The organism is Rhabdothermincola salaria (genome assembly GCF_021246445.1).
GTDB lineage: Bacteria > Actinomycetota > Acidimicrobiia > Acidimicrobiales > Acidimicrobilacustridaceae > Rhabdothermincola_A > Rhabdothermincola_A salaria.
This window is the reverse complement of record NZ_JAJQXW010000003.1, coordinates 1-115,343: the sequence shown is the minus strand read 5'-3', so window position 1 is coordinate 115,343 and position 115,343 is coordinate 1. Positions and strand designations below refer to the sequence as shown.

Below are 115,343 nucleotides of genomic sequence, written 5' to 3'. Positions count from 1 at the left end.
TGCATTCGATCGTTTCTCCGACCGAAGGCGTGGGCGCTGCCCACGCCTTCTCTCGTTCGGGGCCCCGGTCGCATCCCGTCGTCGAGCAGTCGAGAGGAGGTCGAGCCATGAGCGTGTCCGAGAGGGTGCGTGCCGTCGTGGAGCCCGTCGTGGCCGCGGAGGACGTGGAGCTGTTCGACCTCGAGCAGGCCGGGCCCGTCCTCCGGGTCACCGTCGACCGTCCCGGTGGCCTCGACATGCAGGCCATCGCCTCGGTCACCCGGGCGCTGTCGCGGGCCCTCGACGAGCACGACCCCATCAACGGGCAGTACACCCTCGAGGTGTCGAGCCCCGGCCTCGAGCGCACGCTACGCACCCCCGGGCACTACGCCTGGGCCGTGGGCCGCCAGGTCTCGGTGAAGACGGTCCCCGGCTTCGCCCGCGGCCGGCGCTTCGCCGGCACCCTGGCCTCGGCCGACGCCACGGGCGTCGTCGTCGCCCTCGACGAGCCGGCGGGCGAGCAGATCCGCCTCGACTACCCCGACATCGAGAAGGCCCGCACGGTCTTCGACTGGGGCCCCGCCCCCAAGCCCGGTGGTCCCAAGGGCCCCAAGAACACCAAAGCCGCCCCCCAGGCCACGTCGGGCAAGGGCAAGAAGGCCGCCAAGGCGGCCAAGGCGAAGTCCCGTGGATCGTCGTCGCCGACGTCCACCTCATCCACCACGCAGGAGACGGTCCCGGAGTGATGAACAACCCCGACCTCATGGAGGCCCTCCAGGCCCTCGCCACCGACCGGGGCATCTCGGTCGACACCCTCTTCGGCGCGCTCGCCGACGCCTTCGAGTCCGCCTACAAGCGCCTTCCCGACGCCCAGGAGTACGCCTGGGTGGTCATCGACCCCGACTCCGGCGAGATCCGGGTCATGGCCCAGGAGCTCGACGAGGACGGCGTGCCCGTGGGCACCGAGTTCGACGTCACCCCGCCGCCCGAGGTGTGGGGCCGGGTCGCGGCCCAGACCATGAAGCAGGTCATGAGCCAGCGCATCCGCGAGGCCGAGCGGGAGATGAAGTACGAGGAGTACGCCGGCCGCGAGGGCGACATCGTCACCGGCATCATCCAACAGACCGATGCCCGCTACACCCTGCTCGACCTCGGACGCGTCGAGGCGCTCATGCCCCAGGCCGAGCAGGTGCCCTACGAGCGCCCCGAGCCCGGCAGCCGGGTCAAGGCCTACATCGTCGAGGTGCGCAAGACGGCCAAGGGCCCCCAGATCGTCACCAGCCGCACCCACCCGGGGCTCATCAAGCGGCTCTTCGAGCTCGAGGTCCCCGAGATCGCCGACGGCGTGGTGGAGATCAAGGCCTGCGCCCGTGAGCCAGGGGCACGCACCAAGATCGCCGTGTGGTCCAACGACGCCAACGTCGATCCCGTCGGGGCCTGCGTCGGCGCTCGCGGCGCCCGCGTGCGCATGGTCGTCAACGAGCTGCGGGGCGAGAAGATCGACATCGTCCCCTTCTCCGACGACCCGGCCGACTTCGTCATGAAGGCCCTCTCGCCGGCCAAGGTCAAGGAGGTGCGGATCCACGAGGACACCGGCACCGCCGAGGTCATCGTGCCCGACTACCAGCTGTCGCTGGCCATCGGCAAGGAGGGCCAGAACGCCCGCCTGGCTGCCCGCCTCACCGGCTGGCGCGTCGACATCAAGAGCGAGACGCAGCTGGCCGAGGAAGAGGCCTACGCCGACCAGGACTGGGCCGAGGGCGAGTGGGTCGTCGACCCCGAGACCGGCGAGCAGGTGTGGCAGCCGGCCGAAGGCGGCGAGGTGCTCTCGGCCGAGGCCTACGCCCAGCGCTCGGCCGAGGACGCGGCCGCCGAGGCCGCGGCCGAGGCCGGCGACGAGGCCGAGGCGCCGGAGGCCACCGACACGACCGCGGAGGCCGTCGGCGAGCCCGAGACCCCCGACGAGCCCGAAGCCGCCGACGCCGTCGCGCCCGCCGGCGAGGCCGGTGACGGGGCCGACGAGGCCGGTGTCGAGGCTCCGGCGGAGGAAGCCACCAGCGAGGCCGATAGCGTCGGTTAGGCCCCGCTCGGGGGGCTGAGACTGCCATCGCGAAGCGGTCCGTTCGTACGGACCCGCCGGCCTGCGCGAGGATAGATGGCCGCTCGGCCCAGCCGAGCGCCGTGACGCTCCATGCGGTGCGTCTCATTTGCTGCGAGGACTGAGGTCGAGGTTGCCAGGAAACATCCGCGTCTACGAGCTGGCCCGTGAGCTCGGGCTGACCAACAAGGAGACGCTCGACCTCTGCGTCGCGCTCGGCATCGGGGTCAAGAGCCATTCGAGCAGCGTGGTCGAGCCCCAGGCCGATCGCGTCCGGCGCAAGGCCGAACGAGAAGGCCTCATCCGCGAGACCCAGCCCGAGGAGCCGTCGGCCAAGAAGCCGGCCGCCAAGAAGAAGGCGGCCAAGGCGCCGGCCGAGGACGCCTCCGAGGCGGCGCCGAAGGCCGACAAGGACGCCAAGGTCGAGGAGGCCGCGGCCGAGACGCGGGCGCCCGCCGAGACGACCGAGAAGGTCTCCGAGAGCGACGCGCCCTCGGCTGCGCCCCCCGAGGCCCCGGCTGCCGAGGCCCCCGCCCCCGAGGCACCCGCCCCCGAGGCCCCGGCTGCCGAGGCCCCCGCCCCCGAGGCACCCGCCCCCGAGACGCCGGCTGCGCCCGCGCCGGCCGCCGAGGCCCCCACGCCGCCTGCCCCTCCTGCGCCGCCCCGGCGGGTCATCTCCTCGGGTGGCGCCCACCAGCCCCCGCCACGCCGCGACGAGACCCCGCCGCCCCCTCCGCGCCCGGCGCCCGAGCGTCCCCCCGCCGACCGGGGCCCGTCGGTGCCGCCCATCGACCGGCCCACCACACCTCGTCCGCCTCAGGCCCCGGCCGCCGGCGCGCAGCCGGCGTCCGACGCGCCGGCCAAGCCTCCGACGTCGGCATCGGGCAAGCCCATCCCGCCGCCTCCCGGTCGCCCTCCGGTGTCCTCAACCGGCAAGCCCATCCCGCCGCCGCCCGGCATGCGCCGTGCTCCGGCGGGCGGTCCCGGTGGTCCCGGCGGCCGCCCCGGTGGCGGTCCTCGCCCCGGCGGTGGTCCCGGCGGTCCCAGCGGTCGTCCCATGGGCGGTGGCGGTCCCGGTGGTCGTCCCGGCGGCATGGGCGGCCCCGGTGGCGGTCCTGGTGGTCGTCCCGGCGGTGGCCCTGGTGGCCGTCCCGGTGGCGGTCGCCCCGGTGGTCCCGGTCAGGGTCGTCGCCCACCGCGCCGCAAGGGTCGTCGTCGTCGCAACCGTGACGAGCTGCAGCCCATCGATGCGCCGAGCTACACCCCGGCCACCGCACCGGTCCCCACCGGCGAGGTCGTGGTCGAGCGGGCCTCCACGCCCCAGGAGCTCGGTCCCAAGCTGAACCGCACCGCCGCCGACGTCGTCCGCTTCCTCATGCAGCAAGGCGAGATGGTCACGGCCACCCACTCGCTCAGCGACGACATGATCGAGCTGTTCGCCGCCGACGTGGGCGCCGAGATCCGCCTCGTCAACCCCGGCGAGGAGCAAGAGGTCGAACTGCAGAAGCTGCTCGACGTCGACGACGACGTCGATGACGAGACCTACGAGTCGTGGCCGGTGCGTCCTCCGGTCATCACCGTGATGGGCCACGTCGACCACGGCAAGACCAAGCTGCTCGACCAGATCCGCAACGCCAACGTGGTCGCCGGCGAGGCGGGTGGCATCACCCAGCACATCGGCGCCTACCAGGTCGTCCACGAGGGCCGGCCCATCACCTTCCTCGACACCCCTGGCCACGAGGCGTTCACCGCCATGCGCGCCCGGGGCGCCGAGGCCACCGACATCGTCATCTTGGTGGTGGCCGCCGACGACGGCGTGATGCCTCAGACCATCGAGGCGCTCAACCACGCCAAGGCCGCCGAGGTGCCCATCGTGGTGGCGATCAACAAGGTCGACCGCGAGAACGCCGACCCCAACCGCGTCATGCAGCAGCTCTCCGAGCACGATCTCGTGCCCGAGACCTGGGGTGGCGACACGGTCATGGTCGAGGTCTCCGCCCTGCAGAACCTGGGCATCGACGACCTGCTCGAGAACCTCGTCGTGCTGGCCGAGCTCGAGGATCTGCGCGCCACCGAGGAGGGCCGGGCCCGTGGCGTGGTCCTCGAGTCCAACCTCGACATCGGGCGTGGCCCGGTGGCCACCGTGCTCGTGCAGTACGGCACCCTCCGGGTCGGCGATCCCATGGTGGCCGGTGCCGCCTGGGGCCGGGTGCGGGCCCTCATCGACGACAAGGGCAACCAGGTCAAGGAAGCGGGCCCGTCGGCCCCGGTCCAGGTCCTGGGCCTGTCCGACGTCTGCGTCTCCGGCGATCGCTTCGTGATCGCCCCGGACGAGAAGACCGCCAGCAAGGTGGCCGCCACCCGCGAGCACTGGATGCGGGTGGCCTCCATCGGGCGCGAGGCGCACGCCATGAGCGGCGGCGCCAAGCTCGAGGACATCTTCGCCCAGATCCAGACGGGCGAGGCGGCCACGCTGAACCTCGTGCTCAAGGCCGACGTGAACGGCTCGCTCGAGGCGCTCACCGAGAGCCTCAAGAAGCTCGAACGCCCGGACGTGAAGCTCTCGTTCGTGCACCGCGAGGTGGGTGGCATCACCCAGTCCGACATCCAGTTGGCGGCGGCGTCCAACGCCACCATCATCGGCTTCAACGTGCGCCCGGACCGCAAGGCCCGCGAGCTCGCCGATGCCGAGGGCGTCGAGATCCGCAACTACGAGATCATCTACAAGGTCCTCGAGGACATCGAGAGCGCCATGCTCGGCATGCTCGCTCCCGAGTACGAAGAGGTCGTCACCGGCGACGCCGAGGTCCGCGAGATCTTCCGGGTGCCCAAGGTCGGTGCCATCGCCGGCTGCTACGTCACCAACGGGGTCATCACCCGTGGCTCCAAGGTCCGGTTCCTCCGCGAGGGCACCATCATCTGGAAGGGCGCCATCGCATCGCTGCGGCGCTTCAAGGACGACGTGCGCGAGGTCGCCAGCGGCTTCGAGTGCGGCATCGGCCTCACCGACTTCCAGGACCTCAAGCCCGGCGACGTCATCGAGACCTTCGAGGAGCGGGAGATCCCCCGCTCGTAGCCGACACCGCAGCGGTACCCTCACCCGGGTGGCGCTGCACGTCCTGGCCCTCGCTGTCGATCTGCGGATCCCGAACGCCGAGTCCCTCAAGGACAAGCGCTCGGTGGTCCGCACGATCGTCGAGGGCGCCCGCCGCCGCCACGGGGTGAGTGCCGCCGAGACGGGCCGCAACGACGACCACCAACGAGCCGAGCTGGGCTTCGCGGTGGCCGCATCCAGTCCGGGACAGTGCACCGAGGTGCTCGACGCCGTCGAGCGGTTCGTGTGGTCGTTCCCGGAGATCGACGTGGTGGCGACCGATCGCCACTGGACGGAGGTGGACCGATGAGCCCGCGCCCGAACCGGGGAGGACCCCGCCAGTACCCGCGCACGGCGCGGCTCAACGAGCTGTTGCGCGAGATCCTCGCCGACGAGCTCGAGAAGATCGACGACGAACGCCTCGACCTGTTGAGCATCACCGCGGTCGACATCGACGGCGACCTGCGCCAGGCCATGGTCTTCTTCGACTCCCTGCAGGGCGAGGAAGGCGACGAGGAGATCCTCGAGGCCCTCGGCGAGGTGAAGTGGCGCCTCAAGGGGGCCATCGCCCGCCAGGCCCGCATCAAGCGCACCCCCGAGCTGACCTTCGCCCCCGATGCCGCCGTGCGCAGCGGAGCCCGCATCGAGGAGCTGCTGGCCGAGGTGGGCCCGATCGCCGCGGACGACGCCTCGGCGGACGACGGCGCCCCGGCCGGCGACACGTCCGGACCGGGCACCCCGGCCGGCGACACGTCCGGACCGGGCACCCCGGCCGACGAGGCCGGGCCCGGCACCCCCTCGTGAGCCGTCGCCGGTCGGGCGACGGACCCGACGGGCTGGTCGTGGTCGACAAGGAGGCGGGCTGGACCTCCCACGACGTGGTGGCCAAGAGCCGCGGTCTGCTCGGCACCCGCAAGGTGGGCCACTCCGGCACCCTCGATCCCGACGCCACCGGCGTGCTGCTGCTGGGCGTGGGGCGGGTGACGCGCCTGCTGCGCTACCTGACGGCCCTGCCCAAGGCCTACACCTGCGAAATCGTGCTGGGGGTCGAGACCAGCACGCTCGACGACTCCGGCGAGGTCACCGCCACCCACGCCATGGAGGTCACCCCCGACCAGGTGGCGGCCGCCGCCGCCGGGCTGACCGGCGACATCATGCAGGTGCCGCCGATGGTCTCGGCGGTGAAGGTCGACGGGCGTCGTCTGCACGAGCTGGCCCGCGAGGGCAAGGAGGTCGAGCGGGCCGCCCGTCCGGTCACCGTGTACCGCTTCGAGGTGTCCCCGGTGCCGGGCGAACCCCTCCGCTATCGCGCCGAGGTCGAGTGCTCCTCGGGCACCTACGTGCGCGCCCTCGCCGCCGACCTCGGTGCTGCGCTCGGCGGCGGCGCCCACCTCCGAGACCTGCGCCGCACCCGCAGCGGCTCGTTCACCGAGGCCGAGGCCCGACCCCTCGGCGAGATCGGCCCCGACGTGCTGGTGTCGCCCGCCGAGGCGCTCCGCGACCTCCCGGCGGTCGTGGTCGACGACGAGGCCCGGGTCGATGTGGGCCACGGCAAGGTGCTCCCGGCCGACGGCTTCGAGGGCGAGGGGCCCTGGCGGGTGCTCGACGCCGATGGTCGTCTGCTGGCCGTCTACGTGGCGCATCGGGCCGGCACCGTGAAGCCCGAGGTGGTGGTCGCCCCCGTCGAGGGTCCCGGCCCGGCTTCGGCTCCCCGGGCCGAGCCCGGGTAGGTTCGCGTCGCCATGGAGGTCCTGAGCGACATCGCTGTCTGCCCCCGTCCGCCCGAGGGCACCGCCCTCACCATCGGCGCCTACGACGGCGTGCACCTGGGGCACCGGGCCGTCATCGCGACGCTCAAGGACCGGGCCCGGGAGCGGGGCCTCAAGACGGCGGTCGTCACCTTCGACCGCCACCCGGCCAGCGTGGTGCGACCCGACTCGGCCCCTCTGCTGCTCACCGACCTCGATCAGAAGCTCGAGCTGCTGGCCGACTGCGGGGTCGACTACACCCTCGTCGTGCACTTCGACGAGGTGCGCTCCAAGGAACCGGCCGACGAGTTCGTGAACGAGGTCCTGGCCGGTTGCCTCAACGCCCGGTTGGTGGCCGTGGGGGAGGACTTCCACTTCGGGCACCGTCGCTCCGGCGACGTGAACCTGCTGCGGGCCATGGGCTCCGACCTGGGCTTCGAGGTGGTGGGCCACGACCTGATCGGGCTCGACGGCCAGGCCAGCGCCACGCCGGTGTCCTCCACCCGCATCCGGGCCGCGCTGCGCGACGGCGACCTCGACGGCGCCGCCGCCATGCTCGGCCGGCACCACGAGGTGCGCGGCGTCGTCGGTCGCGGCGACGGCCGCGCCCGCGAGCTGGGCTACCGCACCGCCAACGTGGGCGTGCCCGAGGCCATCTGCCTGCCCCGTGACGGCATCTATGCCGGCTGGTACCTGGGCGCCGACGGCATGCGCCGTCCGGCGGCCATCTCCCTCGGGCGGCGGCCCACCTTCTACGAGGACGCCGAGGCCTCGGTGCTCGAGGCCCACCTCATCGACTTCGACGGCGACCTCTACGGCCAGTCGGCCCGGGTGCAGTTCGTGCAGTGGCTGCGCGACGAGGTGAAGTTCGACTCCGTCGACGCCCTCGTCGAGCAGATGGGGCGCGACGTCGACCAGGCCCGCACCCTCCTCGCCGCCCTCTGAGCGGCACGACCGCTGGACGACGCTGGCAGGCGCGCCCAGCTGAGCGCCCTTGCGGGGGCTACCAGGGCTCGTCGGGGATGGCGAAGCGTTCGCTGTAGGCACGCATGGCCGTGCGCCGGGCGGCGACGTCGATGCCCAGGACCTCGGGTTCGTAGATCACCTTGCCGTAGCGGTCGCGCTGGTGGGTGGCCACGTAGTCGGCCAGCGCGGCCTCGGACTCGGGCGGCATGGGCTGGTCGGCCAGGTCGTAGATGCGGCGCACCATGCCGAGGTCGTCGGCCATGAACTCGTCGAAGCGCACGTCCATCGACTGCTCGGCGGGGAGCAGGTCGCGGTCGCGCAGGGCGGCGTTGAGCATCGTCTCGAGGCGGTCGGCCCAGTAGCCGGCGATGGCCTTCGGGTCGACGGGCTCCTGGGAGGTGCGCGCCGAGTAGGCCAGCATCGTGCCCATCGAGATCATCACCGAGACCGGGTCGCGGTGGGTGACCAGCACGGTGGCGTCGCCGAAGGTGTCGATGAGGGGCCCGAACTGCTCGAGGTGCTGGGGGGACTTGAGGATCCACCGGTCGCCACCGCGCAGGAACTGGCAGGCCTTGAGCACCGTCTTCATGTACTCGTAGTGGGGTCGCTGATCGTGGGCCAGGTAGTAGTCGCGCCACGTGGGCATCGGCGCCATGGTCTCGAAGAGCATCGTCGAGAAGTCCATGGCCAGGATCTGGATCTCCTCGTGCACGTGCCAGGTGGTCATGTCGTGCATGCGCCGGAAGTGGGGCATGATCACGTCGAGCATCGACAGCGCCCCCTCGGTGCGAGCCAGGCGGGGGTCGTCGGGGGTGCCGGCCAGCTCGGCCTCGGCCGGGAAGGGCACCGGCTGCAGCGACTCCCAGTAGGGGAGGCTGCGCAGCGCAGGATCGGCCGAGATGAGGTTGTGCAGGTGGGTGGTGCCGGTGCGGGGCAGCCCGGCGATGATCATCGGCGCCGCGATCTCGACGTCGTGGATCTCGGGGTGCCGGGTCAGCAGATGTTGGAGCAGGAGTCGGTTCTGGAGCAGCTGGCCCAGCTGGGAGGCGGCGGACACCTTGCCCATCGGCGAACGCTGCCCCTCGTGCTCGAGGCACCACACCAACAGCTCGAGGCGCTCCACGAAGTCCATGGGCCCGAAGTCGTCGAGGCCGGTGGCCTCGCACGCCTGGTCCATCAGCGCGGCGGCGTCGAGCTGCACGGCATCGGCGAAGGCGGCGGCGCCGTCCACGATGGCCCGGGCCTCCGGCGAGAACCGCGGTGCGGCGAGGTCGTCGAGGCGGACGGGTTCGGGACGCGTGGTGGTGTCGGACATCGGTGGAACTCCCCCTGTGGTGGCCGCAGACCCCCCGGTCGGCGCCCTCTCATGCTACCGACCCGACGACGGCGACGATCCGGTCGGCCGACCCGGGCCCCGTCACCCGCCCTTGGGGTTCGGGCAGGATCGCTGGTAGCGTTGATGGGTCGCCGACCGACCCGGTCGACGCCATCCGCCCCGGGCTGCGCCAGACGCCTCCCGCCGGTGTCTCACCTCGAGACCGCCGGCGCCACGCGCTCAGCGAGCCATGGAGCCGGGTCCCACACCCACAGCCGAGGAAACCACACTTTGTCCCAGGATCCCGCCAACCTGGCCCCCAAGGCCGACACCATCGCCGAGCACCGGCTGCACGAGACCGACACCGGTTCTCCCGAAGTGCAGATCGCGCTGCTCACCGATCGGATCATCCATCTCACCGAACACCTCAAGTCCCACAAGAAGGACCATCACAGCCGTCGAGGCCTGTTGATGCTCGTGGGTCAACGGCGTCGCCTGCTCGACTACGTCAAGAAGAACGACGTCGAGCGCTACCGCGCCATCATCGCCAAGCTCGGCCTGCGCCGCTAGCTCAGAGTTCTCGGAGGGCGACCCCAGCGGTCGCCCTCCGCCGTTTCCGCCCCGGTGCCTGGCATCGTGGTGGGACACCCCGGCGGTCGGACGACCTCAGTTGCCGGTGGTGAGCGGCGGGTCGCACCCGCTCCGCCGTTCACCACTGGGAACTGGTGCCGCCACCGCCTCCGAGACATGCGGGCCCGATGCCCGCAAGAAGAGTTCCAGGAGGAACACATGGCAGACGCCATCTCCGTCGACGCTCCCGTCGACGACAAGACCATCAACTTCAGCACCGGCAAGCTCGCCGGTCAGGCCGACGGTGCCGTCACCGTCCAGCTTGGCGACACCGTCGTGCTCGTCACCGCCACCGCCTCGAAGTCCGCCCGCGAGGGCGCCGACTTCTTCCCGCTCACCGTCGATATCGAAGAGCGCATGTACGCCGCCGGCAAGATCCCCGGCTCGTTCTTCCGTCGCGAGGGCAAGGCCCCCGACCAGGCCATCCTCACCTGCCGCCTGATCGACCGTCCGCTGCGCCCGTGCTTCCCCGACGGCTTCCGCAACGAGGTCCACGTGGTGGGCACCACCCTCGCCGCCGACCTCGTGAACCCCCACGACGTGGTGGCCATCAACGGCGCCTCGGCCGCCCTCATGCTGTCGGGCATCCCCTTCGACGGCCCCATCGGCGCCGTGCGCCTGGCCTACACCGCCGACGGCACCTGGATCCCCTTCCCCACCTACGAAGAGGGCGAGGAGTCCACCTTCGAGATGGTCGTGGCCGGACGGGCCCTCGACGACGGCGGCGTGGCCATCTCCATGGTCGAGGCCGGTGGCACCGAGGCCTCGTGGCCCGCCTTCGAAGACGGCGCCCCCAAGGTCGACGAGGCCGTGGTGGCCGACGGCCTGCAGACGGCCGAGCGCTACATCAAGGCCTCCATCGACGCCCAACGCCAGCTCATGGCCGAGGCCGGGGTCAAGGACCCGATGCCCTACAACGTCGCCTCCGACTACACCGACGAGGTGTACGCCGCGGTCGACGAGCAGCGCGACCGCATCGTCGCCACCCAGGAGATCTCCGACAAGGCCGAGCGCCAGGCCGCCGAGGGCGCCCTGCGCGACGAGATCGTCGCCGAGCTGGGCCCGCGCTTCGCCGAGGTCGACGGGGCCGAGAAGCAGATCAAGGCTGCCTTCCGCTCGGTCACCAAGGCCGTGGTCCGCAGCCGCATCGTCAACGAGGGCGTGCGCATCGACGGCCGAGGCCCCAAGGACATCCGCCCGCTGTCGGCCGAGGTCGGCGTGCTGCCGTCCGTGCACGGCTCGGGCCTGTTCCAGCGCGGCGAGACCCAGGTGCTCAACGTGGCCACCCTGGGCATGCCCCGCATGGAGCAGTTCATCGACGCCCTGGGCACCGTGGACCGCAAGCGGTACATGCACCACTACAACTTCCCGCCGTACTCCACCGGTGAGACCGGCTTCATGCGGGGCCCCAAGCGCCGCGAGATCGGCCATGGCATCCTCGCCGAGCGGGCCCTCGTCCCGGTGCTGCCCACCCCCGAGGAGTTCGCCTACACCATCCGCACCGTCTCCGACGTGCTGAGCTCCAACGGCTCCACCTCGATGGCGTCGGTCTGCGGTTCGTCGCTGTCGATGATGGACGCCGGCGTGCCCCTGCGGGCCGCCGTGGCCGGCATCGCCATGGGCCTGGTGTACGCCGACGGCAAGTACACCACCCTCACCGACATCCTCGGCGCCGAGGACGCCTTCGGCGACATGGACTTCAAGGTCGCCGGCACCTCGGAGTTCGTCACCGCCCTGCAGCTCGACACCAAGATCGACGGCATCCCCGCCGACGTGCTGGCCCAGGCCCTCCAGCAGGCCAAGGAAGCCCGCCTCGAGATCCTGGCCGTCATGAACGCCACCCTCGCCGAGGGTCGCGACGAGGTCGGCGCGACCGCCCCGAAGATCATCAGCTTCGAGATCCCCATGGACAAGATCGGTGAGGTCATCGGTCCCAAGGGCAAGGTCATCAACGCCATCCAGCAGGAGACCGGCGCCGACATCAGCGTCGACGACGACGGTTCGGTCGGCCGGGTGAGCATCGGCTCCACCGACAACGGTGCCGTGGCCGAGGCCGAGCGCCAGATCCGCCTCATCCTCAACCCGCCCACCGCCGACGTCGGCCAGACCTACACCGGTCGGGTCGTCAACGTCACCAAGTTCGGCGCGTTCGTCAACATCCTCCCCGGCCGCGACGGCCTGCTGCACATCTCCAAGATCGGCGGCGGCAAGCGCATCGACAAGGTCGAGGACGTCCTCGACCTCGGCGACACCGTCGAGGTCAAGGTCGACGACGTCGACCCCAACGGCAAGGTGTCGCTGTCGCTGGCCACCCCGATCGAGGGTGGCGAGTCCGGCGGCGGTGCTGCCGAGGCGTCCGACGCCGGTGGGGCACCGGCCCCGGCCGAGTCGGCCCCGGCCGACAGCGGTGCCGAGCGCGAGTACGTCTCGTTCGAGGACTCCTTCGACGACGAGGTCCGCAGCGAGCTCGGCGACCTCGGTCCCGACACCGCCGAGGAGCGCCGCAACAGCGGCGGTGGCGGCGGTGGCCGTGGCCGTCGTGGCGGCGGAGGTGGCGGTCGTCGCCGCTGATCCCCGCGTCCCCGGTGCGCCCGACGGTGCCCCGGAGATCGAACGGACCGACCTGCCGTCGGGCGTGCGCGTCGTCACCGAGCGCATGCCCGACGCACGGTCGGTCTCGGCCGGCCTGTGGTTCGGCGTCGGCAGCCGTGACGAAGCCCCGGCCATCGCCGGGGTGTCGCACTTCCTCGAGCACCTCCTGTTCAAGGGCACCGACGAGCGTTCGGCGCGCGACATCGCCCGCACCGTCGACGCCGCAGGCGGCGAGCTGAACGCCTACACGACCCGCGAGCACACCGCCTACTACACGCGGCTGCCCGCTCGGCACCTCCGCACCGGCCTCGACCTGCTGGCCGACGTGGTCAGCGAACCGGCCTTCCGGCCCGACGAGATCGACGCCGAGCGCGACGTGATCGTCGAGGAGATCCTCATGAGCGAGGACACCCCCGACGACCAGGTCTTCACCGCGCTCTACGAGAGCCTCTTCCCGGCCCATCCGCTGGGGCGCGAGACGCTCGGCACGCGCGACACCGTCGAGTCCATGTCGCGCGACGCCATCGTCGACTTCCACGGCGGGTGGTACCGGCCGGCCAACCTGGTGGTGGCCGCCGCCGGCGACCTGCACCACGCCGAGGTCCTCGATGCCGTCGTCGGCCTGTTCGGCGACGGGCCCGCCGGGCGGACTCCAGCGCGGTCCGCGCCCGGCTCGGATCTGGTGCCCCTCAGCGTGCTGCACCGCCCGACCGAGCAGGCCCACGTGGCCATCGGCTGGCGAGGGCTGCCCTACGGCGACGACGACCGCTACGCCCTCGCCGTGGCCAACCACGTCCTCGGGGGCGGGCTCTCCAGTCGCCTCTTCCAGGAGGTCCGCGAGGAGCGGGGCCTGGCCTACACCGTGTTCTCGGCACCGTCGTCCTACGGCGACGCCGGCAGCCTCTCGGTCTATGCCGGCACCAGCCCCGAACGGCTCGACGAGCTCCTGAGCGTCGTCGAGGGCGTGTTGGGCGACCTCGTCGATCACGGCATCACCGAGGTGGAGCACGAGGTGGCCCTGGGCTGCATCGAGGGCTCGATGGTGCTCGGACTCGAGGACTCGGGCAGCCGCATGGCCCGCCTCGGCAACGCCGTCATGGCCCGCGACGAGATCGTCGCCGTCGACGAGCACCTGCGTCGCTACCGCGAGGTCACCGTCGACGACGTCCAGCGGGTCCTCGCCCGGGTGCTCACGGCCCCCCGCTCGGTGGCCGTGGTCGGGCCCTTCGGTGGCGACGAGGCGGTCCTCACCGACTTCGTCGCCGGTCCCTGAACCGCGCCGCGGGCTGTCGGTCGATGGGTCCGACGACCGGGTCCATCGACCCTCTGTCGCGTCGGCGCCCACCCCATCAGGTGGCGCCGGGCGACCGGACGCCCGTAGATTGCGCGCTGTGACGCTGCGTGTCGGGGTGTTCGGGGCAGGAGGGCGGATGGGTCGCACCGTCTGCCAGGCCGTGGCCGCCGACCCCGCGCTCGAGCTGGTGGCGGCCGTCGACCCGCACCATGCGGGCCTCGACCTGCGCCAGGTGGCGGGCGTGGACCTGCCGTGGCAGGTGGCGATGGGCGCCGACGTGTTCGTCGATGCCAAGGTCGACGTCGCCGTCGACTTCACCCACGTCAGCGCCGGACGCCAGAACCTGCGATGGCTCGCCGACCACGGCATCCACGCCGTCACCGGCACCACCGGCTTCACCGACGCCGACTACGAGAGCTTCGCCCACGCGTTCAGCCGCTCGAACTGCGTCATCGCCCCCAACTTCGCCATCGGCGCGGTGCTGATGATGCGCTTCGCCGAGCTGGCCGCCCCCTACTTCGAGACCGCCGAGATCATCGAGCTGCACCACGACGAGAAGCTCGACGCTCCGTCGGGCACGGCCATGCTCACCGCCGAGCGCATGGCGGCGGCGTCGGCCGAGTGGGCCCCCGACCCCACCACCACCGAGGTGCTCGAGGGCGCTCGCGGCGGCGCCGGCCCCGGCGACATCCGGGTGCACTCGCTGCGCCTGCGGGGGATGGTCGCCCACCAGGAGGTGGTGCTGGGCACCACCGGCCAGACCCTCAGCATCCGCCACGACTCCTACGACCGGGCCTCGTTCATGCCCGGTGTGCTGATCGCGGTCAAGGCGGTGGCGGGCTGTCCCGGGGTCACCGTCGGCCTCGACGCCCTCCTGGATCTGTAGAGCACCGCTCGCGTGCGGCCCAGCCGCCCGCGGCGAGGGCGTTCGAGCGGCTCGGCGATCGGCGGTAGGTTCGTCGCTACCGGCGCCCATGGGGGAGCGCCACCACAGGGGGACACACGCACTCATGGCCATGCCGACCGACATCGGGATCATCGACCTCGGGATGGGGTTCCCGTACACCAGCGTCGAGGAGAAGAAGGCGGCCTACGACTTCTTCAAGGCCAACCTCAAGGACCGCCAGTCCCTCGAGGAGTTCGAGTTCCCGGCGCAGTACATGTTCAAGGACGTGCCCGACGTCGTGGATCCGGGCACCGACCCGGTGCAGTGGATCGTCGAGAAGATGGACGCGTTCGGCATCGAGCAGTGCATGACCGGGATCAACGATCACTCGATCCGGGCCAAGGCCGAGCACCCGGGCCGGTTCCACCTCATGGCCCAGGCCGACCCCAACAAGGGCATGGACACCGTGCGGCGCCTCAAGCAGCTCAAGGCCGAGCACAACGTGGTCGCCGCCATGACCTTCCCGTCGGGGATGGTCCCCCAGGTCGGTGTGGGCGACAAGTTGATGTACCCGATCTACGCCACCTGCTGCGAGCTCGACATCCCGATCTGCATCAACGGCGGCATCGTCGGGCCGCGCATGCCCAGCTGGCCCCAGCACGTCGAGCAGTTCGACGAGGTGCTCTACGACTTCCCCGAGCTCACCATGGTGATGATGCACGGCGGGGAGCCCTGGACCGAGCTGGCGGTGAAGCTGATGCTCAAGTGGCCCGGGCTGCACTACATGACCAGCGCCTTCGCGCCCAAGCACTACCCCAAGGACATCATCCGCTACGCCAACACCCGTGGCGCCGACAAGATCATGTACTGCGGGTACTTCCCCGCGGGGCTGTCCCTCGAGCGCCAGTTCCGCGAGATGCCGAACGTGCCGTTCAACGACGACGTGTGGCCCAAGTTCCTGCGCGAGAACGCGCTGCGGGTGTTCAAGCTCGACCAGGATCGCTGAGTCAGCCCTCGCGGGCCGTCATCCACGAAACTTTCGCGAAACTCTGCCCGCCCGCCGGTCGCCGCGGGCCGCGCGTGTGGTCTCCTGGGGTCCATGACCGACCAGCGTTCCGCGAACCGCTCGAACCGTCGCACCGACCGAGGCGCGCTGGTCGCCGCGGTGGCCGTGGTGGTCGTCCTGGTGGGGGCGGCGTGCGGCGGGTCGACCGACGACGCCGGGTCCGACACCCCGGCGTCCGACACCACCGCGGCGCCGAGCACGACCACCGCGGCGGGGGCGACCGGGGCCGACCCCACGTCGCCGACCACGGCGGGCACCCCGATGGCCGAGCTGGAGCCGTGGCAGACCATCGAGATCACCGACGTCGACGGTGCGACGTTCACCCTGGGCGACTTCGCCGGCACCCCGGTGTTCGTCGAGAACTTCGCCACCTGGTGCTCGACCTGCCGGTCGCAGCTGGGCACCACGCAGGCGGCGGCTGCCTCCCTGGGTGACGAAGCGGTGTTCGTGGTGCTCAGCGTGGAGACGTCGCTGTCGCCCGCGGAGGTGGCCGACTACGCCGAGGACAACGGGTTCACCGACATGCGTTTCGCCGTCATGACCCCTGAGCTGCTGGCGGCGTTCGTCGAGGCCTTCGGCAACAGCGCCGTCAACCCGCCGAGCACCCCGCACGTGGTGATCGGCCCGTCGGGCGCCGCCGGCGAGATGAGCACCGGGAGCATCGGCGAGGCCGACATCGTCGACGCCCTGCGCTCGGCCGTCTGAGCGACCGCCCTCGACGACCCGATGGACCAGTTCCTCGAGGCGTTCTCCCTCGGCAACGCCGCCATCCTCGGCAACGTCTGCATGCTCCCGCTGTACCCGGGGCTCTTCGTGCTGTTGGCCAACCAGCGCCGGGACCCGAGGGCCGCCCGCACGGTGAAGTGGATGGGCCTGCTGGTGCTGGCCGGGATCGTCACGGTGATGGTGGCGTTGGGCTTCCTCTTCCACCAGATCCAACGCAGCGTGGCCGACGTCCTCGGCTGGTTGCTCCCGGTCATGTACGGCCTGGTGCTCGTCCTCGGCATCGCCATGCTGGTGGGCCGCAACCCGTTCGCCCGCCTGTCCGGGACCCAGGTGCCGATCCTGCGGAGCCCGGCGGCCACCGCCTACGTGTACGGGATGCTGCTCGCTCCGCTCACCCTTCCGTGCACGGGGCCTCTCATCGTGTCGGCCTTCGTCGTCGGCAGCGTCAGCGGGAGCGGCGCGCTGGTCGACTCCCTCCTCTACTTCCTGTGGTTCGCCCTCGGGTTCGGTTGGCCTCTCGTGCTGTTGCCGTTGCTGGCCGCGCCCGCGCAGCACCAGATCACCCGCTTCCTGACCCGCCGTCATCGCGCCATCACCGTGGCGTCGGGCCTGCTGCTCGTCGGCATCGCCGCGTTCGGGTTCTGGACCGACGTCAGGCCCGAGTACGTCTGACCCTCAAGGGCGTTCGGGGCCGGCATCGACGTCGCCCGGGGTCCCCGGCCCGTCGTCGCCCGGGGTCCCGGAGCCGGTGGCACCCAGCGAGTCGTGGCCGGCGTCGAGGTCGCCCATCGCCTCGGGGTCGACCGTCGAGCCCGGCGGAGGGGGCTCGGCGTCGGCGGCGGACGGCTCGTCCTCGGGCTCGGCGCCGGGTCCTTGGGCCTCGAGCAGGTGCAGGGCGGCGAGCTCCCTGCGGCCCCGGCGGGCCTCGGCGGCCGCGCCGATCGCCACGATGGTGATCGAGATGACGAGCAGCGGGATGCGGTAGTCGCCGATCCAGCCCAGCACCGTGTCGATGGGTCCCGAGAAGACGTCGCCGACGATGCGGATGACCACCAGCCGGCCCACCGTGCCGGTGAGGTTCAAGAACCCGAACAGCCACGGCGACATGCCTGCGGCTCCGGCGATGATGCACACGTAGTTGTTGGGGATGATCACCACGAGGGGATGACCGAAGCGCACGAACAGCTTCTCCACCGTGCGCATGATGGAACCGACGGTGGGGGTGCGCGTCTCCATCCAGCGCAGCGCGGCCGGGCCGTAGAACCACCCCAGGGCGAAGAGGAACGGATCCGGGGCCATGAGCCGGATCGTGCCTATGAGGAAGTAGGCCCACTCGTCGATGCGCCCGGCCACCAGCACCAGGTAGCGGTTGCGGGCGCTGAGGGCGATCAACAGCTCCGGCGCCCGATCGACGAGGCTGGGCCAGAAGGCATCCGCCAGCTGGGTCATCACGACCATGACCGCGACGGGGCCGAGCAGCAACGCCAGGCGCCCCCGTCGCAGGGGGGCCTCGGAGGGAGGAGCGGACTTCTCGGCCAGGCCGAGATCCTTTCACGTACGCTCGACTCATCGAACCGCGGTCCGAGACGCGCGGTTCCGGAACGGAGGGTCGCCATGTTGGGCTTGATGCAGGACCGACCGCTCGTGCTCACCCACTTCTTCGATCGCGCCGAGAAGCTCTTTCGCGACAAGGAGGTGGTCACCGCCACCGCCACCGGCATCGACCGGGTGTCGTACGGGCAGTGGGCCGAGCGCACCCGCCGTCTCGGTGGGGTCCTCGACGACCTCGGGATCAGCGCCGACGGCCGAGTGGGCACGTTCGCCTGGAACACGGCGCGCCACCTCGAGCTCTACTTCGGGGTGCCCTGCAGCGGACGGGTGGTGCACACCCTCAACATCCGCCTCTTCCCCGAGCAGGTCACCTACATCGTGAACCACGCCGAGGACGAGGTCATCTTCGTCGACCGGTCCCTCCTGGGGCTCTTGTGGCCGCTCGTCGACACCTTCACCACCGTGCGCCACCTCGTGGTCATGGACGACGGCGTGGGCGAGCTCCCGGCCGACACCAAGGGCGTGAGCCTCCACGACTACGAGGACCTGCTCGGCGCCGCCAGCCCGGCGGAGTTCCACGTCGACGACGAGAACCAGGCCGCGTCGATGTGCTACACGAGCGGCACGACGGGCAACCCCAAGGGCGTCGTCTACAGCCACCGCTCGACGTGGCTGCACACCGCGGGTGTGATGATGGCCGACAGCCTGGGGGCCTGCGAGCGCGACACGATCATGCCCGTGGTGCCCATGTTCCACGCCAACGCATGGGGGCTGGCCCATGCCGGCGTGGCCAGCGGCGCCGACCTGGTGATGCCGGGCCCGGACCTCTCGCCGGCTGCGCTGGTCCGCCTCATCGAGACCCAGCGCGTCACGGTGGCCGCCGGGGTGCCCACCATCTGGATGGGGGTGCTCGATGCCGTCGACGGCCACGACGTCTCCAGCCTGCGGGCCATCCCGTGCGGCGGCTCGGCCGTGCCCAAGGTCCTCTCCGAGGCCTACCGGGCCAAGCTGGGGATGCCCATCCTCCAGGCGTGGGGCATGACCGAGACGAGTCCGGTGGCCTCGATCTGTCGCATCAAGTCGACCCTCGACCACCTCACCGAGGACGCCAAGGCCGACCTGCGAGCCAGCATCGGGCTGATCGCCCCGGGTGTCGACTTCCGGGTGGTCGACCAGGCCACCGGCGAGGCCGTGCCGTGGGACGGCGTCAGCCGGGGCGAGCTGCAGGTGGCCGGGCCCTGGATCGCCCGCGAGTACTACGACGACGATCGCTCCGGGGACTCCTTCACCGACGACGGGTGGCTCCGGACCGGCGACGTGGTCACCTGCGACACCGAGGGGTACCTGCGCATCGTCGACCGCACCAAGGACGTGGTGAAGTCGGGCGGCGAGTGGATCTCGTCGGTCGAGCTCGAGAACGAGATCATGGGTCACCCGTCGGTGGCCGAAGCAGCCGTCATCGGGGTCCGTCATCCCAAGTGGGGCGAGCGTCCGCTGGCCTGCGTGGTGGTGAAGCCGGACGAGAGCGTCACCAAGGACGAGCTGCTCGGCTTCCTCGACGGCAAGGTGGCCAAGTGGTGGCTGCCCGACGACGTGGTCTTCATCGACGAGGTCCCCAAGACCTCGGTGGGCAAGTTCTCCAAGCGCGACCTGCGTGACCGCTTCGCCGACCACGAGCTGCCCACCAGCTGATTCGGGTCGGGCCCCGGGGTCCGGGTTCGTGGAGCCCGTACCGTGAGCCATAGCCTGGCGGTGTGTACCGGTTCCTGGTGTCCCCCCGCTGGATCCTGTCGCACCTCTTCGTCGCCGCCTGCGTGGTCGCCATGGTGGCCGCCGGCATCTGGCAGCTCGACCGCCTCGACGAACGGCGCGCTGCCAACCGCCTGGTCGTGGCCGCTCAGGAGGAGCGCCCGGCGCCGGTCACCGAGCTGGTCCCCGAGGGGACGTCGGCGTCGGCCGACGACGTGGATGCCGTGCAGTACCGCACGGCGACCGTCACCGGCACCTACCTCGTCGACGGTCAGGTGCTGGTGCGGAACCGCACCTACGAGGGAGCACCCGGGTACTGGGTGTTGACGCCCCTGGTGCAGGCCGACGGCACGGCCGTGGTGGTCAACCGGGGCTGGGTCCCCTTCGACGTCCAGCCCGACGGCCCCTGGGACCGCTTCGCCCCACCGGCCGGGCCCGTCACCGTCACCGGCCTCGTGCGCCCACCCCAGGTGCGCGACACCGGGGGCATCGTGTCGAGCCCCGAGGACCCCGCCGAGGGGGTGCTGCGCACCCTGTCGAGGGTCGACGTGGCCCGTCTCGACCAGCAGGTCGACGTGGCCCTGCTGCCCCTCTACCTGGACCTGCGGGCCCAGGAGCCGCCCCAGCCCGAGTCGGTGCCGGTGCCGGTGCCCGCTCCGCAGCTCGACGAAGGACCGCACCTCGGGTACGCCGGGCAGTGGTTCATCTTCGCCGCGCTCACGGTCGTGGTGTACCCGTTGCTGCTGCGACGGGTGGCGCGCAACCGGGCCGCGGCTCGCCGCTCGGAGGACGACACCGATCCCGGAGACGACGGGGGACCGGGTGGCCATGGTCCAGGGGGCGACCCGACCCCGGGCGCCAGCCCGGTGGCCGCTGCAGTCGACCACGCCAGGCCCGTCGCCGGCGCGGCTCCGACGGCTGCCGGTGCCCGTCGGGCAGGCCCGGCCGGCTGATGGCCCCGACGACCCCGGCGGACGGGTCCGGGAGGGACCGGCCCGACGAACGGCGGATCCGCTTCTACCGGGCCGCCGTCGACTGTGTCGATGTGGCCGGCCTCGACGCCACGTCCGTCGAGGACGTGGCCCGCGCCGCCGGGTCGTCACGCGCCACGCTGTATCGGGTCTTCCCGGGGGGCCGCCAGCAGCTGATCACCGAGACGGTGACCTGGGAGGTCGCCCGGTTCTTCGCCCGGATCGAGTCGGCGGTGGCCGACGAGCCCGACCTGGCATCGAAGCTCTCCACCGGTCTGGTCGTGGGGCACCGGGCGCTCGACCAGCACGCGCTCCTGCAGCGGCTGCTGCGCACCGAACCCGAAGCGGTGCTCTCCGAGCTGTCCGTGGCCACCTCGTTGGTGCTGGGTGCCATCGTCGACTACCTCGGTGCGCTCCTCGACCGAGCCCGCCGCGACGGGGTCGTGCGTGCCGACTGCGACGTCCCCGAGGCGGCCGAGCACCTGGCCCGCCTCTACCTCTCCTACCTCGGCAGCCCCGGACGCTGGGACCTCGACGACCCGGCCGCGGTGGGTCGCCTGGTCGAGTCGCAGTTCCTCGCCGGCGTGCGAGCCGTCCCGGCGTAGTCGTCCTCTCCTGTCCACCGGGCTCCGGGGGTCCGGGCTCGCGGGGTCCCGCGCCCCGGGCGCAGGTCGGCTCCGGCCGACCCCTGAGACAGATCGGGCAGCGATGTCTTGCTCTGAGACATCGATGGGCATAGTGTCTCACGTGCGATGGATGTCACAGCGCCTGCTCCGAACCCGGTCGCCCCCACCGTCGACGTCTTCGGCACGACCCTCGAGGAGCGGGTCCTGCTCGCCGCCCGCGACTGCATCGGGGCCAAGGGCCTGCGCGACACCACTGTCGACGACATCGCGGTGGCGGCGGGCTGCGGGCGGGCCAGCATCTACCGGCTGTTCCCCGGCGGACGACGCGGGCTGCTGCTGGCCATGGTCCACGCCGAGGTGGAAGCGCTGCTCGAGGGCCTCGCCGACACCGTCGACGCCGCGGCCGACCTGCCCACCGCGGTGGCCGAGGCCGTGCACGCCGCCGCCTCCGCCTTGGCGGTGCACCCGGTGCTGCAGCGTTCCCTCGTCGAGGACCCCGGATCCGTCCTGCCCTACATCTCCTTCGACGGCGCCGCCCCTCTCTACGCCCGGGTGGCGGCATGGGGCCGTGACCACCTCGCCCGCTTCGTGGGCCCCGACGACGCCGAGGCCGTGGGGGAGTGGGCGGCGCGCATCGTGCTCGGCCACCTCCACCAACCCAGCACCCGGTTCGACCTCACCGACCCGGCGTGCGTGCGCCACCTCGTCGACGCGTACCTCGTGCCCGGCGTCCGCGCCGGAGCCCTCGCATGAGCCCTCCCTACGCCGTCCGCTTCGCTCTCACCGCCGTGACCCGCTCGAGTCCGCTCGCCAGGAGATCCCCATGACCAGCACCGAACGCCTCATCGGCCGGACCGAGGTCGACGACCTCGACGCCATCCTCGGCATCACCAACGATGACGTCGACGCGGTGGCGCACACCGTGGCCAACAACGCCGAGTCCATCTTCACCTGGGACTACGAGAAGGGCGCCCGGCCGGCGCTGGAGAAGCTCTACGAGAAGGCCAAGAGCTCGCAGTGGAACGGTGAGACCGACCTGCCCTGGGAGCTCGACGTCGACCAGGAGGCCGTCGTCGTGGCCAACGCCGCGGCCAACAACCGGGGCGCCAACCTCGACGTCTCCGGGACCTTCTTCGAGTCGTGGGGCGACAAGGAGTGGACCGAGCTCGGCATCCAGTCCCAGAACTGGATCCTGAGCCAGTTCATGCACGGCGAGCAGGGCGCGCTGATCTGCACCGCCAAGATCGTCGAGACGGTGCCCTGGATCGACGCCAAGTACTACGCCGCCACCCAGGTCATGGACGAGGCCCGCCACGTCGAGGTGTTCGCCAAGTACCTGAACGAGAAGCTCTCGGGCAGCTACCCGGTCAACGCCCACCTGCGGCTCCTGCTCGACGACATCGTCGCCGACCCCCGATGGGACATGACGTACCTGGGGATGCAGATCATGGTGGAGGGCCTGGCCCTCGCCGCGTTCGGCTTCATGCACCAGATGACCACCGAACCGCTGCTCAAGCAGCTGCTGCGCTACGTCATGAGCGACGAGGCCCGGCACGTGGCCTTCGGGGTGCTGTCGCTCAAGGAGTACTACGCCGAGCTCGACGCCGCCGAGATCCGTGAGCGCCAGGAGTTCGCGTACGAGGCCGCCGTGCGCATGCGCGACCGCTTCTTGCAACAAGAGGTCTGGGAGCGCATGGGCGTCGACGTCAAGGAGGCCGTCTCGGTGGCCATGCGCGGGCCCGACCAGCTGCTGTTCCAGCAGATGCTGTTCTCCAAGATCGTGCCCAACTGTCGCAAGCTCGGCCTGCTCGACGCCGGCGACGGTTGGCTGCGCACCAAGTTTACCGAGCTCGGCGTGATCGAGTTCGAGAACCTCGTCGACACCGGCGAGGAGTACGAGGACTTCGCCCTCGCCACCAGCGAGGTCCGCCCGGCCTAGCGGCGTCGTTCTCCCAGGTCACGATCGTGTGAACCCGCTCCGGGGCCGTCGGTGGCACTGGTACATTCGGCGCCATGCCACGCTTCGGTCCGGTGATCACCGCCATGATCACACCGTTCGACGAGACCGGTGCGGTCGACCACGACGGCGCCGCCGTGCTGGCCCGCCACCTGGTCGAGCAGGGCAACGACGCGCTCGTGGTGAGCGGCACCACCGGTGAGGTGTCGTGCCTCGACGATGCCGAGCAGGTCGCCCTGTGGCACACGGTGCGCGAGGCCGTCGACGTCCCCATCATGGTGGGCAGCGGCACCAACGACACCCGCCACGCAGGTGAGCTCACCGCCCGGGCAGCCGGTGCGGGCATGGACGGCGTCCTCGTGGTCACCCCGTACTACAACCGCCCGTCGCAGGCCGGTATCGAGGCCCACTTCCGCCACGTGGCCTCCTGCACCGAGCTCCCGATGGTGATCTACGACATCCCGGTGCGCACCGGCCGCAAGGTCAGCACCGAGGTGCTGTTGCGGTTGGCCCGTGAGGTGCCCAACATCCTCGGGGTGAAGGACGCCGCCGGGAACCCCGGCGAGACCGCCCGTCTGATCGCCCAGGCGCCCGACGGCTTCGAGGTCTACAGCGGCGACGACCCGCTCACCCTGCCGCTGCTGGCGGTCGGTGCGGTCGGGGTCATCGGGGTGGCCACCCACTGGTGCGCCCCGGTCATGGCCGACATGTTCGCCGCCTACGCCAAGGGCGATGTCGCCCGGGCCACCGAGCTGAACGCCCGTATGGTCGAGAGCTACGCCTACGAGACCGGCGACGACGCGCCCAACCCGGTGCCGACCAAGGCCATGTTGCGGGCGCTCGGCCTGCCGGCCGGGGAGTGCCGACCCCCGTTGGGCCCCACGCCCGAGGGCCTCGAAGCCCGGGCCCTCGAGGTCCACCGGCGGCTCTACAAGGCGTGACCACCGGCTCCTGCGCCGGCTGCGAACCGCTCGTGCCGGGGGACGTTTTCCGGTGCACCCGGGACGGCCGATAGCCTCACGGCCCTATGCCCGACGTGCCCGTCGCCCTCTCGTCCAACCCCCGCAGCACCGAGCCCGAGCGGCCCCGGCTCAGCCCCGAGGAGGCCCGCCGGGCCATCCGAGGCGCCGAGGCGGCCCTGCTCGACGAACGCCGCCAGCTCACCCACGACGAGCTCTCGGCGTTGGCCGACGTCCCCGACGCGTCGGTGCCCGCCCTGGCCGCCCTCGCCCACGAGGTGCGCCTGGCGTGGTGCGGCGACACCGTCGAGGTGGAAGGCATCCTGTCGGCCAAGACGGGCGGCTGCCCCGAGGACTGCCACTTCTGCAGCCAGTCCTCCAAGTTCGAGTCCGCCGTCCAGGCCACCCCGTTCCTCGACACGACCGACGTGCTGGCCGCCGCCCGCGAGACCGCGGCCCTCGGCGCCAGCGAGTTCTGCATCGTGCTGGCCATCCGTGGTCCTGACGAACGCACCATGCAGCGAGTGCTCGAGCTGGTGCCGCTGGTGCAGGAGGAGACGGGCCTCAACGTGGCGGTCAGCGCCGGGGTGCTCACCCCCGAGCAGGCCAAGCGCTTCGCCGACGGTGGCGTGCACCGCTACAACCACAACCTCGAGACCGCCGAGTCGTTCTTCCCCGAGGTCGTCACCACCCACTCGTGGGCCGAGCGGTTCGACACCTGCCAGCTCGTGCGCAACGAGGGCATGGAGCTGTGCTGTGGCGTGCTGCTGGGCATGGGCGAGTCCGTCGAGCAGCGCCTCGAGCTCATCGGCCAGCTCCGCGCCGTCGAGCCGGCCGAGGTCCCGCTCAACTTCTTGAACCCCCGTCCCGGCACCCCGTTCGCCGGGCGGCCGCTCGTCGAGCCCCTCGAGGCGCTGCGCTGGATCGCCCTGTTCCGCCTGGGTCTGCCGTCGGTCATCCTGCGCTACGCCGGCGGCCGCGAGGTCACCCTCCGCGAGCTGCAGGCCCTCGGCCTCACCGCCGGCATCAACGCCTTGATCGTGGGCAACTACCTCACCACCCTGGGCCGCTCGCCCGACGAGGACCTCCAGATGCTCGAGGACCTCGCCATGCCCATCGGGGCGCTCTCCAAGGCCATCTGAGCCTGGTCCGCCCGTGGACGTCGCCGGGTTCTGCATCTGGTGTGGCGCGAGCCTGGCCACCCATCCCGCCCGTCCGTGCCGGCGCGCCCTCGACCCGCCCCGCTTCTGCCCCACCTGTGGGCGTCGTCTGCGGGTGAAGGTCCACCCGGCCGGATGGGACGCCGACTGCCGCGACCACGGCCCCCTTCCGGCCTGACGGGCACAGGCGTACAGGGGCACAGGAACGCTCCCGCACCGAAGCACGAGAGGCGCCGCAGCACGACGACGCCCAGGTCTAGGCAGACCGGCTACGACCGGGACCAACCGGACCGTGACCGTGGCTCTCGGGTGGTCAGACCGGAGGGCAGCTCTGGGTCTCCGGCACGGGCGGACCGACCGGCTGGTAGGGGTCCGGGGCCGGCTCGCCGGCGAAGCGGTCGTCGATCCAGCGCAACATGTCCCCCGACGACGGCAGGACGACACCGGCGTGGCTCTGGCCCGGGTACACCCACCGCTGCACGACCTGGCCGATCTCGCACAGCTGGTCGAACAACAAGGCGCTGGAGGCCACCGGGATCTGCTCGTCCTCGCCACCTTGGATGATGAGCAGCGGGGCGTCTCGGGCGGTGTCGAAGGACCCGGGGTCGTTGGCGACGAGGAGCTCGTTCCAGGCGGGGACGTCGGCGGGATCGGCCAGCTGGAGGGCGGCGAAGTCCTCGATGCCGGCTGCGGCCTCGCGGAGCTCGGCGGTGCAGCCCTCGTCGACGTTGTCGAGGAACTCGAGGCCTTCGGGGGTGAGGACCTCGTCGAGCGGTGCCGCCTCGTCGCCATAGGCGGCGTTGAGGCCGGCCGCGGCCATGGCGATGTAGTAGCGGAAGGGGCTGGTCTGCAGGGCGGCGTTGATGAGCAGCAGCTGCGACGGCGGGGCACCGGCCACCACCCCGACCTGCTCGAGCTCGGGCGCCCACTGCTCACCGATCTCGAGGGTGAACATGGCGGCGTGGCCGCCCTGGGAGTGGCCCCACACCAGGTAGCGGTCGCTGAGGTCGAGGTCGGCATCGAGGTCCTCGGCGGCCCGGACGATGTCGATGGTGCCCCGGGCTTCGCTCTCGCCGGCGATGTAGGGGTGCCGGCCCGGCGTGCCCATCCCCTCGTAGTCGGTGGCGGTGACGACGTAGCCCCGCTCGAGTAGGGGGTTGGCCAGCACGGCCAGGTCCGCCGGCTCCAGCGAGGGGGCGCACTGGTCGGCGATGCCGGTGGTGCCGTGGGCCCAGCTGATGATCGGCCACCCGCCGTCGGGTGCCGGGCCTTCGGGAGCCATCACCATCCCGGTGACGGCGATGTCGTCGCCGCGGGTGGACTCGGAGTGGTACATCACCCGCCAGGTGGTGCCGTCGATCTCCGGGACCTCGAGGCGCTCGGCGGCGATCAGGTCACCCGGTTCCCCGGCCGGAAGGGGATCGGGCACCCCGTAGAACGCCGGCAGCCCGTCGGGCGGTGCGAGGGTGGACGGCGTCGTGGCTGCGGCGGTGGTGCCCGGGTCGTCGGTGGTGGTGGTGGCGTCGTCGTCGTCGGACGAGCATGCGCCCATCACCAGGGTCAGCGCCACGGCTGCCCCCAGCAGGCGCGCCACTCGCGTCGGTCCCCGTCTCGGCATGGTCGATCCCCCCTGGTGGTCACCGGCACGCTACCGGGGCGTCACCGGGCCCGAGGTACCCGAGCGGACACCTCCTCGGGAATCGTTCACGGTCCGCGCCCGCGGCCGACGAGGCCGGTAACCTCACCTCTGGCGCGCGGAGTGGGGCCCCGAACGGAACGCGCACGCCTGTGGCCACGAAACAAGGATCCAAGACGAGCCGGTCGAGTTCGGGCCGCACCTCCTCCACTGCGTCCAGCCGCGGTTCGGGGTCGTCTCGTCGCACGACCAAGACCACCAAGACCACCAAGGGTGCCGCCGCGCCCAAGGGCCGTCCGTCCACTGCGGCGCGCCGCCCGGGCCCGAACCCCCTGCGGCGGGCGTTCGACGGCCACGGCCACGACGTGTGGGGCGTGGCCCTCATCGCCCTCGGCCTGCTCACCGCCCTCGGCGTGTACGCCGACCTCGCCGGTCCGGTGGGCCGGGGCCTGTCCGACGCCTTCGGCGCGCTGGTGGGCGACCTGCGCCTGCTGGCGCCGGTCGCCCTGCTCGTGGGCGGCGCCTTGTTGGTGCGCGGGCCGCGCGACGACGACGATCCGGTGCGGTGGCGACGGGCCCGCATGGCCGTCGGGTCCGCGGTCATCGTGGTCGCCGCCGCCGGCTTGTTGCACCTGACCCAGGGGAGCCCCGAGCTCGGCGACCCCCTCGACGACGTCATCGATGCGGGCGGCCACCTCGGCATGCTGGTCGGCGGTCCCCTCGAGGCCCTCCTGTCGCTGTGGGGGGCCGCGCTCGTCCTCGTCGCCGTGGGCATCATCGGGTTGGTGGTGCTCACGGGCATGCCCATCCGCACCGCCGCCAACAAGACCGCCGAGTCGGTGAAGCCGGTGCGCCACGTGGTGCGGCGCGGCGTCGACTCGCTCTTCGAGCTGGGCTCCGACGACGCGGTCGTGGACCTCACCGACGATCGTCCCGCCCTCTTCGACGGTGCCCTCGACGACGACGAGCCGCCCCGGCGGCGCCGCCGCAGGAACGCAGACCCCACGGGCGACGAGACCGACCCCGACGCGCCGGCCGACGACCCCGGCGGCCTGCAGGTCTTCATCGCCGGGGAGGACGACGAGCTGCTCGGGGACCTGGTCGATCCCGAGGAGCTCGACGCCATCCTCGATCCCGACGCGCACAGCGACGACGCCGACGGCCCGGTCCTGCACGTCCCCACCGCCGAAGAGGTGCCGACCGAGGTGGAGCAGCTGGCCATGCCCGTGGGGCCGGCCGTGCGCCCGAACCCCTGGAAGCTCCCCCCGATGAAGCTCCTCGATCGCTCCGAACGCCAGGAGGTCGACCGGGCCCTGGTCGAGGAGCGCGGTCGCACGCTCGAGAGCGCCCTCGCCGAGCACGGGGTGGAGACCCGCCTGGTCGGCATGGTGGTCGGCCCCACCGTCACCCGCTACGAGCTCGAGCTCGCCCCCGGGGTGAAGGTCGCCCGGGTCACCAGCCTGCACAAGGACATCGCCTACGCCATGGCGGCCGCCGACGTGCGCATCCTGGCCCCGATCCCCGGCAAGCAGGCCATCGGCGTGGAGGTGCCCAACGACAACCGCCAGCTGGTGGCGGTCGGCGACATCCTGGCCTCCCCCGAGGCCAAGGCGGCCACCAACCCCCTCGAGGTCGCCATCGGGCGCGACATCAACGGCCGCTCGGTGATGGCCGACCTGGCCAAGATGCCCCACATCCTCATCGCCGGGGCCACCGGCGCGGGCAAGTCCTCGAGCCTCAACTCGCTGCTCACGTCCATCCTCATGCGCTCGACCCCCGACCAGGTGCGCCTCATCCTGGTGGACCCCAAGCGGGTGGAGATGGGGCAGTACAACCGACTTCCCCACCTGCTCACCCAGGTCGTCACCAACCCCAAGAAGGCCGCCAACGCCCTCTCCTGGGCGGTCAAGGAGATGGAACGCCGCTACGACCTGCTCAGCGAGGTCGGCTTCCGCGACATCAACGGCTACAACGCGGCCTACGACCGCGGCGACGTCGTCGACGACCCCCTCGAGGGGCGCGAATACCACCGCCTGCCCTACATCCTCGTGGTGGTCGACGAGCTGGCCGACCTCATGATGGTGGCGGCCCGCGACGTGGAGGAGTCGATCCAGCGCATCGCGGCGATGGCCCGCGCCGTGGGCATCCACCTCGTGATCGCCACCCAGCGGCCGTCGGTGAACGTCATCACCGGCGTCATCAAGGCCAACGTGCCCGCCCGTCTGGCCTTCGCCGTGGCCAGCCTGGCCGACAGTCGGGTGATCCTCGACCAGGCCGGCGCCGAGAAGCTCCTGGGCAAGGGCGACATGCTCCTGCTCGGCCCCACCTCGAGCGTGGCCCAGCGCATCCAGGGGGCGTGGGTCACCGAGGCCGAGGTCCGCAACGTGGTGGCCTACTGGCGTCGCCAGTCGCCCGAGGTCAGCTACGACGACGATGCCGTGCAGGGCAACGACGAGAGCTCGTCGGGGTCGCCGGGAGCCACCACCGGCAGCGGCGGGGGCAGCGGCGACGACGACGACGAGGAGCTGGTGCGCCAGGCCATGGAGCTCATCGTGCGCTCGCAGCTCGGCTCCACCTCCATGCTGCAGCGCAAGCTGCGGGTGGGCTTCGCCCGCGCCGGTCGCCTCATGGACCTCCTCGAGCAGCGGGGTGTGGTCGGACCGTCGGAGGGCTCCAAGGCCCGGGCGGTGCTCATGACGCCGGAGGAGCTCGATGAGCTCCTCGGCGGTGACGCCTGACCCCCGGCGTCGCCTCCGTCCGACACGGCCTGCGCCCTCGGTGGTAGACCGCGGCATGGCCGAGAACCTCCCCGTCGCCGCTGACGCCGTCATCCTCGCCACCGGGCTGCGGTTCCCCGAAGGCCCCGTGGCGCTCGACGACGGATCGCTCTTCGTCGTGGAGGTCGCGGGGGAGTGCGTGACCCGCGTCGGCGCCGACGGCACCACCACCCGGGTGGCCGACGTGCCCGGGGGTCCCAACGGAGCCGCTTCGTGCGGCGAGGGGCTCCTGTTGTGCAACAACGGCGGCTTCTTCGCGTGGCACGACATCGACGGGATGGTCGTGCCCGGCCCGACCCCGGCGACCTGGACCGGCGGCAGCATCGACCGGGTGGACCTCGCCACCGGGTCGGTCACCACCGTGTGGGATCGCCTCGACGAGCGCCTCCAGGCCCCCAACGACCTCGTGCTCGACGGCCACGGCGGGGTGTGGTTCACCGACCACGGGGTCCGCCAGGAGGAGGGCTCGGGCAACGCCCACCTCCCGTCGGTGCTGTACGGGACGACCGACGGCGGCGACCTGCGCGGCGCGGTCGTGGGCCTCGATGCGGCCAACGGCATCGGCCTGTCCCCGGCGGGCGACGAGCTCTACGCGGCCGAGACCCACACGGGCCGCCTCTGGGCCTGGCCGGTGGTGGCACCCGGCTCCCTCGGGCGCCACGACGACGGGGTGGGGCCCCACGGCGGCCGGCTGCTGTTCGACGCCCCCGAAGGGCACCTGTTCGACTCCCTCGCCGTCGACGCTGCCGGAGCGGTGGTGGTGGGCACGCTGGCCGCCGGCGGGCTCACCGTGGTCGACCCGTCGTCGCGGGAGGCCGCCTTCATCGCCCTGCCCGATCCCCTGATCACCAACGTGTGCTTCACCCTCGACGGCCTCGGGGCCTTCTGCACCGGGTCGGGCACCGGGGTCGTGATGGTGCTGCCGTGGCCCCGGCCGGGCACGCCCCTGGCGAGCTGAGCACCCTCGGTCACCACGGCTGGCCGGGCCGGTACCGTGCGGCGGATGCGGTGGGACGTGCACGGCGAGCGCTCGCTCTACGAGAGCGACTGGATGAGCCTCCGACTGGTCGACGTCGAGGTGCCGGGCGGTCCCCGCTTCGACCACCACGTCCTGCGCCTGCCCAACCACGCGGCGGGGACGGTGATCCACGACGTCGACACCGACCGTGTGCTGTTGCTGTGGCGACATCGCTTCATCACCGACTCGTGGGGCTGGGAGATCCCCGCCGGCAACCTCGACCCGGGCGAGACGCCCCGAGCGGGCGCCGAGCGCGAGGCGCTCGAGGAGACCGGGTGGGCCCCCCGGGCGCTGCGACCGCTCACCAGCTACCACCCCATGGCCGGCGCAGTGGACCAGACCTTCCACCTCTTCGTGGCCGCCGGAGCGGACCGTCGGGGAGAGCCCACCGACCCGGGGGAGTCCGAACGGGTCGAGTGGGTCCCGACGGCGGAGGTGCGCACCGCCCTCACCGACGGGCGGGTCACCGAGGGCATGTCGCTCACCGCGCTCGCCCTCGCCCTGCTCACCGGGTCCCTCGACCGCCGCTGACGTCGGGCCGGCGGCCGTGAGGGGTGCCACCGGGCGCGGCCTAGCATGGGCTCCCATGGCCGGGCGCTTCTGGATCGAGACTCTCGGGTGCCCGAAGAACCACGTCGACTCCGACAAGTTGGCGGGCACGTTCCTCGCCGACGGCTACCAGCCGGCCTCCGGGCCGGACGACGCCGACGTCGTCGTGGTCAACACCTGTGCCTTCGTCGAGGATGCCCGCCAGGAATCCGTCGACACCATCCTCGGCCTCGACGACGTGCGGCGCGACGGCGCCCGCCTCGTCGTCACCGGGTGCATGGCCGAGCGCTACGGCACCGAGCTGGCCGAGGCCCTCCCCGAGGCCGACGCCGTCGTGGGCTTCGGCGTGCCGGTCACCCTGGGTCGCAAGCCCTCCGACACCGACCCCGGAGCCGCCCCGCTGCCCACCTTCGATCTGCTCAACCTGCCCCGCCCCCCTTCGTCGGCCCCGTGGGCGTACGTCAAGGTGGCCGAGGGGTGCGATCGGGCCTGCGGGTTCTGCGCCATCCCGTCGTTCCGGGGCAAGCAGCGGTCCCGGGCCATGGACGACGTCCTCGCCGAGGTCGACGCCCTCGGCGCCCGGGAGATCGTGCTGGTGGCCCAGGACCTGGCCGCCTACGGCCGCGACCAGGGTGTCGGCGAGCGCTCCATCGTGGCGCTCGTCGACGCGGTGGCGGCCCGGGTCGACCGCACCCGGCTGCTCTACCTGTACCCCTCCGACCTCACCGACGAGCTCATCGACGCAGTGGGTCGCACCGGGGTGCCGTACTTCGACCTCTCCCTGCAGCACGTCTCACCTCCGCTCATGCGGCGGATGCGCCGATGGGGCGACGGGGAGCGCTTCCTGCGCCGCATCGCCGACATCCGCGCACGCGAGCCGGAGGCCACCTTCCGGTCGAACTTCATCGTCGGCTACCCGGGGGAGACCGAGGACGACCACGACGCCCTGCTGGCCTTCGTCGAAGAGGCCCAGCTCGACTGGTGCGGCTTCTTCGCCTACTCCCGCGAAGAGGGAACGCACGCCGCCGGCCTCGACGGCGTGGTGGCCGAGAGCCTCGTGGCCGAGCGCCTGGCCGAGCTCCGTGAGCGTCAGGACGACATCACCGCAGCTCGACGTGACCAATTGATCGGGTCGGTGGTCGAAGTCCTCGTGGACGCTCCCGGCCAGGCCCGCTCGCACCGTGAAGCCCCGGAGATCGACGGCATCGTGGTGGTGCCCGACACCATGGCCGTCGGCACCGTCGAGGCCGTCCGGGTGGTCGACGCCCTCGGACCGGACCTGGTGGCCGAGCCCCTCGCCGCCGTGGAGGCGGTCCCCGCAGTGGGTGGGGCCCGGCGATGAGCGAGCAGGGTCCCCGACGCGAGACGGACGCGCACGAGGGCTCCGGCGAGCACCGGGTGGTGGGCGTGGGCGCCCTCGCCGGCGAGTCCGGCTTCGGCCCGTCGGCGCTGGCCACCCCGGCCAACGCCGTCACCGTGGTGCGTCTCTTGGTGTCACCGTTGCTCTTCGCCATGATCAGCGATCGCCCCAGCGGCTGGCTGGTCTGGTTCGTGTGGACGGTGCTGTCGCTCACCGACGGCGTCGACGGGTGGGTGGCCCGCCGCTACGGCACCACCCGCAGCGGCGCCTTCCTCGACCCGCTGGCCGACAAGGTGCTGGTGCTCGGGGCCATGTTCTCGCTGGTCGCGGTCGACCGCTTCCCCGTCTGGCCGGTCGCCCTCATCGCCGTGCGCGAGGTCGCCATCAGCCTCTACCGGGTCTACTGGGGTCGCCGGGGCCTGGCCGTTCCCGCCCGGCGCAGCGCCAAGGCCAAGACCCTCGTGCAGTCGCTCGCCGTGGGGGCCGTCCTCATGCCGCCGCTCACCGACCTCACCTGGCTGGCCGACGGCCTGCTGTACCTGGCCGCCGCCCTGGCCGTGATCAGCGGGGCCCAGTACGTCCTCGACGGCCGCAGCGCGGCGACCACGCTCGGCGACCGCTCCGACCTGGCCCCCTGAGCACGGGCCGGGGCCCGTCGGGTGGGCGCTACATTCGCCGGTTCGGGGACCAGGGGAGGACCTACCGGTGAACTGTGAAGTCGTGGCCGTCGGCACCGAGCTGTTGCTGGGCCAGATCGTGGACACCAACTCGTCGTGGATCGGCGAGCAACTGGCGCTGGCCGGCATCGACAGCTACCTGCAGACCAAGGTGGGCGACAACTGGGGCCGGATCCGCACGGCGATCAGCGACGCACTCGAGCGCAGCGACGCCGTCATCGTCTGCGGCGGCCTCGGCCCCACCCAGGACGACATCACCCGCGACGTGATCGCCGAGGTCATGGGCGTCCCCCTCGAGGAGGACCCCGAGGTCGTCGAACGGCTCATGGAGATCTTCGGATCCCACGGGCGCACCATGCCGGCCAACAACCTGCGCCAGGCCATGGTGCCGGTGGGTGCCACCCGCATCGCCCAGCAGCCCGGCACCGCCCCCGGGCTCATCTGCCCCGTGGGCGACAAGGTCGTCTTCGCCGTGCCCGGCGTCCCCTACGAGATGAAGGAGATGGTCACCGGCACGGTGCTGCCCGAGCTGCGCCGCCGCGCCGGCGACACCGGGGCGCTGCGCAGCCGCACGCTGCGCACCTGGGGCCAGTCCGAGTCGGGTCTGGCCGAGATCCTCGCCCCGCGCATCGACGAGCTCGACCAGCAGGGCCACGCCACCATCGCCTTCCTGGCCAGCGGCATCGAGGGCCTCAAGGTGCGGGTCACGGCCAAGGCCGACACCGGCGAGGAGGCCGACGCCGTGCTCGAGCGCGAGGTCGAGCTGCTCACCGAGGTCCTGGGCGACATCGTCTTCTCCACCGACGACGACACCATGGAGGTGGTCGTCAACGACCTGCTGCGCACGGCCGGACTCAGCGTGGGGGTGGCCGAGTCGCTCACCGGGGGCTTGGTGGCGTCCCGCCTCACCGCCGCCCCCGGAGCCAGCGACGTGGTGCGTGGGGGCGTGGTGGCCTACGCCAGCGACGTGAAGTTCGACCTGCTCGGTGTCCCCGAGGGTCCCGTGGTCACCGAGGAGTGCGCGGCCGCCATGGCCGAGGGCATCTGCCGGGTGGTGGGCAGCGACGTGGGCCTGGCCACCACCGGGGTGGCCGGCCCGACGGCCCAGGAGGGGGTCCAACCGGGGACGGTGTTCATCGCCAGCCACCTCGACGGTGTCACCGAGACCGCCATGATGCGCCTTCCCGGTGGACGCGACCAGGTCGCCCAGTACACGGTCATCTCGCTGCTCGATCACCTCAGGCGGCGCCTGCTCGCCCGCTGATCACCCGCCGAGGGCCACCTCGGCCACCAGCTCGTGGCGCGCCCCGTCGGGGTGCAGGGTGCTGCGGTACAGGCGCACCGCGCCCACTTCGAAGGCGGCCGACACCGCGGTGCCGGTGACCCCGCACGCGGCCCGGGCCTTGAGCCGGGCCAGGGTGAGGTGGCCCCGGAAACGATGGTCCGGAGGAACGCCGACGTGGATGGTGGCCTCCTCGACGGCGCCGGCCAAGTCGTCGAGACCGGAAACCGGCAGGCACACGACGGTGCGGCCGAGCCGGGACACTCTGGGCCCGATCGTCGCCGTCGCTCGCGGGGCCCGGAGCCGGGCCAGCGCCGCCACCGCCGCGCGCTCGTCGGCCTCACCGAGGAAGCGCAGGGTGACGTGCCACTGGTCGGGCGGGACCCAGCGCACCCCGGGGCCTTCGGGTCGGGGCACCACCTCGGTGAGGGCGTGGCGCACCTGGTCGGGCGGGTCGACCGCCACGAAGAGCCGGGACACCGGGGCCCGGGGGGTCGTCCGAGTCAGGTTCAGGCGTCGGTGCCGGTGGCGGCGTCGAGGCGCAGCGAGGCCGAGTTCATGCAGTACCGCAGGCCGGTGGGGGCCGGGCCGTCGTCGAAGACGTGACCGAGGTGGGCCCCGCAGGTGGCGCACACGGCCTCGGTGCGCACCATGCCGTGGGAGCTGTCGGTGCGGGTCTCCACCGCGCCCTCGTCCACCGCGGTCCAGAAGCTGGGCCACCCGGTGCCGGAGTCGAACTTGGTGTCGGAGGTGAACAGCGGGGTGTCGCAGACGATGCAGCGGTAGACGCCCTCGTCGTGGCAGTCCCAGTAGGTGCCGGTGAACGCCCGCTCGGTGCCCTGCTGCTGGGTGACCTGGTACTGCTCGGGGGTGAGGCGACGGCGCAGCTCGGCGTCGCGCTCGGTGGGGTCGGCGGGGAGGGGCTGGCTCATGGCGGCACTCCTGGAGGCGAGCGGGGGACGTCTCCCGTCACCGTAGCGACAGCACCCGGTGATGCGGGGCTCGGGGTCCGAGGCAGGGGTGGAGCCGGTCCGTCGCGGTCTCCGGTGCGAGGGTCCTTGATCCGAACGGCTGTTCGTACTTACACTGCTGTGGTTCGCACGGCGCCAGAGAGCTCGGCGGCACTGTCCCACCCCCTTCGTAGGGTGACCACATCGCCGAGGCCACCCCGCCCGGCCCTCCCGTCGCATCCGACGCACGACGCATCCCAACGCAAGAGACGTACACGGCGAGACCGCCACGAGACCCGAGGAGACAACGGTGGAGCGAGACAAGGCACTCGACATGGCCCTCGGCCAGATCGAGAAGCAGTTCGGCAAGGGTTCGGTCATGAAGATGGGCGACAAGACCTCGATGGGGGTCGAGACGGTGTCGACCGGCGCCCTCGCCCTCGACCTGGCCCTCGGTGTCGGGGGGCTCCCCCGTGGGCGCGTCACCGAGATCTACGGCCCGGAGTCCTCGGGCAAGTCCACCCTCGCCATGCACGTGGTGGCCGAGGCTCAGCGCAACGGGGGCATCTGCGCCTACGTCGACGCCGAGCACGCCATGGACCCGGTCTACGCCAAGAACATCGGTGTCGACATCGACGAGCTGCTCATCTCCCAGCCCGACACCGGCGAGCAGGCCCTCGAGATCACCGACATGTTGGTTCGCTCGGGTGCTCTCGACGTCATCGTCATCGATTCGGTGGCGGCCCTCACCCCCCGCGCCGAGATCGAAGGCGAGATGGGCGACAGCCACGTGGGCCTGCAGGCCCGGCTGATGAGCCAGGCGCTGCGCAAGCTCACCGCCAACCTCAACAAGTCCAACACCGTCTGCGTCTTCATCAACCAGCTGCGCGAGAAGATCGGCGTGATGTTCGGCTCGCCCGAGACCACCCCGGGTGGACGGGCGCTCAAGTTCTACTCGTCGGTCCGCCTCGACATCCGCCGCATCGAGGCCATCAAGGACGGCGTCGAGGTGGTCGGCAACCGCACCCGGGTGAAGGTCGTCAAGAACAAGGTCGCCCCGCCCTTCAAGCAGTGCGAGTTCGACATCATGTACGGCAAGGGCATCAGCCGCGAGGGGTCCCTGCTCGACATCGGCGTCGATCTGGGCATCGTCAAGAAGTCGGGTGCCTGGTACACGTACGAGGGCGAGCAGCTCGGCCAGGGTCGGGAGAACGCCAAGACGTTCCTCAACGAGAACCCCGAGCTCATGGTCGAGATCTCCGAGCGCATCCTCACCCAGGTCGGCATCGGTGCCGTCGACGACGAAGAGGGCGCCGACGTGATGACCGAGCTCGACGATCTCCCGATCAGCCTCGACGACTGATCCCCGTTCGTCGGTGACGGCGGTCCCCTCCACACACCACCACCGGGGGCCGTCGTCGCCGTCGCATCCGTCTGGGTCCCCGAGAGGGGGCCCGGTACCCTGGGCGTCCGTGACCGACGGCCGCACCTATGCCATCCGCACCTTCGGGTGCCAGATGAACGAGCACGACTCCGAGCGTCTGGCGGGATTGCTCGAGGCCGACGGGCTGGTGCCGGCCGCATCCCCGGACGATGCCGACGTGGTGGTGCTCAACACCTGCTGCATCCGTGAGAACGCCGACAACAAGCTCTACGGCACCCTCGGGCACCTCAAGTCGGCCAAGGCCGCCCGCCCCGGCATGGAGATCGTGGTCAGCGGTTGCCTGGCCCAGAAGGACCGTGACCTCATCGCCCAACGGGCCGGCCACGTCGACGTGGTCCTCGGCACCCACAACGTGCACCGGGCGGTCGATCTGTTGCACCAGGCCCGAGAGTCGGGGCCGGTGGTCGAGATCTGGGACGAGGCGCTCGACGAGGCCGAGGCCTGGCCCTCGGCCCTCCCGGTCCGCCGCGAGGTCGACCACGCCGCCTGGGTCACCATCCAGATCGGCTGTGACAACAACTGCGCCTTCTGCATCGTCCCCTCGGTCAGGGGTCGCGAGATCAGCCGGCCCTTCGGCGAGCTGGTCACCGAGGTGGAGCGACTGGCCGCCGACGGCGTGCTCGAGGTGACGCTGCTCGGCCAGAACGTCAACTCCTACGGCCGTGACCTGACCACGTCGCTGCGACGCGAGGACCCTTCGGGCACCGATGCCGATCTGGCCGGCGCGCTGTGGGCGGGCGACCCGGCCCGCCGGCCCCGACCGCTCTTCGCCGACCTGCTGGGTGCGGTCGCCGCTGTCGACGGCATCCGTCGGGTCCGCTACACCTCCCCGCACCCCAAGGACCTCCGGCCCGAGACCATCGCCGCCATGGCCGGCCACCCCGAGGTGTGCCCCCACCTCCACCTCCCGCTGCAGTCGGGGAGCGACGACGTGCTGGCCGCCATGCATCGGGGCTACACGGGGGCGCGCTACCTCGAGAAGGTGGCGGCGGCCCGAGCGGCCATCGACGACCTGGCCCTCACCACCGACATCATCGTGGGCTTCCCGGGGGAGACCGCCGCCGACTTCGAGGCCACGCTCGAGGTGGCTGCCACCGCCGAGTACGACTCGGCCTACACCTTCATCTACTCGCCGCGGCCCGGCACCGAGGCCGCCGAGCTCACCGAGCGCTTCGTCGACCCCGCGGTGGTGGGTGAGCGCTTCGACCGGCTCCGGGTCGTCGTCGAGCGCTCGGCCCTGGCCAAGCACCAGGCCCGCATCGGTCGCACCGAGGAGGTCGTGGTCGAGGGCCCCTCCAAGCGTGACCCCTCGGTGCTCACCGGCCGCACCACCCAGAACAAGCTCGTGCACTTCGCCAGCGAGCGACCCCTGCGGGCCGGAACCCTGGCCGAGACGCTGGTCGTCGGGGCCGGGCCCCACTTCCTGCGGGGCGAGCTCGTCGAGGTGCTGGCCGCACCGCGTCATCGCACCCGCATCCCCGTCGTCTCCGTCTGATCTCGTGCCCCCCCATGCCCCCGCCGGCTATCGCCCGGGTGGCCGTCACCTGGCGCTGGTGGGGCCCACGGCCTCGGGCAAGTCCGCGCTGGCCCTCGAGGTGGCCCGACGCCACCCCGAGGTGGAGATCGTCACCGTCGACTCGATGCAGGTGTATCGGGGCATGGACGTCGGTACGGCCAAACCCACCGCTGCCGAGCGCGCCGAGGTGCCCCACCACCTCCTCGACCTGGTCGACCCCGACGAGGAGTACACGGTCTCGCGCTTCAAGGCCGACGCCTACGCAGTGCTCGCCGACATCGAGGCCCGCGGCCGGCGGGGCCTGCTCGTGGGCGGGACGGGCCTCTACTTGCAGGCCGTCGTGGACGACCTGCAGATCCCCGGGCGCTACCCCGAGATCCGATCCGAGCTGGATGCCGAGACCGACACCGTCAGCCTCCACGAGCGCCTCCGCGCCCTCGATCCCCTCGCCGCGGCCCGGATGGAGCCCACCAACCGGCGTCGGGTGGTGCGGGCGCTCGAGGTCACGCTCGGCGCCGGACGTCCGTTCTCGTCGTTCGGGCCCGGTCTCGAGTCGTACCCGCCGACACCCTTCCCGGTCGTCGGCCTCCGCCTCGAGCGGCCGCTGCTCGACGCGCGCATCGAGCACCGCTACCAGACCCAGATGGCCGACGGGTTCCTCGAGGAGGTGGTCGCCCTGACCGCCCGCCCCGGGGGGCTGTCGCCCACGGCCCGCCAGGCGTTGGGCTACGCCGAGATCCTCGACCACCTCGAGCACGGCACCCCCCTCGACGAGGCCCTCGCCACCGCCGTCACCCGCACGCGCCGCTTCGCTCGCCGTCAGCAGCGTTGGTTCCGCCGCGACCCGAGGATCGAGTGGCTGGACCTCGGTCCCGCATCCCACGGCGGAGCCGGGCGCATCGATCCCCCCGACGAGGAGAACGCCGTCGCCGCTTTGGCGTCGATGCTGAGAGACTGAGACCCATCATGCAGCTCACCAAGCACCACGGACTGGGCAACGACTTCCTCGTCGCGCTCGAAGAGGTCAACGGCCCCCTCGACGTGGACGCCGACCGCGCCCGCGCGCTCTGCGACCGCCGTCGGGGGGTGGGCGCCGACGGCCTCATCGTCGGGCGCCGCCCCCGCCCCGACGACGGTGAGGGCATCGCCGTGGTCATGGAGCTCTGGAACGCCGACGGCAGCCGGGCCGAGATGAGCGGCAACGGCATCCGTTGTCTCGGGCACGCCATGGCCATGGCTCGCGACGAGCACGAGGTGCACTACCTCGTCGCCACCGAGGGCGGTCCCCGTCACCTCGTTGTGCACGACGACGCCGAGCACCGGGTGGCCACGGTCAGCGTCTCCATGGGCTCGGTGGGCGCCGGGCCGGAGGTGCCGGCGTCGGTGGCCGAGCGCCTCGGCGAGCGACGGCACGGCACCGCCGACCTGGGCAACCCCCACCTCGTCGTGCTGGTCGACGACCTGGCGTCCGTCGAGCTCACCGGAGAGGGCTCCTGGTTCGAGCAGCGCTTCCCGGCGGGGGTCAACGTCGAGTACATCACCGTGGAGCCCGGCACGGACACCATCGAGCTGCTGGTCTGGGAGCGCGGGGCCGGTGCCACCGCGGCGTGCGGCACAGGCGCCACCGCCGCGGCCCACCTCGCCCACAGGTGGGGTCTCGTGGGTGCCCAGGTCCAGGTGAGCATGCCGGGCGGCACCGCCGACGTCGTGCTCGGCGGCGACGAACCGCTCCTGATCGGCCCCTCCCAGCACGTCGCCACCCTCGAGCTCGCTGATGGGTGACGACGGCACCGGCCGTCGCCGCGACCCGGCTTCGACCGGCGCGCCGGGGGGCCACCGCGGGGCGTTCGGCGACTTCGGTGGTGAGTCGGGTGGGCTCATCGACCGGGCGTTCCGGGAGCAGATCGTGCTCGTGGGGGTCACCCGGCCACCCGAGACCGAAGAGGACACCGAACGCCACCTCGACGAGCTGGCGCTGCTGGTCGACACCGCCGGCGCCGACGCCGCCGCCACCATGGTCCAACGGCGTCAGACCCCCGATCCGGCCACGTTCCTCGGTGCCGGAAAGGTCGAGGAGCTCCGGGCCCTGTGCGAGCAGCTCGATGCCGACACGGTGGTGTTCGACGACGAGCTCAGCCCCGCTCAGCAGCGCAACCTGGAGAAGGCGCTGGGTCGTACCGCCATCGACCGCACCGCGGTGATCCTCGACATCTTCGGCCAGAACGCCCACTCCCAGGAGGGCAAGGCCCAGGTCGAGCTGGCTCAGATCCGCTACCGCCTGCCCCGCCTGCGAGGTCGCGGCACCCAGATGTCGCAGCAGCGCGGCGGCATCGGCGCCCGCCAGGGTGGCGGCGAGACCCAGCTCGAGGTCGATCGGCGCCGGTTGCTGCGCCGCATGCACAAGCTCGAAGCCGAGCTGCGCGACGTCTCACGCGTGCGCGCCACCCAGGCCAAGTCGCGCCAGCGATCCCGCCTGAGCACCGTCGCCATCGTCGGGTACACCAACGCCGGCAAGTCGACGTTGCTCAACCGCCTCACCGACGCCGGCGTGCTGGTGGAGGACCGCCTCTTCGCCACCCTCGACGCCACCACCCGCCGGTTGCAGCTCCCCGGCGGCGAGGCGGTTCTGGTCACCGACACGGTCGGGTTCATCACCAAGCTGCCCCACCAGCTCGTGGAGGCCTTCAAGTCCACGCTCGAGGTCGTGGTCGACGCCGACCTGTTGGTGCACGTCGTCGACGGCTCCGGCCCCGATCCCGAGACCCACATCGACGCGGTCAACACGGTGCTCGACGAGATCGGCGCCGGGGAGGTGCCCCAGCTCGTGGTGGCCAACAAGGCCGACCTCGACCCCGTCGCCGCCCGGCGACTGGCCCGCGCCCACCCCGGCTCGGTCGCCATCAGCGCCATCACTGGCGACGGCGTCGACGTGTTGTTGCGCACCATCGGCGATCGCCTCCGGGGCCTGGCAGAGGTCGTCGAGCTGGTCGTGCCCTTCGAGCGCGGCGACGTGCTGGCCTCGTTGCACCGCGAAGGGGAGGTGCTGGTCGAGACCGCCACCGACGAGGGCATGTCGGTCCGGGCCCGCCTCGACGAGGCGTCGGCCAGCCGGCTGCGCGACTTCGTCGTCGAATGAGGCCGACCCGATCGGCGAGACTGGCCGACGATGACGCCTCCAGGTGACCAGCCGGGCTTCGTGCCCCCGCCCTACCCCTACGACCGCCTGCGCGAGCTCGAGCCCCTGGCCGCCGCCCACGAGGGCGGCGTGGTCGACCTCTCCATCGGCACCCCGTGCGATGCGCCGCCGGCGTTCGTGCTCGACGCGCTGTCCTCGTCGGGCACCGAGCGGGGGTACCCGGCCTCGATCGGGTCGCCGGCGTACCGGGACGCGGCCGCCGGATGGCTGGAGCGTCGCCTGGGCGTGACCGTGGCGGTCGACGAGCTCGCGGCCTGCATCGGGACCAAGGAGTTCGTCGCCGGCCTGCCCCACTGGCTGCGCCTGCGCGATCCCTCGCGCGACACCGTGCTGTACCCCGCCATCAGCTACCCGAGCTACGCCATGGGGGCCACGCTGGCCGGGGCCCGAGCGGTGCCCGTCCCCCCGGGCCCCGACGGCGCTCCCGACCTCGACGCCATCTCTGCCGACGACGCCTCTCGAGCCCTGTGCCTGTGGGTCAACGTGCCCGGCAACCCCACCGGAGCGGTGACCGACCTCGGGCCTGCGGCCGCCTGGGGGCGAGCGCACGGCGTCCCCGTCGCCAGCGACGAGTGCTACGTGGAGTTCACGTGGCAGGGCCCTCGCCGCACCATCCTCGAGCACGGCACCGACGGGGTCCTGGCCGTGCACTCGCTGTCGAAACGCTCGAACCTGGCGGGGGTGAGGGCCGGGTTCTACGCCGGCGACGCCGAGCTGGTGCACTACCTGTCCGAGCTCCGCAAGCACGCCGGGTTCATGGTGCCCGGACCGGTGCAGGCCGCCGCCGTGGCCGCGTGGCGCGACGACGCGCACGTCGACGAGCAGTGCGGGCGCTACCTGGCCCGCCTCGACCTGCTGGCCGACACCCTGTGCGAGCGCGACATCCTTGCGGCGCGGCCCGACGGTGCCTTCTACCTCTGGGTGGCAGCACCCGACGGCGACGCGTGGGGGCTGGCCCGGCGGCTGGCCGCGGAGGGCGGCGCCCTGGTCAGCCCGGGGGAGTTCTACGGACCCCAGGGGGCGGGCTTCGTGCGCATCGCCGCGGTCCAACCCGACGACCGCCTGGAGTTGCTGGCCCGCCGTCTCCGTGGTGTCGGCTGAGCCACCCCGCACCGACCCCGCCCAGCGAATTCCCGCGCGCGGGCCGGCGCGTCGGCAATAGTGAGCCCATGGCGAGTCCCGTGAGTTCCCCGAGCCAGAAACCACCGAAGCTGCCCAAGGCAGGGTTCTGGTGGGCGCTGCTCATCTTCCTGGCCACGGCGATCGGCGGCGTGGCGATGATCGTCGTCTCGGTCGGCACGATCGCCAGCACCATCGACGGCTTCGCCGAGATCGACGTGCCCGACACCGCCGAGGTGCGCCTGGGCGAGGGTGAGTACTGGATCTTCGCCGGGAGCCCGACCGACATCGGCCTGGGCCAGGTCGACGTGCGCATCACCGCTCCCGACGGCGGCAGCCTGTCGCTCGAGTCCGACTTCGGCCAGTACGAGGCCGACTCGGGCGGCGACCAGTTCAGCTCGCTCGGCAGCGTCGACATCGAAGAAGCGGGCGTCTACCTCTTCGAGACCGACGGCCCCCCCGACACATCGGTGCGCATCGGCAAGATCCCCGTCAGCCGCATCGTGGGCCTGTTCATCGGTGGCATCGTCGTCGGGGCCCTCGGCTTCCTCCTCGCCGTGATCATCCTCATCGTCACGCTGGTGCGACGGGGTCGCAAGAAGAAGCAGCTGGCCGCCACCTACGGCGGTCCCGGTGGGTACCCGCCGGCGCCCGGTGGCCCCATGCCGCCGCCGGCTCCGATGCCGGGCCAGGCCCCGACCCCGCCGCCGCCCGCGGCGCCGGCCCCGGGGGCTGGTCCGCCCCCGTCGCCACCCGCGGCGCCGACTCCGCCCTCCGCCCCGACTCCGCCCCCCGCCCCGACTCCGCCCCCGCCGGCGCCCACCCCGCCGCCACCCGCGGCGCCGACTCCGCCTCCGCCGGCGCCCACCCCGCCGCCACCTGCGCCCGGCTCGGTGCCGCCGCCGCCCCCGCCGGGCCCGCCGCCCGCCCAGGGCTGATCACGCCCATCCGGGGGCGGGAGGCCCACCGGCGGGCAGGTAGCCTGCGCCGCCATGGCCGATCTCGCTGCAACCATCGACGAGCTCTGGGAACGCCGGAGCGAGCTCACCCCCGACGACCAGGACGCCAACACCGCCATCGGCGAGGCGATCGCCCGGCTCGACCGGGGTGACGCCCGTGTCGCCGAACTCGATGCCTCCGGTGAACCCGTGGTCCACCAGTGGCTCAAGCACGCCATCCTGCTGTACTTCCGCCAGTCGCAGATGGCCACCACCGAGCTCGGCCCCTTCGAGTACGCCGACAAGATCCCGCTGAAGTCCGACTACGCCGCCGCCGGGGTGCGGGTCGTGCCCGGTGCCTCGGCTCGCTACGGCTCCTTCCTCGACCGGGGGGTGGTGCTCATGCCGAGCTACACCAACATCGGCGCCCGGGTGGGGGCCAACACCATGGTCGACACCTGGGCCACCGTCGGCTCTTGCGCCCAGATCGGCGCCAACGTGCATCTGTCCGGGGGTGTGGGCATCGGGGGCGTGCTCGAGCCGCCTCAGGCGGCACCGGTGATCGTGGGCGACGACTGCCTCATCGGCAGCCGCTGCATCGTCGCCGAGGGCGCCCGGGTGGGCGACGGGGCCGTGCTCGGTGCCGGCTGCATCCTCACCGGGTCCATCCCCGTCATCGACGCCGAGACCGGCGAGGAGCTCAGCCGCGGCGTGGTGCCGTCCTGGTGCGTCGCCGTGTCGGCCACCCGCAGCCGCACCTTCCCCGGCGGGGAGTTCGGTCTGCCGTGCGTGCTGGTGATCAAGCGCCTGTCCGAGGGCGAGCGCCACGACAAGGCCGCCCTCAACGACGTGCTGCGCACCCATGGCGCGGCCACCTGAGATGACCGCGTCACCCCTCACCGTCGGTGCCGGGGTCGATCTGCTCGCGCTCACCGCCGAGCTGGTCGACGTGGCCTCACCGTCGAGGGAGGAGGCTCCCCTGGTCGACCTGCTCGAGGACCGGCTCCGGGCCGCCGCCCACCTGGAGGTCACACGCGTCGGTGACAACCTCGTGGCTCGCACCAGACTCGGCCGTCGGTGGCGCCTGGCCCTCGCCGGGCACACCGACACCGTGCCGGCCAACGGCAACGACGTGGCCCGTCTCGTCGGCGATCGCCTCAGCGGGGTGGGCTCGGCCGACATGAAGGGCGGTCTGGCCGTCATGTTGCAGCTGGCGCTGGAGGTGAGCGAGCCGGCGGTCGACTGCACCTACGTCTTCTACGCCCGCGAGGAGGTCGGGTCCGCCGAGAGCGGGCTGGGCGAGCTCTTCGACCGACGCCCCGACCTGCTGGAGGCCGACGCCGCCCTGCTCGGCGAGCCCACCGAGGGCGCTCTCGAAGCCGGCTGCCAGGGCACGATGCGCCTGCGCGTCACCCTGCGGGGGGCGCGGGCCCACACCGCTCGGCCGTGGATGGGGCGCAACGCCATCCACCGCCTGGCCGGCCTGCTGGGCGACCTCGAGGCCTACGTCGAGCGGCGCCCGGTGATCGACGGCTGCGAGTTCCGCGAGGCGCTCCAGGCGGTCTCGGTGCAGGCCGGCGTGGCCGGCAACGTCGTTCCCGACCAGGCGGAGCTGGTGGTCAACCACCGCTTCGCACCCGACCGCAGCGCGGAGGAGGCCGAGGCGCACGTGCGCGAGGTGCTCGGCCCGTGGCTCACGGACGGCGACACCGTCGAGCGCACCGAGTGCGCGTCGGGCGCAGCTCCCTCGCACACGCACCCGCTCATCGCCACCCTGGTGGAGCGCAACGACCTGGCCGTGCGGGCCAAGCTGGGATGGACCGACGTGGCCCGCTTCGCGGCCCGGGGGGTGCCGGCCGCCAACTTCGGACCGGGCGATTCCACCGTGGCCCACACCCAGGGCGAGTACCTCGACCGGCGCCATCTCGATGCCGTGTGGACGGCGACCCACGACCTGGTCACCCGGGGCCCGGACGTCGCCTGAGCGACGCCGGGCCCGACCGGCTGGGCGTGGTGATCAGAGCTTGCGCAGCACGGTGACGACACGGCCGTAGACGGCCACGTCGTCGGGCTCGAACTCCATGGGTTCGAGCGACGGGTTGGCGGGCACCAGTACGACCAGGTCGCCCTTGCGGGTGTAGGTCTTGACCGTGGCCTCGTCGCCGGGGATGCCGGCCACGACGATGTCGCCCTTCTCGGCGGTCTCCTGGGCGCGGGCCACGATGAAGTCGCCGTCGAGGATGCCGGCGTCGATCATCGAGTCGCCGCGGACCCGCAGCATGAACAGCTCGCCGTCGCCGCAGAAGTCCTGGGGCAGCGGCAGGATCTCCTCGACGTTCTCTTCGGCCAGCACGTCGGTGCCGGCGGCGACGTCGCCCACCAGGGGGACGTGACGCACCGGGCGACGTTCCATGGACGCGCCGGAGTTGGGGTCGTAGCGGACCTCGATGGCCCGCGGCTTGGTGGGGTCGCGCCGCAGGTAGCCGAGGCGCTGCAGGGTGTTGAGCTGGGAGTGCACGCTCGAGGGGGAGAGCAGGCCCACGGCATCGCCGATCTCGCGGACCGACGGGGGATAGCCCCGCTCGGACATGTGCTGTTCGATGACGTCGAGGATCTGCTGCTGACGCTTGCTGAGCCGGGTGGTTGACATGGTCCCCTCCGCGGGGTGGTCCCGGGTCCGTCGGCCCGGGTGTGGGCTGAGGTCGGCACCGACTGGTGTCGACGAACGCTCGTTCGTGCCGAGGGTACCCCGGCCGAGGTGGTGAGGCAAACACCCGTTCGAAAATCACTTGACGGCGAACGGCTGTTCGTGGTTCGCTCGCACTCTAGCGAACAGCCGTTCGGCACCGGTGGACCCACGCGGTGGACCCCCGGGACCCACCTGGGCCCGGACCCACTCCCGGTCGGCCCGCCCCGCCTCGTCGCCCCACCTCATCGCCCCACCTCATCGCCCCGCCCGGACCTCCCGGCCGGCACTGTCCCACCCCTTGCGGAGACTGAACGCCATGACCGCCGTCCTCACCACCAGCACCCCCGCACCGTGGCACGACCTCGAGCCCGCCCCCCGGGGCCGGGTCGCCCCGTCCCGGCCGCAGCTCCGCGTCCTCGACGGTGGCCGGGCCGCCGTGCGGGCCCAGCGTCGCCGCACCGTCCGGCCCGAGCCACTCGTCCTGGTGGCGGGCCTGGTGCTCGCCGCGTTGGTCGCACTCGTCCTCGTCGGCGTGGCCAGCCTCCTCGGCGCCGGTGCTGCCGCCCCCGGGCCGGCACCGACCGCCATCGACGGCGCCGGGGCGGTCGCCACCGCCCCGGCCGCCTCCGTCGCCACCGAGGTCGTGGTGCGTCCCGGCGACACGCTCTGGAGCATCGCCGCCTCGTTGCGCCCCGACGGCGACGTTCGCCCGGTGGTCGACGCCCTGGCCCAGCGGGCCGGGGGTGCCGATCTCGTGCCGGGGCAGCGCATCGATGTCCGTGGCCTGAGCTGAGGCCCTGGCGGTGCGGGGGCGGTCCCTCGGGCCGGTAGCGTCGGCCTCGTGCGCTGCCCGGCCTGTACCCACCTCGACGACAAGGTCGTCGATTCGCGCCAGGCCGACGACGGCGTCACCATCCGGCGCCGGCGCGAGTGCCTGGCCTGCGGGCAGCGCTTCACCACCTTCGAGCGTCTCGAAGAGGTGCCGTTGGTGGTGGTCAAGCGGTCGGGCGACCGGGTCCCGTTCGATCGGTCCAAGATCTCGGCCGGGGTGGTGGCGGCCGCCAAGGGCCGACCTGTCACCCTCGAAGCCGTCGAAGACCTGTGCACCGACCTCGAGAACCTGGTGCGCCAGTCGGGCGGGGAGATCGCCAGCGAGCGGCTCGGGCTGGCGGTCCTCGAGCGGCTGCGCGATCTCGACCAGGTCGCCTATGTGCGCTTCGCCAGTGTGTACAAGGGCTTCGACGACCCGTCGGACTTCTCCCGAGAGATCCGCCTGCTCACCAAGAGCACCGCACCGAAGCGACATTGACGCTCACCGGCCGCACCGGCAGCCGGGGTGGGCCAGGTGGGCCGGCCTGTCAGCCCCGCCGATAGTTCAAGAAGAGGTAGCCCTCGTCGTCGGCGGCCACCCGGTGCAGGACCATGCCCATCGGGGCCGGGGGCAGCGGTCCGTGGGCGGCGCGAGCGGCATGCCCGGCCACCAGGCGCGGGGCCAGGGTGAGGCACCACTCGTCCACCAGCCCGCCGGCCACCATCTGGCCGTTGAGCGACGGGCCGCCCTCGCACAGCACCATGGCCATGCCCCGGCGGGACAGGTCGCCCAGCACCTCGGTCAGGTCCAGGTCCTCGTGGTCGGCGGCCACCACCTCGGCCACCGCCGCCAGCCGCCGGCGCCGCTCGTCGGGGGCGTCGGACCCCACGTACACGAGGGGGCGGGGGTCGTCGCTGGTGAACAACGGCAGGCCCGGATCGAGGTCGGCTCCCCGCGTCACCACGGCGATGGACGGCACCGGGTCCTGTCCACGGGCGGCGCGTGCGGCGCGCACGGCGGCCGAGGGCCGCGCCGGGCCGTAGTTCTCGGCCCGGACGGTGGCGGCGCCCACCACGATGGCGTCGGGCAGCGCTCGCACCGCCCGGAACATCCGGGCGTCGCCCTCGCCGCCCAGCTCGCCCGAGAGCCCGTCCACGGCCGTGGCCCCGTCGATGCTGGCGATCATGTTGACCATCACCCAGGGCCTGGTGTCGGGGGAGGGGCGGGGGTCGTCGGCCAGGCGTTGCTCGATCGCCACGTCGTCGTCGGGCCGGGGCCACAGCTCACGCATCGGTCGAACCGTAGGCCACGACGCCGTCATCCCCCGGCTTGTGGACGTCGACACTCGAAATCCACCGGCAATTCACAGCGTTGTTCCCCTTACCCTCCACAGGGCGCCTTCCCTAGGGTGAACCGCCGTGGGTACCAATGCTGCGGCGCGAGCGACGGATGGTGGCTGGCGTCTTGACGTTCGTGGTGGCAGGACGACGCCTTGAGTGGGTCCCAGGGGGGAATCGCTCTACCTGGCGTTCGCGCCGCAGCAACCCGGCCAGAGGTCGGGAGGGTTCGATGAACGCTGATGACAATGTCGGCCGGAACCGTTGACAGCGGCGTAATTACTCTGGTGTAATCCCTCGACATCTTGTGGTTCCCGACCTGCGGGGGGCATGTCCACCACAAGATCTTGTGTTCGCCTCAGAATCGAGCCGCAGGGCGACGCAGGCCTCGCCCACCCGACCACCCGGCAGGGCCACCCGGGCCCGCACCGTCGCCGGTTCATCGACCATCGCAGCGCCGCAGCACCCGCATCGCCCGCAGCACCCTCTCGACCATCCCGAAGCAGCGCGACACCTTGCGCGAAGGAGCACCCATGGCCCTGGCACCCGAGCAGGCCGGCATCGGCATCCGCCGTCACTTCACCACCGAGGGGACCCACCCCTACGACATGGTCGAGTGGGAACGCCGCGACGCCCGCATCTCCAACTGGAAGACGGGCGAGGTGGCCTTCGAGCAGCTCGGCGTCGAGTTCCCCGTCGGGTGGTCGCTCAACGCCACCAACATCGTCGCCCAGAAGTACTTCCGGGGCACGGTCGGCACCCCCGAGCGCGAGTGGTCACTCAAGCAGGTCGCCGATCGGGTGGTCGACACCATCACCGAGTGGGGCATCCGCGACGGCTACTTCGTCGACGACGCCGAGGCCCAGGCCTTCTCCGACGAGTTGAAGTACCTGATCATCACCCAGCGGGCGGCCTTCAACTCGCCGGTGTGGTTCAACATCGGCGTGGCGGGCGTGCCCCAGCAGGCCTCGGCCTGCTTCATCCTCTCCGTCGACGACACCATGGACTCGATCCTCAACTGGTACGTCGAGGAGGGCACCATCTTCAAGGGCGGCTCGGGCGCGGGCATCAACCTCAGCCGCATCCGTTCCTCCAAGGAGCTGCTCAAGGGCGGCGGCACCGCGTCCGGCCCCGTCAGCTTCATGCGCGGCGCCGACGCATCGGCCGGCACCATCAAGAGCGGCGGCAAGACCCGCCGGGCCGCCAAGATGGTCATCCTCGACGTCGAGCACCCCGACATCGAGGAGTTCATCTGGTGCAAGGCTCGCGAGGAGAAGAAGGCCCGGGCCCTCGAGGCCGCCGGCTTCGACATGACCCTCGACGGTGACGACATCACCTCCGTGCAGTACCAGAACGCCAACAACTCGGTGCGCGTCACCGACGACTTCATGCAGGCCGTGGTCGACGACGCCGACTGGCACCTGCGTGGCGTCCTCGGCGGCGAGGTCATCAGGACCGTCAAGGCCCGCGACCTCATGCGCCAGATCTCCCACGCCGCGTGGGAGTGCGCCGACCCGGGCATGCAGTTCGACACCACCATCAACCGGTGGCACACCGCGGCCAACACCGGCCGCATCAACGGGTCGAACCCCTGCTCGGAGTACATGCACCTCGACAACTCGGCGTGCAACCTGGCCAGCCTCAACCTGCTCACCTTCCTGCCGGTCGGCGGGGCCTTCGACACCGATGGCTTCAAGGCGGCGGTGGAGTGCGTGTTCACCGCCCAGGAGATCCTGGTCGGCAACGCCGACTACCCCACCGAGAGCATCGGCGAGACCTCCCGTCGCTTCCGCCAGCTCGGCATCGGCTACGCCAACCTGGGCGCCATGCTCATGGCGCTCGGCCTGCCCTACGACTCCGACGAGGGCCGGGCCCTCGCCGGCGCCGTCACCTCGCTCATGACGGGCCACGCCTACGCCACCTCGGCCCGCACGGCAGCCCGCATGGGCCCCTTCGCCGGCTACGCCGAGAACGAAGAGCACATGCTGCGGGTGCTCGACCAGCACCGCAGCGCGGCGGCCGAGATCGACGAGGAGCTGGTGCCCCACGAGCTGCTCAGCGCCGCCCAGCAGGCATGGGACGCCGCCTGCGAGATCGCGGCCGAGGTCGGCGTGCGCAACTCGCAGGCATCGGTGCTGGCTCCCACCGGCACCATCGGGCTGATGATGGACTGCGACACCACCGGCGTGGAGCCCGATCTCGGGCTGGTGAAGATGAAGAAGCTGGTGGGCGGCGGCACCATGTCGATCGTCAACCAGACCGTGCCCCGGGCCCTGGCCCGCATGGGCTACACCCCGGAGCAGGTCGCCGAGATCATCGCCTACATCGACGAGAACATGTCGATCATCGGTGCGCCCCACGTCGCGGCTGAGCACCTGCCGGTGTTCGCCTGCTCCATGGGCGACAACACCATCCACTACTCGGGACACGTCCGGATGATGGGTGCGGTCCAGCCCTTCATCTCCGGCGCCATCTCCAAGACGGTCAACCTCCCCGAGGAGGCCACCGTGGAAGAGGTCGAGCAGCTCCACATCGACGCCTGGCAGCTAGGCATCAAGGCCGTCGCCATCTACCGTGACAACTGCAAGGTGGCCCAGCCGCTGTCGGCCTCCAAGAAGGACGCCGACACCGCCGACGGCGACACCGCCGCCGTCGAGGTGGTCGAGAAGGTCGTCGAGCGCGTGGTCGAGCGGATCGTCTACGAGCCCGTCCGCCAGAAGCTGCCCCGCACCCGCACCTCGAAGACCTTCGAGTTCCGGGTGGCCGACTGCAAGGGGTTCGTCACCGTCGGCGAGTACGAGGACGGCCGACCCGGCGAGATCTTCGTGCGGGTGTCCAAGCAGGGCTCCACCCTCGCCGGCATCATGGACGCCTTCGCCATCTCGGTGAGCCATGGCCTGCAGTACGGCGTGCCGCTGCGCAGCTTCATCGACGCCTTCACCGGCATGCGCTTCGAGCCCGCCGGCATGACCGACGATCCCGACATCCGCATCGCCAACTCGCTGATGGACTACCTGTTCCGCCGCTTGGCCCTCGAATACCTCTCGGTGGAGGAGCGCGCCGAACTGAACATCCTCAGCACGGCCGAGCGCATGCAGCCCACGCTGCCGGGGGTGGAGGAGACCATCGTCGAGACCAACCAGGGTCGCGAGATCGCCTCCGATCCGCCGTCGATCGAGTCGGTGTCGACGCTGATCGCCGAGACGCAGAGCTCGAGCCGGGTCATGCGCGAGACCCACACGGTGAGCCACGATGCGCCGATGTGCATGCAGTGCGGCGTGGTCATGCAGCGTTCGGGCAGCTGCCATGCCTGCCCCAGCTGCGGCACCACCAGCGGCTGCAGCTGATGTGAACGACCACGAGAGGTCACCGGGTTCTCGGCCCCGGTGACCTCTCGATCGGTCGAAGCCGTCCGGTCAAGGGCGCGTGGGCGATCGTGACCCGCTTCATCGCGCTGGAGGCCCGAAGCCGCACGACCTCGTCGGGGCTGGAGTAGCACTGGTACAGCTCGGCGAGGCTGCTCCGATCGGCCAGCCGACCCGCGATTCGGCAGGCGCCGTATCGTGCGGAGATGGTCGAGGAGGGCGCAGGAGTTGTGGCCAGGCGTCTCACGGTGTTGTACGGCACCGTCGAGAGGCTCTTGTCGGTCGACTACGTGCACCTGCACGACGTGGACTGGGACGAGCACCCCCGGTTGGTCGGACGCTTCGGCGTCGTCGGCGAGGACGAGCCGCAGCGTGAGGTGCGCGAGGTCGTCTACATCGGGCGCGGTGCCATCGTGCCCCTGCGAACCGAGGGTGTCCCGCGCGTGCTGCCCTACCGGCTCGACCCCGAGGTGCTCCCGTTGCCGCGCGACGCCTGGGCCGAGGCGCTGGCCGACGCGACCGACGGTCTGGTCGGGCGGGAGACCCAGGTCGTGGCCCTCCTCGAGGGTTCGGTCGTCGTCATCGCCGCCGGTGACGACGACGACCGCCCGGCGGAGGTGGCCTGTGCCATCGCGGAACAGCTCGACGCCCTCCGTCTGGACCCGGCCGCGCCGTCCACCGTCCCTCCCCCCACGCCGTTCGTGCTCCCGCGTCGCTGGGGGACGGAGGCGCACTGGCGTCCGGCACCGGCTGGGCTGTCGCTCACCGAGGGAGCCGCCGCGTTGGTTGTGCACTTCCGTGGCGAGCTGTCCGCCGATGGCAGCCGACACCTCGTCGTCACCGTTCCCTCGTCGTTCGATCCGGAGGTGCGGCGTCGGTACTCCCTCGGCCGCCTCCGGCCCTTCTTCGACGACGAGGACCTCGTGGTGCGCCGGCTCGTGGCGATGATGGGTGAGTCGGGGAAGTCCGTCGAGGAACTCGAGCTACGGGACGGTCTCGTGGTCGTGATGGGCCACGACGACCCCTCCGGCCACCGCGATGCCGAGGTGGTCGCCGCCGCAGGGGCCGTCTCCGGTGCGGCGCCGGCGCTGGCCGTCTCACCGGGGCTCGAACGCACCCGTGACGCGGCCCGCAGATGGGGGCATCCCGAGCGGGCGTTCCGCGAGCCCCGCTTCCCGGCCGCACAGTGGGGGATGCACCGGCGTTCGGCCGGCGACGCCCGGGTCGAGCACACGGCCGACACGACGTGGATCGATCATCGCCGGTCCTTCCTCGGTCACGCCATGACGGCCGCGTGGATGAACCGGGCCGTGCCCGGCCCCGTCGGGCGGGTCCGTGGGCGCGGAACCCACGACAGCCTCGAGATCGACCCGGGCACGGACCCCGAGCTGGTGGAGCGCGTCACCCGCAGCCTGCGGGAGAGGGCCATGCCGGGGCCGTTCGAACTCGTCGCCACGCCGGACCTCGTCTGGGCCGTGGTGGAGGCCGTCGGGCGGGGACCCCGCCACGGGCCCACCCTCGGTACGGTGCCGGAGCTCCTCCGGACGCTCGTCGGCCACGCCGCCGCCGATCCCGTGGTCCGTTCGCCCCGAGGCGCCTGAGCGGGTCAGTCGGGAGCGACAGCGAGGAGAGGGTTCGATGGCGGCCGAGGCCGTGAGGGGCCGCTGGGCCAGCGAGCTGTTCCCCTCTCGACCACGAGCCACCCCGGCGCGAACCCGTGGCGCCCGGCTGGCTGGCTCGGCAGGTTCACGCGTGCGCCGCTGCTACCCATTTCGAGGGATGGCACTACCTATTCCGGGGGTAGACCCTGGTACCACGGTCGGAGGCCTGCGTACGTTGTCGCCTTGGGCAACGACCGGGGAGGTTGCGATGCGGGCCACAGCGATGGCAGTGATCGTGCTGGTGGTGGCTGCCACGGCAGGTTGCGGCGGTGACGGCGACGATGCCGACGGATCGGGCGCTGGCGCGGCCGGCGATGTCACCGACGTCGTCGATGGCTCGTCCGCCGACGATGGCGATGGCGAGAGCGGCGACGACGAGATGCAGGACGTGATCGACGGCCTCGACTTCGGTGACGGTGGCGCGCGGGTCACGATCGGTAACACGACCTACGAGTTCGAGCTCGGCGGGAACTCGACCGTCGGATCGACGACGTACATGGGCGTGTGCCAGACCCTGTTCGGCATGATCGCCGGCACCGGCTACGACACCGAAGGCCGCGCCATCACCATCGACTTCGAGATCCCACCCCCCGACTGGGAGACCTACGAGGACGGGCGCTTCGAGGATTCACCGCCCCGGATCGAGATCGAGAACAGCGACGACGACACCGGCTGGCTCGCGGGCCAGACCCGGGCCGGGCTGGATGCCGGGTCGAGCCAGATCGTCGACTGGGAGAGCGACGGCGATCGGGCCTCGGGCACCGCCACGTTCGTCGCGATGGAGCCCTGGGGCGCCCCGGTCGAGGGAGCCGAACCCGTCACCGGCAGCTTCGAGTTGGGCTGCGGCTGACCGGCTGACCGGCTGACTCACCGACACGACTGACGACTGACGACTGACCCGGACGGACCGACCCGACCGGAGGAGGGCGTGCCCGTCGCCGCCGGCGGAGACGGCGACGGGCGGGCGCACGGGATCAGCCGTCGACCTTCATGCCCTCTTCGAGGCGCTCGACGGTCTCGATGTACTCCTCCACCAGTCGGAACATGACGTCGCGCACCGGGCGTACGTCGTTCATGGTGCCCACGATCTGACCGACCGGCGCGAAGGCCAGGTCCTTGCGGCCGGAGCGGGCGATGCGGGCGTTGGCCTCCGAGGTGAGGATGTTCTGCAGCGGCATGCCGAGGGGACCGGGGCCCTCCGGGTCGGTCCACGCGTCGGTCCACGAGTTGCGCAGCATGCGGGCCGGCTTGCCGGTGTAGCAGCGCGACCGGACGGTGTCGGCCGAGGTGGCGTCGAGGTAGGCCTGCAGCACGGCGGGGCCGGCGCTGCTCTCGGCGGTGGTGAGCCACAGCGAGCCCAGCCACACGCCCTGGGCGCCCAGGCTGAGCGCCGCCGAGATCTGGCGCCCGGTGCCGATGCCGCCCGCGGCCAGCACCGGGGCGGGGGCCACGGCGTCGACCACCTCGGGTACCAGCACCATGGTGGAGATCTCGCCGGTGTGGCCGCCCGCCTCGTAGCCCTGGGCCACGATGACGTCGACGCCGTTGTTGATGTGGCGTTGGGCGTGCACGGCCTTGCCCGCCAGGGCCGCCACCTTCACGCCGTGCTCGTGGGCCTTGTCGATCACGTCCTTGGGCGGTGAGCCCAGCGCGTTGGCGATGAGGCAGATGGGGTGGGCGAGGGCGATGTCGACGTGCTGCTGGGCGACGTCATCGGTCCAGCCGAGCACCCCGCCGGCCTCCTCGCCCTCCGGCAGCGGCGGCAGGTCGAAGCGCTCCATCAGCTCGTCGACGTAGCGCCAGTGGTTGGCATCGATCATCGACTTGATCTGGGCCATCATCTCGTCGCGGTTCTCGCCCTCGACGTCGACGGACTTCTGGGGCATGACCGTGTCGACCCCGTAGGGCTTGCCGTCGATGTTGTCGTCGATCCAGTCGAGCTCCGTCTCGAGCTGCTCGGGACTGAAGCCCACGGCCCCGAGCACACCGAGGCCGCCGGCCTTGCTGACGGCGGCCACCACGTCGCGACAGTGGCTGAAGGCGAAGATGGGGTACTCGATCCCGAACATGTCGCACAACGGGGTTCGCATGAGGCTCTCCTGAAATCGGCGGTGGGCCCCGGTCTAGCGCGGGTCCATCGGTCGATGTCGCCGATCGGAGGCGGACGGCCCGGTCCCGATCGGGGCGCGGAGCCCCGGCGCTGCACAGAACAGCGGCACGACGGCGACACCGCAGAGGGGCAGAACAGATGTTCGCTAACATCGGTGCATGGCGGGCGATGCGGCGACGATCCTGCACGCCGACCTCGACGCCTTCTACGCCTCGGTCGAGCAGCTCCTCGATCCCGACCTGCGGGGTCGGCCGGTGGCGGTGGGAGGTGGCGTGGTGCTCGCCGCCTCCTACGAGGCCAAGGCCCACGGGGTGACCGGGGGCATGGCCGGCTGGCGGGCTCGCCAGCTCTGCCCCGACCTGGTCGTCGTGGGCGGGCACTTCGCCGAGTACCAGCGCCTCGGCGATGCCGTCATCGACGTCTGCCGCGACATCACCCCGCTGGTCGAGCGCATCTCCATCGACGAGGCCTTCCTCGACGTGGCCGGCGCCGTCCACCTCTTCGGCGATCCCGCTGCCATCGCCACCGACCTGCGACGCCGGGTGCGCGACGAGCTCGGTCTGCCCATCTCGGTCGGCGTGGCCACCACCAAGCACCTGGCCAAGGTGGCGTCGCAGGTGGCCAAGCCCGACGGCCTGGTGGTGGTGGCTCCGGGAGAGGAGCGGTCCTTCCTCGCCCCGCTCCCCGTGGAGCTGCTCTGGGGGGTGGGCCCGGTCACGAGGGAGCGGCTGGCCGCCCGGGGCATCCGCACCATCGGGCAGCTCGCCGACGCCGCCCCCGACACCGTGCGCCGCCACCTCGGTGAGGCCGTCGGCTCCAAGCTGGCCGACCTCGCCGCCAACCGAGACCCTCGCCCCGTCGAAGGGGGACGACGGGCCCGGTCGGTCGGGGCGCAGTCGGCGCTCGGCCGCCGCCGGGCCACCGACGAGACGTTGTCGGAAGTGCTGGGATTCCTCGCCGACCGCGTCGGCGGACGCCTGCGGCGCAAGGGGCTGGCCGGACGCACGATCACCGTGCGGGTGCGCTTCACCGACATGTCGTCGGTGACCCGCTCCACGACCCTCCCGTCAGGAGTGGCCGGCACCCGCACCCTGACCGAGGCGGCCCTCGCCCTGGCCCGAGCGGCAGTGTCGGGCCAGCCGGTGCGCCCGGAGGACCGGCAACCTCGACCCGCCGACCCCGACGATCCTGGCCGTCCGGAGATCACGCTGCTGGGCCTGTCGGTGGCCAACCTCGGTCCGGACCTGCCGGTGCAGCTGGAGCTCCCGCTCGACTCGGGTCGGGGCGAGGCCCGGTCGGTCGGCGCCGCCGCGGGGCCGCGGTCGGCCGGCTCCCACGGCGCTGCGGGTCGGGCGGCTGTCGAGAGGGCGGTGGACGAGCTGCGGGACCGCTTCGGTCGTGATGTCGTGGGCTACGCCCGCGTCGCCCTCCGAGCTGATAGAGGGGTCCCCGACGCCTTCCGGGAGCTGGCCGAGTCCGACGGGGACGCACCGGCTCCGGCTCGTGACGGTCGCCCGGCTCGTCGTGGTCCCCCGTGACAGCGCACCTGGCCCCTGCGGTCCCGGTCGCGACGTGGCAGCATGCGCGAGTGGCCGAGGGGGAGGAGTACGGCAGGTTCCCGTTGCGGGACCACCTGGGGATGGACGTCGGCGGCGACGCGCCCGGCGAGGCGTGGGCCACGGTCACCGTGGGGCCCGAGCACCTCAACCCCAACGGCGTGGTCCACGGTGCCGTGCTGTTCGCCATGGTCGACACGGCCATGGGTCGCGCCGCCATGTCGGTGCTCGAGGCGGGCCGCTTCTGCGCGTCGGCCGAGGTGCAGCTGCGGTTCATCCGGCCGGCCTCGGGTGGGACGTTGCGCGCCGCCGTCTCGGTGGTCAAGCGGGGCAAGGCCATCGTCCACCTCGAGGGCCGCGTGCACGACGACGCCGATCGTCTGGTCGCCACCGCGGCCGGGACCTTCGCCGTCATCGAACTCCCGTCAGGCACCGGCTGATCCGGCGCACCACTCTCGAGGGGGGACCTTGACCAAGAGCACCCACCTCCTGACCTGACCGGGCTGCGGACCTCGTCGACGGCGTCGAAGCGTGGATGGCGCTGCGGGCCGAGTGAGCGGACGCCAGGTGGGGATCCGGTCCCCGACGGTAGGGTTGTTGTGCGCGCAAGAAGATGCGTGCAGGCCGAGGAGGCTTCCGTGCCGGTGACCCGTTTGAACCACGCCGTGCTCTACGTCCGCGACGTCGAGGTGAGTCGCGCCTTCTACGAGGAGGTGTTGGGCTTCCGCACCAAGGTGGCCATGGCGGGGCAGGCCGCCTTCCTGCAAGCCCCGGCCTCCACCAACGACCACGACCTCGGCCTGTTCCAGATGGGGGCAGCGGCCGGACCCTCCACCGCCGGTCGCTCGACCGTGGGCCTCTACCACCTGGCGTGGGAGGTCGACACGCTCGCGGAGCTGGCCCGCCTGCGCGACCTGTTGGCCGAGCGGGGCGCACTGGCCGGCGCGTCGGACCACGTGACCACCAAGGCCCTCTATGCCCGCGACCCCGACGGCATCGAGTTCGAGGTGAGCTGGCTGCTGCCCGCCGACCTGATCACCGACGAGGTGCGGGCTCGCGGCCTGCAGACGCTCCCGCTCGACCTCGACGCCGAGATCGACCGCTACGGGCTCGAGACGCGCGGCGGCGTGGGCGTCTCCATCCCCACGCCCTGAGGGCTCGGTCGCCCGGCACTCCGCGCCCGTCGCGCTAAAGGCTCGCCGAATGGTTGCCGAGAAAACTGGGCAACCTGGACAGTTGTGAGTCGGCACACCATTGGTGGGTCGTTCGGGCCATCTGCGGGGCGACGGTGTGACAGGGGCCATACCGTTTGCCTCGCAATGGTTCGCCCGGCCCAGTCGATGCGTCCGTTCGGCTCATGCGATCGATCGCCCCGCGGGCGCATCGTGGGTTCAGGACCTGGACACCTGGACAGCTGGAGGAACCCGTGGCGACCGCACGCAACACCACTCGACGCATGAGAGGCGATTCGGGAGCTTCGCTCGTCGAGTACGCGCTCTTGGTGGCGGTGGTCGCGGTGGTCGTCGCGGGTTCCCTCACGTTCCTGGCCGACGGATCGAACGAGAACCTCGAAGCCGCCGCCGACGGCATCGGGTCGACGACCACCGAGGGCACCGACGCGGGCCCCGGCGACACGAGCGCAGGTGGTGGCAACGGTGGCGGCGCGAGCACCGACACCACCGCACCGCCCACCACGGACCCGGGCCCGGCCGACGATGACGACGGTGAGGACGGCCGCGACGGTGAGGACGGCCGCGACGGTGAGGACGGCCGCGACGGTGAGGACGGCCGCGACGGTGAGGACGGCCGCGACGGTGAGGACGGCGACGACGGCAGGGACGACGACGGCAGGGACGACGACGGCAGGGACGACGACGACGGCAAGGACGACGAGGTCGAACAGGTCGCCCTGCCGAACGGCGGCACGCTCGCCTCGACCGGCACCGACGCCCGGCTGTACTGGTGGGACTCCCACAGCAAGAAGGGCCAGTGGGTGGCTGCCACCTCGTTCGCGAACGAGTCGGATCGCCACCAGTACCTCACGCTCGAGGTGGTGAGGATCACCGCGGAGGGGAAGCGGACCACCAAGGTGGTCAAGAACTTCTACGTGGCCGCCCGAGGATCCGCCACCTTCGAGGCGTGGGACAACGATGTGCAGGCCAAGGGCACGACCAAGCACAACGTCGAGACCGTCGAGGTCCGCGTCACCTCGGTCCGCACGTCCGACGCCGACTGGCGCGATGTCGTGTACTCCACCGACGGTCCGACCTCCACCGTGGCCGCTCCGGACCTCCCCTGACCTCGTCTGACCAGCCCACCCCCGTCGCCGCCCGGGCACGCGCCGCCGGTACCCGACGTCCCGTCGACGGTGGCGTGTGAGGCAGGTGAGCGCCCGCTACCGTGCTCGGTCGTGGATCGACCTGCGAGTGGCACCCCTGGATTCGTCGCCGACCCCTCGGGTGCGCAAAGCTCGACGGTCGTGAGTTCCAGCCGCCCGCTGACACCGTTGTGCCCCGATGCGGGGTGCGACACCACCGAGGCCGAGCAAAACGCGGCGGTCACCAAGGCGTTCAGCACCTCGGTCGTGGTGTCCGCCGTGCGGTGCCTGCTCACCTACATCCTCTTCCCCTGGGTCCTTCCCCTCCTGGGGTGGGCCAGCGGCGTCGGGCCCGTCATCGGGCTGGTCGTCGGGCTGGTGGCCATCGGCTTCAACGTCGCCAGCATCCGCCGCTTCATGGCGTCGGGCCACAGGTACCGCTACTGGATCTCGGCGCTCAACGTGGCCGTCATCGGCCTGCTCGTGGTGCTCGTCGCCCGGGACATCAGCGACCTGATCTCCTGACCAGCCGTCCGTCCCGGCCGTCCGTCCCGACCGTGGGTCGCCGCGGCCCGGTAGGGTCGGCGCCCGCCGGCGCACGGTGCGTCGAGTAGGGGGAACGCCATGCGGCTGTGGTCCGAGGAGTCCGAGGAGCAGCGCGACGAGGCCCGGGCCGTCGTCACCGCCGGGATGGCGGCCATCGCCGAGGCCTTCGCCGGGCAGGGCGAGCCGCCGGCCGACATGCACGAGCGCGCCTTCTTCGCCCGCACGTCGTTCGCTCAGACCTTCCCTGCCGCAGAAGGCAGCGGCGTCGATCGCGAGCTCGCCGGTGTGCCGTGCCGGCTCTTCGTGCCCGACGGGCGGGCCAGCGCCGTGTACCTGCACTTCCACGGTGGTGGCATGATCCTGGGCGCGCCGGTGATGAGCGACCCGGCCAACGCCGCGCTGTGCCGTGACCACCAGCTGGCGGTGGTGTCGGTGGACTACCGGCTCGCCCCCGAGCACCCCCACCCGGCCGGACCCGACGACGGCCTCGCGGTGGCCGAGTGGCTGCTCGAGAACGCGGCGGAGACCTTCGGCACCGATCGGCTGCTCATCGGCGGAGAGTCGGCTGGGGGGTACATGGCCGCCGCGGTGCTGCTGCGGTTGCGCGACGAGCTCGGGGCCGGCGACCGCGTGGACGGCGCCAACCTGGTGTTCGGGGTCTACGACTGGGGGCTGTCGCCGAGCCAGCGGGGTGTGCGGGCCACCGATGGTCCCGACATGTTGGACCCCGACGGCATCGCCATGTTCGGTGAGTGCTACCTCCCCGGTACCACCCTCGAGGAACGTCGGGCCCCGGAGATCTCTCCTGCGTTCGCCGACCTGCGGGGCCTCCCGCCGGCCCTCTTCTCCGTTGGCAGCGCCGACCATCTGCTCGACGACACGTTGCTGATGGCCACTCGGTGGGTCGCCGCGGGCAACGAGGCCGACCTGTTCGTGGCGCCCGACATGCCCCACGGCTTCCAGGCCTTCCCCTGTGCCATCACCACTGCGTGGAGTCGACGCACCGACGAGTGGTTCGCCGACATCTTGAACCGACCGGCGCGCGCGGCCGGCTGAGCGGCCCGGGTCGACCACCGGTCGGCGGGGAGGGCCGAGCGTCGACGACGGGTGGGTTCAGCGGGTGGGCATCAGGCGGCGACGCGCCGCCCGGCCAGGAAGCGGTGGAAGCGGTGGATGCCGTGCACCGGTTCGTCGAACATCATCGGGCAGGCTCCGTCGATCAGCTCGACGCCGGCGTCGCGGGCCACGGCGACGGCTTCGTCGCTCACCGCCCCGGGACCGCCGCCCTTGTGCAGCCAGACCCGCGGCACTCCTCGATCCACGGCGTCGCGGACCACGCCGGCGGCCGCCGCCGCGGGCACCATGACCAGCACACCGTCGACGGGATCGGGCACCTCGCTCAGGCTCCGGTAGCTGGGGCGACCTTCGAGCTCGGCGCCGTCGGCGGCGGCGTTCACGGCGTAGAGGGTGCGCCCTCGCCCGTCGTCACGCAGGTGGCGATAGACGGTGTTGGCGAAGTCCTTCGGGTTCCGTGAGACCCCGACCACGGCGAGGTGCTGCTGGTCGAGGAAGGAATCGATGAGCGCTCGGCTGGGCATGGCGACCTCCTCCGTGCGGCGCGCCCCACCCGGACGACGGCGGGCGGGCCGCGCCTCGCATTCCGTGTCTCGTCTCGGGTACCACGGTCCTCGCGTCGGCGATGACGGGGCAAGAGTCGAACGGCCCTCGTCGTCGACCCGAAGCGTCAGCCTTCGTCCATCTCCCGGCGGATCTCGTCCTCGCTGATCGGACGCTTGCCCTGCAGCGCTTGCCACTGGCCGAGCAGGGCGAACGCGAAGCCGATCATGGGGAACACCGGCCAGAAGAAGCCACCGCCGGCGACGGCCCAGATGACGATCAGCACCACGGTGAGCAGCGCGAACGTGCCGGCCTGGATCTTGAGGTTGCGACGCGCCTTGATCCGGGCGATCGCCGCACGGCGAGGATCGTCGAGGTCGTCGGTCATGGCGGGGAGCCTATGGCGTCACCTCGAGGTCGCTCGGGGACCGTCCGGGGGCGACGCACTGGTTCCGCATGGTCCCGAGGCCCTCGCCCCAGGAGGTGAGCACCGCGCCGGGGGAGAGGAATCGGCCTCGAGCCAGTCCGACCCCGCTGGGCGTCCCGGTGAACACGAGGTCCCCCGGCGTGAGGGTGCAGATCGAGGACAGGTAGGCCACCAGCTCCTCGACGGCGAAGATGAGGTCGCTGGTGCGGCCCCGCTGCACCTCCTCGCCGTCGACGGCGCAGCCGATCTCGATGTCGTCGCGATCGGCGAAGGTGTCGGGCGAGACCACGAAGGGCCCGAGCGGGCCGAAGCCGTCGAAGCTCTTGGCCAGGCTGAACTGGGGTCGGGCCCCGGTGTTCTGGAGGGTGCGCTCGGAGATGTCCTGGCCCAGGCAGAGGCCGGCGACGTGGCGCCAACCCTGGTCGCGGGGGATGTGCCGACCGCCCGTGCCGATCACGACCACCAGCTCCACCTCCCAGTCGGTGGTCGGTCCCTCGATCGGGATGTCGGCGGTGGCCGGGGCCAGGCAGCTGGGGAACTTGGTGAAGGTGAGCGGGGCAGGCGGCACCTCCGCGCCGGTCTCGGCGGCGTGGGTGCGGTAGTTGAGGCCGATGCCGAACACCTTCGAGGGTCGAGGGACCGGCACCCCGAAGGTGACCTCGTGGACGGGTCGGGCCCCGGGAGCATCGAGGGAGAGGGCATCGGCGTGGCGGTGGAGCTCGCCGTGGCGGGTCACGGCGGTCATCGGGTCGGCGAGGGCGGGGTCGCCGGTGAGGTCGGCGAGGTCGAGAGCTGCGTCGTCGCCCACCAGGGCGGCCCGGCCGTCGAGGGTGGCCAGTCGGAACATGGCTCGGTTCTACCTCGTGGAGGGCGACCGGCGCCGAGGAGCACCTCGCGTTGCGAGCTCGGGCACTACCGTCGCAGACCATGTCCGCCGCCCCGGCCCCGCCCGTTGCGGCGGCGCTGCTCGAGATGCGGCTGCACGACGACGTGCCCGCCGAGGCGACCGGGGCCGCGGTGCGGGCCGTGGCCACCGCCTACGGCGTGTCGCCCGAGCGGGCCACCCGGCTGCGCGTGGTGGTCGAGGAGCTGGTCCGCGAGGCCCGCCAGCGTGAGCGCTTCGCGGGGGCCGAGGACCAGATCGTGGTGCGCATCGACCACGAGGCCACCAGCCTGCGGGTGGAGGTGGTCGACCGCCGCCTGCCGGTGGTGGCGACGGAGTCCCGGCACCTCCCGTCGCGCCGACTGGCGGCCATGGGCTTCGTCGAGAGCCTCCACGTCGCCAACCGGGGCAAGGAGGGCAACGTGGTGGAGTGCCGGGTGCGGCCCGATCCCCCCGCCGAGGAGCTCCACGGCGTCGAGCAGCTCCCCGACGATGCCGCGGATGCGCCGGCCGATCTGGCCGATCGCCTCGAGATCCGGCCCATGGCCGAGGCCGACGCCGGGGCGCTGGTGCGGTGCGTGTTCCGCTGCTACGGCTACAGCTACAAGGACGGATCCCTGTACGAGCCTCGGTCGGTGCGCCGGGCGCTGGCTCGCGGCGAGCAGGTGTCGGTGGTGGCGGCCCTGCCCGACGGTGAGGTCGTCGGCCACGCCGCCTACTTCTTCGAAGAGCCCACCGACCGGGTGCCCGAGGCCGGGCGGCTGGTCGTCGACCCCCGCTTCCGGGGCCACCACCTCGCCGAGCGCCTGGCCCAGCTGCGCATGGCTGTCGCAGGGGAGCGGTCGATCCCCGGCCTGTGGGCCGAGTGCGTGGCCAACCACCCGGCGTCCCAGCGCGGCGTCCTGGCCGTCGGTGGAGCCGAGGTGGGCCTGCTCATCGGGGCGTCGCCCGCCGGGGTGGTGATGGCGGGCCTGGCCAACAGCAACGAAGGCCGGCGATCGCTCGTCGCCACCTACACCCCGGTGAGCCCGGCGCCGGCCCGCCCGGTGCACCTGCCCGAACGACACGCCGACCTCTTGCGCACGTTGGCCCATCGGGTCGGTTGCCCTCGCGACGTCCGCACCGACGTGACCGTGCCCGCCGAGGCCGCGTCGGTGGTGCACCTCGACCTCTTGGCGTCGTCGGGGCTGGCTCACCTCCGAGTCGACCGCGTCGGGGCCGACCTCGTCGAGCGGGTGGAGGACGAGCTCGAGGGCCTCGTGCCGTTCGAGCTCGGTGCCACCCACCTCGACGTCGCCCTGGCCGACCCCGCCGCCGCCTGGGCCGTCGAGTCGCTCGAGGCCCTGGGCTTCTGCTGGGCGGCCTGGGTGCCGGAGTTCCGCGCCGACGGCGACGTCGTGCGCCTCCAACGGGTGGGAGAGCACGCGGTGGACGTCGAGCACGTGGTCTGCGCCCGCCCCGAAGGGGAGGCGCTGCGCGACCACGTCGTCGCCGAGTGGCACCGGGTGCGCCGCCGGCCCGCTCGCTGATCGCCGGACCCCGGCCGACGCGCGAGGCTCTTCGGCCAGGCCCCGCGTCGGGGTCGCGTCGACGTCGAGGGGGAGTGCGGTGTCCGGTCCGCTGGAGGGTGTGAAGGTCGTCGAGCTGGGGATGTGGGTGGCCGGTCCGGCTGCCGGGGGCATCCTCGCCGACTGGGGCGCCGACGTGATCAAGCTCGAACCGCCCGGCATCGGCGACCCGGCCCGCACCTACCAGGCGCTGTTCGGCGAGATGATGCCGGACAACCCGGTGTTCGAGATGGACAACCGGTCCAAGCGCAGCGTGGTGGTCGACCTGCGCCGGCCCGAGGGCCAGGCCCTGGCCATGGAGCTGCTCGAGGATGCCGACGTCTTCGTCACCAACCTGCGCCAGTCCGCCCTCGAGCGCTGGGCCCTCGACCCCGAGACCGTCCTCGAGCGGTGCCCCCGTCTCGTGTACCAGCTCATCACCGGCTACGGGATGGACGGGCCCGACGCCCACCGCCCGGCCTACGACATCGGTGGGTTCTGGGCCCGGTCGGGCATCGCCTCGCTGCTGCGCACCCCCGACGGTCCGCTGCCCTTCCAGCGTGGGGGCATGGGCGACCACCCCACCGGGAGCTCCGCCGCCGGCGCCGTGTGCGCCGCGCTGTTCAACCGCGAGCGCACGGGGAAAGGCCAGCTGGTGTCCACGTCGTTGGTGCGCCAGGGCATCTACTCGGTGGGCTTCGACGTCTCCATCACCCTCGGCTGGGGCGCCCACATCGGCATCGGTCGACGCGAGGAGATGGGGAACCCCTCCATGAACAACTACGTGGCCGGCGACGACCGGGCCTTCTGGCTCATCGGTCAGGAGGGGGAGCGGCACTGGCCACCGCTGGCCCGGGTGGTGGGCCACCCCGAGTGGCTCACCGACGAGCGCTTCGCCACGCCGATGGCCCGCCGCCAGAACGCGGCGGAGCTGGTGGGGCTGCTCGACGAGATCTTCGCCACCAAGACCCTCGACGAGTGGGCCGAGGTGTTCGACACCGAGCCCGACATGTTCTGGGCGCCGGTCAACACCATCGACGACGTGCTCGTCGACCCGCAGGTGCACGCCGCCGGAGCTTTCGTCAGCGTCCCCGACGCCGATGGTGGCTCCGAGCTGCGCGTGGCCAGCCCCTCGGACTTCTACGGCACGCCGTGGGAACCGAGAGGCCCGGCCCCTCGGTTGGGAGAGCACACCCTCGAGGTGCTCGAGGAGCTGGGTCGCAGCGAGGACGACGTCGCCGCCCTGACCGCGGCCGGGATCGTCGGTCCCGAAGTCCTCACCGCCGAGCGGGTCGAGGGGGACGCATGACCGTCGTCGGCTACGACCCCAAGCTGCGTCCGGCCCAGCCGCCCACCCCGGCCGCCGACGCCTTCACCATCCACCGGGCCGAGGTCGCCGACGGCCTGTCACTGGCCTACGTGCGGGAGGGCGTCGGGGGCTACCCGCTGCTGTTGATCCACGGCTACCCCGAGACCAAGCGCATCTGGTGGCGCAACATCGAGCCGCTGGTGGCGGCCGGCTTCGAGGTGATCGTGCCCGACCTGCGCGGCCACGGCGACTCGGACTTCTCGGCCGACGACACCTACGACCTCGTGGCCTACAGCCGCGACCTCCACGCCCTGGTGCACGACGTGCTCGGCCACGAGCACATCGGCATCGCCGCCGGCGACGTCGGTGGGGTGGTGGGGGTCGACATGGCCCAGCGCTTCGACGGGTTCGTCGACGGGCTGTGCTTCTTCGACACCGTGCCCCCGATGCTGATCGATGCCTACGCCGAGGCCGGCATCGACCTCGGGTCGATCCGGGCCATCGGCGACCACCCCACCGGTGACTACCGCCGCCGCCAGGGGGCCGATCCCGACGGCCTGGCCGCCGAGATGCCCACCCCCGAGGCCCGTCGCGCCTTCATCGCCACGATGTACGGGCCCCGCCTGTGGGCCTCCCCGGGCACGTTCAGCGACGCCGACGTCGCCTTCCACACCGAGCCGTGGGCCGACGAGGCCCGACTGAGGGCCGGGTGGGCCGTGTACCAGCTCGGCCACGGCCGGCCCATGAGCGAGGCCCCCGTCCTCGACCGCCCCGTCGACGTGCCCACCCTGCTCTTCTACGGCGCCGACGACCAGGTGGTGGGCCCCGACTTCCTGCACTGCTGCGAGGTGGCCTTCACCGACCGGGTCGGGCCCCTCGTGCTGGCCGGCGCCGGCCACTTCCTGCAATGGGAGCGAGCCGACGTGTTCAACCCCACCGTCGCCATGTTCTTCATCGCGCTGGCCGCGCGCCTGGGTCGGTCCGTGCCCGCGCCGGCGCCGGCTCCCCAGGGAGGGGCCCGATGAGCGTCGAGCCGTCGACCCCCGTCGTCGTGTCCGCGGCGGCGGTCACCCACCACGCCGGCGAGGGCTTCGTGCCGACGTCGGCCACAGCGCTGATGCTGGAGGCCGCCCACGACGCCGTGGCCGGCCTCGGCTCGGCCGGCCGAGACGTGGCTCAGCGGGTCGGTGCCGTGTGGGTGCCCCACGGCACCTGGCCCGAGGCCGACCCTGGACGTGCCGTGGCCGCGGCGATCGGTGCCCCGTCGGCGCGCTCGGTGCGGGGCGAGCTCGGCGTGCTGCAGCACACCTTGCTGGCCCAGGGGGTCCGCGCCGTGGCCGACGGGTCGGTCGAGGTGGCGTTGGTCGTCGGTGGGGAGAACCGCTGGTCCGGCGTGGTGGCCGGCAAGGCCGGCGAGGCGGTGCCCGCCGCACCGTCGGTGGCCACCGAGCAGGAACCCGACGAGGTGCTCACCCCGGACGACATGATCATCTCGGCCGTCGAGATCGAGCGCGACCTCACCACCGCGGCGCACCAGTACGCCATCATCGAGAGCGCCCTGCGCCACCACGACGGACGCACCGTGGAGGCCCACCAGGCCTTCCTCGGCGAGCTGTGGGGACGCTTCGCCGCCATCGCCGCGGCCACGCCCTCTGCGTGGGACCGCCGGGGCCTGTCGCCCGAGGCGATCACCACCGTCACCGACAGCAACCGGCTGATCGCCGCGCCCTACCCCAAGTGGCTCGTGTCGCAGTGGAACGTCGACCAGGCGGCGGCGCTCTTCGTCACCACCGCGGCCACCGCCGAGCGCCTGGGTGTGCCCCGCGACCGGTGGGTCTTCCCCCTGGCCATGGCCGAATCCAACCTCGTCGTCCCCCTCACCGAACGAGCCGACCTGCACCGCTGGCCGGCCCTGGCGGTGTGCGGCGACCGGGCCCTCGGTGCCGCCGGCGTGGCCCTGGGCGACATCGGTCCGGTCGACCTCTACTCGTGCTTCCCGGCGGCGGTGCAGGTGGCCGCCCGGGAGCTGTCGTTGGGCCTCGAGCGCGATCTCACGCTCACCGGGGGCATGACGTTCGGCGGGGGCCCCTTCGACAACTACGTCCTGCAGAGCGCAGTGGCGATGGTCGAGCGGTGTCGGGCGGCGGGGTCGGATGTCGTGGGGCTCACCACCGCGGTGAGCGGCCTGCTCACCAAGCCGGCCGTGACGGTCTGGTCGGCCGGCGACCCGCGACGTGAGACCGAGGTCCTCGACGTCACCGCCGCCGCCCGTGAGGCCACGGCCACCAGGCCGGTCGACGCCGAGGCCGTGGGCACCGGGGTGGTGGTGGGCCACACCGTCATACCCCGCCGAGAGGGCGGATCGCGGGCCATCGCGGTCGTCGAGGTCGAGCGTCCGGACGCGACGACGGTGCGCACGGTCGGGCTGTCCGACGACGACGCCCAGGTCCGTCGCTTCCTGGCCGAGGACCTGGTGGGAACCCGGGTGGAGCTGACCGCCCCCGGGCTCCTGGCCGCGGGCTGATCGGCCCCGCGACCGAGCGCCGGGCCAGGCCGATGCCCGGCCCTTCTCGGAGGAGATCCGGGCCCCGCCGTGGCCCGGCGGACGCGACGATGCCAAACTGACGGTCCGTCAGATTTCCCGGACGCTCCGGGGGAGGGGACACGGAGGACGCGCCATGGACATCCCACGGATCATCTCGGTCGACGACCACGTCGTGGAGCCCCCGAACCTGTGGCTCGACCGGTTGCCGGCGAAGTACCAGGACCGCGCTCCCCGGGTGGTGCGCGAGAAGGTGCGCATGAGCCTCGTCGGCGGCTACACGTTCGAGACCGGCGTGCCCGACGGCGTCGAGTGCGACGTCTGGTACTACGACGACCTCAAGTACCCGTTCACCCGCCTGTCGGCCGCCGTGGGGGCCGAGGTGGTGAAGAACGAGCCGACCACCTTCGACCAGATCCGCAAGGGCTGCTACGACCAGGAGGCCCGTCTGGCCGACATGGACGCCAACCACGTCGAGGCGTCCATCTGCTTCCCGAACATCCTGCCCCGCTTCTGCGGCCAGACGTTCCTGGAGCGTGACGACAAGGAGCTGGCCCTGCTCTGCGTCAAGGCCTACAACGACTGGATGATCGAGGAGTGGTGCGCCGGTCCGGGCAAGGACCGCCTCATCCCGCTCACCATGATCCCGTTGTGGGACGTCGACCTCGCCGTGGCCGAGGTGCGTCGGTGCGCCGACCTGGGCAGCCACAACATCACCTTCTCCGAGAACCCCGTGCCGCTCGGTCTGCCGTCGGTGCACTCCGGCCACTGGGATCCGCTCTTCGCGGTGTGCGAGGAGACCGACACGGTCATCAACATGCACATCGGCTCGTCGTCCAAGATGCCCTCCACGGCCCCCGACGCCCCGTTCATCATCAGCTCCACGCTGACCTTCCAGAACGCCATGGGCTCGGTGCTCGACTACACCTTCGGCGGCGTCTTCGACCGCTTCCCCGACCTGCGGGTGGCCTACAGCGAGGGCCAGGCCGGCTGGCTGCCCTACGTGCTCGAGCGGGCCGACAAGCTCTGGGAGGAGCGCCTCCTCGACGACACCGGCTTCGGGTCGAAGCTGCCCCAGCCGCCGTCGACCTACATGAAGAGCAACATCTGGTACTGCATCTTCGACGACGAGACGGCCATGGCCAACCGTGACGTGATCGGTATCGACCGGCTCACCTTCGAGGTCGACTACCCCCATGCCGACTCCACGTTCCCGCACACCAAGGACGTCGCCGAGCGCATGGCGGCCAAGGCCGGTCTGAACGACCACGAGATCTACCGGTTCTTCCGGGGCAACGCCATCGAGCTGTACCACCTCGACCGTTACCACGGCATCACCGAGTAGCTCCCGTCCTCGACGCGAGGCATCGCCGGCGAACCTGGGGAGCAGGGGCCAGGCGACCAATCCGCACGGATCCTCACGGGCCGGCACCGTCGTGGCGACGACAGTGCCGGCCCGCGTCGCGTCCGGACATCGGAAATCATTGATCACATCAAGTACTGTGCCGCCCGGGTCGGCGCCCGCCCGGGGTGGCCGCATCGAACGAGGGGGACACCATGGGTCGTATCCAGGACAAGGTCGCGGTCATCACCGGGGCGGGCGACGGCATCGGGCACGGGATCGCCCGGCGCTTCGCCCAGGAGGGCGCCCGGGTGCTGGTGGCCGAGATCGACGACGAGAAGGGCGCGGCGGTCGCCGAGGAGCTCACCCGGGACTTCGGCACCGAGGCCGAGTTCCTCCACACCGACGCCACCCTCGAGGCCGACAACAACGCCATGATCGCCAGGGCGGTCGAGCGGTGGGGGACGGTCGACATCTTGGTGAACAACGCCTGGGGCGGCGACAAGGCCGGCCTCAAGCGAGTGGACAAGATGCCCACCGACGCCATGTTCCACGCCATCAACATGAAGCTGATGGGCCCGTTCTGGGCCATGCAGGCCGCCTTCCCCCACATGAAGGCCCAGGGCTGGGGGCGCGTCATCAGCCTCTGCTCGCTCAACGGGGTGAACGCCCACATGGGGTCGGTGCACTACAACTCCTCGGCCGAGGGTCTGCGCACCCTCACCCGCACGGCCGCTCGTGAGTGGGCCGGCTTCGGCATCACCGCCAACTCGATCTGCCCCGGTGCCAAGACGGCCGCCTTTCGGGCGTTCGAGCAGATGGCGCCCGATGTGGCCGCCGCTTCCGAAGCAGCCAACCCCATGGGGCACCTCGGCGATCCCGAGACCGACATCGCCCCGGTGGCGCTGTTCCTGGCCAGCGAGGACAGCCGCTACATCACCGGCAACACCCTCTACGCCGACGGCGGCAGCCACATCAACGGCGCCGTCTGGGTGCCCGACCTCGACGAGGACTGATCGACCGGGAGCCGGCTGACCGGCTGACCGGCCGACTGATCGGCGGACCGGCTGATCGGCCGGCTGGCCTTCCGAGGGCTGGCCGAGCGACTGATCGGCTGAGAGCCGACCGAGCGGGAGCTGGCCGACTGACTGATGGATCGGCTGATCGACCAGAGCCGGCCGACCGACTGATCGACCGACTGATCGACCGGCTGACCGACCGACGGCCGGCCGACCGACGACAGGAGCCCCGCCCTCGGCGGGGCTTCGTCGCGTGTGGTGTCCAGGAGAGGGCTCGCCGGCGCAAGTAATTGATCACATCAAGTAACCTGCGCCGCCGGCAGCCACCGCCCGCCCGGCGGACACGGACGAGGGAGACGACATGAGCACCACGGATCGACGACTCGACGGGCGGGTGGCCGTCATCACCGGGGCGGGCGACGGCATCGGGCACGGGATCGCTCGGCGCTTCGCCCAGGAGGGCGCCCGCGTGCTGGTGGCCGAGATCGACGACGAGAAGGGCGCGGCGGTCGCCGAGGCGCTCACCCGGGACTTCGGCACCGAGGCCGAGTTCCTGCACACCGACGCCACGACGAAGGCAGACAACGAGGCGATGGTGGGGCGGGCCGTGGAGCGCTGGGGTGGGATCGACATCCTGGTCAACAACGCATGGGGCGGTGATCGGGCGGGGTTCAAGCGAGTGGACAAGATGCCGGACTCGGCCATGGAGCACGCCTGGCACATGAACGCCATGGGGCCGCTGTGGGCCATGCAGGCTGCCTTCCCCACCATGCGGGCGGCCGGCTACGGGCGCATCGTCAACATCTGCTCGCTGAACGGTGTCAACGCTCACATGGGCACCGTGCACTACAACGCCACCAAGGAAGCGCTGCGCACCATCACCCGGACGGCTGCGCGTGAGTGGGCGGCGTTCGGCATCACCGCCAACGCGATCTGCCCCGGCGCCAAGACGGCGGCGTTCCGGGCGTTCCAGGAGCGGAACCCCGAGATGGCCGCCCAGTCCGAAGCGGCGAACCCCATGGGCCGTCTGGGCGATCCCGAGACCGACATCGCCCCGGTGGCGTTCTTCCTGGCCAGCGAGGACAGCCGCTACGTCACCGGCAACACCCTGTTCGCCGGCGGCGGCAGCCACATCAACGGCACCGTGTGGGTGCCCGACCTCGGCGACGACTGATTCGCCATGGGGGTCCGCTGTCGAGCGGGCTCTCGTCGTGGGAGCTGCTGAGGCCGTCGGCGGTGCGGTTCGACGATGGAGAGCGCCCGGAGCGCCCGGAGCGCCCGGGCTCCGGGCCGTCCTCGCTGGCCCTCAGCTGGCTCGGGTGCGGCGGCGGGCCCGCTGCTGTCTGCTGATCACCGCGTCGACGGCGTCGCCCAACCGGAGGGGATCACCGAGCCAACGGGGGCGCCGGGCCGGCTCGAGGGGGTCGGCCCCGGCGGCCACGTGGCGCTCGAAGAGACGTGCTGCGGCCTCAGAGGCATCGGCCACGCCACCCGGCAGGGCGGGGTGGGCATCGATGGTGCTGCCGTCCGGGCGGGTGAACGTGGGGCGACCGCGTGCATCGGTGGTGACGGTGATGCGCCGCAGGTGCACCTGGCGGTGGTGGTAGCGGCACAGGGGCAGGAGGCTCTCCACGTCGTCGTGGCCCCCGTCGGCCCGGTGGTGGCGATGGTGGGCGTCGACGCGGGCGGCCGTGCAGCCCGGCCACTGGCAGTGCCGGTAGCGCAGGGACATGGCCCGCCGCTGGGTGGGGGTGACGGTCTGGGTGCGGGGACCGAGGTGCAGGGGGTTGCCGTCGGCGTCGTCGACCACGGTGAGGAAGCCGGCGTCGCAGGCCAGGAAGCGGGCGAGGTCGCGGCGCAGGTGCACGCCCCTCGGTTCGAGCTCGCGCATCGGGCCGGGTGGGCGGAACGACGAGAGGTCGTCGAGGGGAGCCGGCTCGGCCCCGGCGGGAACGGCGGTGGGTGGCGACGTGGCGGGTGCAGGTTCTCGGCGGATCGGTGACCCGGTGGAGGCTGGCGGCGTGGGCGGCGACCCAGTCGACGTGGCCGCGGTGGGAGGCGCCGCCCCCGGGGATGGCCGCTCCGCGGACCGTGGGCGCTCGGCGGGGCCCGGCGGCGATGTGCCAGGTTCGCGGGGCGGCCGCTGGCCAGATGCACCCGGCGGCGGCTCCTCGCCCGACGTCGAGGTGGGGTGGAGCAGGGTGGTGTGGGTGGGGGCGACCACGTCGACGGGTTGACCGCAGTCGTCGCAGTGGCCATCGACGGGGTCGAGGAGCAGGTCGACGTCGACGTGCATCACCACCTGGGTGGCGAAGCCGTTGGGCTGCAGGGTGTCGGGGTGGGACTCGGTGGTCTCCGCCGCCGAGAACAGGGCCAGCAGACCGTGGCCTCGCCACTGCTCACGGGTGAGCCGCTCGGCCGGGTGATCGTCCACGCCGCCCGGCTGCAGAGCGGGCGGAGCGTCACCCCCGGCTCTGGCCGTCTCCGCCTCGCTTCCCCTGCCATCGGGGCCGGGTGGGGGAGGTCGCCAGGCCGGGTTCGCCCGGGCCGGGTCGGCGGGAGCGGCGTCGCGCCGGGCCTTGCGCTCGGTGTCGGTGAAGCGGTCGAGCCCGGCGAGCACCAGCTCGCCGTCGGCGTGGTCGAACCGGGCCCGGAGCTCGACGCCGTCGTCGTCTCGGATCACCACGACGGTGGGGTGGTAGCCGAGCTCCGCGGCGGTGGGCGCCTCGGGATCGTCGGGGTCGGCGCCGTCGTCGTCTATGAGCTCGGGTCGGGTCTCCTTGAGGCGGCGCCACTGGCGGGTGAGGCGCTCGGTCTGGGCGACGGTGGTCTGGGCGGCGAGGGCCACCAGGCCGGCTTCGGAGGAGACGTCGGCGGCCCGGGCCACCGCCACCCCCTTGTCGACGCTGACGGTGGCATCGCAGACGGCCTCGGCCAGCACGGGCATGGAGCGCATGGCCCGGCCGAGGTCGGCCAACCGACGGGTCTGTCCGCTCCCGAGGCCCATGCGCCAACCGGTGAAGCGCGAGAGGGTGGCGCACTCGTTGCGGCCCGGGAGGCCCCGGGCGTCGATCTCGGCCAACAGCAGCGCCAGCTCGGCCTGGGCCGCGGAGATGACGCCCGCCAGCTCGCGCCCCCGCAGTTCGAGCGCCTCGTCGTCGAGGTCGGCGATGGCGTCGGCCAGTCCCTGGGAGACCCCGCCACGTTGCTCGACGGCGACGAACCGGTCCCGGTCGGGGATCGGCACGGGCCGCCCCGCCGCCGCCAGCCACGGCCCCTCGACCACGCCGGCGAGGCCCGCAGCCGACGACGTGGTCGACACCAGGTTGGGGGCGTTCTCGGACATGGAACAAGCATACGGAGGGGGTGGGACAGTGGCCGGTGCGGTCGGCACGTGGGATCGATGCGCTCCGAGGCACGAGTGCGAACCGTGCGCTAGAGAAGGGAGGTTGTCACCGGGGGTGGGACAGAGGGGGAGCCATGGATCCGTTCACCGTGCGTCGGGTGGTGACCGAGGTCGACGCCAAGGGCCGGTCGATGTGGACGAGCGACGGGCGCCCCCCGTCGTTCGTCGCCGATCCCGAGGGCGGCTTCGGTGTCGCCGACGTGTGGGCGCTCGACGCCGCACCCACCTCCCCGGCCGATGGCGGGGACTCCCTCGGCGAAGGCTTCCCTCTCGAACCGCCTCCTGGCGGGCTCACGTGGCGCATCATCCGCATCCCCGCTCCCGATCCCCGGGCGCCCAGGGAGCAGCAGTTCCTCGACGTCCCCGGGCGTGAGCCCACCGGCGGCCAGCGAGGCATGCACGCCACCGACACCCTCGATCTCATGACCGTGCTCGACGGCCACATCGAGCTCGAGGTCGAGGACGGAGCGGTGCGGCTCGGTCCGGGCGACACGGTCGTGCAGCGCGGCACCGAGCACCGCTGGCGGGTCCTCGGTGGTAGGCCGTGCACCTACTCGGTGGTGATGCTGCGCCCCGACCCCGCTGCGGCACCGTGGCCGGCGGCCGACCTCGCCCCTCGCCCCACCCCGGCGCCGGCCGGCATCGGGCCCCGTCGGGTGGTCACCGGGCTCGACGGCAGCGGCCGCAGCATCGTCGTCACCGACGGGGAGGCCCCGGGCACGTTCTCCTTCGCCGGGGGCGCCATCGGGTACGGGGCGCTCTGGGAGACCGGCAGCGGCCCGCTCGGCTCGCCGCTGCAGGGCGGCGACGCCGTGCGCCCGTGGATGCAGCTGCACCCCATCGGCGGGGGCATCTCGTTCAAGCACATCGTCCTGCCGCCTGCAGCGGCCGCCGCTCGCCTGGCCATGACGGCGCCGGACGTGGGCAACGAGATGGCGGTGCGGGTGCCCGGCATGCGCACCACCGGCCACCACGACCCCGACGATCCCGCCGTCCACCGCACCGACACCATCGACCTCGACGTGATCGTGGAGGGCGAGATCGAGCTGGCCCTGCCCGACGGAGGTCCGGTGCGGTTGAGCGCCGGCGACTGCATCGTCCAGCGCGGCACCTGGCACAAGTGGCGCAACGTCGGCGACACCCCCGCCCGCTTCACCGCCGTGATGCTGGCGGTCCCCCCGACCGAGTTCTGACGCCCGCGCTTCAGTCGCACCGCTGCTCCCGGTGGGCCGTCGGGAAGTCGCGGCGAAGGTCGTCGCATCGAGACCTCCCAGCTCGAGCTGGTGGAGTCGCCGTCGGTGTCCGAGACGCTCCGCCAAGTGCAGAGCGAGACGCTCCGACATGTGCAGAGACTGACGCACGAGCCCCCTCGGACGTTCGATGCGGGTGCGAGGCTGGACCGATGGACACTCGGCTCCCGTCGCCCTCCACCTCCGGCGAGGTGTCCGTCGAAGCCGCCATCGCCGATCGCCGGAGCTGCCGTTCGTTCGCCGCGGACCGACAGGTCTCGCTCGACCAGCTCTCGCAGATCCTGTGGGCCGCGCAGGGGATCACCGGCGACGGTCGGCGCGCCGCGCCGTCGGCCGGGAGCCTGCACCCGCTCCACGTCCTCGTCGCCGCCGGTGCCGTGGGCGGTGTCGAGCAGGGTCTTCACCGCTATCGACCCGGCCCGCACTCGCTCGCCCTCGTCGCCGAGGGCGACCACCGACCGGTCCTCGAACGGTGCGCCCTCGACGACCAGCCATGGGTCGGTCAGGCGCCACTGGTCCTGGTGGTGGTGGCGGAGATGTCCGCGATGGTCGAGCACTTCCGGGACCAGTCCCCGCCCGGCCAGCGTGGTCGTCGGTACGCCCAGATCGAGACGGGCGCAGTGGCCGAGAACGTCCACCTCCAGGCCGCCGCCCTCGGACTGGGGTGCGTCGTCGTGGCCGGCTTCGACGACGCCGCGCTCGCGACGGCGCTCCGGCTCCCCACGGGCCAGGAGCCGACGACCATGCTCGCCTTCGGACCTTCGGCCGGGTGACGATCGGCGCCACCGTTTGCCGACGGGGTCCGCCACGGGCGAGGATCGGCTCTTCGACGACGCGCCGGCGAACGGCGCCGATGGGGGAGTGACATGAAGCTCGGTCTCGTCTGGGGCTACTGGCCGGCACAGCCGCCGGCGAACATCGTGGAGCTGAGCCAGGAGGCCGAGAAGCTCGGGTTCGACTCGGTCTGGACGGCTGAGTCCTGGGGCTCGGACGCCTTCACCCCGCTGGCGTGGATCGCGGCGCACACCGAGAAGGTGCGCCTCGGCACCTCGGTGGTGCAGATCGCGGCCCGTACGCCGGTGGCCACCGCCATGTCGGCCATGACCCTCGACCACCTCTCCGGCGGCCGCATGATCCTCGGCCTCGGGGTCAGCGGCCCGCAGGTGGTGGAGGGGTGGTACGGCCAGCCCGCCAACAAGCCCCTGGCCCGCACCCGCGAGTACGTCGACATCATCCGCCGGGCGTTCCGGCGCGAGGAGCACCTCACCAACGACGGGCCCTTCTACCCGATGCCCTACGACGGCCCCGACAGCACCGGGCTGGGCAAGCCGCTCAAGATCATGACCCACCCCCTGCGCTCGGAGATCCCGATCTTCATCGGGGCCGAGGGCCCCAAGAACGTCACTCAGACCGCCGAGATCGCGGACGGGTGGTTCCCGCTCTACTACTCGCCGTACCGCCCGGAGGTGTACGCCGACCAGATCGCCGGCGCCAAGGACGGCTTCGAGATCAACGCCCTGGTCACCTTCAACGTGACCGACGACGTGGAGCAGGGCCTGTGGCCGGTGAAGGCCTCCCTCGGCTTCTACATCGGCGGCATGGGCGCCAAGGGCCAGAACTACCACACCAAGCTCATGGCCCGGATGGGCTTCGAGGAGGAGGCCTACAAGATCCAGGACCTCTTCTTCGAGGGCAAGCGCGACGAGGCCATCGCCGCCGTGCCCGACGACTTCGCCGACGAGATCTCCCTCGTCGGGCCGGCGTCGCGCATCAAGGACCGCCTCCAGGCCTGGAAGGACAGCCCCGTCACCACGATCATGCTCGGCGCCCGCAGCCCCGAGGCGCTGCGCCAGGCCGCCGAGCTGGTCCTCGACTGACCGGGGGCATCGACGACATGTTGAAGATCCACGACACCGACCGGGTGCGCGTCCTCACCCTCGACCGCCCCGAGGCCCGCAACGCCTTCAACGAGGCCCTCTACGACGCCACCACCGAGGCCCTCATGGCCGCGGCGGAGGACCGCAGCGTGGCCGTGGTGGTCATCACCGGCAGCGAGGGGGCCTTCTCGGCCGGCACCGACCTGTTGGAGATGGCGGCCCGCATGGGTCCGGACTTCACCCCGGGCCGGTACGGCTTCCCGGGCCTCATCGACCAGTTGGCCGGCTTCCCCAAGCCGTTGCTGCTGGCCGTCAACGGCCTGGGGGTGGGCATCGGCGCCACCATGGTGGGCTTCGCCGACCTGGTGTTCATGGCCGACACCGCCCGGCTCAAGTGCCCCTTCACCAGCCTCGCCGTGGCCCCCGAGGCGGCCAGCAGCTTCACGTTCCCCCGCCTGGTCGGGCGCCAGAACGCCACCTGGGCCCTGCTCAGCTCGGAGTGGCTCACCGCCCAGGAGTGCCACGAGATGGGTCTGGCCTGGAAGGTCTGCGGGCCGGACCAGCTCATGGAGACGACCATGGCCCACGCCCGGGTCCTGGCGGCCAAGCCCATCGACAGCCTGGTCACCTCCAAGGCGGCCATCATCGCCCCGTTCGCGGCCGACATCGAGGCCGCCCGCGAGCGCGAGAACGCCGCCTTCGCCGTGCTCATGGGCGCCCCGGCCAACATCGAGGCCCTCAGCGCCTTCGCCGAGAAGCGCCAACCGGACTTCGCCGCCATCGACGCCGCCACCTGACCGTCGGTCCGGCACGGCGGCTGCCGTCGAGCGACGGCCCGACGGGACCGACGCGACGACGGGACCGACCCGGCAGCCCGGTCTTCCGGCTGCTTTACACTGTCAACTGAGTTCACGACCGCCCACTGGGGGAAGCAATGCCCGACACCACCACGCCGACGCGCACCTACAACCTCGGCGACCTGCTCGAGATCGTCGCCGAGAGCGTCCCCGACCGACTGGCGGTGGTGGCCGGCGACGTGCGCTACACGTTCCGTGAGTTCGACGAGCGCACCAACCAGGTGGCCCGGGCCCTGCTCGACCTCGGCCTCGAGCCCGAGGCCAAGGTGGCCATGTACTCGTGGAACCGGTCCGAATGGGCCGAGGTCTTCTTCGGCGCCTTCAAGGCCCGGGTCGTGCCGATCAACATCAACTACCGCTACGTGGCCCACGAGCTCGAGTACGTGCTCGAGAACTCCGACGCCGAGGTGTTGATCTTCGAGCGCTCGTTCGCCCCGATCGTCGACGAGATCGCCCCCAAGCTGCCCAAGCTGAAGCACCGCATCGTGATCGAGGACGGCTCCGACGCCGATGCCGGCGACGCCGCCCGCTACGACGACGTGGTGGGGGCCCAGGACACCAGCGCCATCGGCAACCAGCGCTCCGACGACGACCTCTACTTCCTCTACACCGGCGGCACCACCGGCATGCCCAAGGGTGTGATGTGGCGGCACGAGGACCTCTTCTTCGCCGCTCTGTCCTCGGGCCTCGGTCCCGAACCGGTGACCAGCCCGCAGGGGATCACCGAACGATCGCTGCCGGAGGAGTTCGCCCGGCCCAGCCTGATCATCGCTCCCCTCATGCACGGCGCTGCGCAGTGGGGGATGTGCGGGATGATGTTCGCCGGGGCCGGCGTCTGCCTCTACACGGAGCGGGGTCTCGATCCCCACGCGGTGTGGGCCCTGGCCGAGCGTGAGAAGTGCATGGGCCTCACGCTCGTCGGCGACGCCATGGCCCGGCCCCTCGCCGACGCCCTGGCCGAGAAGCCCGACGCCTACGACCTCTCGGGCATGTTCCGCATCGGTTCGGGCGGTGGCGTGTTCTCGCCGGCCGTGCAGGGCCAGCTCAAGGAGCTCATTCCCCACGTGCAGGTGATGGACGCCTACGGCGCGTCCGAGACCGGGGCCGGCGGCATGAGCGCGGAGGGTGGCCCCCGCCGCTTCGTGGTAGGCCCCGAGCTGCAGGTCATCGACGACGACCTCCGTCCGGTCGCCCCCGGAGAGGTCGGACGCCTCGCCCGTCGCGGGCACATCCCGCTCGGCTACTACAAGGACGAGGCCAAGACGGCCGCCACCTTCCCCACCGACGCCGACGGCAACCGCTGGTCGGTGCCCGGGGACTTCGCCACCGTCGACGACGACGGCATCGTCACCCTGCTCGGCCGCGGGTCGCAGTGCATCAACACCGGTGGCGAGAAGGTCTATCCCGAGGAGGTCGAGGAGGCGCTCAAGAGCCACCCCGACGTCTTCGACGCCCTCGTCGTCGGTGTCCCCGACGACCGCTGGGGCGAGCGGGTGGTGGCCGTGATCGCCGCTCGGGGCGACGCCCGTCCGACGGTCGAGGACCTCAGCGCCCACTGCCGCCAGACCATCGCCGGCTACAAGACCCCCCGGGCCGTCACCTTCGTGGAGTCCATCAAGCGCTCCCCGGCCGGCAAGGCCGACTACCGCTGGGCCAAGGACACCGCCTCCGCCGACGCCGGCTGAGCTCGGCGCACCGACCACGACACCGAACGATCCGGCCCGCGGGACTCCCCGGGCCGGATCGTCGCGTGAGGCAGGATGGCCCCACGACGCGAGGAGACGGGCGCCCGGCCCGCGGTCGTCGACGAGGTCAGAGTGGACACGCACCCCGAAGCGGCGACCGACGAGCCCCGACCCCCGGCAGGGCGAGCACGACCCGAGCGCTGGCGCACCGCCCTGCTGCGCCCGGTGGCCCACTTCCCGTGCTGGGTGGCGCTGGCGTTCGCCTGGGCGTCGGTCTTCCCGTCGCTCATGCCCCGCTCGGGCCTCGTCCAAGGCGTCATCACCGCCGTCGCCGTGACGCTCGGCCTGGCGGTCGGGTCCCTGGTGGCCTGGGTGGCCACCATGGTGTGGCGCCTCGCCGGCCGCCCGGTGCCCGCGGTCCTGCCCTACGGTCGCCAGATCTTCGCCGGCATCGCCGGGGTCATCACAGTGGCCGGCCTGGGCGCGTGGGTCACCTGGCAGAACGACCAGCGCGAGGTCCTGGGCATGGAGCCCATGAGCCAGGTCCAGCTGGTGCCGTTCGTGCTCGTCGCCGTCGGCGTGGGCCTGGTGCTCTTCGTCATCGGCCGCAGCGTGGCCTGGCTGATCCGGCGGATCGACCGGCGCATCACCCGCTACGTGCCCCGCCCCCTGGCCGTGGCCGCCACCGTGGTCATCGTGGTCGTCGTGTCGGTGGTGGTCACCCGTGACGTGGTCGCCACCGAGCTGCTCGACCGGCTCAACGCCAGCTTCGGCACCTTCGACGACGAGACGCCTCCCGGGGTCGTGGCGCCGACCGCGCCCGAGCGCTCGGGGAGCCCGGCATCGCTGGTGCCGTGGGACACGCTCGGGTACGAAGGCCGCAGCTTCGCCGCCGGCGGCCCCACCCTCGAACAGCTCCAGGACTTCGCCGGCCCCGACGCTGAGGCCATGGAACCCATCCGGGTGTACGCGGGGCTGAAGTCCGCCGACGGTCCCGAGGCCCAGGCCGCCCTCGCCGTCGAGGAGCTCGACCGCACCGGGGCCTGGGACCGCTCGGTGCTGGCCGTGGTCACCGTCACCGGCACCGGCTGGATCGACCCGGTCTCGTCGTCGTCACTCGAGCTCCTGCGGGCCGGCGACACGGCGATCGTCGGCACCCAGTACTCGTACCTGCCCAGCTGGATCTCCTTCCTCGTCGACCTCGACAAGGCCGCCGAGAACGCTCGCGCCCTGGCCGCCGCGGTCACCGAACGGTGGGCCGAGCTGCCGGAGGACGATCGGCCCCGGTTGGTGTTCTTCGGGCTCAGCCTCGGCTCCTACGGCAGCGAGGAGGTGTTCGACCGCGGCAGCCTCGATGGCTCGCTGGCTGCGGCCACCGAGCTGCCCGACGCCGTGCTGTGGGCCGGGCCCACCTTCGCCAACCCCATCTGGCGCGACGTGGTGCAGGCCCGCCCGGCAGGCACGCCGTCGTGGGCGCCCGAGGTCGACGGGGTGACCCTGCGCGGCACCCCCGGCGAGGACGCGATCGCCGGAGCGTTGCCCGGCAACCCCGTCGTGTACCTCACCCACGCCACCGACCCGGTCACGTGGGTCAACGTCGACTCGCTGTGGAGCAGACCCGACTGGATGGCCGATCCGGTCGGACCCGGCGTCTCGGGTCCGTTCCTCTGGGTCCCCGGCGTGACCCTGGTGCAGGAGGTGTTCGACCTCATGGCCGGGTTCAGCGCCCCGCCCGGGTACGGGCACAACTACGACCCCAACATGCCCGACGCGTGGGTGGCGGTGGCGGCGCCCGACGACTGGACGGCCGGTCGCACCCTCGCCCTGCGCGACGCGGTCGCCGCCCTCGGCGACGACACCCCCGTCGGCTGATCGCGGCGCTCGTCATGCACCCGGCTCGGACCTTCGCGGCCACCGCAGGGGTCCTCGTCCTGTTCAACGTGGCCCGCGGGGTCGGCCTGTTCGGCGACCACACCGACCTGGCGGCGCTCGGCCTGCTGGTCGCGCTGGCCGTCGTCGCGGTCCTCGGCCGGGTCGACGCTCCCACGCTCGGCCTCGAGCGCCGGTATCTGGGCGCGGGCCTGCGCTGGGGCCTGGCCGCCCTGGCCCTGGTCGGGGTGGTGGTGGCCGCAGCCGCGGTCGTCCCGGCCACCTCGGGGTTCCTCGACGACGACCGGGCCCAGGTCCCCTACGACCAGCTGTTGTGGGAGGTCGGCTTCGGGATCCTCGTCGCCACCGTCCTGCCCGAGGAGCTCGCCTTCCGGGGGCTGTTGCTGGGCACGGGGATGCAGGCCTGGGGGCCGTGGCGGGGAGCCCTGGCGTCCTCGGCGCTGTTCGGGCTCTGGCACATCTCGCCGACCCTGAACACCATGGCCGACAACGCCTCGCTCGACGGGCTCACGTCGAGCCCCCCGGGCCAGGCGCTGGTGGTCGTGGGCAACGTCGCCGTGACCTTCGTGGCCGGACTCGCCTTCTGCTGGCTACGGGTCCGCTCCAAGAGCCTCCTCGCCCCGGTGGTGGGCCACCTGGCCACCAACGGTGTCGCCTTCGTGGCCGCCTGGCTCGTGCGCCGCTGAGCGCACCGGCTGACCGGGTGGCGGACCTCGGGGGTCACGGACCGAGCGGTCCGTCGGATTCGAGGAGGTGCCTGGCGGTGAGGGACACTTCACCACCGGGCCAGGTGCGGGCCCGGCCCCCGACGACCGGCGTGCGACGACCAGGACGGTGACCCTCCGATGAGCGTGGACCTCGGATTGACGGACGACCAGCAGGCGATCGCCGAGCTGTTCGACGGGTTCTTCGTCAAGGAGTCGCCGCCGGAGGTGGCCCGGGCCGCTGAGCCGCTCGGCTTCGATCGCGACCTGTGGGCCAAGGTGATCGAGCTCGGCGCTCCGGGGATGGGCGTGGCCGAGGACGCCGGCGGCGGCGGTGCCTCGTTGGCCGATCTGGTGGTGGTGGCCGAGGCCTACGGACGGGCGATCGCCCCGGTGCCGCTGGTGGAGCACGCCGTGGCGGCGCGGGCCTGGCCCGAGGCCGACCTCGTGGCCGGCGAGTCGATCGCCACGGTCGCGCTGGCGCCGGCCGGTCCCGACGGGACCTGGCATCTCGTGCCGGCCGGTGCGGTGGCCGACGTGGTGGTGGGCGTGGACGGCGACGAGGTGGTGGCGGTGCGATCCACGCCGCCGGGCGAAGGTCCCCTCAACCACGCCGCCGCGCCGTTGGCCGACCGCTCCGCCCGCCAGGGCGAACGCACCGTGCTGGGTCCGGCGGGCGACGCCGAGCGGCTCCTCGCCGAGTGGAAGGTGCTCACCGCGGCCGCGCTGGTGGGCATCGCCGACCAGGCCATGCGCATGGGGGTGAGCTACGTGATGGAGCGCCAGCAGTTCGGGGTGCCCATCGGGTCGTTCCAGTCCGTGCAGCACGGACTGGCCGATCTGCCCGTGCTCGTCGACGGGGGCCGCATGCTGGCCCACAAGGCGGCGTGGGCGGCCGCCCTCGAGGGCGACGAGGCGGGGCTGGTCGACATCGACCGCAACGACGTCACCGACCCCTCGGCGTTGGCCTCGATGGCCTTCGTGTTCGCCGGGGACGCCGCGTCCACGGCCACCCACCGCTCGTTGCACTACCACGGCGGCTACGGCTTCGCCGAGGAGTACGACATCCAGCTCTACTACCGGCGGGCACGGGGCTGGCGCCTCGTCGCCGGCGACCCGGCCCAGGAGTGCCTGGGCCTCGCCGACCGCCTGTTCGGCCACCCCGGAGGTGTCGCCTGATGGACTTCTCGCTCTCTCCCGCCGTCCGCGACTTCCGCGACACCATCCGTCGGATCGTGGCCGACACGGTGACCCCCGCCGACATCGACCGCATGCACACCACCGGCACGTTCGACCTCCCGGCCCTCAACCGCGCCCTGGCCGAGCACGGGTTCCTGGAACGGGCCACGCCCGGGTTGGGCAAGGGCGACCCGGTCGAGCTGTGGGTGATGTTCAACGAGCTCGAGAAGGCCGGCGCCCCGATCGACGGGCTGGCCGTGGCCCTCATGATCGCCGGCGTGGTGCAGGCCGTCGGCACCGAGGAGCAGAAGGAACGCATCCTCCCGTCGATCCTCGCCGGTGAGGCACTGGTGTGCATGGGCTACTCCGAAGCCGACTACGGCTCCGACGTGGCGTCGATCACCACCAAGGCCGTCCGCGACGGCGACGAGTGGGTGATCGACGGCGCCAAGATGTGGACCACCATGGCCCACGAGGCCAGGTGGCTCATCCTGCTCACCCGCACCGACCCCGACCTGCCCAAGCACAAGGGCCTCACCATGTTCATCCTCCCGATGGACACCCCCGGCATCACGGTCGAGCCGGTGCACACCATGGCCACCGAGCGCACCAACGCCACCTGGTACGACGACGTGCGCGTGGGCGACGAGGCCGTGCTCGGCGAGGTCAACGGCGGCTGGCGCACCATGACCGTCGCCCTGTCCTTCGAGCGGGGCGTGATGGGCGGGACCAACACTGGGGTGCCCCTGTTGCGCCACTTCCGGCACTGGGCCGCCGAGGTGGGCATCGACACCGACCCCCGGGTGCGCGAAGAGATGGCCCGCGTCGCCATCGACAACCAGGTGGCCGCGCTGCTCACCCAGCGCTCGGCTTGGATCGCGGCCTCGGGCGGCCAGGCCGGACTCGAGGGCTCCATGACCAAGGTCTTCGCCACCGAGGCCTACCAGCGCGCCGCCGAGGCCTTCCAGCGCATGGCCGGGCCGGCCGGGCTGTTGCAGTTCCACCAGCCCGGCGCCGCGGCCGACGGCTTCGTCGAGTACGACGCCCGCCACGCCCCGGTCACCACCATCTACGGCGGCACGACAGAGATCAACCGCAACAACATCGCCGAGCGCCACCTGAAGCTGCCCCGGGCCCGGCGCTGAGCACGGGGCCGGGGGAGATCAACCGCAACAACATCGCCGAGCGCCACCTGAAGCTGCCTCGGGCCCGCCGCTGAGCACGAGGCCGGGCGAGATCGACCGCAACGCGCCGAGTGCCGAGCGCCGCCCGCCCGAGGCGCCGCGGCCGACCCTGGGGCGACGTGACAGGGGCTCTGTAACAGCGCTACGGTGACGTGGGTCACGCTGGCGGCGCCGCCGGCACCACGACCCGAGGGGACAGCTGCCATGACCGGATCGCTCGCCGACGAGCGCTACGTCGTCATCTCCGCCGACGGCCACTGCGGGGCCTTCATGGAGGGCTACAAGCCGTACCTGGCATCGCAGTGGCACGACGAGTTCGACGCCTGGGCCGCAGACTACGAGGTCACCTACGAGGACCTCAAGGGTCGCGACGGCGACCGCAACTGGAACAGCTCCCGCCGGGCCGCCGAGCTCGAGGCCGACGGGCAGGTGGCCGAGGTGCTGTTCCCCAACACCATCCCCCCGTTCTTCCCGAAGACCTCCCTCACCGCCCAGCCGCCTGCCGTCACCGCCGACGACAACGCCCGTCGATGGGCCGGCCTCCAGGCCCACAACCGCTGGTTGGCCGAGTTCTGCGCCGACCTGCCGGGTCGTCGGGCGGGGGTGATCCAGATCACCCTGCACGACATCGAGGCGTCCGTGGCCGAGATGCACTGGGCCAAGGAGCAGGGCCTCACGGGCGGCATCCTCCTCCCCGGCACCCCGCCGGGGCTGGGCCTCCCGCAGCTCTACGACCCGTACTACGAACCCCTCTGGCAGGCCGCCGAGGAGCTCGAGATGCCGGTGAACCACCACACCGGGAGCGCGGCGCCGCCGATGGGGCCCACGGCCGAGGACGCTGTCGTGTTCCTCCTCGAGGTCTCGTGGTGGGCCCACCGGGCGCTCACCCACCTCCTCGTCGGGGGGGTCTTCGAACGGCACCCGAACCTGCAGCTGGTCTTCACCGAGCAGGGTTCGGCGTGGGTTCCCGACGAGCTGGCCCGCCTCGACTACTTCTGGGGTCGCATGGGCGGCGCGGGGGGCTCCCAGGAGCAGGTGTGGGGGCGCGAGGTCGTCGGCTCCATGTCGCTGAAGCCCAGCGAGTACTGGGCCCGCCAGTGCCACCTCGGCGCCAGCTTCATCCGGCCCGACGAGGTCAAGATGCGCCATTCGGTCGGCGTCGACCGGATCATGTGGGGGAGCGACTACCCCCACAAGGAGTCCAGCTTCCCCTTCTCGCTCGAGGCCATCCGCGGCTCGTTCGCCGGGGTGCCCCACGACGAGGTGCAGATGATGCTGGGTGGCAACGCGGCGGCGCTCTACGGCTTCGACCTCGAGGCCCTCCGACCCCTCGCCCAGCAGGTCGGACCCCGGGTGAGCGACGTCGACCAGCCCCTGGTGCCCGGTGAGGTGCCCCAGGAGGCGGACAAGTGCCCGGCCTTCATCGGCTACCAGTTCACGACCGCCGCCGAGTAGGCACCAGAGACAGGAGACCATCGTGTCCAGCAGCCCCACCCAGCCGGCACCCTCCAGCACCCAGACCTTCGCCGACGACGACCCCTACCTGATCATCGCCGCCGATTCCCACGCCGGTCTGCCCACCGAGCAGTACCGGCAGTACCTCGAGTCGAGGTACCACCCGCAGTTCGACGAGTTCCTCGCCCAGCGCCACGAACAGCTCGAGGCGGCCACCCGCATGGGGGTGCGCGACGAGAAGTACGCCAAGAAGTGGTTCGAGGACCACGACGAAGAGCTCGCCGGAGGGTGGGACGCCATCAAGCGCGACCAGGCCCTCGACAACGACGGGGTGGCCGCCGAGGTGGTGTACCCCGACGCCGACGCCGTCGAGAGCCGCACCTGCGTGCCCTTCGGTGCCGGGCTCGGCCTCTCGGGCGACCTCGACCCCGAGCTGGGCATGGCCGGGGCCAAGGCCCACAACCGATGGTTGGCCGAGCTGTGCTCCCACAGCCCCGAGCGGCGCAAGGGCGTAGCGCTCGTCCCGATCACCGTCGAGACCGAGAAGGTCATCGCCGAGATCCAGTGGGCCCACGACAACGGGTTGGGCGCGGTGATGATCCCCGCCATGTGGGTCGACCAGACCCCGTACCACGATCGCAGCTACGACCCGATCTGGGCGCTGTGCGAAGAGCTGCGCATGCCGGTGGTCACCCACTCCGGCTCGGCGTCGCGCGACGAGTACGGCGACCACCTGGGGATCTACGTCACCGAGGTCACCTGGTGGCCGGCCCGGCCGTTGTGGTTCCTGTTGTGGTCCGGCGTCTTCCATCGCTTCCCGGGGTTGCGCTTCGGCGTCACCGAGGGCGGCTGCTGGTGGCTGCCCGGCCTGTTGTGGTCGTGGGACCGCCTGCTGCTCGGCTCGCGGGGCGCCTCCAAGCTCAGCCAGGGTCCGTTCCAGGCCGCGTTGGGCGACATGCTCCCGAGCGAGATCGTCGACCGCAACTGCTTCACCGGCCTGGCCAACGTGAAGCGCCGCGAGCTCGGCCAGCGCTACGAGATCGGCATCGACAACATGCTGTGGGGCACCGACTTCCCCCACCCCGAGGGCACCTGGCCCAACACCCACGACTGGCTGCAGAAGACCTTCTTCGACATCCCCGTCGAGGAGTCGCGTCGGATGCTCGGCCTGGCCGCGGCCGACACCTTCGGGTTCGACCTCGCCTCGTTGCGGCCCATCTCCGACAAGGTGGGACCCACGCCCACCGACCTCGGCCAGCTCCGCGACGGCCAGACCGCCGCCGACCTCACGGAGAAGTGGGCCCCGGTGAAGGAGGTCGGCCGTCACTGGCTCACCGGCCATGACTTCCCGCTGCTGCCGGGCATGCAAAGCTGACCGTGTGAGCGCAGCGCGGGCGGCCTCGACCCCAGGGGGCCGGGGCGCCGAGGACATCGACGACCACGGCGGGGCCGGCGACCTGCCGGCCCCGCCCCGCGTGCCGATCAGCCGCGACACGGTCATCGACACCGCCATGCGCCTCGTCGACGAGCACGGTGCCGATGCCCTCACGATGCGCCGCCTGTCCGACGAGCTGGGCGTGGCCGTCACCGCCATCTACTGGCACGTCGGCAACCGCGATGCCCTGCTCGACGCCCTGGTCGACCGCTTCGTCGCCGAGATGGGCACCATCCGGGCCGTCGGCGACAGCCCGGCCGAGCGCATCGTCTCGCTGGCCGAGACCCTGCGAAGGCGGATCCAGGATCGTCCCCATCTGATCGGGCTGGCCCACGAGCGCCAGCGCACGGCGTCGATGTTCCAACCCGTCGAGCAGGCCATGGCCGCCGAGCTCGCCGGGTCGGGGGTGCGCGGCAAGGACGCCGCCTTCGCCCTGCGGGTCCTCAGCACCCACGTCGTGGGCTCGGTGATGCTCGAACGGGTCGCCCGCCAGGACGGCGACGAGGTCACCACCGCCTCGGTGTGGCCCACCGACACCGACGACCCCGAGCTCGTCGACGCCCTGTCGGCCAACCCGGATCGCGACGCCCTCTTCGTTTTCGGGGTGCGCGCGCTGTTCGACGCCTTGGTACCCCCCGGCCGCTGAGGCTCGCGCCGATGACCGACGACCGACGACCGCGAGATCGTCCGGTTCCGGGGCTGCCCACGCCGGCGAAACTTGCCCGAGTCAGGCGTTGACTATCGTCACACCCATGGCCGACGAGAGCGCTCCCATCAACCTCGACACCCCCTGGCGACGCGACCCCGCCGAGATCGGGCGCAGCCTCGAAGGATGGGCCCGCGACGCGCTGGGTCCCGATGCCCGTCTGGTCGAGGTGACCACGCCCGAGAACGGCATGTCGAGCGAGAGCATCCTCTTCGACGTGGAGCACGGCGGCGCCGTGGACCGACTGGTGGCCCGGCTGGCGCCCCTGCCCTCCCTCGTCCCCGTCTTCCAGCACTACGACATCGAGCTGCAGGCCAAGGCGATGCGCATCGTGGGTGAGCGCACCGACGTGCCCGTCCCCGAGGTCGTGGCGGTGGTCCTCGACGAGGCGGTGCTCGAGGTCCCGTTCCTCGTCATGCGCCGCGTCGACGGCCAGCCGCCCACCGACGTGCCGCCGTACGTGTTCGGCGGCTGGGTCGCCGACCTCACCGACGACGAACGAGCCGAGATGCAGCGCAACGCGGTGTCGGTGCTGGTGCGCCTGCACGAGCTGCGCCCCGACAACGCCGAGCTGTCGTTCCTCGACCGGCCCGCCAAGGGCGACACCGCCCTCGATCAGCACCTCGGGCACGAGCGTGGGTACTACGAATGGGCTCGCGACGGTGGCCACTTCCCGCTCATCGAGCGGACCTTCGACTGGTTGGAGGCCAACCGGCCGACCCTCGTCAACCCCACGGTGCTCAACTGGGGCGACGCCCGCATCGGCAACATGCTCTGGGACGGCCCCACTCCCACGGCGGTGCTCGACTGGGAGATGGCGGCGCTCGGCCCGGCCGAGGTCGACCTGGCCTGGATGATCTTCCTGCACAAGTTCTTCCAGAACATGGCCGAGACCTACGACATGCCGGGCCTGCCGGACTTCATGCGTCGCGACGAGGTCGCGGCGCAGTACGCCGAGATGAGCGGCCGCTCGGTCGAGGCCCTCGAGTGGTTCGAGGTGTTCGCCGCCCTCCGCTTCGCCATCGTCTCCACCCGCACCAGCCTGCGCAGCATCACCTACGGCCAGGCCGAGATGCCCGCCGACCCCGACGACCTGGTCATGTTCCGACCGCTGCTCGAGCAGATGCTGGCGGGCACCTACTGGGACTGACCGGCCGGAGCGGCAACCCGAGCCTCGGCGGAGGTCCGTCGGTGTCGGTGGTCACATGTGCCTGCCGTCACTGCTAGGTTCGCCCGGGATGAGCCGGTTGGACGATCTGCGTCGGGTGGAAGAGGCGATCACGAGGATCGGTCGCATCAGCATGGGTCGTGAGGCGGCGCGCATCCGGGCCGAGCGCGCCGGCCTCTCGCTGTCCCGCCCGGCGATCGCCATCCTGTCGGCGCTGCACAAGGCGGGTCCCATCCGGCTGTCGTCGTTGGCCCGGCTGGCCGACCTCGAGGCCCCCCTGATCAGTCGCGAGATCCGCGACCTCTCCGAAGGCGGCTATGTGTTCCGCCGCGCCGACCCCACCGACGGCCGGGCCGGCATCGTCGAGCTCACGCCGCAGGGCGAGGTCGCCTACGAGGCCTACCGGGGGGCGACCGACGAGATCATCGCCCAGACCTTCGCCGAGTGGAGCGGCACCGATCTCCGCTCGTTGCGCGACCAGCTCGAGCGGGTGGCCGACGACTTCGCCCGTCCGCCGGCGCCCACCGGCCGGGCCGCCAGCGGCCGGCCCAACGGCCGCCACGGCCGGGTCGTGCGCGCCGGTTGAGCGAGCTCCGGGCCGCGGCGGGCGCGGGCCCGTCGAGCCGGGAGCCCGTCGAGCCGCCGGCCGAGCGGTAGGGTCGCCGCCCATGACCGACGTCACACCGCCTCCGCTGCTGCACCGCCCCGTCTTCGGGGCTGACCTGTTGATCCACGCCCTGGCCAAGCAGCCCGACGCGCCGGCGGTCAACATCGGAGACCGCACGATGACCGCCCGGGAGATGGCCGCCCAGGTCAGCCGGTACAGCCAGGCCTTCCGCGCACGCGGCCTCGGCCAGGGCGCGCAGGCGTCGATGCTGTCGCTCAACCGGCCCGAGGTGCTGTTCACCATGGGGGCCAACCAGGTCAACGCCACCCGCAGCACCCCGCTGCATCCCATGGGTTCGGTCGAGGACCAGGCCTACGTGCTCACCGACTGCGGGGCCACCGCCTTGATCTTCGATCCCGACACGTTCACCGATCGGGCCCGCCAGCTGTCCGAGATGGTGCCCGGCATCGAGCACTTCCTCGCCCTCGGTCCCACCGAGTTCGGCGAGGACCTCACCGCCCTGGCCGCCGGGTTCGAGCCCCAGCCCCTCGTCGCCCCGGTCGTGGACCCCGACGCCCTCGCCGGCATCGCCTACTCGGGCGGCACCACGGGCAAGCCCAAGGGGATCATGGGCAGCTACCAGAGCCAGGCCACCATGACCCAGATCCAGATGGCCGAGTGGCAGTGGCCCGACGAGACCCGCTTCCTCATCTGCACGCCGTTGTCGCACGCCGGCGCCGCCTTCTTCGTGCCCACGCTGCTGCGGGGCGGATCGCTCACCGTGCTGCCGGGCTTCGACCCCGAGACGTTCATGCGCACCGTCGAGGAGAAGCGCATCACCTCCACCATGTTGGTGCCGACGATGCTGTACGTGCTGCTCGATCACCCCAAGTTCGACCAGTACGACCTCTCCAGCCTGCAGACCGTGTTCTACGGCGCCTCGGCGGCCTCGCCCACCCGGTTGGCCGAAGCCGTCCGACGGATGGGGCCGATCTTCTTCCAGTTCTACGGCCAGGCCGAGTGCCCCATGACGATCACGGTGCTGCGCAAGGAGGACCACGATCCTTCGAACCTGGACCGCCTGGCCAGCTGTGGCCGTCCGGTCCCGTGGGTCCACGTGGCGCTGCTCGACGACGACGGCAACGAGGTGGCGCCCGGAGAGCCGGGGGAGATCTGCGTGCGCTCTCCCATGGTGATGAAGGGCTACCTGGGCAAGCCGGAGCAGACCGCCGAGGCGTTCGCCCACGGGTGGCTGCACACCGGCGACGTGGCCCGGGCCGACGACGAGGGCTTCCTCTACATCGTCGACCGCAAGAAGGACATGATCGTGACCGGCGGGTTCAACGTGTACCCCCGGGAGGTGGAGGACGTCATCTCCACCCATCCGGCGGTCTCCGCGGTGGCCGTGATCGGCGTGCCCGACGAGCGCTGGGGCGAGTCGGTGAAGGCGGTGGTCGTGCCCCGTCCCGGCGTCGACCTCGACACCGCCGAGCTCATCGACCTGGTCAAGGAGCACAAGGGCTCGGTGCAGGCCCCCAAGTCGGTCGACCTCGTCGACGCCATCCCCCTCAGTGCGCTGGGCAAGCCCGACAAGAAGGCGCTGCGGGCCCGCTACTGGGGCGAATCGGGGCGCATGGTGAACTGACCGATGGGGGGGCCCGAGCTCACCGCGTCGTTCACCGCGTCAATGAACTCGGTGAACTTGTTTGGCGCAAGTACCGCCGGGTACAGTGCGCCGCTGAGACCCGCGCCACTGAGAGGCTGAGGTCGCTGGCCCAGTTCCGTCGCCTCGGGGCTGGGGCCGCTCGTCGTTCCACCCGTCGTCGACCCCGCCTCGTGTGGGAGTCTCCCGTCCAGCTCCGTGCCGGGCGCTGCTCGAAGTAGAGAAGGGGGCGTTGGTGCAGGAGTTCCTGCAGTACACCATCCTGGGCCTGGTCATCGGTGGCGTGTACGGCATCGCCGCGTCGGGCCTGGTGGTCACCTACACCACCTCGGGCATCTTCAACTTCGCCCACGGCGCCATCGCCATGCTGGGCGCCTTCAGCTACTGGCAGGTGCGCTGGGGCTGGGGGTGGCCCGCCCCGCTGGCGTTGATCGCCGTGCTCGGCATCCTCGCCCCCGCCGTCGGCGCGTTGCTCTACCAGGCGGTGATGAAGAACCTCCGAGGAACCTCGGAGGTCACCAAGATCATCGTGCCGGTCGGTGTCATGCTCGGCTTCCTGGCCCTGGCCACCTGGATCTGGAACCCCACGCCGCGCACCCCGCGCCTGTTCCAGAAGTTCTTCGGCCAGAACGCCCAGGTCAGCATCTTCGGCGTCAACGTCACATGGCACGAGATCATCGCCCTGCTGCTCGCCGTGGCGATCGCGTTCGGCATCCGCTTCCTGTTCCACTCCACCCGCTCGGGTGTGGCCATGCGCGCCGTGGTCGACGACCCGGACCTGCTCCAACTCAACGGTGGGCGTCCCGAGCGCCTGGCCACCATCTCCTGGGCGGGCGGTGCGTTCCTCGCCGCCCTGGCCGGCATCCTCATCACCCCCATCCAGGGCTCGGCCATGAGCGCCAACGCCCTCACCCTGTTGGTCATCGACGCCTTCGCCGCCGCCATGTTCGGCCGCCTGCGCAGCCTGCCCCGCACGTTCGTGGGCGCCATCATCCTCGGCCTGCTCGGCAACTACGTGATCGCTTACTTCCCGGCCGCCCAGTGGACCTGGACCGGGGCCTTCCGGTCCTCGATCCCGATGATCCTGCTGTTCATCATCTTGCTGCTGCTGCCCCAGGACCGGCTCCGAGGCGCCACCGTGCTGCGCACCCGCGAGCGCTTCATCATGCCCAGCCTGCGCACCGCCTGGATCGGTGGCCTCGTGCTGGTGGGCGTGGTGTTCGCCATGCAGGCGGTGATGGCGCAGACCGCGGTCAACACCGTGGCCTTCGGCATGACCTTCGCCCTGGTGGCGCTGTCGCTGGTGCTGCTCACCGGCTACGCCGGCGAGATCAACCTGGCGGCGCTCTCCTTTGGTGCCATCGGCACGATCATCGTGTTCCACTACGGCATCTCGGGAGGCACCGGGCCCACCGGGCGGACCACCCTCTGGGGCTTCGTGCTGGCGGGCGTCGTGTGCGCCGTCGTCGGCGCGATCGTCGCCCTGCCCGCGCTGCGGCTGCGGGGCCTCTATCTCGCCCTGGCCACCATGGCCTTCGGCGTGTTCGTCAGCCGCATGGTGCTCACCGAGATCGGCCAGCGCGAGCTCTTCGGCGTCGAGTTCTCCATCTTCCAGGGAGGCTCGCTCACCATCCCCCGCCCGGAGTTCTTCGGCCTCGACTTCAACGACAACGGTGCCTTCCTCATGTTGGTCACCGTGTTGTTCGCCCTCCTCGGCGTCGGGCTCATCGCCCTGCGCAAGAGCGGGTACGGGCGTCGCCTCTCGGCCATGAAGGACAGCCCCGCCGCCTGCGCCACCCTGGGCATGAGCGTCGTGCGCCTCAAGCTCAGCGTGTTCATGATGTCGGCCGCCATCGCCGGCATCGGCGGGGCGCTCATGTCGGCCCAGCTCGGTTCGGTCAACCTCGACCGCTTCGACATCTTCTTGAGCCTCGCCCTGCTGCTGCTCACCGTGGTGGGCGGCATCGGCTATGTGTCCGCCGCGCTGTTCAGCGGCCTGCTCAACGGTGCTGCCTTCCTGTCGATGCAGAACAGCCTCGAGAAGCTGGGCTCGGACTACCGGACGCTGCAACCCATCTTCGGCTTCCTCGTCAGCGCGGTCACCGTGCTCCCCGCCACCATCGGCGTGACCATGGGCAAGAACCCCAGCGGGGCCATCACCGACATCGCCGAGGGGCTCAACGAGATCAAGCGGTCCAAGGTGCTGATGCTCTCCGTCATCGCCCTGCAGGCCCTCGTGTGGGGCCTCTGGTGGCAGGACGTCTACAACGGCTGGTGGTTCACGATCTTCACCGCGCTGAACCTGCTGTTGGTGCCACCCATCGGGGGGGCGATCGTGAAGGCCTTCGCCGTGCGCAAGTACGACCTGCCCCAGCCCACACCACCCGAGCTGATCGGCCTCGACGTCCCCTTCACCGACGACGACCGCCAGCAGATGGACCACGTGCTGGCGCTCGACTCCGTGCCGGTGCCCGTCGGCACGCACGTCCACGAAGGAGAGACCGTCCATGCCTCTGCTTGAGACCGTCGACGTCAAGGTCCGCTTCGGGGGCAACGTCGCACTCGACGACGTGTCCATCTCCGTCGAGCCCGGCACCGTCACCGGCCTCATCGGCCCCAACGGCGCCGGCAAGACCACGCTGTTCAACGCCATCACCGGCCTGCAGCCCCTCACCAGCGGTCGGGTGCTGCTCAACGGCAAGGACGTCACCAAGCTGGCGCCCCACAAGCGGGCCCGCCAGGGCCTGGCCCGCACCTTCCAGCGCCTCGAGCTGTTCACCTCGCTGTCGGTGCACGACAACGTGCTCGTGGCCGGCGAGATCCGCAACCGCTGGGGTCGGGGCGTCAAGCGAGCCAACGCCGAGAAGGAAGCCGCCCGCATCATCGAGCTGGTGGGGCTGGGCGAGGTGGCCGACCGCGAGGTGGGCGAGATCCCCACCGGGCAGGCCCGCGTCGTCGAGCTGGCCCGGGCCCTCATGCTCCAGCCCACCTTGTTGCTCCTCGACGAGCCGGCGTCCGGCCAGACCGAGGACGAGACCGAGAACTTCGGCACCCTGCTGCGCCAGCTGGCGGGTGAAGGCCTCGGCATCTGCCTCGTCGAGCACGACATGGCCCTGGTCATGAACGTGTGCGAGACGATCCACGTGCTCGAGTTCGGGCGCATCATCGCCAGCGGCGATGCCGAGACCGTGCGCAACGATCCCGCCGTCATCGACGCCTACCTGGGCTCTCCGGAGGGAGCAGCATGACCGACGTCCCCACGCCGGCCCCCGGCCGTTCCCACCACGTCGTCGAGCCGCCGCTGCTCGAGCTGGTCGGGGTCAAGGCCGCCTACGGCACCATCGAGGTCCTCCACGGGGTCGACCTCGCCGTCCCCGAGGGCACGGTGGTCGCCTTGCTCGGCCCCAACGGTGCCGGCAAGTCCACCATCCTCAAGGTCTGCTCGGGCCTGCTGACCCCGTCGGCCGGCGAGGTGCGCCTGGCCGGCAAGGTCGTCAACGGCGCGGCCGCCGACGAGCTGGCCCGCAACGGGTTGTGCACCGTGCCCGAGGGTCGGGGCGTGTTCCCCAACCTCACCGTGCGTGAGAACCTCTGGATGAACACCTTCGCGGGAGTCTCGCTGAAGGACGTCGAAGAGGTCGCCTACGCACGGTTCCCAATCCTCGGCGAGCGCCGCAAACAGCTCGCCGGCACCATGTCGGGCGGCGAGCAGCAGATGCTCGCCATGGCCCGCGCCCTCGCCACGAACCCGGCCATCCTGCTCCTCGACGAGCTGTCGATGGGTCTGGCTCCGCTGATCGTGGCGAACCTCTACGAGATCGTGGCTCAGGTCTCCGAAGAGGGAGTGTCGATCCTGGTGTCCGAGCAGTTCGCTCGGACGGTGTTGGGCATCGCCCAGTACGCCGCGATCGTGCTGCACGGCAACGTCACCCGCGTGGGGACACCTGCTGAGCTCGAAGATGAACTGTCCGCCGCCTACTTGGGCTCGTGAGGTCACCGAACGCCATGGAATCCACCACCTCGTCCACCACCCCTGCTTCGGGCGGCTCGCCGCGCGTCGAGCAGTTCAAGAACGACGTCTCCGACATGAACCTCAAGGCCGGCAACGCCGGCCGCGAGAAGATGCTCGGCGCCATCGGTCTCGTGCTCATGATCGTGGGAGTCATCGGGGCGTTCTTCGCCTACGTGTCGACCACCAACCAGACCCTCATCGAGGACCAACAGGAGAGCATCGTCATGGCGCTCACCTTCGTCACGGTCAGCGTGCTCGGCCTCGGCCTGTTCGTGCGCTACGCCTTCGCCAACTTCCTGCGCATGTGGCTGCTGCGCCAGCTCTACGAAGGCCAGGCCAACACCGACCGCCTCATCGAAGCCATCGAGGACCGGGGCTGACATGCGCACCGTCGCCATCACCGGAGCCGGATCGGGTATCGGCGCAGCGACCGCGGATCGGCTCAGCCGCGATGGCCACCGGGTCATCGGGGTCGACCTGCGCGGGGCGGAGATCGAAGCCGATCTCGGCACCCCCGACGGCCGCCGGTCGGCCATCGACGCCGTCGCCGAGGCCAGCGGAGGCGCCCTCGACGGGCTGATCACGTGCGCCGGCATCTCGGGCTTCCCGGGCCGGCCCTCGTCGCTGCTGGCGTCGGTCAACTACTTCGGAACCGTAGTGCTCCTGGAGGGCCTGCGGCCCCTCCTGGCCAAGGGCGACCGTCCCTCGGCGGTGGCCATCTCGTCCAACTCCACCACCACCGCTCCCGGGTACAGCCTCGAGCTCACCGAGGCCTGCCTGGCCGGCGACGAGGCCGAGGCCCGGCGCGTGGCCGACGAGGTCGCCGGCGAGTCGATGATCGAGTACGCCGCCACCAAGCTGGCCGTGGCCCGCTGGGTGCGGGCCACGGCCGTGACCCCCGAGTGGGGCGGGACGGGCATCCGGCTCAACGCCATCGCTCCGGGCATGATCGCCACGCCCATGATCGACGAGGGCAACAGCGACGAGAACCTGGCCAAGCAGCTCGAGATGTTCAAGCAGACCATCGCCTTGGGTCGAGCCGGCGACCCGGCCGAGATCGCCGGCCTGCTGGCGTTCCTCGTGGGCACCGAGTCGACCTTCTTCTGCGGGTCGATCATCTTCTGCGACGGCGGCACCGACGCCCTGCTGCGCGCCGACGACTGGCCCGCCCGCTGGGAGATCGGCTGACGAGGCTGCGCCATCGCCGATCACTGAGGTCCTGCAGCCCCTAGCGTACCGGCCGTGGACGTGCGGGTGCTGGGCGACATCGGAGTCCGGGCGGAGGGGGTCTGGCGGACCGTCCCCGGTCCCCGACAGTGCACGCTGTTGGCCCTGCTGGCGCTGCGGGCGGGGGAGGACGTCGACAGCGGCGAGCTGGTGGTGGAGTTGTTCGGCCCCGATGCGGCCCGACCACCGGCGGCGCTGCAGGTGTGCGTCTCCCGCCTGCGCCAGGCGCTCGGCCCCCACCGCGACGTGGTGGTCACCGGCGCCCGTGGGTACCGCCTGGACATCGATCGGGCACAGGTCGATGCGCTGCGGTTCTCGGCGGCCGTGGCGGAGAGCCGCACCGGGGTCGTCGGCGTGGAGCGATTGCGGGACGCGCTCGACGAGTGGTCGGGTCCGCTGTTCGGTGGGGCCGCGTCGGTGGCGTCGCTCGAGTTCGAGGAGCGACGGCTCCGAGACCTCCGGATGGAGGCCACGCTCTCCGTCCTTGAGGCCCTCGGTGACCGAGGCCAGGTGGCCGACGCCCTCGCCGTGGCCGACGCCGCGCTGGCTTGGGCACCCGACGACGACGCCCTGCTGCGCCGGCGGGTCGAGCTCTTGCACCTGTCCGGGCGCGCCGACGTGGCCAGACGGGTTCGGCTGCGCCACGGGCTCGACGGACCGGCGGTATCGGCCGCCCCGGCCCCGGAGCCTCCAGCGGCACAGGTCGAACCGGTGGCGCCGGTCACCTGGCCGAGCCCGTTGGAGCGCGTCGGTGGTCGACCGCTCGTGGGGCGGGTCCACTCCGAGGTCGTGCACAGCGCTCGCCGACCTCGGGCCCCACAGCTCACGCTGGTGCACGGAGAGACAGGTCGAGGCAAGACGGCCACGGCCGCGGCGTGGGCCCGCGCCTGGCGCGGGCGTGGCCGTCAGGTCCGCTACCTCGGCTTCGACGGCGGCGCAGGGCAGTCCACCGACCTGCGGGCCCTGGCCGAGGAGCTGGACCAGCTGGCCAGCGCCGACGGTGCCGAGGCGGGACCGGCGTCCGCGGTGGTCGTGCTCGACGATCTCCACGCCCTCGCCGCCACCCGGGTCGACGACGTCGTGACCCTCGTCCGCGCGCTCGGCGAACGGGGCGTGCCGGTGCTGCTGGCGGGCCGCCCCGCGCCCGCCGGGTCGGCCTGGTCCCGGCTGGCCGAGTGGGCATCGCAGGGACGGGGCACGGTCGCGTTCGAGCTGCCGCCGCTCGAGCCGAGCGAGCTGCGGTCGTTGCTCGTCGAGACCGGGCGGGGGCTCGACGCCGAGAGCTACGAGCGGCTGGTCGCCGAGGTGTGGGCGGCGACGGCGGGCAACGCCATGGCCGCCTCGGCGGTGGCGGCCCACATCGAGGGGCTGCCGGCGGCCGAGAGGAACTCCTCGCAGATCCCCCTGGCGCTCGCCGACCTCGCCGCGGCGCGGATGGCGGACCTCGCCCCTTCGGTGCGCCAGACCCTGCTGGCGATCGTGGTGCTCGATGCCGATCGCGTGGCCCCCGGCGACGTGGCGGCGATCACCGGTTCGCCGAGCGACGAGACGGTCGCCGACCTGAAGGACCTCGACCATCGTGATCTGACGGCGATCGAGCCCGACGGGTGGGTCCGGGCGCCGCACCCGCTCTACCGAGAGGCGATGTTGTCGTGCGTGGACCCGCTGGATCGGCGCTTGCTGCACCTGCGGGCCGCCGACGCGCTCGAGTCGTGCCATCCGTTGGTGGCGGCCCGGCAGCGTTGTGAGGCGGTGCCGTTGGTGGACGCCGTCGGTGCCGTGGCCGGTGCGCTGCGGGCGTTGAGGTCCGCCCCGCCCGAGGTCGCGCCGGGCGTCGGCCTGGCGGTCGCCCGCAGCGCCCGAACGGCACTGGAACCGGTTCCGGATGCCGCCGCGGAGCTCCGCGCCGAGGTGGACCTCGTCCTCGGCGACCACCTCGAGGCCCTGGGGCGACGCGACGAAGCCGAGGCCGCCCACCAGCGGGCGTTCCTGGCGGCCCTCGGCACCCGGCGGGCCGACCTGATCGCGGCGGCCGCCATCGGCACCGAGGTCCTGGGCCGCCGACCGGACACCTCGGCGGCCCTCGATCGGCTGGGCCGAGCCGCCGACCGGCTCGAGGAGCTGGGCGCGTCCACCGAGACCCAGGCGGTGATCGCCGCGCTCGTCGCCGAGCTCTTCTCGGCCGGTCGGGAGATCCCGACGGTGTTGGTCGAGCGCCTCGAGCGGGCCGGCTCACCGACCGGCCCCTTCGGGCCGAACGAAGTGGCGCTGGCACGAGCCTGGGCCGGCTGGTCGCTCCCGGTGGGAGAGGTGCCGCCACCACCGGAGCAGGCGTGGAGTCCGGCCAGCGCGCTCGGTGCGGTCGACGGGCCCGAGCGCTCGCCCGCTCCGCTGCAGCTGCAGGTGGGGGTGGCGCTGCGCCGTGGCGACCTCTCGCTCGCTCGCCGCCAACTGGCCCGGCTCGAGGGGCAGGTCCAGCGGCTGGGGACGCCGCGCGGCCGTTGGTTCCTGTGGGCCCAACGCAGCGCGGTGGCGCTCGCCGCCGGGCAGGTGGACGTCTCGGTGGCCTCCATGGAGGAGGCCGCCGGGTACGGGGCCCGGTATGCGTTGGCCGATGCGCCGCTGGTCCAGGTCGCCCACCAGGTCGCCGTGGCACTCGCCTGCGGTCGACCCCTCGGCGAGGGTCTCGCCGGCGCCTCGCCCTCGGCGTTCGTCGAGGTGATGGCCGATGTCGCACATGTCCCCGCCGTGCTCGGGGCGGCGGCCCTGTTGGCCGCGCAGACGGGGGAGCCCAGCGCGGCTGAGGCCCTCGACGCCTACCTGGCCGAGCTGACCGTCGGTCGGTTCATGCCGTACCGGGTGGTGGGGCTGGCCCTGGCCGCGGAGGCCTCGCACCTCCTCGGCGATGCGGCCTCGGCCGCTCGGATCGTGACCGCCTTCGAGCCGTACCGGGGCGAGGTGGCCGTGTTGGGGGCGGGCGTCGTGTGCTTCGGTCCGGTCGGGCGTCCGCTGGCTCTCGCCGCGGCGACCGCCGGGCACCACCGCCTGGCCGCCGAGGCGGCGGAGTCGGCCCTCGAGTGGGCGACGCACTGGCTTGCCGGGCCTTGGGTCGACCGGTGCCGTGAGGCGCTCCAGCAGGTCTCCCGGCTCGGTGAGGGCGCATCGAAGGGTCGTTGAAAGGGGACTGAAAGGAGCCGTCGCCACACTCCTGACATGGCGACGGAGGCGGACCGCGGCGACCTCACCGACCACCTGTTGATGAGCTCGGTGTGGAGCGACGAGGACGTGGCCGCGGCCGGCATCCCGATCGTGGACCGCACGGTGGTGACCGTCGGGGGCGGGATGGGGTCGTTCTTCGTCGCCAACCTGTTGCGCACCTCCGGGATGGGGGTCGACGAGATCGTGGCGTGCTCCGGCAACGAAGAGCCCCACGAGACCTACGAGTTCCTGGCCGACAACTCCCAGATCCCCCGTCACGAACGCCTGCGCAGCGACAGCCAGGCGATGCCCGACAACCTCTGGGGCTTCCCGAGCTTCGCGTGGCGAGAAGCCCGCCAGGGCTACCGCAAAGGGCTCTGGCAGGTCCTCACCGAACCGGTCATCGCCGAGTACTTCACCCCGTCGTCGGGGGTCGTCTACGCGGGCGTGGCCGCCGAGGCGGCCCGGATCGGTTGGTCCCAGATGCTGGCCCGAGGGCAGGTGCGGATGGTTCGCCGGCGCTTCGGTGGCGGGTACTTCACGCTGCTCACGCCGCCTCCGCGCACCACCCCCACCAAGCGGGTGGCCTACCGCTCGCGCTACGTCCACGTGGCCATCGGGTACCCCGGCGCCCGCTACCTGCCGGACCTGCAGGACTACCGCACCCGCACCGGCGACCACATCCGGGTGGTGAACGCCTACGAACGCCACGAGCACGTCTACCGCGCCCTGGCGTCGGGGCCGCGGCGGGTGGTGGTCCGGGGGTCGGGCATCGTGGCCTCACGGATCTTGCAGCGGCTCCTCGACGACCGGGAGACGGGGCGGTCGGAGGTCGAGGTGATCCACCTGTTCCGCAGCTACGCCGACGAGGGCTCAGAACAGGGTCCGCCGCCGCGTCGGCGGACCCACCTGGGCTTCGCCTACCAGCCCTTCAACCTGCCGAAGTCGGCGTTCGGGGGCCAGCTCGCCGACGAGCTCGAAGCGGTGGGCGACCCTCACGAGCGCGCCCGCATCCTCGGGTCGTGGGCCGGGACCACCACCGCATGGCGCCACAGCTGGGTCACCCAGCTCGAACGTTGCCTGCGCACCGGCTCGTACCGCCAGGTCGTCGGCGAGGTGGCGAGCGTCGACCGCCACGACGACCGCTTGATGCTCACCCTCACGGGCGCCGACGGTCGGAGCCAGACCATCGAGGCCGACTTCATCATCGACGGCACCGGCCTCCAAGCCGATGCCTCGGACCACCGGGTGCTCAAGGACCTCATGGACCACAGCGGAGTGGAGCTCAACCCCATGCGCCGCCTCTCGGTGGAGCCCAACTTCGAGCTGTCCGCCGCCGCCCAGCCCCCCGGCCGGATCTTCGCCACCGGGTCGATGACCCTCGGGAGCTACTACTCGGCGGTCGACAGCTTCTTCGGCCTCGAGTTCGCCGCGTGGAGGGTGGTCGACACCGTGGCCGCCGACGGCTCCACCCGCCGCATCGGCCCGCGTCGCTCGGTCAGCCAGTGGATCCGCCGGATGCGAGGAGTGGCCCCGTGATCCCTTCGTTGGTGGGCCGGCTGCAGACCCGGGTGTTCGTCATGCTCGTCATCGGCATCCCGTGGACGCTGCTCGTCACCCCGGTGCTGCCGATGCCCACCGACGACGTCGGCGACGTCATCGCCCTCGGTGAGCGCTACGAGGTGACGTTCGTGGCCTGGTTCCTCGCCCTGGCCTTCGGGTTGGTGTGGGAGCTCGTCTACCACGCATGGCAGCAGCGCCGGTGGGACCGCGACTTCCCGTCGCTGTACTTCCTCCTCGCCGGCCTCTGGGAGTTCCTCCCCGTGGCCGCCGTGGTGATCGCCGTCTACGAGCCGCCGTTCGCCGCCATCGTCATCATGTTCTTCGGGCTGTGGTTGCTGATGTGGGTCTTCGTGCAGGGCCCGATCCGGGTCCTCGTGCCGCGCTGGCGGTTCCGAGGAGGACGGATCCTGTGAGCGCCACACGACCCACCGGCGACAGCGTCGCGGCCGCCATCGCCGAGGGTCGGCGGGCCCGGTCCTCGCAGGCCCGTCGCCGGGAGCGCCTCGCCCTGCTGGCCCCGGCCGTCATCACCGTGGTGTGGGCGGTGGCGGTCACCGCGCTGGGCCTCTGGCCCCGGGTCTTCGATCGTTGGCCGGCCACCATCACCATGGTCTTCGGTGGGTTCGTCGCCGGTTCGACCCCCCAGGGCGGGGGCGCAGTGGCCTTCCCGGTGTTCACCAAGGTGCTCGAGACGCCGTCAGAGGTGGCTCGTTCGATGGGCCTGTTCATCCAGGTGGTGGGCATGGGGTGCGCCTCGATCGCCATCATCGTCCGCAAGGCCCCGGTGGCGTGGCGGGCCGTCGGGCTGGTGCTGGTGCCCGCACTGGTCGGTCTGGCCGTGGCGGTCGTGGCCGCGTCTCGGCTCGATCAGCCGTTCGCGCCGTCGGTGCTCCCCGGGGCCTGGGTGAAGGTCACCTTCACCGTGCTCATCGTGGCCATGGCGGTCAGCATCTTCGCCATGTCCCGCCGGCCCGTGCGCGAGCGGCGGCGCTCGCTGGGCAACCTGAGCGTGCGCGCCAAGGCGCTCATCATCGGGGCCGGGCTCCTCGGGGGGTTCCTGTCGGGGCTCACCGGTTCGGGCGTCGACGTGCTCTTCTTCACCGTGCTGGTGCTGCTGCTCGGCCTCGACCCGAGGATCGGTGTGCCCTCCTCGGTCATCACCATGGCCACCATCTCGGCCGTCGCCCTGGTGGGCTTGGGCCTCGCCGGCGGTCACCTCTTCGTGGAGCTCGACGACTCCCGCTCCAGCGTGGTGAGCGTGTCGGGGGAGACGGTGGCCATCGTCGACGGGGTACTCGTGGTCGACCCGCCTCCCACCGCCGGGCCCGCACCCCCTCAGCAGTACGACCTCACCGGCCTCTGGTTGGCCGGCATCCCGGCCGCAGCCTGGGCCGGGCCGTTGGGGGCCAAGTTGGCGATGCGCCTCTCGGACCGGAACCTGGCCTGGCTGGTGGCCGGGTTGGCCTTCGCCGAGATGATCTCGACGGCCATCTTCCTCGACGCCTTGCGCACCGACCTGGCGCTCGTCGCCTACTTCGTGCTCGGCATCGTGGGTGCCGTCCTCGGCCTGCGGTGGGTGTCGGCCCACCGCATCCGGCTCTTCGGACTCGAGGCCTGGGACACCTCCCGACCCGTCACCCGCATGTCGGTGATCACCACCGGCAGCTTCTCGTCGTGGGCGCAAGGGCCCCTCGAGGACCGAGAGGATCCCGAAGCACCATGATCGCCGACTACACCCTCATCCGTCCGTTGGGCCCCTCCACCTACGGCGACCTCTACCTGGCGGCACCACCGGGCCGCTTGGCGATCGACGCCGACCAGGTGGTCGTCAAGGTGCTGCCCGAGGTCGCAGCCGAGCGCGAGTTCGACCGCTTCGCCCGCGAGATGCAGGCGCTGGCATCGGTGCAGGACTCCCACGTGGTCTCGGTGCTCGACGCCGGCCACGCCGCCGGACGACTGTTCTACGCCTTCTCCTACCTGCCGCTCGGCACCCTGTCGGCCCACCTCGTCGAGGGCCTGGCCTCCGAGCTGCCCCAGGCCGTGCCGGCCGTCAGGGACGCGGCGCTCGGTGCCCATGCGCTGCACGAGGCGGGGATCATCCACCGCGACATCTCACCTCGCACCATCTACGTGACCGACGACGGCGGGATCCTCGGCGACCTGGGACTGGCCGAGGTCCTCCGACCGGGCATGACGTCGACGGGCATCGGCCCGATCGGAGGGCTCGAGTACACCGACACGGCGCTGTTGCGCGGTGAACGGATGGGTCGCAGCTCCGACATCTGGAGCCTGGGCGCCACGCTCCATCGGGTCGCGACGGGGGAGTCGGTGCGTCCCGACCTGCCCAGCGGCGACATCGTCACCGTGATCAGACACGCCCTGAGCGAGCCGCCCGTCATCGCCGACAGCTGCCCGGCGGCGCTGCGTCCGGTGATCGAGCAGGCCATGGACCCGGACCCGGCGGCCCGGTACGCCGACGCCCTCGAGCTGGCGCGCGCCATCGACGATGCGGAGTCGCGACGATGACCGACGAGATGATCCGCCTCCATCCCGGAACCGGGCTGGTCGTGGCCGGTGGCGCCACCGTGGTGGTGCTGGCCCCCGGCCTGCTCACGCCGGCCGCGGCGGCCGATCTGCTCGGACCGGGGTCGGTGGAGTCCCTCGACGAGGCCGGGGTGGCCGTGTTGCTCGACGCCGGCGCCGAGGGCGTCGGCTGGGCCCGCCGACTCCCGGACGGACGGACCGAGCTGCGCCGGTGGGGAGGGGTTCGCATCCTGGTGCCGGACGCCGCCGCCGGGCCGAGCGATCCTGCCGACCAGGACGGCCCGGGGGCGGATGGCGCGAGTGCGGACGGCGTGCCTTTGTCGACCGCCGGTGCGTGGCTCCTGGCCGTCGAGGGGAGCCACGCCCCTGCCCAGGAGGGGACCTGGTTGCGCGAAGGGATGGTGCCGGCTGCCGGAGCCAGCGTGGCGGGCCGAGCCCGGGTCGACCGCAACGGGGTTGCGGAGCAGTCGACCGCGACGCCGCGTGCGGCGAGCGAGCCGGACCCGAGCTCCGAGCCGGAGAGCGCGCCGGAACCCGAGAGCGCGTCAGAACCGGAGAGCGCGCCGGAGCCCGAGAGCGCGCCGGAGCCCGAGAGCACACCGGCCTCGGAGGTGGAGGCCGAGGCCCTGTCGCCCCCCACGTCGGCGATGCCGATCGTCGAGCCGTCCACCCCGCCCCGGCCGGCACCGGCGGCGCCTCCTGCCCCGTCGGCCGACCCGGCACCGGTGGCCGGTCGGGCCACCCCTCCGGGCGCACCACCGCCCCCGAGCGCATGGCCACCGCCCCCCGGCGGTCCCCCGCCTCCTCCGGGCGGCCCTGCTCCGCCTCTGGGTGGCCCGCCCCCGCCCCCGGGTGGCCCGGCCCCGCCCCCGGGTGGTCCTCCGCGTCCCCCCGGAGCGCCACCGCGTCCGGCGGGCCCGCCGCCGCCGGCGGCGCCGGGCACATTCGTGGACCTCGGTGCCGGCGGCGCCCGCGAACCCCTGCCCAAGGTCGTCGTCGACGACCGGGGCGTGCAGGTCAGGGGCCTGCACTGCCGCAACGGCCACTTCAACAACCCCGAGAGCCGCCTGTGCTACCTGTGCGGCGACAACATGCAGAACCAGTCGATCGCCATCGGGCGCGACGGCGAGATCGGGGTGCTCGGCACCCGTCCGCCGTTGGGGATCGTGACCCTCGACGACGGCTCCATCTACCAGCTGAGCGACGACCTGGTCCTCGGCCGAGACCCCCAACCGGACGGTCACCTGGTGGCCATCGTCGATGATCGCTCGGTGTCGCGGAACCACCTGCGCATCCACCTCGACGGTTGGGAGGTGATGGTGGAGGACCTCGGGTCCTCCAACGGCAGCCACCTGCTGGCGCCGGGTGCATCGACCTACACCCGCCTGTCGCCCCACGTCACCGTTCCGGTCGTCTCCGGCACGGTGATGGCCTTCGGCCAGCGCTGGGCGTCGTTCGAGGCCACGGCGGCCGCCGGATGACGGCGGCGTCCACCCTGTTCGCCGGACGGTGGCGTGGCGATCGCCGCCCGACCCCGTCTGCCACCACGACCCTCGGAGGTCGCTCGTCATGAACCTCTCCGGGGTGCACATCGAAGGCTACGAGCTGCAGGAGGTGATCGGCAGCGGCGGGTTCGGCACCGTGGTCCGCGCCCGCGACCTGCGCTTCGGACGCAACGTGGCCATCAAGATCGGCCACCAGCCCATCACCGATCCGGACGTGTCCCGCCGCTTCGACCGGGAGTGCCGGGCCCTCGGCTCGGTGTCGGGCCACTCCCACATCGTCAGCGTCTCGGGGGCCGGGCAGCTCGAGGATGGGCGGCCCTGGCTGGCCATGGAGTTCCACAGCGGGGGATCCCTCGCGGATCGGATCGAGCGGGACGGACCCCTCGACTGGGCCGAGACCCGCAAAGTGGGCATCGCCCTGTCCCGGGCGCTGGCGGCGGCGCACGACGCCGGCGTGCTGCACCGCGACCTCAAGCCCGAGAACGTGCTCATGTCGAAGTGGGGCGAACCGGTCCTGGTGGACTTCGGCATCGCCCGACTGGCCGACGAGGCCCCCACCGTCACCACCTCGGTGACGGCATCCATCGCCTACGCGCCGCCCGAGGTGCTCTCCGGCCACCCGCCCGATCCGCTCTCGGACGTCTACTCGTTGGCGGCCACGTTGGCGGGGCTCATGATCGGGCACTCGCCGTTCGACATGGGCCCCGACTCCACCATGGCGGCCCGGATCGCTCGGGTCATCACCGGCCCCGTGCCCGACCTCACGCCGCTGGCCATCCCATCGGAGGCCGCCGCGCTCCTGCAGCAGGCCATGGACCACGACCCGGCTGCGCGGCCAGCGTCCATGGCGGCCTTCGCCGAGGACCTCGAGGCGACGCCCGTCGCCGTCGGTGGTGGCGGCGGCAGTGGCGGGGTGCGCGACGGCACCGTCACCCTCGCCCCCGGTGTGCCGCTGCCGGGCCCCGGCGGCTCGGTCCTGCCCCCGCCCCCGTCGGCCGCTCCGCCCGGCGCCCCACCGCCCCCGCCCGGCGATCCTGTGTCGCCGTCGCCCAGTGGCGCCCCGCCGCCGCCCGGCGCTCCTGCGCCACCTCCGCCGCCCCCACCCGGCGGGCCAACACCCTCGAGCCCGCCCTCCTCCGACGAGGTGGAGCCGGGGACGAAGGGTCGCGAGGCGGAGCCGACCCCCGCATCGCCCGAGCCGGGCTCGGCCCCGGACGAGACCTCCGATCCTTCGCCCGACGCCACCTCCTCGGTGCCCGCCGCCGCCTCGTCGGTGCCGGCGGCCGCCGCGATGGAGAGAGGATCGTCGACCTCTGGCCCCGGCGATCCGCCACCGCCTCCGGGCGGTGAGGTGGCGAACGACGAGACTCCCGGCCGTTCGAAGCGGGGTCTGGTGATCGGTGCGGGCGTGGTCGCCGCGGTGCTGGTGGGGGTCGGCGCGGTCGTCGCCGTCGCCCGCTCCGGGGAGTCCACGGCCGAGCCGGAGCGGCGCACCACCACGACCCCCAGCTCGATCACCACCACCACGACCGACACCACCGTCGATCCGGGTGGCACCACTGTCGCGGCACCGCTCGGCGACCTGGTCGCCCAACCGAGCGAGGTGCCCGAGAGCTTCACGCCCGGGTTCGTCGGATTGGCCGGTTGGGACCGGCCGACGATCTGCAACCTCTACCCGCTGTCGGACGCCATCGTCGACGAGGCTGGCGCGGAGTACACGGATCCGGCCACCGGGACCGAGATCGTGAGCGAGGTCATCCAGTTCACCGACAACGGGTCCGCGGCTGCGTGGACGACCTTGTTCGAGGGCCTGCCCGACCAGTGCACCACCTGGGACTTCGCCAACCTCGACGGAACGGTGTCCTCCTGGGACAGCCGCATCATCGTCCCCGGCGACCCGTTCAACGGCTCACAGGTGTCGATCGTGGCTCGCACCGACGACAACTACGGCTGCATCGTCAACGTCTTCCCCGAAGGCCCCTTCGTGGTGCGCAGCACGATCTGCGGCACGGCACCGCTCGACGACACCACCCTCGACCGGCTCACCAACCTGGTCGGCGAGCGCCTGCCCTGACGCCCGGGTGCGCTCGGCCACCCCCTCACCACTGGAACCACGGTCGGGTCACCTCGCTCGTGAGGTCGACCGGTGCGCCGGCTCACCCGCCCCGAGTGAGCCAGATGTCGGTCGCGTCGGGGTCCAGCCCTGGGCTCCAGAGATAGCCCTGGGCCCGGTCGCAGCCCAGGGACTCGAGGACCGCGAGCTGCTGTTCGGTCTCGACCCCCTCGGCTTGGACCCGCATGCCGAGGTCGCGAGCGAGACCGATGATGGCTCGGGCGATGGCCGTGTCACCGGCGTCGCTCCCGAGCCCGTCGACGAAGGACCGATCGATCTTCAGGGTGCTCAGTGGCATCCGGCGCAGATAGCTCAGCGAGGAGTAGCCAGTGCCGAAGTCGTCGATGTCGAGCTCCACGCCCAGCTCGCGAAGCTGTCCCAGGCGCTCCAGCGAATCCTCGACGTCGCTCATCATCGCCGTCTCGGTGAGCTCGAGGTGCAGGCGGTCCGGAGGAAGGCCGAACTCGTCGAGCAGCGACCGCACCTCGGTCACCAGGTGCGGCGACCGCAGCTGCACGGCGGAGAGGTTCACGGCCACCCAGGGAGCATGTTGCGGGCCGGCCTGCTCGAGCCAGCGGGTGACCTGGCCCAGGGCAGTGCGCAGCGTCCACGAGCCCAGCGCGTCGATGAGCCCCGTTCGCTCGGCGAGAGGAATGAAGCGGCTCGGCGGCACCGCGCCGAGCTCCGGGTGGTCCCAGCGCATCAGGGCCTCGAAGCCGATCGTCTGACCGGTGGAAAGCGCCAGCACCGGCTGGTAGACGAGGCGCAGCCCGCCCTCGACGAGGGCGTCGCGCAGCCCGCGCTCCAATCGCTGCCGATCGAGCAGGGCATGGCGGAGCGCGTCGTCGAAGGTGACGGCCCGATCCCGCCCGGCCTCCTTGGCGGCGTGGAGGGCGATGTCGGCGTCTCGCACCACCGTTTCGGGTGTGCTGGCCTGGGTGGTCGAGGCGAGGCCGACGCTGGCGGTGACGTGCAGCGTGTGGTCGGCGACCGTGCACGGGCGTCGGATGGCACCGAGCACACGAGAGGCGAGCTCTCGGCCGTCACCGCTGTTCTTGCGCAGGACCACGAACTGATCGCTGCCGAAGCGGAAGAGGAGGTCGCCCTCGGTGATCGTCGAGCGGAGTCGGATGGCGAGGAGGCGGAGCAGCTCGTCGCCGATGCTGTGCCCGTAGCTGTCGTTGACCACCTTGAAGTCGTCGAGGTCGATCATGGCCACGGTCCACACCTGATCGCCGCCGACCCCGTCGTCGAGGATCCCGGCGAGATCCCGGGTGAGCGCGGCGCGGTTGGGCAGGTCGGCCATCGCGTCGTGGAAGGCCAACCGCTCGAGCTCGAGCTCGTAGGTCTTGCTGGTGGTGATGTCGAGCACCGTTCCGACGATCATCGGGCGGGTGCCCTGCCTGGTGCGTTCCCACTTGGTCGACACCCAGCGGACCTCGCCGTCGGGCCGCACGATGCGGTAGTCGATGGCTGCGTCGTGGTCCCCGGCGACCGCTCGGTCGTAGATCGAGCGGGCCAGATCGACGTCGTCGGGATGCACGAAGTCCCACGCCACGTCCTTGCGTTCCTCGGACAGCCCTCCCAGGATCCGCCGCAACTCCTCGGATCGCGTCACCTCGCCCGTGATGAGGTCGACCTCGAAGCTGCCGAGGTTGGCCGTGCGCTGCGCGTCGCGCAGCTGTTGGCTGCGCAGCCCGAGGGAACGCACGACGTCCATGTGCTCGCTGATGTCGCGTGAGACGGCAGCCACGGACGTGACCTGACCCGCCGGGTCGTGGACCGGCGACAGCGAGGCAGCCACGTCGAAGGTGGTCCCGTCGGCGCGCTGGCGAACGGTGTTGAAGGCCTTGACCTCGCGTCCCGCGAAGACGTCGTCGACGAGGCGGTCCATCTCCTCTCGATGCCCGGCAGGCGCCAGCACCGTGGCGTCGAGCCCCAGGGCCTGCGCCTCGTCGTAGCCGAAGATCTTCGCGGCTCCCTCGTTCCAGGTGAGGATCCGCCGGTCGGCCCCGATCGAGTAGATGGCGTCGGAGGAGGCGCGCACGATCGCCGCCAGCTGCGCCGAGGCCCGCTCACGGGCCACCCGGTCGCTGATGTCCGTCGCCACCGCGATGTAGCCGTCGTAGGCACCCTGGGTCCGAACCGACGTGGCCGACACGGCGACGTCCACGCTGCCGCCGTCCTTGGTCGCGATGGCAAGATCGGTCGTCCACGTCCCCCCTTCGCTGCCGAGCGCACGGGTGGCGTCGGCCGCCTGGGAGGGAGAGAGGTGTGCGACGAGGTGCCGAGCCGGGTGTCCGATCACTTCCTCGGACGACCATCCGAAGGTCTTCTCGGCCGCCCGGTTCCAGTAGGTGATCCGGCTCTCGGCGTCGACCGCCATCACCGGTTGTCCGACCGCCGCGAGGAGGTCCGACTTCATGCGCACCTCGTCCTCGTGGTGGCGCCGCTCGGTGACGTCGCGGTAGTTGCCGACCACCACCCCGATGGCTGGGTCGTCCACGAAGTTGGTGACGATCTCCTCCACCCAGCGCGTCTCGCCGGACGGCAACGTGATGCGGAACTCGGAGGTGACCGAGTCGCCCAGCTCCGGGATGGCGCTGAGCCGCTGCACCACTGCGTCGCGGTCCGCCGGGTCGACGAGCTCGTAGCCGGTGAGGCCGATGAGCTCGGACGGATCCACCCCGAACAGGTTTCGGGCCGCGCCGCTGGCCCAGGTGATGACCCCGCCGGGTTCGAAGAAGAGCACCATCTCGTGGGACTGCGTGGCGATGGTCTCGTGCAGGACTCGTTCGACCTGGAGCTCGGCTATGGCGGCCAGACGGGCGGAGTCGTCGTGGAGGCGCACCACGACGCCACGAACGCTCGGCTCGCGGCGCATGTCCTCGATCGAGATCCGCAGTGGCCGGGTCCCTCCCTGGGCCCGGGCGAGGGTGACGATCGGTGGCTCGCCGGTGCTCTTGTCGCCATCGAGCGCGTCGAGGCGCTCCGCGATGGCTGCGGCGTCTCGATCGTCGAAGAGGTCGTCGAGACGCGCGCCGACCAGGTCGGCGTTCCAGCGTCCGACGGCCATCGACAGGGCGTTGCTCGAGTAGGTCACGCGGTGGTCGCCGTCGAGCACCATCACCATGGCCTCGGCGCCGCCCATGAGTGCGGACATCCTCCGGTCGAGCGCAACGGCGCGCATCCGCTCCACTGCGAAGGCCAGCGAGCGGTTCAGCTCGCTCGGGCTGTAGGTGCCCTTGCGCAGGAAGTCCTGCGCTCCTGCTCGCGCCAGCGTCCGGCCGAGCTCCTCGTCGTCGCGTCCGGTGAGCACCACGATCGGCAGGAAGGGATGGGCGGCCCGTAGCTCGTGGAGGGCCTGTGCCCCCTGGGCGTCGGGCAGGCCCAGGTCGAGGACGGCGCAGTCGACGTGAGTGGTGTCGAGGATCGTGTGGGCCTCGGCGAGGGACTCGGCCACGACCACCCGGGCGGGGTCGAAGGTCTTGCGGTCCAGTTGGCGGCGAAGGAGGCTGACGTCGCCGGGGTTGTCCTCGACCACGAGCACGAAGAGCCCGTCAGGCGACCGTGGTGCGGGGGTGCGGCGAGTGTCCCGGGTCTGGGGGCGCTGAGGGGTGGTCCGCATGGGCGCCATCGCCCAGTCACGTATACGGGTCTCGCCCGAACGGGTGGCGGTACGGCGAGCGACGGTCAGTAGCTCCTGCCATCGCGGGACCCCGTCACCGACCCAGTGATGGACCCCGATGTCGACGCTCGACCACACCTCGGCGGTACCGCAGCGCTGAGGTCGCCCCAGCCGGTCGGCCAGTCTGTTGGCGGTGGCGTGCGTGGTCTCCGGGCCGGCGTCCGGAAGGACGACGAACAACTGGCTGATCCCCACCCGGCAGACCGTGGCAGTCGCGTCCACGGCGTCGTCGATTCGTCGCCCCAGCTCGACCGCCACATGATGGGCGGCGTGGATCCCGAGCGTGGATGCCATCTCGGAGAATCCCGGGAAGTCCACCCAGACCAGCCCGAGGGTCGCGGCCTGCGGTACTCGATCCAAGTCGCCGAACGGGTCGATGGCACCGGGTAGGGCGGAACTGAACGGCACCAGGGGGCTGGTCGGGGCCATCGCGGTGACGGATGCTTCGAGTGCCGCCCAGATGGTGATGTCGTCGTGGACGACAAGTGCTCCGGTTGCCCCGGCCCACAGCGCCGCCTTGGCCTGTACGACCGAGGTGCGCACCCCGTCGGGGGTGGCGGCACGGTAGCGGGCGGTGAAGCTGGTGCGGTCGCCGGTGAAGATGGCCCGCAGGGCCCGAGCCAGTTCGGCCGCCGAGGGGTCGGCCCTGGCCGCGTCGCACACCTCGAGGTAGTTGGCCCGCACGCCGCAGCTGGCGAGATCGCCCTCGTTGAGCGCCGCAGCCAGGTCCCAGGCCACGTTGGTTTCGATGATCGTCCCGCTGGCATCGAGGAGGACTGCCGGCGAGGGCATGGTCGTCCATGCCGCTTCGGGCCGGAGCACGGGATGGCCGATCCGCGGGTCGAGACGACCCGCCTCCTCGTTGCTGGAACTCACGCTCCGCGTCCTCCCTCGCGCCTGTGGTGGACCCGATTGCATTTACTGCTAAGGCAGCTGTTCCTACGAGTATACGGTGGTGATTATATGGTGGTGCCTCCGGACGGCGTACGCAGAGTGCCGGCGCCACAGCTCCGGGACGAGTGGGCGTGTCGTGGTCCGAACGTCGATGAGGGAGCGGGCTCGATGACCGAGGCGGGAACTCCAGCGGGTCGTCTCGGCACTGCATCGGGCCCGGGGTCGACGGCGCATGCCTTCGGCGTCATGGTCCCGGGCTGGGGGTCGGGTGGGGAGTTCGAGCTGCCCTACCGCGTCCTCGACAACGCGCCGGTGGGGATGGCCATCAGCTCGCGCTCGGGCGAGGTGTTGTGGGCCAACGCCTCGTGGTGTCGACTCGCCGGTCGTGGGCCCGAGGAGCTCCTCCACGAAGGGATCGACGTCGGCGTGGCGCCCGAGGATTGCTCGGCCGAGGCCACGATGCTCGAGGAGCTCTACGCCGGCCGGCAGGACGAGGTCCAGTACCGCCAGCGCTGGACCCACCCTGACGGGAGGGTCGTGTGCCTGCGGATCTCCGCGTCGCTCGAGGTCACCAGCCTCCGGACCCCCGACTCGTCGGCGAGCGCCGAGCCCGTGGTCGTTCGCCAAGCGGTGGACGTCACCGAGCAGGTGTCGGCGGAACGGGCCGCGGCCGACGCCATGAGCGCACTCGAGCGCAGGAACGTCGCCCTCGAACGCTCGAACGCCGAGCTCGACGAGTTCAGCTACGTGGTGTCGCACGATCTGTCCGAGCCGTTGCGCGTGATCAGTGGTCACGTCGAGCTCCTTCGCGAGGAGTACGGCGACCGCCTCGGCGACGAGGCCACCGAGTGGATCGGCTTCGCCGTCGACGGCTGCACCCGCCTGCGGCGCCTCATCGACGACCTCCTCGAGTACAGCCGCATCGGGCGGGACGACCCACCCCGCGTCGACGTCGATCTCGACGCGGTCGTCGACGCCGCCCTCGCCCAACTCGGCTCCATGATCGACGACGCGGGTGCGGTGGTCACCCGTTCCGAGCTGCATCCGGTGGTGGCCGTCGACAGCGAGATGATCCAGCTGGTGACCAACCTGTTGTCCAACGCCATCAAGTTCCGCGCCGCCGATCGTGTCCCGCAGGTCCACGTGAGCAGCACCTCCGACGCCGGGGCCACCTCGCTCACGGTGTGCGACAACGGCATCGGTGTCCCCGAGCACCAGCGCGAGCGGGTCTTCGGGATGTTCCAGCGGTTGCACGGCCGTAGCGCCTACGCCGGGACCGGAGTGGGTCTGGCGGTGTGCCGCAAGATCGCCCGTCGCTACGACGGCACCATCACGCTGGCCGACAACCCCGGAGGGGGCACCTGCGTGACCGTCACCATCCCTCACCCACGACCAGCGCTCGCGGGAGAGGAGCCCCGATGAGCAGTGAGGCCCAACCGGTCGAGATCCTCCTGGTCGAGGACAGCCCGGGCGACGTGAACCTCACCATCCACTCGCTGCGAAGGGCTCGCTTCGCCAACAACCTCTCCGTCGTGGAGGACGGTGCCCAGGCGATGGCCTTCCTGCGCGGCGAGCCTCCCTACGAGTCGGCCCCGCGGCCCGACCTGATCCTGTTGGACCTGAACCTGCCGGTGATGAGCGGCCGAGAGGTCCTGGCCGAGGTCAAGGGCGACCCCGAGCTCAGCACCATCCCGGTGGTCGTGCTCACCACCTCGTCGGCCGAGGCGGACATCTTGAGCTCCTACCAGCTCCACGCCAACAGCTTCGTCACCAAGCCGGTGCGCTTCGAGGAGTTCGTCGAGGCGATCCGCTCGATCGAGGACTTCTGGTTGGCGATCGTGCGCCTCCCCCCCCGGTAGCGCCGCCCGGGCTGACCGGGGCGATCGATCCATCGCCTCAGGAAGGTCCTCGGGGCCCTGCTTCGCCCGTGGTCCCACCTCAGCAGCGATGGTCGAGGCGGATTCCTGCTGGTGTGACGGGTCGTGCAAGGCCTCCCGGGTCACGGCTGATCCCCCCGACCCCGGCGCGTGGTCCGGCAGTCGTTCTGTCCAGTTCGGGCACCGGCGGTCGTGTCGAACGCGTGCAGGTCGTCGCCGCCGCTGCGCCGGTCCGCGCGCTCGCTATGCGGTGGGAGCGGGGTGGGTCAGGACGCGACGCCTGAGCGCATCCGCGCAGACGGTGGTGGCCTCGGTCGATGTGGCCGGCCCACGGCACTTCAGAACGGGTCCGGCGAACACCGCGTTGCCGGCCTCGACTCGAACGACAATATACATATGGATCCTGCCGATTCGAGGTGGACATCGAACACCTGTCCTGTAGACTTCGACGCATGGTCACCACCACGTTGGGGGAACTGGAGGAAGCGGTCGGCGAGTTGACCGTGGCCCCGGTGTCGGCCGACGTGGTCGACCTGTTCGCTCTGCGCGAGCGGGTCGAGGTGACCGTGCTCGAGACCCTGTGCGGGTTCTTCGCCACCGGTGGCCACGACGTCGACGGGTTCCGCTCGGCGGTGGGCTGGTTGAAAGCCCATGTGGCGCTCACCGACGGCGACGCCAAAGCCCTCGCGGCGCGTGCTCGACGCCTGGCGGTGTGGCCCACCCTGGCCAAGTTGCTGTTCGACGGGTCG

Annotated in this window: 98 protein-coding genes; 85 read left to right on the top strand and 13 right to left on the bottom strand. The window is 71.8% G+C overall.

The features are described from left to right. The first annotated feature begins 107 nt into the window (after window positions 1-107). The 7 genes from LUW87_RS13775 (at window position 108) to LUW87_RS13745 (ending at window position 7,864) form a co-directional block, all read left to right on the top strand. A complete protein-coding gene (locus LUW87_RS13775) occupies window positions 108-725 on the top strand; it encodes a ribosome maturation factor RimP (RefSeq protein ID WP_232671769.1) in 618 nt (205 codons plus the stop codon). Then, window positions 725-2,059: a transcription termination factor NusA gene (nusA, locus tag LUW87_RS13770; RefSeq protein WP_232671768.1), complete on the top strand. Its 1,335-nt coding sequence runs from the start codon at window positions 725-727 to the stop codon at window positions 2,057-2,059. Before LUW87_RS13775 ends, nusA begins: the two co-directional genes overlap by 1 nt. 151 nt (window positions 2,060-2,210) lie before the next feature. Beyond that, window positions 2,211-5,153, top strand: coding sequence for a translation initiation factor IF-2 (gene infB / locus LUW87_RS13765; RefSeq protein WP_232671767.1), 2,943 nt, complete (start codon window positions 2,211-2,213; stop codon window positions 5,151-5,153). A gap of 28 nt (window positions 5,154-5,181) precedes the next feature. Beyond that, window positions 5,182-5,481 carry a DUF503 domain-containing protein gene (locus tag LUW87_RS13760; protein WP_232671766.1) on the top strand — a complete coding sequence of 100 codons (300 nt, stop codon included), beginning with the start codon at window positions 5,182-5,184 and terminating at the stop codon, window positions 5,479-5,481. Then, a complete protein-coding gene (gene rbfA, locus LUW87_RS13755; protein ID WP_232671765.1) occupies window positions 5,478-5,975 on the top strand; it encodes a 30S ribosome-binding factor RbfA in 498 nt (165 codons plus the stop codon). The genes LUW87_RS13760 and rbfA overlap by 4 nt, the downstream gene beginning before the upstream one ends. Next, entirely contained in the window at window positions 5,972-6,901 is a 930-nt protein-coding gene (gene truB, locus LUW87_RS13750; RefSeq protein WP_232671764.1) for a tRNA pseudouridine(55) synthase TruB, read from the top strand. Before rbfA ends, truB begins: the two co-directional genes overlap by 4 nt. A gap of 12 nt (window positions 6,902-6,913) precedes the next feature. Further along, window positions 6,914-7,864, top strand: coding sequence for a bifunctional riboflavin kinase/FAD synthetase (locus LUW87_RS13745; protein ID WP_232671763.1), 951 nt, complete (start codon window positions 6,914-6,916; stop codon window positions 7,862-7,864). Between the two features lie 58 nt (window positions 7,865-7,922). On the opposite strand, the gene LUW87_RS13740 is transcribed toward LUW87_RS13745, so the two are convergent. Continuing rightward, entirely contained in the window at window positions 7,923-9,200 is a 1,278-nt protein-coding gene (locus LUW87_RS13740) for a sulfotransferase family protein (protein WP_232671762.1), read from the bottom strand. Window positions 9,201-9,512: 312 nt separating this feature from the next. On the opposite strand from LUW87_RS13740, the gene rpsO reads away from it, so the two are divergent. The 7 genes from rpsO (at window position 9,513) to LUW87_RS13705 (ending at window position 17,066) form a co-directional block, all read left to right on the top strand. Continuing rightward, complete coding sequence (rpsO, locus tag LUW87_RS13735) at window positions 9,513-9,770, top strand: 30S ribosomal protein S15 (protein WP_232672064.1); 258 nt, start codon at window positions 9,513-9,515, stop codon at window positions 9,768-9,770. 219 nt (window positions 9,771-9,989) lie between these two features. Then, the gene (locus LUW87_RS13730; protein ID WP_232671761.1) at window positions 9,990-12,401 is read left to right on the top strand and encodes a polyribonucleotide nucleotidyltransferase; all 2,412 of its coding nucleotides are present in this window, start codon (window positions 9,990-9,992) and stop codon (window positions 12,399-12,401) included. Beyond that, a complete protein-coding gene (locus tag LUW87_RS13725; RefSeq protein ID WP_232671760.1) occupies window positions 12,355-13,695 on the top strand; it encodes a M16 family metallopeptidase in 1,341 nt (446 codons plus the stop codon). Before LUW87_RS13730 ends, LUW87_RS13725 begins: the two co-directional genes overlap by 47 nt. 109 nt (window positions 13,696-13,804) lie before the next feature. Then, on the top strand, window positions 13,805-14,602 hold the full coding sequence (gene dapB / locus LUW87_RS13720; protein ID WP_346742565.1) for a 4-hydroxy-tetrahydrodipicolinate reductase: 798 nt from the start codon (window positions 13,805-13,807) through the stop codon (window positions 14,600-14,602). A 124-nt stretch (window positions 14,603-14,726) separates the two neighbouring features. Then, window positions 14,727-15,608, top strand: coding sequence for an amidohydrolase family protein (locus tag LUW87_RS13715; protein WP_232671758.1), 882 nt, complete (start codon window positions 14,727-14,729; stop codon window positions 15,606-15,608). A gap of 93 nt (window positions 15,609-15,701) precedes the next feature. Continuing rightward, a complete protein-coding gene (locus LUW87_RS13710; RefSeq protein WP_232671757.1) occupies window positions 15,702-16,373 on the top strand; it encodes a TlpA family protein disulfide reductase in 672 nt (223 codons plus the stop codon). 21 nt (window positions 16,374-16,394) lie between these two features. Beyond that, window positions 16,395-17,066, top strand: coding sequence for a cytochrome c biogenesis CcdA family protein (locus tag LUW87_RS13705; RefSeq protein ID WP_232671756.1), 672 nt, complete (start codon window positions 16,395-16,397; stop codon window positions 17,064-17,066). Between the two features lie 3 nt (window positions 17,067-17,069). Here LUW87_RS13705 and LUW87_RS13700 read toward each other — a convergent pair whose 3' ends face one another. Next, window positions 17,070-17,843 (bottom strand): DedA family protein, encoded by a 774-nt coding sequence (locus LUW87_RS13700; RefSeq protein WP_232671755.1) that lies wholly within the window; start codon window positions 17,841-17,843, stop codon window positions 17,070-17,072. A 165-nt stretch (window positions 17,844-18,008) separates the two neighbouring features. Between LUW87_RS13700 and LUW87_RS13695 the strand changes: the two genes are divergently transcribed. The 8 genes from LUW87_RS13695 to bsaP all read left to right on the top strand — a co-directional run bounded on the left by LUW87_RS13695 (window position 18,009) and on the right by bsaP (window position 25,545). Next, window positions 18,009-19,637, top strand: coding sequence for a long-chain fatty acid--CoA ligase (locus LUW87_RS13695; protein WP_232671754.1), 1,629 nt, complete (start codon window positions 18,009-18,011; stop codon window positions 19,635-19,637). 62 nt (window positions 19,638-19,699) lie between these two features. After that, window positions 19,700-20,647, top strand: coding sequence for an SURF1 family cytochrome oxidase biogenesis protein (locus LUW87_RS13690; RefSeq protein ID WP_232671753.1), 948 nt, complete (start codon window positions 19,700-19,702; stop codon window positions 20,645-20,647). After that, complete coding sequence (locus tag LUW87_RS13685; RefSeq protein WP_232671752.1) at window positions 20,647-21,270, top strand: TetR/AcrR family transcriptional regulator; 624 nt, start codon at window positions 20,647-20,649, stop codon at window positions 21,268-21,270. Before LUW87_RS13690 ends, LUW87_RS13685 begins: the two co-directional genes overlap by 1 nt. A 147-nt stretch (window positions 21,271-21,417) precedes the next feature. Beyond that, a complete protein-coding gene (locus LUW87_RS13680) occupies window positions 21,418-22,044 on the top strand; it encodes a TetR/AcrR family transcriptional regulator (RefSeq protein ID WP_232671751.1) in 627 nt (208 codons plus the stop codon). Between the two features lie 70 nt (window positions 22,045-22,114). Next, a complete protein-coding gene (locus LUW87_RS13675; RefSeq protein ID WP_232671750.1) occupies window positions 22,115-23,230 on the top strand; it encodes a ferritin-like domain-containing protein in 1,116 nt (371 codons plus the stop codon). 74 nt (window positions 23,231-23,304) lie between these two features. Then, window positions 23,305-24,189 (top strand): 4-hydroxy-tetrahydrodipicolinate synthase, encoded by an 885-nt coding sequence (dapA, locus tag LUW87_RS13670; protein WP_232671749.1) that lies wholly within the window; start codon window positions 23,305-23,307, stop codon window positions 24,187-24,189. Between the two features lie 86 nt (window positions 24,190-24,275). After that, the gene (bioB, locus tag LUW87_RS13665; RefSeq protein ID WP_232671748.1) at window positions 24,276-25,349 is read left to right on the top strand and encodes a biotin synthase BioB; all 1,074 of its coding nucleotides are present in this window, start codon (window positions 24,276-24,278) and stop codon (window positions 25,347-25,349) included. A gap of 13 nt (window positions 25,350-25,362) precedes the next feature. Then, window positions 25,363-25,545, top strand: a complete 183-nt coding sequence (gene bsaP / locus LUW87_RS13660; RefSeq protein WP_232671747.1) for a biotin synthase auxiliary protein BsaP — start codon at window positions 25,363-25,365, stop codon at window positions 25,543-25,545. A gap of 135 nt (window positions 25,546-25,680) precedes the next feature. On the opposite strand, the gene LUW87_RS13655 is transcribed toward bsaP, so the two are convergent. Beyond that, window positions 25,681-26,961 (bottom strand): alpha/beta fold hydrolase, encoded by a 1,281-nt coding sequence (locus tag LUW87_RS13655; RefSeq protein ID WP_232671746.1) that lies wholly within the window; start codon window positions 26,959-26,961, stop codon window positions 25,681-25,683. 194 nt (window positions 26,962-27,155) lie between these two features. Here LUW87_RS13655 and LUW87_RS13650 point away from each other — a divergent pair, with 194 nt between their 5' ends. From LUW87_RS13650 to LUW87_RS13625, 6 genes are all read left to right on the top strand, one after another. Then, window positions 27,156-29,741 (top strand): FtsK/SpoIIIE family DNA translocase, encoded by a 2,586-nt coding sequence (locus LUW87_RS13650; protein WP_232671745.1) that lies wholly within the window; start codon window positions 27,156-27,158, stop codon window positions 29,739-29,741. Window positions 29,742-29,796: 55 nt separating this feature from the next. Beyond that, window positions 29,797-30,738 carry an SMP-30/gluconolactonase/LRE family protein gene (locus tag LUW87_RS13645; protein WP_232671744.1) on the top strand — a complete coding sequence of 314 codons (942 nt, stop codon included), beginning with the start codon at window positions 29,797-29,799 and terminating at the stop codon, window positions 30,736-30,738. A gap of 45 nt (window positions 30,739-30,783) precedes the next feature. Next, window positions 30,784-31,329, top strand: a complete 546-nt coding sequence (locus LUW87_RS13640) for an NUDIX hydrolase (RefSeq protein ID WP_232671743.1) — start codon at window positions 30,784-30,786, stop codon at window positions 31,327-31,329. A 55-nt stretch (window positions 31,330-31,384) separates the two neighbouring features. Beyond that, a complete protein-coding gene (rimO, locus tag LUW87_RS13635) occupies window positions 31,385-32,689 on the top strand; it encodes a 30S ribosomal protein S12 methylthiotransferase RimO (RefSeq protein WP_232671742.1) in 1,305 nt (434 codons plus the stop codon). Beyond that, entirely contained in the window at window positions 32,686-33,345 is a 660-nt protein-coding gene (gene pgsA / locus LUW87_RS13630; protein WP_232671741.1) for a CDP-diacylglycerol--glycerol-3-phosphate 3-phosphatidyltransferase, read from the top strand. The genes rimO and pgsA overlap by 4 nt, the downstream gene beginning before the upstream one ends. Before the next feature lie 67 nt (window positions 33,346-33,412). Beyond that, window positions 33,413-34,648, top strand: coding sequence for a competence/damage-inducible protein A (locus LUW87_RS13625; protein WP_232671740.1), 1,236 nt, complete (start codon window positions 33,413-33,415; stop codon window positions 34,646-34,648). On the opposite strand, the gene thpR is transcribed toward LUW87_RS13625, so the two are convergent. Beyond that, a complete protein-coding gene (gene thpR, locus LUW87_RS13620; protein WP_232671739.1) occupies window positions 34,649-35,146 on the bottom strand; it encodes an RNA 2',3'-cyclic phosphodiesterase in 498 nt (165 codons plus the stop codon). A 29-nt stretch (window positions 35,147-35,175) separates the two neighbouring features. Then, window positions 35,176-35,598, bottom strand: a complete 423-nt coding sequence (msrB, locus tag LUW87_RS13615) for a peptide-methionine (R)-S-oxide reductase MsrB (RefSeq protein WP_232671738.1) — start codon at window positions 35,596-35,598, stop codon at window positions 35,176-35,178. A 328-nt stretch (window positions 35,599-35,926) separates the two neighbouring features. Between msrB and recA the strand changes: the two genes are divergently transcribed. The 9 genes from recA to dapE all read left to right on the top strand — a co-directional run bounded on the left by recA (window position 35,927) and on the right by dapE (window position 45,813). Next, window positions 35,927-36,979, top strand: a complete 1,053-nt coding sequence (gene recA / locus LUW87_RS13610; protein ID WP_346742564.1) for a recombinase RecA — start codon at window positions 35,927-35,929, stop codon at window positions 36,977-36,979. 109 nt (window positions 36,980-37,088) lie between these two features. Then, on the top strand, window positions 37,089-38,555 hold the full coding sequence (locus LUW87_RS13605; RefSeq protein ID WP_232671737.1) for a MiaB/RimO family radical SAM methylthiotransferase: 1,467 nt from the start codon (window positions 37,089-37,091) through the stop codon (window positions 38,553-38,555). A gap of 4 nt (window positions 38,556-38,559) precedes the next feature. Further along, entirely contained in the window at window positions 38,560-39,534 is a 975-nt protein-coding gene (gene miaA, locus LUW87_RS13600) for a tRNA (adenosine(37)-N6)-dimethylallyltransferase MiaA (RefSeq protein ID WP_232671736.1), read from the top strand. Window positions 39,535-39,542: 8 nt separating this feature from the next. After that, the gene (gene dapF / locus LUW87_RS13595; protein WP_232671735.1) at window positions 39,543-40,358 is read left to right on the top strand and encodes a diaminopimelate epimerase; all 816 of its coding nucleotides are present in this window, start codon (window positions 39,543-39,545) and stop codon (window positions 40,356-40,358) included. Next, entirely contained in the window at window positions 40,351-41,712 is a 1,362-nt protein-coding gene (hflX, locus tag LUW87_RS13590; RefSeq protein WP_232671734.1) for a GTPase HflX, read from the top strand. Before dapF ends, hflX begins: the two co-directional genes overlap by 8 nt. 30 nt (window positions 41,713-41,742) lie before the next feature. Then, window positions 41,743-42,873, top strand: a complete 1,131-nt coding sequence (locus LUW87_RS13585) for an aminotransferase class I/II-fold pyridoxal phosphate-dependent enzyme (RefSeq protein ID WP_232671733.1) — start codon at window positions 41,743-41,745, stop codon at window positions 42,871-42,873. Between the two features lie 68 nt (window positions 42,874-42,941). Beyond that, window positions 42,942-43,829: a hypothetical protein gene (locus tag LUW87_RS13580; RefSeq protein ID WP_232672073.1), complete on the top strand. Its 888-nt coding sequence runs from the start codon at window positions 42,942-42,944 to the stop codon at window positions 43,827-43,829. 54 nt (window positions 43,830-43,883) lie between these two features. Then, the gene (locus LUW87_RS13575) at window positions 43,884-44,708 is read left to right on the top strand and encodes a 2,3,4,5-tetrahydropyridine-2,6-dicarboxylate N-succinyltransferase (RefSeq protein WP_232671732.1); all 825 of its coding nucleotides are present in this window, start codon (window positions 43,884-43,886) and stop codon (window positions 44,706-44,708) included. 1 nt (window position 44,709) lies between these two features. Continuing rightward, window positions 44,710-45,813 carry a succinyl-diaminopimelate desuccinylase gene (gene dapE, locus LUW87_RS13570; RefSeq protein ID WP_232671731.1) on the top strand — a complete coding sequence of 368 codons (1,104 nt, stop codon included), beginning with the start codon at window positions 44,710-44,712 and terminating at the stop codon, window positions 45,811-45,813. Window positions 45,814-45,846: 33 nt separating this feature from the next. Here dapE and lexA read toward each other — a convergent pair whose 3' ends face one another. Further along, a complete protein-coding gene (gene lexA, locus LUW87_RS13565) occupies window positions 45,847-46,479 on the bottom strand; it encodes a transcriptional repressor LexA (protein WP_232671730.1) in 633 nt (210 codons plus the stop codon). 355 nt (window positions 46,480-46,834) lie between these two features. Here lexA and LUW87_RS13560 point away from each other — a divergent pair, with 355 nt between their 5' ends. Together LUW87_RS13560 and nrdR are read left to right on the top strand one after the other, a co-directional pair. Then, on the top strand, window positions 46,835-47,311 hold the full coding sequence (locus tag LUW87_RS13560; RefSeq protein ID WP_232671729.1) for a LysM peptidoglycan-binding domain-containing protein: 477 nt from the start codon (window positions 46,835-46,837) through the stop codon (window positions 47,309-47,311). Window positions 47,312-47,359: 48 nt separating this feature from the next. Next, window positions 47,360-47,827 carry a transcriptional regulator NrdR gene (gene nrdR / locus LUW87_RS13555; protein ID WP_232671728.1) on the top strand — a complete coding sequence of 156 codons (468 nt, stop codon included), beginning with the start codon at window positions 47,360-47,362 and terminating at the stop codon, window positions 47,825-47,827. Between the two features lie 49 nt (window positions 47,828-47,876). Here nrdR and LUW87_RS13550 read toward each other — a convergent pair whose 3' ends face one another. Continuing rightward, on the bottom strand, window positions 47,877-48,620 hold the full coding sequence (locus LUW87_RS13550) for a pyrimidine reductase family protein (protein ID WP_232671727.1): 744 nt from the start codon (window positions 48,618-48,620) through the stop codon (window positions 47,877-47,879). Window positions 48,621-49,199: 579 nt separating this feature from the next. Between LUW87_RS13550 and LUW87_RS13545 the strand changes: the two genes are divergently transcribed. From LUW87_RS13545 to LUW87_RS13535, 3 genes are all read left to right on the top strand, one after another. Then, complete coding sequence (locus LUW87_RS13545; protein ID WP_232671726.1) at window positions 49,200-52,013, top strand: vitamin B12-dependent ribonucleotide reductase; 2,814 nt, start codon at window positions 49,200-49,202, stop codon at window positions 52,011-52,013. A gap of 224 nt (window positions 52,014-52,237) precedes the next feature. Beyond that, window positions 52,238-53,632 (top strand): hypothetical protein, encoded by a 1,395-nt coding sequence (locus LUW87_RS13540; protein ID WP_232671725.1) that lies wholly within the window; start codon window positions 52,238-52,240, stop codon window positions 53,630-53,632. A gap of 268 nt (window positions 53,633-53,900) precedes the next feature. Next, window positions 53,901-54,542 carry a hypothetical protein gene (locus tag LUW87_RS13535; protein WP_232671724.1) on the top strand — a complete coding sequence of 214 codons (642 nt, stop codon included), beginning with the start codon at window positions 53,901-53,903 and terminating at the stop codon, window positions 54,540-54,542. 124 nt (window positions 54,543-54,666) lie between these two features. Here LUW87_RS13535 and LUW87_RS13530 read toward each other — a convergent pair whose 3' ends face one another. Further along, window positions 54,667-55,782 (bottom strand): NAD(P)H-dependent flavin oxidoreductase, encoded by a 1,116-nt coding sequence (locus tag LUW87_RS13530; RefSeq protein ID WP_232671723.1) that lies wholly within the window; start codon window positions 55,780-55,782, stop codon window positions 54,667-54,669. Window positions 55,783-55,960: 178 nt separating this feature from the next. On the opposite strand from LUW87_RS13530, the gene dinB reads away from it, so the two are divergent. The 6 genes from dinB to LUW87_RS13500 all read left to right on the top strand — a co-directional run bounded on the left by dinB (window position 55,961) and on the right by LUW87_RS13500 (window position 61,277). Continuing rightward, the gene (gene dinB, locus LUW87_RS13525) at window positions 55,961-57,340 is read left to right on the top strand and encodes a DNA polymerase IV (RefSeq protein WP_232671722.1); all 1,380 of its coding nucleotides are present in this window, start codon (window positions 55,961-55,963) and stop codon (window positions 57,338-57,340) included. A 50-nt stretch (window positions 57,341-57,390) separates the two neighbouring features. After that, complete coding sequence (locus LUW87_RS13520) at window positions 57,391-57,798, top strand: PaaI family thioesterase (protein ID WP_232671721.1); 408 nt, start codon at window positions 57,391-57,393, stop codon at window positions 57,796-57,798. 198 nt (window positions 57,799-57,996) lie between these two features. After that, window positions 57,997-58,512 carry a VOC family protein gene (locus tag LUW87_RS13515; RefSeq protein ID WP_232671720.1) on the top strand — a complete coding sequence of 172 codons (516 nt, stop codon included), beginning with the start codon at window positions 57,997-57,999 and terminating at the stop codon, window positions 58,510-58,512. Between the two features lie 302 nt (window positions 58,513-58,814). Next, window positions 58,815-59,657 carry a hypothetical protein gene (locus LUW87_RS13510; protein WP_232671719.1) on the top strand — a complete coding sequence of 281 codons (843 nt, stop codon included), beginning with the start codon at window positions 58,815-58,817 and terminating at the stop codon, window positions 59,655-59,657. 180 nt (window positions 59,658-59,837) lie between these two features. Then, on the top strand, window positions 59,838-60,200 hold the full coding sequence (locus LUW87_RS13505; RefSeq protein ID WP_232671718.1) for a hypothetical protein: 363 nt from the start codon (window positions 59,838-59,840) through the stop codon (window positions 60,198-60,200). A gap of 99 nt (window positions 60,201-60,299) precedes the next feature. Then, window positions 60,300-61,277, top strand: a complete 978-nt coding sequence (locus LUW87_RS13500) for an alpha/beta hydrolase (protein ID WP_232671717.1) — start codon at window positions 60,300-60,302, stop codon at window positions 61,275-61,277. 71 nt (window positions 61,278-61,348) lie between these two features. On the opposite strand, the gene LUW87_RS13495 is transcribed toward LUW87_RS13500, so the two are convergent. The 3 genes from LUW87_RS13495 to LUW87_RS13485 form a co-directional block, all read right to left on the bottom strand. Further along, complete coding sequence (locus LUW87_RS13495) at window positions 61,349-61,819, bottom strand: CoA-binding protein (RefSeq protein ID WP_232671716.1); 471 nt, start codon at window positions 61,817-61,819, stop codon at window positions 61,349-61,351. A 146-nt stretch (window positions 61,820-61,965) separates the two neighbouring features. Beyond that, on the bottom strand, window positions 61,966-62,226 hold the full coding sequence (locus LUW87_RS13490; protein ID WP_232671715.1) for a 2TM domain-containing protein: 261 nt from the start codon (window positions 62,224-62,226) through the stop codon (window positions 61,966-61,968). A 10-nt stretch (window positions 62,227-62,236) separates the two neighbouring features. Continuing rightward, entirely contained in the window at window positions 62,237-63,112 is an 876-nt protein-coding gene (locus LUW87_RS13485; protein ID WP_232671714.1) for a fumarylacetoacetate hydrolase family protein, read from the bottom strand. A gap of 80 nt (window positions 63,113-63,192) precedes the next feature. Between LUW87_RS13485 and LUW87_RS13480 the strand changes: the two genes are divergently transcribed. The 7 genes from LUW87_RS13480 to LUW87_RS13450 all read left to right on the top strand — a co-directional run bounded on the left by LUW87_RS13480 (window position 63,193) and on the right by LUW87_RS13450 (window position 72,081). Continuing rightward, window positions 63,193-64,677 carry a GNAT family N-acetyltransferase gene (locus LUW87_RS13480; protein ID WP_232671713.1) on the top strand — a complete coding sequence of 495 codons (1,485 nt, stop codon included), beginning with the start codon at window positions 63,193-63,195 and terminating at the stop codon, window positions 64,675-64,677. Between the two features lie 79 nt (window positions 64,678-64,756). Continuing rightward, window positions 64,757-66,004: a CaiB/BaiF CoA transferase family protein gene (locus LUW87_RS13475; RefSeq protein ID WP_232671712.1), complete on the top strand. Its 1,248-nt coding sequence runs from the start codon at window positions 64,757-64,759 to the stop codon at window positions 66,002-66,004. Beyond that, a complete protein-coding gene (locus tag LUW87_RS13470; protein ID WP_232671711.1) occupies window positions 66,001-67,029 on the top strand; it encodes an alpha/beta fold hydrolase in 1,029 nt (342 codons plus the stop codon). The genes LUW87_RS13475 and LUW87_RS13470 overlap by 4 nt, the downstream gene beginning before the upstream one ends. Continuing rightward, on the top strand, window positions 67,026-68,528 hold the full coding sequence (locus LUW87_RS13465) for a hypothetical protein (protein WP_232671710.1): 1,503 nt from the start codon (window positions 67,026-67,028) through the stop codon (window positions 68,526-68,528). The genes LUW87_RS13470 and LUW87_RS13465 overlap by 4 nt, the downstream gene beginning before the upstream one ends. A gap of 154 nt (window positions 68,529-68,682) precedes the next feature. Beyond that, the gene (locus LUW87_RS13460; protein WP_232671709.1) at window positions 68,683-69,891 is read left to right on the top strand and encodes an amidohydrolase family protein; all 1,209 of its coding nucleotides are present in this window, start codon (window positions 68,683-68,685) and stop codon (window positions 69,889-69,891) included. A 212-nt stretch (window positions 69,892-70,103) separates the two neighbouring features. Then, window positions 70,104-70,904, top strand: a complete 801-nt coding sequence (locus LUW87_RS13455) for an SDR family NAD(P)-dependent oxidoreductase (RefSeq protein ID WP_232671708.1) — start codon at window positions 70,104-70,106, stop codon at window positions 70,902-70,904. A 364-nt stretch (window positions 70,905-71,268) separates the two neighbouring features. Then, window positions 71,269-72,081, top strand: coding sequence for an SDR family NAD(P)-dependent oxidoreductase (locus tag LUW87_RS13450; RefSeq protein WP_232671707.1), 813 nt, complete (start codon window positions 71,269-71,271; stop codon window positions 72,079-72,081). Window positions 72,082-72,213: 132 nt separating this feature from the next. Here LUW87_RS13450 and LUW87_RS13445 read toward each other — a convergent pair whose 3' ends face one another. Further along, window positions 72,214-74,253 (bottom strand): HNH endonuclease signature motif containing protein, encoded by a 2,040-nt coding sequence (locus LUW87_RS13445; protein WP_232671706.1) that lies wholly within the window; start codon window positions 74,251-74,253, stop codon window positions 72,214-72,216. A 134-nt stretch (window positions 74,254-74,387) separates the two neighbouring features. On the opposite strand from LUW87_RS13445, the gene LUW87_RS13440 reads away from it, so the two are divergent. From LUW87_RS13440 to LUW87_RS18890, 27 genes are all read left to right on the top strand, one after another. Then, on the top strand, window positions 74,388-75,506 hold the full coding sequence (locus LUW87_RS13440; protein ID WP_232671705.1) for a cupin domain-containing protein: 1,119 nt from the start codon (window positions 74,388-74,390) through the stop codon (window positions 75,504-75,506). 209 nt (window positions 75,507-75,715) lie between these two features. After that, window positions 75,716-76,336: a SagB/ThcOx family dehydrogenase gene (locus LUW87_RS13435; protein ID WP_232671704.1), complete on the top strand. Its 621-nt coding sequence runs from the start codon at window positions 75,716-75,718 to the stop codon at window positions 76,334-76,336. Window positions 76,337-76,429: 93 nt separating this feature from the next. Continuing rightward, window positions 76,430-77,440 carry an LLM class F420-dependent oxidoreductase gene (locus tag LUW87_RS13430; RefSeq protein ID WP_232671703.1) on the top strand — a complete coding sequence of 337 codons (1,011 nt, stop codon included), beginning with the start codon at window positions 76,430-76,432 and terminating at the stop codon, window positions 77,438-77,440. 17 nt (window positions 77,441-77,457) lie between these two features. Next, window positions 77,458-78,237, top strand: a complete 780-nt coding sequence (locus LUW87_RS13425; RefSeq protein ID WP_232671702.1) for an enoyl-CoA hydratase/isomerase family protein — start codon at window positions 77,458-77,460, stop codon at window positions 78,235-78,237. Between the two features lie 137 nt (window positions 78,238-78,374). Further along, window positions 78,375-79,982 (top strand): acyl-CoA synthetase, encoded by a 1,608-nt coding sequence (locus LUW87_RS13420; protein WP_232671701.1) that lies wholly within the window; start codon window positions 78,375-78,377, stop codon window positions 79,980-79,982. 75 nt (window positions 79,983-80,057) lie between these two features. Further along, window positions 80,058-81,854, top strand: a complete 1,797-nt coding sequence (locus LUW87_RS13415; protein WP_232671700.1) for an alpha/beta-hydrolase family protein — start codon at window positions 80,058-80,060, stop codon at window positions 81,852-81,854. Window positions 81,855-81,868: 14 nt separating this feature from the next. Continuing rightward, complete coding sequence (locus LUW87_RS13410; protein ID WP_232671699.1) at window positions 81,869-82,558, top strand: CPBP family intramembrane glutamic endopeptidase; 690 nt, start codon at window positions 81,869-81,871, stop codon at window positions 82,556-82,558. A 159-nt stretch (window positions 82,559-82,717) separates the two neighbouring features. Beyond that, window positions 82,718-83,755 carry an acyl-CoA dehydrogenase family protein gene (locus tag LUW87_RS13405; RefSeq protein ID WP_232671698.1) on the top strand — a complete coding sequence of 346 codons (1,038 nt, stop codon included), beginning with the start codon at window positions 82,718-82,720 and terminating at the stop codon, window positions 83,753-83,755. Next, window positions 83,755-84,900, top strand: a complete 1,146-nt coding sequence (locus LUW87_RS13400) for an acyl-CoA dehydrogenase family protein (RefSeq protein WP_232671697.1) — start codon at window positions 83,755-83,757, stop codon at window positions 84,898-84,900. Before LUW87_RS13405 ends, LUW87_RS13400 begins: the two co-directional genes overlap by 1 nt. 243 nt (window positions 84,901-85,143) lie before the next feature. Beyond that, on the top strand, window positions 85,144-86,394 hold the full coding sequence (locus LUW87_RS13395; RefSeq protein WP_232671696.1) for an amidohydrolase family protein: 1,251 nt from the start codon (window positions 85,144-85,146) through the stop codon (window positions 86,392-86,394). A gap of 22 nt (window positions 86,395-86,416) precedes the next feature. After that, window positions 86,417-87,769, top strand: a complete 1,353-nt coding sequence (locus LUW87_RS13390) for an amidohydrolase family protein (RefSeq protein ID WP_232671695.1) — start codon at window positions 86,417-86,419, stop codon at window positions 87,767-87,769. A 4-nt stretch (window positions 87,770-87,773) separates the two neighbouring features. Then, a complete protein-coding gene (locus LUW87_RS13385) occupies window positions 87,774-88,475 on the top strand; it encodes a TetR family transcriptional regulator (protein ID WP_232671694.1) in 702 nt (233 codons plus the stop codon). 106 nt (window positions 88,476-88,581) lie between these two features. Next, complete coding sequence (locus tag LUW87_RS13380) at window positions 88,582-89,685, top strand: phosphotransferase family protein (RefSeq protein WP_232671693.1); 1,104 nt, start codon at window positions 88,582-88,584, stop codon at window positions 89,683-89,685. An 88-nt stretch (window positions 89,686-89,773) separates the two neighbouring features. Further along, complete coding sequence (locus LUW87_RS13375; protein WP_232671692.1) at window positions 89,774-90,289, top strand: MarR family winged helix-turn-helix transcriptional regulator; 516 nt, start codon at window positions 89,774-89,776, stop codon at window positions 90,287-90,289. 82 nt (window positions 90,290-90,371) lie between these two features. Further along, window positions 90,372-91,955 carry an AMP-binding protein gene (locus tag LUW87_RS13370; protein ID WP_232671691.1) on the top strand — a complete coding sequence of 528 codons (1,584 nt, stop codon included), beginning with the start codon at window positions 90,372-90,374 and terminating at the stop codon, window positions 91,953-91,955. A gap of 253 nt (window positions 91,956-92,208) precedes the next feature. Then, entirely contained in the window at window positions 92,209-94,494 is a 2,286-nt protein-coding gene (locus tag LUW87_RS13365) for an ABC transporter permease (protein ID WP_232671690.1), read from the top strand. Continuing rightward, window positions 94,481-95,221 (top strand): ABC transporter ATP-binding protein, encoded by a 741-nt coding sequence (locus LUW87_RS13360; protein ID WP_232671689.1) that lies wholly within the window; start codon window positions 94,481-94,483, stop codon window positions 95,219-95,221. Before LUW87_RS13365 ends, LUW87_RS13360 begins: the two co-directional genes overlap by 14 nt. Beyond that, window positions 95,218-95,964 carry an ABC transporter ATP-binding protein gene (locus LUW87_RS13355; RefSeq protein ID WP_232671688.1) on the top strand — a complete coding sequence of 249 codons (747 nt, stop codon included), beginning with the start codon at window positions 95,218-95,220 and terminating at the stop codon, window positions 95,962-95,964. The genes LUW87_RS13360 and LUW87_RS13355 overlap by 4 nt, the downstream gene beginning before the upstream one ends. Before the next feature lie 14 nt (window positions 95,965-95,978). Continuing rightward, window positions 95,979-96,365, top strand: coding sequence for a hypothetical protein (locus tag LUW87_RS13350; RefSeq protein WP_232671687.1), 387 nt, complete (start codon window positions 95,979-95,981; stop codon window positions 96,363-96,365). A gap of 1 nt (window position 96,366) precedes the next feature. Continuing rightward, window positions 96,367-97,173 carry an SDR family oxidoreductase gene (locus tag LUW87_RS13345; RefSeq protein ID WP_232671686.1) on the top strand — a complete coding sequence of 269 codons (807 nt, stop codon included), beginning with the start codon at window positions 96,367-96,369 and terminating at the stop codon, window positions 97,171-97,173. 54 nt (window positions 97,174-97,227) lie between these two features. Next, on the top strand, window positions 97,228-100,389 hold the full coding sequence (locus LUW87_RS13340; protein WP_232671685.1) for an AfsR/SARP family transcriptional regulator: 3,162 nt from the start codon (window positions 97,228-97,230) through the stop codon (window positions 100,387-100,389). Window positions 100,390-100,425: 36 nt separating this feature from the next. Further along, the gene (locus LUW87_RS13335; RefSeq protein WP_232671684.1) at window positions 100,426-101,949 is read left to right on the top strand and encodes a hypothetical protein; all 1,524 of its coding nucleotides are present in this window, start codon (window positions 100,426-100,428) and stop codon (window positions 101,947-101,949) included. Next, complete coding sequence (locus LUW87_RS13330; protein WP_232671683.1) at window positions 101,946-102,386, top strand: hypothetical protein; 441 nt, start codon at window positions 101,946-101,948, stop codon at window positions 102,384-102,386. The genes LUW87_RS13335 and LUW87_RS13330 overlap by 4 nt, the downstream gene beginning before the upstream one ends. Beyond that, on the top strand, window positions 102,383-103,696 hold the full coding sequence (locus tag LUW87_RS13325; protein ID WP_232671682.1) for a TSUP family transporter: 1,314 nt from the start codon (window positions 102,383-102,385) through the stop codon (window positions 103,694-103,696). The genes LUW87_RS13330 and LUW87_RS13325 overlap by 4 nt, the downstream gene beginning before the upstream one ends. Beyond that, window positions 103,693-104,499: a serine/threonine-protein kinase gene (locus tag LUW87_RS13320; RefSeq protein WP_232671681.1), complete on the top strand. Its 807-nt coding sequence runs from the start codon at window positions 103,693-103,695 to the stop codon at window positions 104,497-104,499. Before LUW87_RS13325 ends, LUW87_RS13320 begins: the two co-directional genes overlap by 4 nt. Next, window positions 104,496-105,998 carry an FHA domain-containing protein gene (locus LUW87_RS18895; RefSeq protein ID WP_283251145.1) on the top strand — a complete coding sequence of 501 codons (1,503 nt, stop codon included), beginning with the start codon at window positions 104,496-104,498 and terminating at the stop codon, window positions 105,996-105,998. The genes LUW87_RS13320 and LUW87_RS18895 overlap by 4 nt, the downstream gene beginning before the upstream one ends. Before the next feature lie 88 nt (window positions 105,999-106,086). Then, window positions 106,087-108,096 carry a serine/threonine-protein kinase gene (locus LUW87_RS18890; protein WP_283251144.1) on the top strand — a complete coding sequence of 670 codons (2,010 nt, stop codon included), beginning with the start codon at window positions 106,087-106,089 and terminating at the stop codon, window positions 108,094-108,096. Window positions 108,097-108,178: 82 nt separating this feature from the next. Here the strand turns inward: LUW87_RS18890 and LUW87_RS13300 are convergent, their stop codons facing one another. Further along, window positions 108,179-112,699 (bottom strand): EAL domain-containing protein, encoded by a 4,521-nt coding sequence (locus LUW87_RS13300; protein ID WP_232671680.1) that lies wholly within the window; start codon window positions 112,697-112,699, stop codon window positions 108,179-108,181. A gap of 264 nt (window positions 112,700-112,963) precedes the next feature. On the opposite strand from LUW87_RS13300, the gene LUW87_RS13295 reads away from it, so the two are divergent. From LUW87_RS13295 to LUW87_RS13285, 3 genes are all read left to right on the top strand, one after another. After that, window positions 112,964-114,139: a sensor histidine kinase gene (locus tag LUW87_RS13295; RefSeq protein WP_232671679.1), complete on the top strand. Its 1,176-nt coding sequence runs from the start codon at window positions 112,964-112,966 to the stop codon at window positions 114,137-114,139. Then, window positions 114,136-114,576: a response regulator gene (locus LUW87_RS13290; RefSeq protein WP_232671678.1), complete on the top strand. Its 441-nt coding sequence runs from the start codon at window positions 114,136-114,138 to the stop codon at window positions 114,574-114,576. The genes LUW87_RS13295 and LUW87_RS13290 overlap by 4 nt, the downstream gene beginning before the upstream one ends. Window positions 114,577-115,046: 470 nt before the next feature. Beyond that, window positions 115,047-115,343, top strand: a 297-nt coding sequence (locus LUW87_RS13285; protein WP_232671677.1) for a hypothetical protein, incomplete at its 3' end; no start/stop codon positions are given.

Coding starts and splice junctions, on each gene's coding strand:
- LUW87_RS13775 (WP_232671769.1), top strand. CDS start 108: ATGAGCGTGTCCGAGAGGGTGCGTGCCGTCGTGGAGCCCGTCGTGGCC.
- nusA (WP_232671768.1), top strand. CDS start 725: ATGAACAACCCCGACCTCATGGAGGCCCTCCAGGCCCTCGCCACCGAC.
- rbfA (WP_232671765.1), top strand. CDS start 5,478: ATGAGCCCGCGCCCGAACCGGGGAGGACCCCGCCAGTACCCGCGCACG.
- LUW87_RS13745 (WP_232671763.1), top strand. CDS start 6,914: ATGGAGGTCCTGAGCGACATCGCTGTCTGCCCCCGTCCGCCCGAGGGC.
- LUW87_RS13740 (WP_232671762.1), bottom strand. CDS start 9,200: ATGTCCGACACCACCACGCGTCCCGAACCCGTCCGCCTCGACGACCTC.
- LUW87_RS13730 (WP_232671761.1), top strand. CDS start 9,990: ATGGCAGACGCCATCTCCGTCGACGCTCCCGTCGACGACAAGACCATC.
- LUW87_RS13715 (WP_232671758.1), top strand. CDS start 14,727: ATGGCCATGCCGACCGACATCGGGATCATCGACCTCGGGATGGGGTTC.
- LUW87_RS13710 (WP_232671757.1), top strand. CDS start 15,702: ATGACCGACCAGCGTTCCGCGAACCGCTCGAACCGTCGCACCGACCGA.
- LUW87_RS13705 (WP_232671756.1), top strand. CDS start 16,395: ATGGACCAGTTCCTCGAGGCGTTCTCCCTCGGCAACGCCGCCATCCTC.
- LUW87_RS13700 (WP_232671755.1), bottom strand. CDS start 17,843: ATGACCCAGCTGGCGGATGCCTTCTGGCCCAGCCTCGTCGATCGGGCG.
- LUW87_RS13695 (WP_232671754.1), top strand. CDS start 18,009: ATGTTGGGCTTGATGCAGGACCGACCGCTCGTGCTCACCCACTTCTTC.
- LUW87_RS13685 (WP_232671752.1), top strand. CDS start 20,647: ATGGCCCCGACGACCCCGGCGGACGGGTCCGGGAGGGACCGGCCCGAC.
- LUW87_RS13680 (WP_232671751.1), top strand. CDS start 21,418: ATGGATGTCACAGCGCCTGCTCCGAACCCGGTCGCCCCCACCGTCGAC.
- LUW87_RS13675 (WP_232671750.1), top strand. CDS start 22,115: ATGACCAGCACCGAACGCCTCATCGGCCGGACCGAGGTCGACGACCTC.
- dapA (WP_232671749.1), top strand. CDS start 23,305: ATGCCACGCTTCGGTCCGGTGATCACCGCCATGATCACACCGTTCGAC.
- bioB (WP_232671748.1), top strand. CDS start 24,276: ATGCCCGACGTGCCCGTCGCCCTCTCGTCCAACCCCCGCAGCACCGAG.
- LUW87_RS13645 (WP_232671744.1), top strand. CDS start 29,797: ATGGCCGAGAACCTCCCCGTCGCCGCTGACGCCGTCATCCTCGCCACC.
- LUW87_RS13640 (WP_232671743.1), top strand. CDS start 30,784: ATGCGGTGGGACGTGCACGGCGAGCGCTCGCTCTACGAGAGCGACTGG.
- rimO (WP_232671742.1), top strand. CDS start 31,385: ATGGCCGGGCGCTTCTGGATCGAGACTCTCGGGTGCCCGAAGAACCAC.
- pgsA (WP_232671741.1), top strand. CDS start 32,686: ATGAGCGAGCAGGGTCCCCGACGCGAGACGGACGCGCACGAGGGCTCC.
- msrB (WP_232671738.1), bottom strand. CDS start 35,598: ATGAGCCAGCCCCTCCCCGCCGACCCCACCGAGCGCGACGCCGAGCTG.
- dapF (WP_232671735.1), top strand. CDS start 39,543: ATGCAGCTCACCAAGCACCACGGACTGGGCAACGACTTCCTCGTCGCG.
- hflX (WP_232671734.1), top strand. CDS start 40,351: ATGGGTGACGACGGCACCGGCCGTCGCCGCGACCCGGCTTCGACCGGC.
- LUW87_RS13585 (WP_232671733.1), top strand. CDS start 41,743: ATGACGCCTCCAGGTGACCAGCCGGGCTTCGTGCCCCCGCCCTACCCC.
- LUW87_RS13580 (WP_232672073.1), top strand. CDS start 42,942: ATGGCGAGTCCCGTGAGTTCCCCGAGCCAGAAACCACCGAAGCTGCCC.
- LUW87_RS13575 (WP_232671732.1), top strand. CDS start 43,884: ATGGCCGATCTCGCTGCAACCATCGACGAGCTCTGGGAACGCCGGAGC.
- dapE (WP_232671731.1), top strand. CDS start 44,710: ATGACCGCGTCACCCCTCACCGTCGGTGCCGGGGTCGATCTGCTCGCG.
- lexA (WP_232671730.1), bottom strand. CDS start 46,479: ATGTCAACCACCCGGCTCAGCAAGCGTCAGCAGCAGATCCTCGACGTC.
- LUW87_RS13560 (WP_232671729.1), top strand. CDS start 46,835: ATGACCGCCGTCCTCACCACCAGCACCCCCGCACCGTGGCACGACCTC.
- LUW87_RS13550 (WP_232671727.1), bottom strand. CDS start 48,620: ATGCGTGAGCTGTGGCCCCGGCCCGACGACGACGTGGCGATCGAGCAA.
- LUW87_RS13545 (WP_232671726.1), top strand. CDS start 49,200: ATGGCCCTGGCACCCGAGCAGGCCGGCATCGGCATCCGCCGTCACTTC.
- LUW87_RS13540 (WP_232671725.1), top strand. CDS start 52,238: ATGGTCGAGGAGGGCGCAGGAGTTGTGGCCAGGCGTCTCACGGTGTTG.
- LUW87_RS13535 (WP_232671724.1), top strand. CDS start 53,901: ATGCGGGCCACAGCGATGGCAGTGATCGTGCTGGTGGTGGCTGCCACG.
- LUW87_RS13530 (WP_232671723.1), bottom strand. CDS start 55,782: ATGCGAACCCCGTTGTGCGACATGTTCGGGATCGAGTACCCCATCTTC.
- dinB (WP_232671722.1), top strand. CDS start 55,961: ATGGCGGGCGATGCGGCGACGATCCTGCACGCCGACCTCGACGCCTTC.
- LUW87_RS13510 (WP_232671719.1), top strand. CDS start 58,815: ATGAGAGGCGATTCGGGAGCTTCGCTCGTCGAGTACGCGCTCTTGGTG.
- LUW87_RS13500 (WP_232671717.1), top strand. CDS start 60,300: ATGCGGCTGTGGTCCGAGGAGTCCGAGGAGCAGCGCGACGAGGCCCGG.
- LUW87_RS13495 (WP_232671716.1), bottom strand. CDS start 61,819: ATGCCCAGCCGAGCGCTCATCGATTCCTTCCTCGACCAGCAGCACCTC.
- LUW87_RS13490 (WP_232671715.1), bottom strand. CDS start 62,226: ATGACCGACGACCTCGACGATCCTCGCCGTGCGGCGATCGCCCGGATC.
- LUW87_RS13485 (WP_232671714.1), bottom strand. CDS start 63,112: ATGTTCCGACTGGCCACCCTCGACGGCCGGGCCGCCCTGGTGGGCGAC.
- LUW87_RS13480 (WP_232671713.1), top strand. CDS start 63,193: ATGTCCGCCGCCCCGGCCCCGCCCGTTGCGGCGGCGCTGCTCGAGATG.
- LUW87_RS13470 (WP_232671711.1), top strand. CDS start 66,001: ATGACCGTCGTCGGCTACGACCCCAAGCTGCGTCCGGCCCAGCCGCCC.
- LUW87_RS13465 (WP_232671710.1), top strand. CDS start 67,026: ATGAGCGTCGAGCCGTCGACCCCCGTCGTCGTGTCCGCGGCGGCGGTC.
- LUW87_RS13460 (WP_232671709.1), top strand. CDS start 68,683: ATGGACATCCCACGGATCATCTCGGTCGACGACCACGTCGTGGAGCCC.
- LUW87_RS13455 (WP_232671708.1), top strand. CDS start 70,104: ATGGGTCGTATCCAGGACAAGGTCGCGGTCATCACCGGGGCGGGCGAC.
- LUW87_RS13450 (WP_232671707.1), top strand. CDS start 71,269: ATGAGCACCACGGATCGACGACTCGACGGGCGGGTGGCCGTCATCACC.
- LUW87_RS13445 (WP_232671706.1), bottom strand. CDS start 74,253: ATGTCCGAGAACGCCCCCAACCTGGTGTCGACCACGTCGTCGGCTGCG.
- LUW87_RS13440 (WP_232671705.1), top strand. CDS start 74,388: ATGGATCCGTTCACCGTGCGTCGGGTGGTGACCGAGGTCGACGCCAAG.
- LUW87_RS13435 (WP_232671704.1), top strand. CDS start 75,716: ATGGACACTCGGCTCCCGTCGCCCTCCACCTCCGGCGAGGTGTCCGTC.
- LUW87_RS13430 (WP_232671703.1), top strand. CDS start 76,430: ATGAAGCTCGGTCTCGTCTGGGGCTACTGGCCGGCACAGCCGCCGGCG.
- LUW87_RS13425 (WP_232671702.1), top strand. CDS start 77,458: ATGTTGAAGATCCACGACACCGACCGGGTGCGCGTCCTCACCCTCGAC.
- LUW87_RS13420 (WP_232671701.1), top strand. CDS start 78,375: ATGCCCGACACCACCACGCCGACGCGCACCTACAACCTCGGCGACCTG.
- LUW87_RS13415 (WP_232671700.1), top strand. CDS start 80,058: ATGGCCCCACGACGCGAGGAGACGGGCGCCCGGCCCGCGGTCGTCGAC.
- LUW87_RS13410 (WP_232671699.1), top strand. CDS start 81,869: ATGCACCCGGCTCGGACCTTCGCGGCCACCGCAGGGGTCCTCGTCCTG.
- LUW87_RS13405 (WP_232671698.1), top strand. CDS start 82,718: ATGAGCGTGGACCTCGGATTGACGGACGACCAGCAGGCGATCGCCGAG.
- LUW87_RS13400 (WP_232671697.1), top strand. CDS start 83,755: ATGGACTTCTCGCTCTCTCCCGCCGTCCGCGACTTCCGCGACACCATC.
- LUW87_RS13395 (WP_232671696.1), top strand. CDS start 85,144: ATGACCGGATCGCTCGCCGACGAGCGCTACGTCGTCATCTCCGCCGAC.
- LUW87_RS13380 (WP_232671693.1), top strand. CDS start 88,582: ATGGCCGACGAGAGCGCTCCCATCAACCTCGACACCCCCTGGCGACGC.
- LUW87_RS13375 (WP_232671692.1), top strand. CDS start 89,774: ATGAGCCGGTTGGACGATCTGCGTCGGGTGGAAGAGGCGATCACGAGG.
- LUW87_RS13370 (WP_232671691.1), top strand. CDS start 90,372: ATGACCGACGTCACACCGCCTCCGCTGCTGCACCGCCCCGTCTTCGGG.
- LUW87_RS13360 (WP_232671689.1), top strand. CDS start 94,481: ATGCCTCTGCTTGAGACCGTCGACGTCAAGGTCCGCTTCGGGGGCAAC.
- LUW87_RS13355 (WP_232671688.1), top strand. CDS start 95,218: ATGACCGACGTCCCCACGCCGGCCCCCGGCCGTTCCCACCACGTCGTC.
- LUW87_RS13350 (WP_232671687.1), top strand. CDS start 95,979: ATGGAATCCACCACCTCGTCCACCACCCCTGCTTCGGGCGGCTCGCCG.
- LUW87_RS13345 (WP_232671686.1), top strand. CDS start 96,367: ATGCGCACCGTCGCCATCACCGGAGCCGGATCGGGTATCGGCGCAGCG.
- LUW87_RS13335 (WP_232671684.1), top strand. CDS start 100,426: ATGGCGACGGAGGCGGACCGCGGCGACCTCACCGACCACCTGTTGATG.
- LUW87_RS13320 (WP_232671681.1), top strand. CDS start 103,693: ATGATCGCCGACTACACCCTCATCCGTCCGTTGGGCCCCTCCACCTAC.
- LUW87_RS18895 (WP_283251145.1), top strand. CDS start 104,496: ATGACCGACGAGATGATCCGCCTCCATCCCGGAACCGGGCTGGTCGTG.
- LUW87_RS18890 (WP_283251144.1), top strand. CDS start 106,087: ATGAACCTCTCCGGGGTGCACATCGAAGGCTACGAGCTGCAGGAGGTG.
- LUW87_RS13295 (WP_232671679.1), top strand. CDS start 112,964: ATGGTCCCGGGCTGGGGGTCGGGTGGGGAGTTCGAGCTGCCCTACCGC.
- LUW87_RS13290 (WP_232671678.1), top strand. CDS start 114,136: ATGAGCAGTGAGGCCCAACCGGTCGAGATCCTCCTGGTCGAGGACAGC.